Source organism: Bacillus luti (assembly GCF_001884105.1).
Taxonomy (GTDB): domain Bacteria; phylum Bacillota; class Bacilli; order Bacillales; family Bacillaceae_G; genus Bacillus_A; species Bacillus_A luti.
Map to the genome: position 1 here is coordinate 1 of NZ_MACI01000068.1, position 115,343 is coordinate 115,343.

The 115,343-nt window shown below is 34.8% G+C and carries 116 protein-coding genes, 5 pseudogenes, 1 riboswitch and 1 other annotated feature (1 of these 123 running past the window's edge); of the genes and pseudogenes, 89 read left to right on the forward strand and 32 right to left on the reverse strand.

From position 1 onward, the window contains the following. Window positions 1-34: 34 nt before the first annotated feature. The 16 genes from BAQ48_RS15330 to pcp all read left to right on the forward strand — a co-directional run bounded on the left by BAQ48_RS15330 (window position 35) and on the right by pcp (window position 14,874). Window positions 35-550: a GNAT family N-acetyltransferase gene (locus tag BAQ48_RS15330; RefSeq protein WP_071711858.1), complete on the forward strand. Its 516-nt coding sequence runs from the start codon at window positions 35-37 to the stop codon at window positions 548-550. Continuing rightward, entirely contained in the window at window positions 551-1,432 is an 882-nt protein-coding gene (locus tag BAQ48_RS15335; protein ID WP_071711732.1) for an aminoglycoside phosphotransferase family protein, read from the forward strand. It abuts the gene before it with no gap. Window positions 1,433-1,536: 104 nt separating this feature from the next. Beyond that, complete coding sequence (locus BAQ48_RS15340; protein WP_071711733.1) at window positions 1,537-2,865, forward strand: YjiH family protein; 1,329 nt, start codon at window positions 1,537-1,539, stop codon at window positions 2,863-2,865. Between the two features lie 688 nt (window positions 2,866-3,553). After that, a complete protein-coding gene (locus BAQ48_RS15345; RefSeq protein ID WP_071711734.1) occupies window positions 3,554-4,141 on the forward strand; it encodes a GNAT family N-acetyltransferase in 588 nt (195 codons plus the stop codon). A gap of 330 nt (window positions 4,142-4,471) precedes the next feature. After that, window positions 4,472-5,104: a YdcF family protein gene (locus BAQ48_RS15350; RefSeq protein WP_071711735.1), complete on the forward strand. Its 633-nt coding sequence runs from the start codon at window positions 4,472-4,474 to the stop codon at window positions 5,102-5,104. 154 nt (window positions 5,105-5,258) lie between these two features. Then, window positions 5,259-6,407 carry an acyl-CoA dehydrogenase family protein gene (locus BAQ48_RS15355; protein WP_071711736.1) on the forward strand — a complete coding sequence of 383 codons (1,149 nt, stop codon included), beginning with the start codon at window positions 5,259-5,261 and terminating at the stop codon, window positions 6,405-6,407. A gap of 164 nt (window positions 6,408-6,571) precedes the next feature. Further along, on the forward strand, window positions 6,572-7,249 hold the full coding sequence (locus tag BAQ48_RS15360) for a copper homeostasis protein CutC (RefSeq protein WP_071711737.1): 678 nt from the start codon (window positions 6,572-6,574) through the stop codon (window positions 7,247-7,249). 23 nt (window positions 7,250-7,272) lie between these two features. Next, on the forward strand, window positions 7,273-7,824 hold the full coding sequence (gene lepB / locus BAQ48_RS15365; protein WP_000662497.1) for a signal peptidase I: 552 nt from the start codon (window positions 7,273-7,275) through the stop codon (window positions 7,822-7,824). A gap of 160 nt (window positions 7,825-7,984) precedes the next feature. Further along, complete coding sequence (locus BAQ48_RS15370; RefSeq protein WP_071711738.1) at window positions 7,985-8,818, forward strand: DNA alkylation repair protein; 834 nt, start codon at window positions 7,985-7,987, stop codon at window positions 8,816-8,818. 469 nt (window positions 8,819-9,287) lie between these two features. Then, the gene (locus BAQ48_RS15375) at window positions 9,288-10,040 is read left to right on the forward strand and encodes an IclR family transcriptional regulator (protein WP_071711739.1); all 753 of its coding nucleotides are present in this window, start codon (window positions 9,288-9,290) and stop codon (window positions 10,038-10,040) included. Window positions 10,041-10,054: 14 nt separating this feature from the next. Then, on the forward strand, window positions 10,055-10,768 hold the full coding sequence (pxpB, locus tag BAQ48_RS15380) for a 5-oxoprolinase subunit PxpB (protein WP_071711740.1): 714 nt from the start codon (window positions 10,055-10,057) through the stop codon (window positions 10,766-10,768). Further along, window positions 10,759-11,748, forward strand: a complete 990-nt coding sequence (locus tag BAQ48_RS15385) for a 5-oxoprolinase subunit C family protein (protein WP_071711741.1) — start codon at window positions 10,759-10,761, stop codon at window positions 11,746-11,748. The genes pxpB and BAQ48_RS15385 overlap by 10 nt, the downstream gene beginning before the upstream one ends. Window positions 11,749-11,766: 18 nt before the next feature. After that, on the forward strand, window positions 11,767-12,528 hold the full coding sequence (gene pxpA / locus BAQ48_RS15390) for a 5-oxoprolinase subunit PxpA (RefSeq protein ID WP_071711742.1): 762 nt from the start codon (window positions 11,767-11,769) through the stop codon (window positions 12,526-12,528). Window positions 12,529-12,550: 22 nt separating this feature from the next. Further along, window positions 12,551-13,246 carry a DUF969 domain-containing protein gene (locus BAQ48_RS15395; protein ID WP_071711743.1) on the forward strand — a complete coding sequence of 232 codons (696 nt, stop codon included), beginning with the start codon at window positions 12,551-12,553 and terminating at the stop codon, window positions 13,244-13,246. A 1-nt stretch (window position 13,247) separates the two neighbouring features. Continuing rightward, complete coding sequence (locus BAQ48_RS15400; RefSeq protein ID WP_001021656.1) at window positions 13,248-14,210, forward strand: DUF979 domain-containing protein; 963 nt, start codon at window positions 13,248-13,250, stop codon at window positions 14,208-14,210. Window positions 14,211-14,226: 16 nt separating this feature from the next. After that, a complete protein-coding gene (gene pcp / locus BAQ48_RS15405; protein ID WP_071711744.1) occupies window positions 14,227-14,874 on the forward strand; it encodes a pyroglutamyl-peptidase I in 648 nt (215 codons plus the stop codon). A gap of 301 nt (window positions 14,875-15,175) precedes the next feature. Here the strand turns inward: pcp and BAQ48_RS15410 are convergent, their stop codons facing one another. Then, window positions 15,176-16,663 (reverse strand): peptide MFS transporter, encoded by a 1,488-nt coding sequence (locus BAQ48_RS15410; RefSeq protein WP_071711745.1) that lies wholly within the window; start codon window positions 16,661-16,663, stop codon window positions 15,176-15,178. A gap of 385 nt (window positions 16,664-17,048) precedes the next feature. Here BAQ48_RS15410 and BAQ48_RS15415 point away from each other — a divergent pair, with 385 nt between their 5' ends. After that, window positions 17,049-17,786, forward strand: coding sequence for an NAD-dependent protein deacylase (locus tag BAQ48_RS15415; protein WP_084064684.1), 738 nt, complete (start codon window positions 17,049-17,051; stop codon window positions 17,784-17,786). Window positions 17,787-17,841: 55 nt separating this feature from the next. On the opposite strand, the gene BAQ48_RS15420 is transcribed toward BAQ48_RS15415, so the two are convergent. Beyond that, on the reverse strand, window positions 17,842-18,423 hold the full coding sequence (locus tag BAQ48_RS15420; RefSeq protein ID WP_071711747.1) for a hypothetical protein: 582 nt from the start codon (window positions 18,421-18,423) through the stop codon (window positions 17,842-17,844). 289 nt (window positions 18,424-18,712) lie between these two features. Between BAQ48_RS15420 and BAQ48_RS15425 the strand changes: the two genes are divergently transcribed. The 6 genes from BAQ48_RS15425 to BAQ48_RS15450 all read left to right on the forward strand — a co-directional run bounded on the left by BAQ48_RS15425 (window position 18,713) and on the right by BAQ48_RS15450 (window position 24,597). Next, window positions 18,713-20,866 carry a peptidoglycan D,D-transpeptidase FtsI family protein gene (locus tag BAQ48_RS15425; protein ID WP_071711748.1) on the forward strand — a complete coding sequence of 718 codons (2,154 nt, stop codon included), beginning with the start codon at window positions 18,713-18,715 and terminating at the stop codon, window positions 20,864-20,866. Between the two features lie 82 nt (window positions 20,867-20,948). Continuing rightward, the gene (gene lepB / locus BAQ48_RS15430; RefSeq protein ID WP_071711749.1) at window positions 20,949-21,485 is read left to right on the forward strand and encodes a signal peptidase I; all 537 of its coding nucleotides are present in this window, start codon (window positions 20,949-20,951) and stop codon (window positions 21,483-21,485) included. Between the two features lie 101 nt (window positions 21,486-21,586). After that, entirely contained in the window at window positions 21,587-22,117 is a 531-nt protein-coding gene (locus tag BAQ48_RS15435) for an NUDIX hydrolase (RefSeq protein WP_071711750.1), read from the forward strand. 68 nt (window positions 22,118-22,185) lie between these two features. Beyond that, window positions 22,186-23,313 (forward strand): hypothetical protein, encoded by a 1,128-nt coding sequence (locus BAQ48_RS15440; protein WP_071711751.1) that lies wholly within the window; start codon window positions 22,186-22,188, stop codon window positions 23,311-23,313. Window positions 23,314-23,344: 31 nt separating this feature from the next. Then, window positions 23,345-23,530, forward strand: a complete 186-nt coding sequence (locus tag BAQ48_RS15445; RefSeq protein WP_071711752.1) for an antitoxin VbhA family protein — start codon at window positions 23,345-23,347, stop codon at window positions 23,528-23,530. A gap of 209 nt (window positions 23,531-23,739) precedes the next feature. Then, window positions 23,740-24,597: a PhzF family phenazine biosynthesis protein gene (locus BAQ48_RS15450; protein ID WP_071711753.1), complete on the forward strand. Its 858-nt coding sequence runs from the start codon at window positions 23,740-23,742 to the stop codon at window positions 24,595-24,597. A gap of 49 nt (window positions 24,598-24,646) precedes the next feature. Here BAQ48_RS15450 and BAQ48_RS15455 read toward each other — a convergent pair whose 3' ends face one another. Further along, a complete protein-coding gene (locus BAQ48_RS15455) occupies window positions 24,647-25,414 on the reverse strand; it encodes a class I SAM-dependent methyltransferase (RefSeq protein ID WP_071711754.1) in 768 nt (255 codons plus the stop codon). A 463-nt stretch (window positions 25,415-25,877) separates the two neighbouring features. Between BAQ48_RS15455 and BAQ48_RS15460 the strand changes: the two genes are divergently transcribed. After that, entirely contained in the window at window positions 25,878-26,861 is a 984-nt protein-coding gene (locus tag BAQ48_RS15460) for a hypothetical protein (RefSeq protein ID WP_071711755.1), read from the forward strand. Between the two features lie 110 nt (window positions 26,862-26,971). Here BAQ48_RS15460 and BAQ48_RS15465 read toward each other — a convergent pair whose 3' ends face one another. The 3 genes from BAQ48_RS15465 to BAQ48_RS15475 form a co-directional block, all read right to left on the reverse strand. Continuing rightward, window positions 26,972-27,742 (reverse strand): DNA alkylation repair protein, encoded by a 771-nt coding sequence (locus BAQ48_RS15465; RefSeq protein ID WP_071711756.1) that lies wholly within the window; start codon window positions 27,740-27,742, stop codon window positions 26,972-26,974. 33 nt (window positions 27,743-27,775) lie between these two features. Then, window positions 27,776-28,081: an iron-sulfur cluster biosynthesis family protein gene (locus BAQ48_RS15470; protein WP_071711757.1), complete on the reverse strand. Its 306-nt coding sequence runs from the start codon at window positions 28,079-28,081 to the stop codon at window positions 27,776-27,778. A gap of 114 nt (window positions 28,082-28,195) precedes the next feature. Continuing rightward, window positions 28,196-29,662, reverse strand: a complete 1,467-nt coding sequence (locus tag BAQ48_RS15475; RefSeq protein ID WP_071711758.1) for an amino acid permease — start codon at window positions 29,660-29,662, stop codon at window positions 28,196-28,198. A 112-nt stretch (window positions 29,663-29,774) separates the two neighbouring features. Continuing rightward, a riboswitch (Lysine riboswitch) is annotated at window positions 29,775-29,967 on the reverse strand. 353 nt (window positions 29,968-30,320) lie between these two features. On the opposite strand from BAQ48_RS15475, the gene BAQ48_RS15480 reads away from it, so the two are divergent. Continuing rightward, window positions 30,321-30,770 (forward strand): GNAT family N-acetyltransferase, encoded by a 450-nt coding sequence (locus BAQ48_RS15480; RefSeq protein ID WP_071711759.1) that lies wholly within the window; start codon window positions 30,321-30,323, stop codon window positions 30,768-30,770. A gap of 41 nt (window positions 30,771-30,811) precedes the next feature. Here the strand turns inward: BAQ48_RS15480 and BAQ48_RS15485 are convergent, their stop codons facing one another. After that, on the reverse strand, window positions 30,812-31,714 hold the full coding sequence (locus BAQ48_RS15485) for a sulfite exporter TauE/SafE family protein (protein ID WP_071711760.1): 903 nt from the start codon (window positions 31,712-31,714) through the stop codon (window positions 30,812-30,814). A gap of 207 nt (window positions 31,715-31,921) precedes the next feature. On the opposite strand from BAQ48_RS15485, the gene BAQ48_RS15490 reads away from it, so the two are divergent. From BAQ48_RS15490 to BAQ48_RS15525, 10 genes and pseudogenes are all read left to right on the forward strand, one after another. Further along, entirely contained in the window at window positions 31,922-32,719 is a 798-nt protein-coding gene (locus tag BAQ48_RS15490; RefSeq protein WP_071711761.1) for a VOC family protein, read from the forward strand. Beyond that, window positions 32,707-32,820 (forward strand): annotated as a pseudogene (locus BAQ48_RS27615) (aminoglycoside phosphotransferase family protein); the annotation flags it as partial. The gene BAQ48_RS15490 and the pseudogene BAQ48_RS27615, both read left to right, overlap by 13 nt. Before the next feature lie 13 nt (window positions 32,821-32,833). Next, complete coding sequence (locus BAQ48_RS15495) at window positions 32,834-33,577, forward strand: metallophosphoesterase family protein (protein WP_071711762.1); 744 nt, start codon at window positions 32,834-32,836, stop codon at window positions 33,575-33,577. A 112-nt stretch (window positions 33,578-33,689) separates the two neighbouring features. Further along, entirely contained in the window at window positions 33,690-34,361 is a 672-nt protein-coding gene (locus tag BAQ48_RS15500; protein ID WP_071711763.1) for a nucleoside/nucleotide kinase family protein, read from the forward strand. Between the two features lie 139 nt (window positions 34,362-34,500). After that, window positions 34,501-35,325, forward strand: a complete 825-nt coding sequence (locus BAQ48_RS15505; protein WP_071711764.1) for a DUF2785 domain-containing protein — start codon at window positions 34,501-34,503, stop codon at window positions 35,323-35,325. Between the two features lie 133 nt (window positions 35,326-35,458). Continuing rightward, window positions 35,459-36,445, forward strand: a complete 987-nt coding sequence (locus BAQ48_RS15510; RefSeq protein WP_071711765.1) for an alpha/beta fold hydrolase — start codon at window positions 35,459-35,461, stop codon at window positions 36,443-36,445. A gap of 34 nt (window positions 36,446-36,479) precedes the next feature. Further along, window positions 36,480-37,151, forward strand: a complete 672-nt coding sequence (locus BAQ48_RS15515; protein WP_071711766.1) for a response regulator transcription factor — start codon at window positions 36,480-36,482, stop codon at window positions 37,149-37,151. After that, window positions 37,148-38,149: a sensor histidine kinase gene (locus BAQ48_RS15520; protein ID WP_071711767.1), complete on the forward strand. Its 1,002-nt coding sequence runs from the start codon at window positions 37,148-37,150 to the stop codon at window positions 38,147-38,149. The genes BAQ48_RS15515 and BAQ48_RS15520 overlap by 4 nt, the downstream gene beginning before the upstream one ends. Then, window positions 38,124-38,294 (forward strand): hypothetical protein, encoded by a 171-nt coding sequence (locus BAQ48_RS27970; RefSeq protein ID WP_165613800.1) that lies wholly within the window; start codon window positions 38,124-38,126, stop codon window positions 38,292-38,294. Before BAQ48_RS15520 ends, BAQ48_RS27970 begins: the two co-directional genes overlap by 26 nt. Window positions 38,295-38,431: 137 nt before the next feature. Further along, complete coding sequence (locus tag BAQ48_RS15525; RefSeq protein WP_071711768.1) at window positions 38,432-38,755, forward strand: DUF3892 domain-containing protein; 324 nt, start codon at window positions 38,432-38,434, stop codon at window positions 38,753-38,755. Window positions 38,756-38,831: 76 nt separating this feature from the next. Here the strand turns inward: BAQ48_RS15525 and BAQ48_RS15530 are convergent, their stop codons facing one another. After that, window positions 38,832-39,272, reverse strand: a complete 441-nt coding sequence (locus BAQ48_RS15530) for a YaiI/YqxD family protein (RefSeq protein ID WP_071711769.1) — start codon at window positions 39,270-39,272, stop codon at window positions 38,832-38,834. An 81-nt stretch (window positions 39,273-39,353) separates the two neighbouring features. Then, window positions 39,354-40,796 carry a MocR-like pyridoxine biosynthesis transcription factor PdxR gene (gene pdxR, locus BAQ48_RS15535; protein WP_071711770.1) on the reverse strand — a complete coding sequence of 481 codons (1,443 nt, stop codon included), beginning with the start codon at window positions 40,794-40,796 and terminating at the stop codon, window positions 39,354-39,356. 125 nt (window positions 40,797-40,921) lie between these two features. Between pdxR and BAQ48_RS15540 the strand changes: the two genes are divergently transcribed. After that, the gene (locus tag BAQ48_RS15540) at window positions 40,922-41,833 is read left to right on the forward strand and encodes a DMT family transporter (RefSeq protein WP_071711771.1); all 912 of its coding nucleotides are present in this window, start codon (window positions 40,922-40,924) and stop codon (window positions 41,831-41,833) included. 33 nt (window positions 41,834-41,866) lie between these two features. On the opposite strand, the gene BAQ48_RS15545 is transcribed toward BAQ48_RS15540, so the two are convergent. Then, the gene (locus BAQ48_RS15545; protein ID WP_071711772.1) at window positions 41,867-42,319 is read right to left on the reverse strand and encodes an NUDIX hydrolase; all 453 of its coding nucleotides are present in this window, start codon (window positions 42,317-42,319) and stop codon (window positions 41,867-41,869) included. 96 nt (window positions 42,320-42,415) lie between these two features. Between BAQ48_RS15545 and BAQ48_RS15550 the strand changes: the two genes are divergently transcribed. From BAQ48_RS15550 to BAQ48_RS15565, 4 genes are read left to right on the forward strand one after another with little or no spacing between them, the layout of a single operon-like run. Further along, window positions 42,416-42,823 carry a DUF3980 domain-containing protein gene (locus tag BAQ48_RS15550; protein WP_071711773.1) on the forward strand — a complete coding sequence of 136 codons (408 nt, stop codon included), beginning with the start codon at window positions 42,416-42,418 and terminating at the stop codon, window positions 42,821-42,823. 17 nt (window positions 42,824-42,840) lie between these two features. Beyond that, the gene (locus BAQ48_RS15555) at window positions 42,841-43,311 is read left to right on the forward strand and encodes a GNAT family N-acetyltransferase (RefSeq protein ID WP_071711774.1); all 471 of its coding nucleotides are present in this window, start codon (window positions 42,841-42,843) and stop codon (window positions 43,309-43,311) included. A gap of 48 nt (window positions 43,312-43,359) precedes the next feature. Further along, window positions 43,360-44,250 carry an AraC family transcriptional regulator gene (locus tag BAQ48_RS15560; RefSeq protein WP_071711775.1) on the forward strand — a complete coding sequence of 297 codons (891 nt, stop codon included), beginning with the start codon at window positions 43,360-43,362 and terminating at the stop codon, window positions 44,248-44,250. Between the two features lie 24 nt (window positions 44,251-44,274). Continuing rightward, a complete protein-coding gene (locus BAQ48_RS15565; RefSeq protein WP_071711776.1) occupies window positions 44,275-45,216 on the forward strand; it encodes a serine hydrolase domain-containing protein in 942 nt (313 codons plus the stop codon). A 220-nt stretch (window positions 45,217-45,436) separates the two neighbouring features. Here the strand turns inward: BAQ48_RS15565 and BAQ48_RS15570 are convergent, their stop codons facing one another. Continuing rightward, entirely contained in the window at window positions 45,437-46,192 is a 756-nt protein-coding gene (locus tag BAQ48_RS15570; protein WP_071711777.1) for a CPBP family intramembrane glutamic endopeptidase, read from the reverse strand. A 227-nt stretch (window positions 46,193-46,419) separates the two neighbouring features. Here BAQ48_RS15570 and BAQ48_RS15575 point away from each other — a divergent pair, with 227 nt between their 5' ends. Further along, window positions 46,420-47,457, forward strand: a complete 1,038-nt coding sequence (locus BAQ48_RS15575; RefSeq protein ID WP_071711778.1) for an SDR family oxidoreductase — start codon at window positions 46,420-46,422, stop codon at window positions 47,455-47,457. 59 nt (window positions 47,458-47,516) lie between these two features. Here the strand turns inward: BAQ48_RS15575 and BAQ48_RS15580 are convergent, their stop codons facing one another. Then, window positions 47,517-48,308 carry a DUF4240 domain-containing protein gene (locus tag BAQ48_RS15580; RefSeq protein WP_071711779.1) on the reverse strand — a complete coding sequence of 264 codons (792 nt, stop codon included), beginning with the start codon at window positions 48,306-48,308 and terminating at the stop codon, window positions 47,517-47,519. A 191-nt stretch (window positions 48,309-48,499) separates the two neighbouring features. Here BAQ48_RS15580 and BAQ48_RS15585 point away from each other — a divergent pair, with 191 nt between their 5' ends. Beyond that, entirely contained in the window at window positions 48,500-48,967 is a 468-nt protein-coding gene (locus BAQ48_RS15585) for an NUDIX hydrolase (RefSeq protein WP_071711780.1), read from the forward strand. Further along, window positions 48,968-49,633: an alpha/beta hydrolase gene (locus tag BAQ48_RS15590; protein ID WP_207544840.1), complete on the forward strand. Its 666-nt coding sequence runs from the start codon at window positions 48,968-48,970 to the stop codon at window positions 49,631-49,633. Between the two features lie 41 nt (window positions 49,634-49,674). Here the strand turns inward: BAQ48_RS15590 and BAQ48_RS15595 are convergent, their stop codons facing one another. Next, window positions 49,675-51,618: an elongation factor G gene (locus tag BAQ48_RS15595; protein ID WP_071711782.1), complete on the reverse strand. Its 1,944-nt coding sequence runs from the start codon at window positions 51,616-51,618 to the stop codon at window positions 49,675-49,677. A 264-nt stretch (window positions 51,619-51,882) separates the two neighbouring features. Between BAQ48_RS15595 and BAQ48_RS15605 the strand changes: the two genes are divergently transcribed. The 21 genes and pseudogenes from BAQ48_RS15605 to BAQ48_RS27635 form a co-directional block, all read left to right on the forward strand. Beyond that, complete coding sequence (locus BAQ48_RS15605; protein ID WP_000204180.1) at window positions 51,883-52,311, forward strand: MarR family winged helix-turn-helix transcriptional regulator; 429 nt, start codon at window positions 51,883-51,885, stop codon at window positions 52,309-52,311. Window positions 52,312-52,329: 18 nt separating this feature from the next. Further along, complete coding sequence (locus tag BAQ48_RS15610) at window positions 52,330-52,968, forward strand: nitroreductase family protein (RefSeq protein WP_071711784.1); 639 nt, start codon at window positions 52,330-52,332, stop codon at window positions 52,966-52,968. 39 nt (window positions 52,969-53,007) lie between these two features. After that, entirely contained in the window at window positions 53,008-53,301 is a 294-nt protein-coding gene (locus tag BAQ48_RS15615; protein WP_071711785.1) for a putative quinol monooxygenase, read from the forward strand. Between the two features lie 213 nt (window positions 53,302-53,514). Then, entirely contained in the window at window positions 53,515-53,790 is a 276-nt protein-coding gene (locus BAQ48_RS15620; protein ID WP_071711786.1) for a TIGR04197 family type VII secretion effector, read from the forward strand. A gap of 40 nt (window positions 53,791-53,830) precedes the next feature. Continuing rightward, window positions 53,831-54,193 carry a DUF3958 family protein gene (locus tag BAQ48_RS15625; protein WP_071711787.1) on the forward strand — a complete coding sequence of 121 codons (363 nt, stop codon included), beginning with the start codon at window positions 53,831-53,833 and terminating at the stop codon, window positions 54,191-54,193. Then, window positions 54,190-55,866: a T7SS effector LXG polymorphic toxin gene (locus BAQ48_RS15630; protein ID WP_071711788.1), complete on the forward strand. Its 1,677-nt coding sequence runs from the start codon at window positions 54,190-54,192 to the stop codon at window positions 55,864-55,866. Before BAQ48_RS15625 ends, BAQ48_RS15630 begins: the two co-directional genes overlap by 4 nt. A 16-nt stretch (window positions 55,867-55,882) precedes the next feature. Next, entirely contained in the window at window positions 55,883-56,299 is a 417-nt protein-coding gene (locus tag BAQ48_RS15635) for a tetratricopeptide repeat protein (RefSeq protein ID WP_071711789.1), read from the forward strand. A gap of 11 nt (window positions 56,300-56,310) precedes the next feature. Beyond that, the gene (locus BAQ48_RS15640) at window positions 56,311-56,730 is read left to right on the forward strand and encodes a hypothetical protein (protein ID WP_071711790.1); all 420 of its coding nucleotides are present in this window, start codon (window positions 56,311-56,313) and stop codon (window positions 56,728-56,730) included. Between the two features lie 282 nt (window positions 56,731-57,012). After that, window positions 57,013-57,486: pseudogene (locus BAQ48_RS15645) on the forward strand (hypothetical protein); the annotation flags it as partial. 17 nt (window positions 57,487-57,503) lie between these two features. Next, window positions 57,504-58,235, forward strand: coding sequence for a PoNe immunity protein domain-containing protein (locus BAQ48_RS15650; RefSeq protein WP_071711791.1), 732 nt, complete (start codon window positions 57,504-57,506; stop codon window positions 58,233-58,235). 282 nt (window positions 58,236-58,517) lie between these two features. Continuing rightward, window positions 58,518-59,222: pseudogene (locus BAQ48_RS28280) on the forward strand (EndoU domain-containing protein); the annotation flags it as partial. A gap of 20 nt (window positions 59,223-59,242) precedes the next feature. Then, window positions 59,243-59,557 carry a hypothetical protein gene (locus BAQ48_RS15660; protein WP_071711792.1) on the forward strand — a complete coding sequence of 105 codons (315 nt, stop codon included), beginning with the start codon at window positions 59,243-59,245 and terminating at the stop codon, window positions 59,555-59,557. Window positions 59,558-59,970: 413 nt separating this feature from the next. Next, window positions 59,971-60,732, forward strand: a pseudogene (locus BAQ48_RS27070) (hypothetical protein); the annotation flags it as partial. A 28-nt stretch (window positions 60,733-60,760) separates the two neighbouring features. Next, entirely contained in the window at window positions 60,761-62,008 is a 1,248-nt protein-coding gene (locus tag BAQ48_RS15670; protein WP_071711793.1) for a PoNi-like cognate immunity protein, read from the forward strand. 385 nt (window positions 62,009-62,393) lie between these two features. After that, window positions 62,394-62,999 carry an immunity protein Imm33 domain-containing protein gene (locus BAQ48_RS15675; RefSeq protein WP_071711794.1) on the forward strand — a complete coding sequence of 202 codons (606 nt, stop codon included), beginning with the start codon at window positions 62,394-62,396 and terminating at the stop codon, window positions 62,997-62,999. A 210-nt stretch (window positions 63,000-63,209) separates the two neighbouring features. Then, window positions 63,210-64,142: an AAA family ATPase gene (locus tag BAQ48_RS15680; protein ID WP_071711795.1), complete on the forward strand. Its 933-nt coding sequence runs from the start codon at window positions 63,210-63,212 to the stop codon at window positions 64,140-64,142. Next, window positions 64,139-65,248 (forward strand): DUF58 domain-containing protein, encoded by a 1,110-nt coding sequence (locus BAQ48_RS15685; RefSeq protein ID WP_071711796.1) that lies wholly within the window; start codon window positions 64,139-64,141, stop codon window positions 65,246-65,248. Before BAQ48_RS15680 ends, BAQ48_RS15685 begins: the two co-directional genes overlap by 4 nt. 15 nt (window positions 65,249-65,263) lie before the next feature. Further along, complete coding sequence (locus BAQ48_RS27630) at window positions 65,264-65,998, forward strand: hypothetical protein (protein WP_071711797.1); 735 nt, start codon at window positions 65,264-65,266, stop codon at window positions 65,996-65,998. 183 nt (window positions 65,999-66,181) lie between these two features. Beyond that, window positions 66,182-66,688 carry a DUF3902 family protein gene (locus tag BAQ48_RS15695; protein WP_071711798.1) on the forward strand — a complete coding sequence of 169 codons (507 nt, stop codon included), beginning with the start codon at window positions 66,182-66,184 and terminating at the stop codon, window positions 66,686-66,688. Window positions 66,689-66,946: 258 nt separating this feature from the next. After that, a complete protein-coding gene (locus tag BAQ48_RS15700; RefSeq protein WP_071711799.1) occupies window positions 66,947-68,113 on the forward strand; it encodes a serine hydrolase domain-containing protein in 1,167 nt (388 codons plus the stop codon). 22 nt (window positions 68,114-68,135) lie between these two features. Further along, window positions 68,136-68,342: pseudogene (locus BAQ48_RS27635) on the forward strand (DUF3902 family protein); the annotation flags it as partial. Between the two features lie 126 nt (window positions 68,343-68,468). Here the strand turns inward: BAQ48_RS27635 and BAQ48_RS28575 are convergent. Further along, complete coding sequence (locus BAQ48_RS28575; RefSeq protein WP_423219975.1) at window positions 68,469-68,744, reverse strand: DapH/DapD/GlmU-related protein; 276 nt, start codon at window positions 68,742-68,744, stop codon at window positions 68,469-68,471. Next, window positions 68,735-69,043, reverse strand: a complete 309-nt coding sequence (locus tag BAQ48_RS28580; RefSeq protein ID WP_415783900.1) for an LbetaH domain-containing protein — start codon at window positions 69,041-69,043, stop codon at window positions 68,735-68,737. Before BAQ48_RS28580 ends, BAQ48_RS28575 begins: the two co-directional genes overlap by 10 nt. 123 nt (window positions 69,044-69,166) lie before the next feature. On the opposite strand from BAQ48_RS28580, the gene BAQ48_RS15715 reads away from it, so the two are divergent. The 4 genes from BAQ48_RS15715 (at window position 69,167) to colA (ending at window position 76,017) form a co-directional block, all read left to right on the forward strand. Beyond that, window positions 69,167-70,051 carry a LysR family transcriptional regulator gene (locus BAQ48_RS15715; protein WP_071711800.1) on the forward strand — a complete coding sequence of 295 codons (885 nt, stop codon included), beginning with the start codon at window positions 69,167-69,169 and terminating at the stop codon, window positions 70,049-70,051. A 293-nt stretch (window positions 70,052-70,344) separates the two neighbouring features. Next, window positions 70,345-72,099: an adenine deaminase gene (locus tag BAQ48_RS15720; protein ID WP_071711801.1), complete on the forward strand. Its 1,755-nt coding sequence runs from the start codon at window positions 70,345-70,347 to the stop codon at window positions 72,097-72,099. A gap of 112 nt (window positions 72,100-72,211) precedes the next feature. After that, on the forward strand, window positions 72,212-72,724 hold the full coding sequence (locus tag BAQ48_RS15725; RefSeq protein WP_071711802.1) for a hypothetical protein: 513 nt from the start codon (window positions 72,212-72,214) through the stop codon (window positions 72,722-72,724). A 656-nt stretch (window positions 72,725-73,380) separates the two neighbouring features. Beyond that, on the forward strand, window positions 73,381-76,017 hold the full coding sequence (gene colA, locus BAQ48_RS15730; RefSeq protein ID WP_071711803.1) for a collagenase ColA: 2,637 nt from the start codon (window positions 73,381-73,383) through the stop codon (window positions 76,015-76,017). A 218-nt stretch (window positions 76,018-76,235) separates the two neighbouring features. Here colA and BAQ48_RS15735 read toward each other — a convergent pair whose 3' ends face one another. After that, window positions 76,236-77,615 carry a catalase gene (locus BAQ48_RS15735; protein WP_071711804.1) on the reverse strand — a complete coding sequence of 460 codons (1,380 nt, stop codon included), beginning with the start codon at window positions 77,613-77,615 and terminating at the stop codon, window positions 76,236-76,238. Window positions 77,616-77,885: 270 nt separating this feature from the next. On the opposite strand from BAQ48_RS15735, the gene BAQ48_RS15740 reads away from it, so the two are divergent. Together BAQ48_RS15740 and BAQ48_RS15745 are read left to right on the forward strand one after the other, a co-directional pair. Further along, entirely contained in the window at window positions 77,886-79,103 is a 1,218-nt protein-coding gene (locus BAQ48_RS15740) for an aspartate aminotransferase family protein (RefSeq protein WP_071711805.1), read from the forward strand. A gap of 312 nt (window positions 79,104-79,415) precedes the next feature. Next, a complete protein-coding gene (locus BAQ48_RS15745) occupies window positions 79,416-80,867 on the forward strand; it encodes an MFS transporter (protein ID WP_071711806.1) in 1,452 nt (483 codons plus the stop codon). Window positions 80,868-80,931: 64 nt separating this feature from the next. Here BAQ48_RS15745 and BAQ48_RS15750 read toward each other — a convergent pair whose 3' ends face one another. From BAQ48_RS15750 to BAQ48_RS15760, 3 genes are read right to left on the reverse strand one after another with little or no spacing between them, the layout of a single operon-like run. Next, window positions 80,932-82,041 (reverse strand): DUF4018 domain-containing protein, encoded by a 1,110-nt coding sequence (locus BAQ48_RS15750; protein ID WP_071711807.1) that lies wholly within the window; start codon window positions 82,039-82,041, stop codon window positions 80,932-80,934. Beyond that, window positions 82,013-83,179 (reverse strand): DUF58 domain-containing protein, encoded by a 1,167-nt coding sequence (locus BAQ48_RS15755; protein WP_071711808.1) that lies wholly within the window; start codon window positions 83,177-83,179, stop codon window positions 82,013-82,015. Before BAQ48_RS15755 ends, BAQ48_RS15750 begins: the two co-directional genes overlap by 29 nt. After that, entirely contained in the window at window positions 83,176-84,138 is a 963-nt protein-coding gene (locus tag BAQ48_RS15760; protein ID WP_278248817.1) for an AAA family ATPase, read from the reverse strand. The genes BAQ48_RS15755 and BAQ48_RS15760 overlap by 4 nt, the downstream gene beginning before the upstream one ends. 173 nt (window positions 84,139-84,311) lie before the next feature. On the opposite strand from BAQ48_RS15760, the gene BAQ48_RS15765 reads away from it, so the two are divergent. Both BAQ48_RS15765 and BAQ48_RS15770 read left to right on the forward strand, forming a co-directional pair. Beyond that, window positions 84,312-84,629: a PadR family transcriptional regulator gene (locus tag BAQ48_RS15765; RefSeq protein WP_071711810.1), complete on the forward strand. Its 318-nt coding sequence runs from the start codon at window positions 84,312-84,314 to the stop codon at window positions 84,627-84,629. A 7-nt stretch (window positions 84,630-84,636) separates the two neighbouring features. Further along, window positions 84,637-85,173, forward strand: a complete 537-nt coding sequence (locus BAQ48_RS15770; protein ID WP_071711860.1) for a DUF2812 domain-containing protein — start codon at window positions 84,637-84,639, stop codon at window positions 85,171-85,173. A 116-nt stretch (window positions 85,174-85,289) separates the two neighbouring features. Here BAQ48_RS15770 and BAQ48_RS15775 read toward each other — a convergent pair whose 3' ends face one another. Together BAQ48_RS15775 and BAQ48_RS15780 are read right to left on the reverse strand one after the other, a co-directional pair. Beyond that, a complete protein-coding gene (locus BAQ48_RS15775) occupies window positions 85,290-85,583 on the reverse strand; it encodes a hypothetical protein (protein WP_071711811.1) in 294 nt (97 codons plus the stop codon). A gap of 143 nt (window positions 85,584-85,726) precedes the next feature. Next, window positions 85,727-85,975 carry a hypothetical protein gene (locus BAQ48_RS15780; RefSeq protein WP_000433610.1) on the reverse strand — a complete coding sequence of 83 codons (249 nt, stop codon included), beginning with the start codon at window positions 85,973-85,975 and terminating at the stop codon, window positions 85,727-85,729. 273 nt (window positions 85,976-86,248) lie between these two features. On the opposite strand from BAQ48_RS15780, the gene BAQ48_RS15785 reads away from it, so the two are divergent. The 4 genes from BAQ48_RS15785 (at window position 86,249) to BAQ48_RS15800 (ending at window position 88,210) form a co-directional block, all read left to right on the forward strand. After that, the gene (locus BAQ48_RS15785) at window positions 86,249-86,632 is read left to right on the forward strand and encodes a VOC family protein (protein ID WP_071711812.1); all 384 of its coding nucleotides are present in this window, start codon (window positions 86,249-86,251) and stop codon (window positions 86,630-86,632) included. Between the two features lie 14 nt (window positions 86,633-86,646). Beyond that, window positions 86,647-87,189, forward strand: coding sequence for a GNAT family N-acetyltransferase (locus BAQ48_RS15790; RefSeq protein WP_071711813.1), 543 nt, complete (start codon window positions 86,647-86,649; stop codon window positions 87,187-87,189). Next, window positions 87,189-87,782: a kinase gene (locus BAQ48_RS15795; protein WP_071711814.1), complete on the forward strand. Its 594-nt coding sequence runs from the start codon at window positions 87,189-87,191 to the stop codon at window positions 87,780-87,782. Before BAQ48_RS15790 ends, BAQ48_RS15795 begins: the two co-directional genes overlap by 1 nt. 116 nt (window positions 87,783-87,898) lie before the next feature. Then, window positions 87,899-88,210, forward strand: a complete 312-nt coding sequence (locus BAQ48_RS15800; protein ID WP_071711815.1) for a hypothetical protein — start codon at window positions 87,899-87,901, stop codon at window positions 88,208-88,210. Between the two features lie 41 nt (window positions 88,211-88,251). Here the strand turns inward: BAQ48_RS15800 and BAQ48_RS15805 are convergent, their stop codons facing one another. Both BAQ48_RS15805 and BAQ48_RS15810 read right to left on the reverse strand, forming a co-directional pair. Beyond that, the gene (locus tag BAQ48_RS15805; RefSeq protein ID WP_000974633.1) at window positions 88,252-88,467 is read right to left on the reverse strand and encodes a helix-turn-helix domain-containing protein; all 216 of its coding nucleotides are present in this window, start codon (window positions 88,465-88,467) and stop codon (window positions 88,252-88,254) included. A 10-nt stretch (window positions 88,468-88,477) separates the two neighbouring features. Further along, window positions 88,478-88,960: a DUF2975 domain-containing protein gene (locus BAQ48_RS15810; RefSeq protein WP_071711816.1), complete on the reverse strand. Its 483-nt coding sequence runs from the start codon at window positions 88,958-88,960 to the stop codon at window positions 88,478-88,480. A gap of 339 nt (window positions 88,961-89,299) precedes the next feature. On the opposite strand from BAQ48_RS15810, the gene BAQ48_RS15815 reads away from it, so the two are divergent. From BAQ48_RS15815 to desA, 3 genes are all read left to right on the forward strand, one after another. Further along, a complete protein-coding gene (locus BAQ48_RS15815; RefSeq protein WP_071711817.1) occupies window positions 89,300-90,973 on the forward strand; it encodes an alkaline phosphatase in 1,674 nt (557 codons plus the stop codon). Window positions 90,974-91,211: 238 nt separating this feature from the next. Further along, window positions 91,212-93,599, forward strand: a complete 2,388-nt coding sequence (locus BAQ48_RS15820) for an immune inhibitor A domain-containing protein (protein WP_071711818.1) — start codon at window positions 91,212-91,214, stop codon at window positions 93,597-93,599. A 367-nt stretch (window positions 93,600-93,966) separates the two neighbouring features. After that, complete coding sequence (gene desA / locus BAQ48_RS15825; protein WP_000171512.1) at window positions 93,967-94,998, forward strand: Delta(5) desaturase DesA; 1,032 nt, start codon at window positions 93,967-93,969, stop codon at window positions 94,996-94,998. 302 nt (window positions 94,999-95,300) lie between these two features. Here desA and BAQ48_RS15830 read toward each other — a convergent pair whose 3' ends face one another. Next, window positions 95,301-95,648, reverse strand: coding sequence for a VOC family protein (locus tag BAQ48_RS15830; protein ID WP_071711819.1), 348 nt, complete (start codon window positions 95,646-95,648; stop codon window positions 95,301-95,303). A gap of 250 nt (window positions 95,649-95,898) precedes the next feature. Then, entirely contained in the window at window positions 95,899-97,323 is a 1,425-nt protein-coding gene (locus tag BAQ48_RS15835) for an amino acid permease (RefSeq protein WP_071711820.1), read from the reverse strand. A 267-nt stretch (window positions 97,324-97,590) separates the two neighbouring features. Here BAQ48_RS15835 and BAQ48_RS15845 point away from each other — a divergent pair, with 267 nt between their 5' ends. Continuing rightward, window positions 97,591-98,340, forward strand: a complete 750-nt coding sequence (locus BAQ48_RS15845) for an IclR family transcriptional regulator (protein WP_071711822.1) — start codon at window positions 97,591-97,593, stop codon at window positions 98,338-98,340. A gap of 51 nt (window positions 98,341-98,391) precedes the next feature. Then, complete coding sequence (locus tag BAQ48_RS15850) at window positions 98,392-100,056, forward strand: M20/M25/M40 family metallo-hydrolase (protein ID WP_116758525.1); 1,665 nt, start codon at window positions 98,392-98,394, stop codon at window positions 100,054-100,056. A 273-nt stretch (window positions 100,057-100,329) separates the two neighbouring features. Here BAQ48_RS15850 and proC read toward each other — a convergent pair whose 3' ends face one another. Further along, the gene (proC, locus tag BAQ48_RS15855; RefSeq protein ID WP_071711824.1) at window positions 100,330-101,148 is read right to left on the reverse strand and encodes a pyrroline-5-carboxylate reductase; all 819 of its coding nucleotides are present in this window, start codon (window positions 101,146-101,148) and stop codon (window positions 100,330-100,332) included. Window positions 101,149-101,485: 337 nt separating this feature from the next. Beyond that, window positions 101,486-101,696 (forward strand) — a binding site (T-box leader). A 145-nt stretch (window positions 101,697-101,841) separates the two neighbouring features. Here proC and proB point away from each other — a divergent pair. Together proB and BAQ48_RS15865 are read left to right on the forward strand one after the other, a co-directional pair. After that, window positions 101,842-102,945 (forward strand): glutamate 5-kinase, encoded by a 1,104-nt coding sequence (gene proB / locus BAQ48_RS15860; protein WP_071711861.1) that lies wholly within the window; start codon window positions 101,842-101,844, stop codon window positions 102,943-102,945. Window positions 102,946-102,985: 40 nt separating this feature from the next. Then, window positions 102,986-104,233 carry a glutamate-5-semialdehyde dehydrogenase gene (locus BAQ48_RS15865; RefSeq protein WP_001006644.1) on the forward strand — a complete coding sequence of 416 codons (1,248 nt, stop codon included), beginning with the start codon at window positions 102,986-102,988 and terminating at the stop codon, window positions 104,231-104,233. Between the two features lie 49 nt (window positions 104,234-104,282). Here the strand turns inward: BAQ48_RS15865 and BAQ48_RS15870 are convergent, their stop codons facing one another. Together BAQ48_RS15870 and BAQ48_RS15875 are read right to left on the reverse strand one after the other, a co-directional pair. Next, the gene (locus BAQ48_RS15870; protein ID WP_071711825.1) at window positions 104,283-105,476 is read right to left on the reverse strand and encodes a nucleoside transporter C-terminal domain-containing protein; all 1,194 of its coding nucleotides are present in this window, start codon (window positions 105,474-105,476) and stop codon (window positions 104,283-104,285) included. 216 nt (window positions 105,477-105,692) lie between these two features. Beyond that, the gene (locus BAQ48_RS15875) at window positions 105,693-106,184 is read right to left on the reverse strand and encodes a DinB family protein (protein WP_071711826.1); all 492 of its coding nucleotides are present in this window, start codon (window positions 106,182-106,184) and stop codon (window positions 105,693-105,695) included. 299 nt (window positions 106,185-106,483) lie between these two features. Here BAQ48_RS15875 and BAQ48_RS15880 point away from each other — a divergent pair, with 299 nt between their 5' ends. The 6 genes from BAQ48_RS15880 to BAQ48_RS15905 all read left to right on the forward strand — a co-directional run bounded on the left by BAQ48_RS15880 (window position 106,484) and on the right by BAQ48_RS15905 (window position 111,759). After that, the gene (locus BAQ48_RS15880) at window positions 106,484-107,527 is read left to right on the forward strand and encodes an ArsR/SmtB family transcription factor (RefSeq protein WP_071711827.1); all 1,044 of its coding nucleotides are present in this window, start codon (window positions 106,484-106,486) and stop codon (window positions 107,525-107,527) included. Window positions 107,528-107,584: 57 nt separating this feature from the next. Continuing rightward, window positions 107,585-108,799 carry an MFS transporter gene (locus BAQ48_RS15885; protein ID WP_071711828.1) on the forward strand — a complete coding sequence of 405 codons (1,215 nt, stop codon included), beginning with the start codon at window positions 107,585-107,587 and terminating at the stop codon, window positions 108,797-108,799. A 97-nt stretch (window positions 108,800-108,896) separates the two neighbouring features. Then, on the forward strand, window positions 108,897-109,223 hold the full coding sequence (gene hmoA, locus BAQ48_RS15890) for a heme-degrading monooxygenase HmoA (protein ID WP_071711829.1): 327 nt from the start codon (window positions 108,897-108,899) through the stop codon (window positions 109,221-109,223). Window positions 109,224-109,281: 58 nt separating this feature from the next. Then, a complete protein-coding gene (locus tag BAQ48_RS15895; RefSeq protein ID WP_071711830.1) occupies window positions 109,282-109,986 on the forward strand; it encodes a nucleotidyltransferase family protein in 705 nt (234 codons plus the stop codon). 234 nt (window positions 109,987-110,220) lie between these two features. Next, window positions 110,221-110,640, forward strand: a complete 420-nt coding sequence (locus BAQ48_RS15900) for a VOC family protein (RefSeq protein ID WP_071711831.1) — start codon at window positions 110,221-110,223, stop codon at window positions 110,638-110,640. 336 nt (window positions 110,641-110,976) lie between these two features. Further along, window positions 110,977-111,759, forward strand: coding sequence for a class I SAM-dependent methyltransferase (locus BAQ48_RS15905; protein ID WP_071711832.1), 783 nt, complete (start codon window positions 110,977-110,979; stop codon window positions 111,757-111,759). A 160-nt stretch (window positions 111,760-111,919) separates the two neighbouring features. Here the strand turns inward: BAQ48_RS15905 and lsrF are convergent, their stop codons facing one another. The 4 genes in view from lsrF to BAQ48_RS15925 are tightly spaced (at most 25 nt apart) and all read right to left on the reverse strand, a layout consistent with a single transcriptional unit that may run on beyond the window. Further along, complete coding sequence (gene lsrF, locus BAQ48_RS15910) at window positions 111,920-112,702, reverse strand: 3-hydroxy-5-phosphonooxypentane-2,4-dione thiolase (protein ID WP_071711833.1); 783 nt, start codon at window positions 112,700-112,702, stop codon at window positions 111,920-111,922. Between the two features lie 6 nt (window positions 112,703-112,708). Beyond that, window positions 112,709-113,071 carry a cupin domain-containing protein gene (locus BAQ48_RS15915; RefSeq protein ID WP_071711834.1) on the reverse strand — a complete coding sequence of 121 codons (363 nt, stop codon included), beginning with the start codon at window positions 113,069-113,071 and terminating at the stop codon, window positions 112,709-112,711. Between the two features lie 25 nt (window positions 113,072-113,096). Beyond that, complete coding sequence (lsrK, locus tag BAQ48_RS15920) at window positions 113,097-114,659, reverse strand: autoinducer-2 kinase (RefSeq protein ID WP_071711835.1); 1,563 nt, start codon at window positions 114,657-114,659, stop codon at window positions 113,097-113,099. Continuing rightward, a protein-coding gene (locus tag BAQ48_RS15925) for a sugar-binding transcriptional regulator (RefSeq protein WP_116758526.1) crosses the window boundary here: on the reverse strand, window positions 114,659-115,343 show its 3' portion. It continues 266 nt past the right edge of the window; only the last 685 of its 951 coding nucleotides appear in the window; the start codon falls outside the window, past its right edge; it ends in the stop codon at window positions 114,659-114,661. Before BAQ48_RS15925 ends, lsrK begins: the two co-directional genes overlap by 1 nt.

The window sequence follows — 115,343 nt, forward strand, 5'->3', positions numbered from 1 at the left end:
CAGTATAGTAGCACTAGGAAAGGAGAACGGCAATATGGAGAGAACTACAGTTCAAGAATATACAATTCGACCTGCTACTGAAGAGGAAAGCGATAGCATTATTACTCTATTAAAAGAGGTAGCGCAGTGGCTACAACATAAAGAAGTAGATCAGTGGCAGTACCTTTTAGGGGGAGAAGCTACAGCTGAAATACTAGAAGCTATAAGAGAGAAGTATACATATGTTGTTATGAAAGAAGATGAAATTGTTGGTACGGTTACAGTTTCTCCTACACAAAATGAATGGGATGAATATATTTTTGGTAAAGAGGAAGTTTCTGATTCGTTGTATATTCATAGATTTGCAGTGAAACGGAAGTATAAGGGGAATGGAATAGGAGAATGGATGTTACGATGGATAGAAGAGAATGTGCAACATGATAAAGGGTATTTGAAGTTAGATTGTGTAGGGCATAATCGGATATTGAATGATTTTTATAAGAGAAGTGGTTTTGAATATGTTGGAAGTACGGATGGGCTTAGCAAGTTTCAAAAGAAAAGGAGAATGTGAATGCATCCAATTAACGTAAGTTTAGTTGAAAAGTTAATACAGGAACAGTTTCCTGAATGGGCACATTTAGAAGTGAAACCTGTAAAGCTTAGCGGGCATGATAATAGAACGTTTCATCTAGGCGATGAGATGAGTGTAAGGTTACCAAGTGATGCAGCATATGCACCGCAAGTAGAGAAGGAAAACAAATGGCTGCCTCTATTAAGCAAGGAACTTTCTTTACCAATCTCTTCTCCAATTGCGAAAGGAAGTCCTTCTGAAGAATATCCGTGGCCTTGGTCTATTAATAAGTGGATAGAAGGGGAGACAGTTACGAAAGAAAATGTACGTGACTTAAATGAATTTGCGGCGGATTTAGGAGCATTTCTAGTAGCATTGCAATCCGTTGATGCGAGTAACGGACCGATAGCCGGAGCACATAATTTTTACCGAGGTGGGCTCATATCTGTATATGATGAAGAGGCGAGAGGTGCTATCGAAAATAATAAGGACGTTTTTGACGAAACAGTATTAAAGCATCTTTGGGATTTAGCACTTCAGTCAACTTGGAAGCGTAAGCCAGTTTGGATTCATGGGGATGTTGCACCAGGGAACTTACTTGTTAAGGATGGAAAGCTTTGTGCCGTGATTGATTTTGGTATTTTAGGAGTAGGAGATCCGGCTTGTGATGCAGCGATGGCTTGGACATTCTTTGATCAGAATAGTCGAGATATATTTAAAGAAAGATTACGTATGGACGAAGAAACGTGGAATAGAGCGAGAGGATGGGCGCTTTGGAAGGCGTTAATTATATATGATGCGAATAAGATTAGTAATAAGATAGTGGCAGAAGAATCGTATCGTGTGATTCAAGTGATTGTGGATGATTATGAGGGGAAATAAAAAGCCTATTTCAAAATAGGCTTTTTCATATGAGTAAATATAAATGGAAAGAAGGAATATAACATTATTATACAGAATATTTAGATAATAGGAGGTGTCGAATTTTGAGTGAAATTGAATTAAAAAGGAATGTAATTAAGACAGGGAGTGAGAAGGGAGTTATTCTTCGGTTTATACTCGCTAGTTTAGTAGGGGTGTTTATGTTTTTCGTGCCGGTTACGATAAACGGTGCATCGTCTATTATGATTGATCATATCGTGTCGTGGATTAGAGCTTCGGTTCCGGGAGTAGTACCTTATTACGCACTACTCGTTATGGTAATGGGTGCGATTTATCCATTCTATACGAAGAAATGGAATGCAACTCTCGTAGATATTTGTTTTTCTATTTTAAAAGTAGTTGGCGTCGTTTTTGGTGTATTATATTGTTTAAAAGTAGGGCCAGCTTGGTTCTTTGCACCAGATGTAGGACCGTTTTTGTATGAAAAACTAGTAATATCGGTGAGTTTACTCGTTCCGATTGGTTCGGCGTTTTTAGCGTTATTAGTCGGATATGGATTGCTTGAATTTATCGGTACATTTTGCCGTCCGATTATGAGGCCATTATGGAAAACACCTGGAAGATCAGCAATTGATGCGGTTGCGTCCTTTGTGGGGAGTTATTCATTGGCTTTATTAATTACAAATCGCGTGTATAAAGAAGGAAAATATACGACAAAAGAAGCAGCCATTATCGCTACAGGCTTTTCTACAGTATCCGCAACATTTATGATTATCATCGCAAAAACATTAGACATTATGCATTTATGGAATGTTTATTTTTGGACTACTCTCGTTGTAACATTCATCGTGACCGCTATCACCGTAAGAATCCCGCCACTTAGTAGAAAGCCAGATACATACATAACGGAAGAAGGGTTTCCAGAGCCTGTTTATAAGGAGAAAATGTTAGAACGTGCTTGGGAAGATGCATTAGAAGTATCAAAATCTGCACCGAGCGTTATGAAAAATATCGCAGTGAACTTAAAAGACGGTTTCATCATGACGATGGGAATTTTACCATCGATTATGTCAGTAGGGTTACTCGGTATCGTTTTAGCGAAGTTCACACCAATATTTGATTGGATCAGCTACATTTTTTATCCTTTTACATGGGCTTTACAGCTTCCAGAAGCAGAACTAGCTGCTAAAGCGGCATCTGTTGGTATTGCCGAAATGTTTTTGCCATCATTATTAGTAGTAAGTGCACCACTCGTGACAAAGTTTGTTATTGCGGTTGTTTCGGTCTCATCTATTTTGTTTTTCTCCGCTTCAATTCCGTGTATTTTATCGACAGATATTCCGTTAAAAGTATCTGAACTTATTATTCTCTATGTACAAAGAACGATATTAACGTTGCTTATTATTACACCGATTGCTTATTTGTTGCTGTAAAAAGGAAAAGGATTATCAAAGTCATTTTAAATTTATAAAGATAGAGTAACGAAAAGGGGAAAGGTATAAAAAAGAATCCTTCTGTAAAAGGAAGGATTCTTTTGTTTAGTATTTTCATCAAGTAAATATCTTCTTGATGTTTTATTTGTTTTTCGAATATGACGTAATACTTCTTAAGAAAATTCCTAACCCCGCAAAAAAGAATCCTAAGCATAATAAGCTGCCTGGTGTTCCCCAAGTAATTTGATCTAGCATTTTTATATCCTCCCATTTATCCCATATTAATTAATCGTAAAACTTTCACCGATTAGGGTTTCACTTTATTATTATATAGTATTTTTTCAGTTTGTTCCATATTTATCCATTATATCAAGTTGAAAAATTGATCCACAAATGAAAAAACAATAATTTTTTTATAGAAAGAATAGCATTTTAGGTGTGAAACTTTTTAAAGAACGTACTTTAGACCTTTAGAAAAAGAAAAATCTTACATGAAACGAAACCAATATAAATTTAGTTTGATATAATGAGACGTAAACGGTATTCGTTGGAGATTTTTGGTGGATTATTATGTGAGAAGTTATTAAAAATTGAATGTAAGTACATTTAAAAGTAAGTTTTAAAATCTTATTATTAATATAATTAGATTTTATTTTGTGTGATATAGTAAGAAAAAGGGGGCTTACAAATGGAAATCATTCACGAAAGAGTAAAGTTACGGTTAATGGATAGTAGTGATGTCGAAACTTTGTTTTCGATTGTAGAAGGAAATCGGGATATTTGGGCGTATTTAATCTCTAAAATGGATAGTGTTCAAGATATGCAGCAATATGTTCAAAAAGCGATAAAAGGTTACGGAAGGGGTACACAAATTCCTTTCAGTGTAGTCGATCAACAGACGAATATGATTGTAGGTAGTACACGGTTATATAATATTTCAGTAGAAGACAAGACAGTTGAGTTAGGGCAGACGTGGTATCATCCAAGTGTACAACGTACGAGTATAAATACAGAGTGTAAATATATGCTTCTAGAGTATGCTTTTGAAAAACTGCATATGTTGAGGGTGCAAATTAAGACAGATGTACGAAATAAAAAAGCACAACGAGCAATTGAAAGGTTAGGCGCAGTTAAAGAAGGTGTGCTTAGAAATGAAAGAAAGTTGCCCAGTGGTCATGTGAGAGATGCGGTTGTGTATAGTATTATCGCGAGTGAATGGCCAAGTATAAAAGAAAAATTGTTAGAAAAATTAGAGTTGTATAAAGAAAAGCTATAATTCGTGTTTTGAAAGGTATATGGTTCGAAATACATGAAAAATATACCTTTTTTCTTACAAAACGCTACTTTATTTTAATTACTTTTGTTTCATCGTTCCCTTCTGATAAAAAATTCGTTACAATGTAGTTGTATGGTAATAAACTTATAAATTGAAAAATGTAATGAAAACCGCAAATGAAAAATGAATTGATAATCCTCAATTTTAAATGAAAACCCTTTTATACATATATAATAAGTAAAATTCCTTCTTTTAAACAAACTCAAACAAAACGATTTGATATAAATGTTTTTTTATAGAAGTATGGATGATGTACGGAGGCAATTACAAATGAAAGAAAATAAGAAAAGTAAAAAAAGACGAATCTTTCAAGTATTTCTACTAATGATTTGTTCTATTATTTTATATGTGAGCTATGCAGCTTATGATATTTGGAGCTATCGTTTTAAAACAGATGCTGGTGTGAACACAGATGCTGGTATCGTACTAGGAGCAGCTTCATGGAACGGAAAACCGTCTCCTGTATTTAAAGAAAGAATTAATCATGCGATTTCTTTATATAAAAACGGAAATATTAAAAAGATTATTTTCACAGGTGGTACAAAGTTTGAGGCAGAACTCGAGGAAGCACGCACTGCGAGAGTGTATGCATTGAAACAAGGTGTAAAAGAAGAGGATATTTTAATAGAAACAAAATCCCTTTTTACTGAAGAAAATTTAAAGAATGCGAAGGAAGTTGGAATAGAGAACGGAATCCGCACATACACGATTGTAAGTGATCCACTTCATATGAAACGTGCAATGAGAATCGCGAAACATATTAACATTGAAGCGTATGCTTCACCAACGCCAACATCGGCATATAAAACGTTAGATACAGAAATTCCATTCTTCTTTAAAGAATTGTTCTCGTATATTGGATATGTAACCTCTTTACCATTAAAGGCATTGAAGGGAGATTAATATAAGAAAAGGTCCTATTCTTCTATAGGGATTTTTCTTATCATCCAAAAACATTGTATTTTTATCGGAATAGTGAAACAATAGAGAAGTAGCTTCATATAATCATAATGACAAAATGAACGGTTGATGAATCGAGCATAAAGGAGATTATAGTATGGCACTCTCATTTGTTGAAACAGAAAAACAATCTTTAATTATTGAACAAATAAATAAATTGATTCCGAAGTTCATGGAAAGGGAGCATCAACTAAGTGAATTAGGATCATTTCCGTATGAAAATATAAATGATTTGAAACATATTGGATATACGAAATTAACGTTACCGAAGGAATTTGGTGGAAGCGCGATTTCTTTATATGACTTCGTTTTATTTCAAGAGAAAATTGCAGAAGGCTGTGGAGCTACCGCGCTATCAATTGGATGGCATATCGGTATTGTGAAAGAACTAGCTGAAAATCGCTCTTGGAATAACGAGATGTTCAAATGGTTTTGCGAAGAAGTACGTAACGGTGCCCTCTTTAACCGCGCGGCGACAGAACCGAAAACAGGGAGTCCGACGCGTGGCGGCAAACCAGAAACAGAAGCGATTCAAAAAGGTGATAAGTGGATTATAAATGGAAGAAAAACTTTCACAACGATGGCACCAGTACTTGATTATTTTATTATTTCAGCAAGTATTGCAGGCCGAGAAGAAGTTGGTGAGTTTGTCATTCCAAGAAATACGCAAGGCGTGTCAATTGAAGAAACGTGGGATAGCGTCGCGATGCGAGGAACTGCTAGCCACGATTTAGTCTTACAAAATGTAGAAATAGAGAACCGCTTTTTTACGGATGTAAAAGGCGGAAAAGTGAAGCAAAAGGGTATTGGCTGGTTGCTACATATACCAGCATGTTATTTAGGAATCGCACAATCAGCAAGAAATTATGCAGTTCAGTTTGCGGAATCATACAAGCCAAATAGTTTAAACCATTCAATTAGTTTATTGCCGAATGTTAGAAGATTAGTCGGAGAATTAGAACTTGAGCTTATGCAAGCTCGCGTCTTTTTATATCAAATTGCGAAAAAGTACGATGAAGCAGAAGATAAGCTTTCACTACAAGCGGAGCTAGCAGCAGTGAAATACGCCGTAACGAATGCAGCAATATCCATTGTAGATAAAGCAATGCGCGTCGTAGGAGCAAAAAGTTTATCAGAAAAAAATCCACTTCATCGCTATTATTTAAACGTCAGAGCAGGATTACACAATCCACCGATGGATGATGCGACACTGTCTATGTTGGCGGATGCGGCGTTTCGGTCGTGATGAATAAGTAAAAAGGCTGTTCCAAAGCGGAACAGCCTTTTTTATTATTTTAATTCAATAAATCTTTCTTTTCACTCTTCTTTTTATAGTTTTAAAGGAGAAAGCTAGGTTTCTTATTTTTACTAATGTTATAATAAGAAAAAAGCACGAAAAGAGGTTATCTCATGCTAGAGGTTATTGCAACATGTTTAGAAGATGTGAAACGAATTGAACGAGCTGGAGGGAAGCGAGTTGAATTGATTTCATCTTATACAGAAGGTGGTTTAACACCGAGTTATGCTTATATAAAAAAAGCGGTAGAAGCGGTACATATACCGATTCACGTTATGATTCGTCCACATGCGAAGTCTTTTACATATACGGAAGAAGAAATTGAAATGATGAAGGAAGATATTATCATCACGCAGAAGTTGGGTGCAGCTGGTGTTGTATTAGGCGTATTAAATGAACAAAATGAAGTGGATGAAGAGAAACTAGCAGATTTATTATCTGTTGTTGATGGAATAAATGTAACGTATCACCGTGCGATAGATGATACCGAAAATCCAGTGGAAGCGATGAGAACTTTAAAGAAATTTCATAAAGTGACGCACGTTTTAACTTCAGGTGGAAAAGGAAATATAGTAGAGAATATTCCGGTTCTTACAGAAATGCAAAAGGTAAGCGATGGTCAAATTCAACTTGTAGCTGGAGCTGGCGTGACGAAAGAAAATATAAAACGATTGCTAGATGAAACTGGAATTTCGCAAGCTCATGTCGGTACAGCGGTAAGAGAAGAGAAATCATGTTTTGCTGAAATCGATCCTAATTTAGTACAAGAATTAGTTGAAATAATAAAATAAGTGGTTAAGAAAGAGGAGAAACGATGAAGGAAAATACGAAGAAAGAATTATTCTCATGGGCTAAAACGATAGGATTTACCCTTGTATTAATCGCAATTATTCGTGGTGTTTTATTTACACCGTCATTGGTACAAGGCGAATCGATGATGCCCACTTTAGAAAATAACGAACGAGTTCTCGTGAATAAGGTGGGTTATAGCATAAGTGGATTAGATCGCTTTGATATTATCGTATTCCACGGAAAAGAAGGATACGATCTCGTGAAACGAGTAATTGGTGTACCAGGCGATACAGTAGAGTATAAAAATGATGTTTTATATGTAAACGGAAAAGCGATGGAAGAACCGTATTTAAAAGAGTTTAAAGAAAAAGCAGCTGGCCGTGTATTAACTCCAGACTTTACGTTAGAACAAATAACAGGGAAAACGAAAGTGCCAGAAGGCCAAGTGTTTGTTTTAGGAGATAATCGTGAAGTTTCTAAGGACGGTCGTATGTTCGGTTTTATTTCAGAAGATGAGATTGTCGGAAAAGGACAAGCTGTTTTCTGGCCGTTGAAACAAGTAAGAGCGTTATAAAGAAAGAAGTATGGGAGAAATATTCTTCCGGTGGATTTAAATCACATTTTTTGTAAAACTGAATGTTCATTTAAGAAAGACAGACAGAGGTCATTTTGATTATTATTTTTCAAAATGGCCTCTGTTTATTTGAAGATAGTATTGCAAGGAGGGAATTTAAATGATAACGAAAGAATCAGAAGTGATCTTAAACAGGAAAGGAGCTAGGAAAGTAAACGAAATTCCTAAAGAGGTCTTACAATTACTACAGCAAGGGAAAATAGAAAGTGTTAATCTAACAGAATGGCTAGCTATAAATCATATTGAACTACTTAAAAATGTCTTACCTTCAATAGGACTCAAGAATGGTTTGGAATGTATAGTAGCTGAATTAGAAAAAAAGAACGTTGAAACAGGGATGAAAGTCATACGAATAACAGGAACTTTATTGGATGAAATTATATTCGAAGAGAATGAAGGAAACAAGGAAGACGTACTGTTAAAATTATCTAAGCATATTTCAGATAGTGTACGATGCTGGGCAGCGTTTATGAATAAAAAATCAAATAACACATTAAAAGATACATTAACGTATATTCAACCTTTTGCGGCAGATCATCATTTTGGTGTTCGGGAAATTGCTTGGATGTCAATTAGAGAAGATCTTTCACAAAATATAGAAGAAAGTGTGGATTTGTTAGTAGAATGGGCAAAAAGTGAAGATGAGAATATTCGCAGGTTCTCTGTAGAGTCTATTCGTCCTCGAGGTGTATGGAGTAAACATATTGAAATATTAAAACAAGAACCTGAAAAAGCACTTCCAATTCTTAATTTACTTAAATCAGATCCATCAAAATATGTACAAGATTCGGTTGGAAACTGGTTAAATGATGCAAGTAAAACGAAACCGGATTGGGTAATGAACCTGTGTGAAGAATGGGCAAAGAATACTGACATAAAATCAACTAGTAGAATTATTAAAAAAGCTAAAAGAACGATTTTGAAAAATAAATAATATGTAACTAATAGATTTGCTAGTTTTACGAAGAAACAATCAATCATGTAAAAAAAGAATACTTTGAATAACTATGAGAAGAGCATGTATTGATCAATACATGCTCTTTATATTTTCTTTTATATCAGTGTTACTAATGAAAGGTAATTAAATTAAATTTTATTTCAAATCTAAACTTCCGTCGTACTTTTTTATTGTAACTTTTATTCTAATAGTTTTGTAACAACATGTACTTTGGAAAGTGAACCATCTCTATTTCTGAAAAAAATTTTATATTCACCTTCAGGAAGCCAATTTACAAATGTATATACTTCTTTACACGCATTTTAAATTACTGACAAAACCTCCTAGGTTATCCACTTGAAAAAAATATTGAAAGAATTGAAAGAATATTTTATAATTTTAAATTATATACTTGTTTCGAAAAACGGAATTTAAGTTCCGAAATTCGGAACTTAAAGGAGATAGGATGAGTATAAATAAAACGGCAGTTAAGACAATGGATATTTTGGAGTTATTTTATGAGCATGAAGAGCTAAGTTTAACAGAGATGGTTCAGCTTACGAGTATGCCGAAAACATCTGTTTATCGTTTAATTGGTTCGTTAGAAGAAATGGAGTTTTTACAAAAAAACGAAAAGGGGAAATATCGTTTAGGGGTCGTTTTTTTACGGTTCGGTCAACTTGTTTCACAAAGGCTATCAGTCAGAAATATTGCGATTCCATATATGAAAGAACTTAGAGATAGTTTAGGGCAGGCGGTCAACTTAATTATTCAAGATGGTAATGACGCAATTTATGTTGAAAAGATGGAAGGGGTTCAGCCAGTACGTGTGTATACGGCAGTTGGAAGACGAGCTCCGCTTTATGCTGGTGCTTGCCCGAGAATTTTACTATCGTATTTTTCTGAGGAAGAGAAAAGAAAGTACATAGAGGAAACAGATTTAAAACAGTTTGCAGATGGAACGATTGTGAATAAAGAGCAGTTGCTAGAAGTATTACATATGGCGAAAGTGGAAGGGTATACAATTAGTTATTCTGAACTAGAAAATCATACAGCGGCTATAGCAGCACCAATTTTTGCAAGTGACGGAACGATTGTAGCCGGTATTAGTATTTCAGGTGTAGCAATTGAGTATAGCGAAAGTAGTATTCCTTATTTTATTGCGAAAGTGAAAGAAACCGCATACCGCATTTCAAAAGAACTCGGCTTTTGGGCATAGAAAGAGGGAATGGGATGAAATTTTCTGCATTAGGGGATCAAGCAATTATTGTTACATTTGGTGAAGAAATTAGGATGGATATATACGAGAAAGTGCAACGATTATTTCAAGGGCTGCAGCAACATCCGTTCGCAGGAATGGTTGAATGCGTTCCATCTTTTACTTCATTAGCCGTTTATTACAACGTATACGAAGTATGGAAGCGAAATGAGAGAAGTGAAAGGCCATATGATTACGTTTGTCAGTATATACAAGAACTGAATACTTCTTTTAAAGAAGAGATGAAACGAGATGTGCAACATATTTCGATACCAGTTTGCTACGGCGGAGAATTTGGACCTGATTTAGAAGAGGTCGCGTATTATCAAGGTTTGCAAGTAGAGGATGTTATTCGAATACATAGTGAAACAACATATTTTGTGTATATGTTAGGTTTTACACCAGGATTCCCATATTTAGGGGGGCTATCAAAAGAACTAGAAACACCTAGAAAAGAAACGCCGCGGTTACAAATCGCACCTGGTTCAGTAGGGATTGGCGGAAATCAAACGGGTATTTATCCGCTTGAAACACCGGGCGGATGGAATATTATCGGCCGAACACCGATTTCTTTATTTAATCCGAAAGAAGAAACACCAACATATATTCAAAGTGGTATGTATTTACGATTTATACCGATAACAAAGGAAGAGTACGTATCGCTTGAGGGGGCTAAAGAATGGATGTAGAGGTTTTGCATGCAGGGATGTTTACAACAGTCCAAGATTTAGGGAGATCTCATTATCAACAATACGGTGTACCTGTTGGCGGGGCTATGGATCCAAATGCACTTAGAATGATTAATATGTTAGTCGGTAATAAAGAGAATGAAGCAGGACTCGAAATGACGATCATGGGACCTAAATTGTTAATAAAGAAAACGACGTTGCTCGCGATTGGCGGTGCGGATATGGAACCTTTATTGAATGGAGAACGCATCCCGTTATGGCGTCCTATTTTAGCTGAAGAAGGTAGCATGCTTTGTTTCGGAAAAGCGAAAAGTGGTTGTAGGACATATGTAACTTTTGCAGGTGGTATTCATATTGATCGTACGATGGGAAGTAAAAGTACTTACATACGTGCTGCGATTGGCGGCATAGAAGGAAGAATGCTGAAAAAAGGAGATTATTTTCAAATTGGTACAGGGGCAGACATTGCGAGTCGCTTCATTCAACGTCTACACGATGAAGAGAGAGTCAAAATGAAATGGGCTATTTGTAACGACGCTTTACCAAAATATAAGAAGCATCCTATTCTTCGCGTCATAACAGATTTTGAATATGATCAGTTTACAGAAAGTAGTAAAGGTTCATTTTTTACGAAAGAATATAAAGTGTCCAATTATGCTGATCGTATGGGATATCGGCTTGACGGAGAAGTGTTAAATAGAGTCGTTGAAAAAGAGATTTTATCGAGCCCAGTTACATTTGGAACGATTCAAGTTCCAAATGGTGGACAGCCTATTATATTAATGGCAGATAGACAAACGACAGGTGGCTATCCGAGAATTGGAAATGTCATTTCAGTAGATTTACCTCTTCTTGCGCAGTTGAAACCAGGAGACTATGTTTCTTTTGAGAAAATCACGATAGAAGAAGCGGAGCAATTATACATAGAGCAAGAAAAAGATATGAGCCTATTAAAGAAATTCATCGCTTTACGAAGCTGAAATTAGGAGGGAAACATCATGAAGACAATCGATTTAAATTGTGATTTAGGAGAAAGTTTTGGAGCTTATAAAATGGGGAATGATGATGAAATTCTTCCGTTCGTTTCCTCTATAAACGTTGCTTGTGGTTTTCACGCAGGTGATCCGTCTGTTATGCGGCAAACGGTTGAAAAGGCACTTCAGCATAATGTAGCAATCGGGGCACATCCTGGATTTCCTGATTTAATTGGATTTGGGAGAAGAAACATGAACGTTTCAGCAAGTGAAGTGTACGATTATGTTTTATATCAAATAGGTGCATTGGACGGATTTGTGAAAGCAGCTGGCGGGAAAATGCAACACGTAAAACCGCACGGCGCGTTATATAATATGGCGGCAACAAATTTAGAAATTGCGGATGCAATTGCAAAGGCAATTTCTCATATAAACCGAGATCTATCACTTTACGGGTTAGCAAATAGCGAGGCGTTTATACAGGCTGCGGAAAAATACAATGTAACGCTCGTACAAGAAGCTTTTGCTGATCGTACATATACGCAAGATGGAACGTTAACGAGTCGTACAGAAGAAAATGCGCTCATAAAAAATGAGGACGAAGCGATAACACAAGTACTTCAAATGGTGAAAGAAGGATATGTAAAAGCAGTGAATGGAGAGAAAGTAGCAGTTCAGGCACAAACAATATGTTTACATGGTGATGGAGAGAAAGCCGTCCAATTTGCGAAAAAAATATACAGAACATTCGAACTTAATGGTATTACTATTTGTGCACCGAAATGAAAAATGAGGGGAAGTGCTAGAAATGATTAAATTAATCGGGATATTACTCGTTGCGGTTGGCTTTTTATTTAGATTAAATACATTGTTAGTAGTTATGGTTGCAGGTATTGTTACGGGGATGGTTTCTGGTTTAAGCTTCTATGATGTCATCAGTATGTTCGGTAAATTTTTCATAGAAAATAGATATATGTCTATGCCTATTATATTAACTTTACCGGTAATCGGAATTTTAGAGAGATATGGATTAAAAGAAAGAGCAGAGGCACTTATTACGAAATCAAAAGGAGCAACAACTGGAAGAGTATTAATGTCATATTTTACGATAAGAGAATCATCAGCAGCACTAGGACTTAATATTGGTGGTCATGCGCAAACAGTGAGACCACTCGTTGCACCAATGGCAGAAGGAGCTGCGCAAGGAAGATACGGTAAACTTCCTGAAAAATTAAGAGAGAAGATTAAAGCAAACGCAGCTGCTGCAGAAAATACAGCTTGGTTTTTCGGAGAGGATATTTTCATCGCAACTGGTGCCATTTTATTAATGAAAGGATTCTTCGACTCAGTAGGTATGCACGTCGGAGTATGGGATATGGCACTTTGGGGTATTCCAACAGCAATATCCGCACTTATTGTGAGCTGGATCAGATTTAGAAGGTTTGATAAATATATAGAGAAAACAATGAAGGCAGAAGAAAAAGAAGAGAAGGAGGCAATATAATATGAACATCATCACTATGGATACAATCTACTATGTATTAGGAATAATCGTTGCCTTTATCGCTGTGCGTATCGCATTCGATCGTGAACATCCAAATCGATTCGGTTCTAGCTTGTTTTGGGCATTGTTTGCCGTTACATTTTTATTCGGAAATGTAATACCTTCGTTTTACGTTGGCTGTATTGTACTCGCTATGGTCGTTTTAGCTTCATTAAATAAAGTAACAAAATCAGAGGAGAAAGAAGTACCAGTACAAGAACGTGTGAAACATGCTGAGAAATTAAAAAATAAAATTTTTATGCCTGCACTGTTAATTCCGATTTTTACAATTATCGGTACATTGACGTTAGGGAAAATCAAATGGGGAAATGTCTCTCTCGTTGATCCAGATAAAGTAACGTTAGTTGCATTAGCGTTAGGAGCACTACTCGCATTCGTTGCGGCGATGCGCATTACAAAAGCAAAAATAACAACGCCTGTTCAAGAAGGAAGCAGATTACTACAGGCTGTCGGCTGGGCAGTTATTTTACCACAAATGTTAGCAGCACTTGGCGGGATTTTTGCGAAGTCTGGCGTTGGACAAGTCGTTTCTGATTTAGTTGGACAAGTGTTACCGACAGAGTATCCGTTCGTTGCTGTTATGGCGTACTGTTTAGGAATGATGCTATTCACAGTTGTAATGGGAAATGCATTCGCAGCGTTTGCCGTTATTACTGGCGGAATTGGTTTACCTTTAATTGTTCAAATGCACGGCGGGAACCCAGCAATTATGGCAGCACTCGGTATGTTTGCTGGATATTGCGGAACGCTTATTACGCCAATGGCGGCAAACTTTAATATCGTTCCGGCAATGCTTTTAGAACTGAAAGATAAGAATGCTGTTATTAAGGCGCAAGTACCAATTGCTCTTTCTATTTTCATTATCAATATGTTTATCATGTACGGCCTTGTATATCGTTTCTAATTAGGAGGATAAAACTATGAAAACAGTATTACTAACAGGATTTGATCCGTTTGGCGGAGAAAGTATCAACCCAGCTTGGGAAGTCGCAAAAAGTTTACATGAAAAAATAATCGGAGAATACAAGATTATTAGTAAACAAGTCCCAACTGTCTTTCATAAATCAATAAGCGTATTAAAAGAGTATATAGAAGAAATAAAGCCTGAAATGATTATATGTATCGGACAAGCTGGGAGTAGACCAGATATTACGATAGAGCGAATAGCAATTAATATTGATGATGCAAGAATTGCTGATAATGAAGGAAATCAGCCGGTGGATGTACCGGTTGTAGAAGAAGGGCCGGCTGCATATTGGTCGACGTTACCGATGAAAGCAATTGTAAAAAAACTTCGCGAAGAAGGGATACCGGCTTCTGTTTCACAAACAGCAGGTACATTCGTTTGTAATCACATATTTTATGGCCTCATGCATGAACTAGAGCAACATGATCAAAAAATAAAAGGCGGATTTATTCATATTCCATTTTTACCAGAACAAGCGAGTAACTATCCAGGGCAACCGAGTATGTCACTTTCTACTATTAGTAAGGGGATAGAATTGGCAATTGAGGTAACGACGGAAGTGGAAGTAGATATTGTAGCGTGCGGCGGTGCGACGCATTAAGTAAAAAGCATGTTAATTAAAGAGGGCTGATGCAGCCCTCTTTGTATTTTTAATTGAAGATGCATTATAGAATACTAACATATACGGAATTGTAACCAGCACAATGTTTTTATCCGCTCTTTTTAGGGAAAAAAGCGTAAAGATTTAATTAAGTTTTACTTCAAGAATTAGATGGAACTTATTCTATGGACTTTTGGTTATGTTGCAGGTGAAGGATTGCTATGGGTATACAAAAAAAGAGTAACCCGTTTGGCTACTCTTCATATAGAAATTTGTATTTGTTCATTTCAATAAGAGACCGTTATTGAAGTCCCTTCATGAAATTTTGGATTTTTGATGATAATGCAAACAGCAGGATGCTAACTAAAATGGAGATAGCACCAATAACACCAAAGTAAATTGCTTCTGTTGCAGGATTATATAGTTTAACAACTTGGGCATTTATTGCTTGCGCAGACGCAGTTGATAAGAACCATAAGCTCATAGTTTGCGAAGAGAAAGCAGCTGGAGCCAGCTTCGTCGTTATTGATAACCCTGAAGGAGATAAACAAACTTCTCCAATTACAATTAAAAAGAAGCTAAGGACTAACCACATAGGATTCACTAAAGAGTGAGTACCGTTGATTAAAGCCGGAATAATCATAACTAAGAATGAGAAACCTGCAAATAGCAATCCAATAGCGAATTTTTTTGCCGTTGAAGGCTGCTTCTTGCCTAACTTTATCCAAACCCATGCAAAAATCGGGGCAAGCGTTACGATAAAGATTGGACTTAATGATTGGAACCAAGCGGAATGCAATGTAATGCCATTGAACTGTAATTGAGTTCGTTGATCCGCGTATGTCGCTAAGATAATAGCACCTTGTTCTTGGATAGACCAAAATATTGTAGCTGCAATAAAGAGTGGTATATACGCAAGAAGACGAGATTGCTCTACTTTTGTTGTTTTAGGACTACGATACATATAAATGAAATAATAGGCTGGAATAACAATCCCTAAGATACTAATCAGGAATGTAAATCGATTTATAGTTAACAACCCAGTTGGAATTGTAACCACACCTAGCAATGTTAATACAATCAGACCAACACTGAAATACTTAATAGTCTTTTTTCTTTCCGAATCTGATAATGGATTAGGTACTTTTGTACCGACTAGACCAAGGTTTTTCTGTTTTGTTCCAACAAATACCCCTAACCCAATTGCCATACCAACTGCCGCAACTCCAAAACCAACGTGGAAATTATATTGCTGACCTAATGTTCCGACAACTAAAGGTGCAAGTAAGGCACCTAAGTTAATACCCATGTAGAATATGCTAAACCCTGAGTCACGACGCGCATCTGTTTCACTGTATAAACTTCCTACGATGTTCGATATGTTAGGCTTTAACAACCCTGTTCCTAGAATTAAGAAGACCATAGAGATAAATAACGCACTTTTACTACCCGGTAAAGCTAAAATAAGATGGCCAATCATAATTAAAACGCCACCAAAGAATACGGTTTTACTTGGACCAAATAAACGATCCGATATCCATCCGCCGATAATACTAGACATGAACAGTAAGGAACCGTAAATTGCCATTATCGAGGTTGCGGTAGATTGTTCAATTCCTAATCCACCTTTTGCGACCGAATAGTACATATAATACAGCAAAATAGCTCTCATTCCGTAATGAGAAAACCTCTCCCAAAACTCAGTGAAGAATAAAGTGAATAATCCTTTTGGATGCCCAAAAAATCCTGTTTGAGGAATACTTTGAACAAGTTCGTTTTTTTCTTTCATAATGTTAATATTACCCCTTATTAATTTTTAATATTATACAAGTATAACTTAAGAGACTCCCAGTAGTCCATAACTATCTAAGCCCATAGATGAAGAAAAGCAGCCTGCTGGCTGCTTTCTAAATGAATTAAAAAATCGTCATTTGCTTATTAGATACACTTTTCACTGAATCTATCTCTAAAAAATCCAGAATTGATTGTGAGAGTGCTTTAGCTACTAAGAATGCCACGGCCATTACGAACAAGTATTGAACAGTAGTTATCTTTGAAACTTTAATTAAGCCCAAAAAAGTTTGGGTTTAGATAATGCAACATAGTAAGTAAACCGAATTGTACAACACCTACTGTAAACAACTGGTATAATAAGTATAGGAAAATACATAGAGGTGATGTTTGTGCAACAATATGAAGAAGTACGTTCAATTTTAGAAAAAGCGAAGAAAATTACAGTATTAACAGGCGCAGGGGCAAGTACGGAAAGTGGTATACCAGATTTCCGTTCATCAAATGGATTGTATGCTGATGCGAATGTAGAGATGTATTTATCAAGAGGATATTATAACCGAAATCCGAAAGAATTTTGGAAGCATTATAAAGAAATCTTTCAAATTAATACGTTTCACCAATATAAAGCAAATCTTGGTCATCGCTTTTTAGCAGAGCTAGAAGAACAAGGAAAAGATATAACGATTTTAACGCAAAATATTGACGGTTTGCATCAAGTAGGTGGTAGTAAACATGTTATTGATTTACACGGAACACTGCAAACAGCACATTGTCCGAAGTGTAAAGCGGGATATGATTTGCAGTATATGATTGATCATGAAGTACCACGCTGCGAGAAGTGTAATTTTATTTTAAATCCAGACGTTGTTTTATATGGAGATACACTGCCGCAATATCAAAACGCGATAAAACGTTTATATGAAACAGATGTACTTCTCGTAATGGGGACGTCACTCAAAGTACAACCAGTTGCTTCATTCCCAGAAATCGCAAAGAGAGAGGTAGGAGCAACAACGATTTTAGTAAATGAAGAATTAACAGGGCAGGAATATAACTTTGATTATGTTTTTCAACAAAAGATTGGTGAATTTGTTGAAGGGTTATCTTCAATGGAATAAGGTATTGAAAAAACTGAGGTATTCGCCTCAGTTTTTTATTTAAGTAATCACTGTTTTAAGCCTCATGAAAACATTTTGATAATGTAGTAAACACATCTTTATAATTTATAAAAAGGTGTTTCATAGGTAAAATGGCAAAGTAAGAAGTGATATTTTCTTTAATGAATACACAATCGTCATAAAGTAAGCTAATATGTAGCTGTTGTAAGGGTTCTATTTGGTTTTGCTTCAGGTATAGAACTAAATCATTATAGAGTTGATTACTATACCCACTTACAGAACATTCTAATGAATGCTGACCTACTATGCTAGTCCACCATACTTTAAAACTACATATCAATTCTTTAAAAGATTCTTCACTACATAAATGAGTATTAAAAAGTTTCTCATAAAATATATGATTTTCCTCATGAAAGATCTGTAAATCATAGTTCTCGTTAGTAATTTGTTTACGAAGTGTTTGCCATAACTCTTTAAAATTCACTTCGAAATCGTTAGAGAAATTGAAAGTTTTTGCTATGTAGGGAAAGTGGAAATTTCCTTTGCTCTCTTTTTGATTGAGGCGAATATTTTGAATATAAATCATAAAGTTTAGACAGTGTGGGGTAGTAATATATATTGTAAATGAATCTGTCATTTTGTTTGCTCCTTCGTAATGTTTTGTATGGATTTATTTCTTAATTATACAAATGAATGTAAAATGATGGAATGAAAAAACAGTGTAATACTCTCTTTCTTTTTGAATACCATTCATGTTATTGCACATTAAGGGAATGGTAATAAATAGGTTGGGAAATTAAAATACTGAAAATTTAATCTTTTATTTCTTTTGTAATTAATATAAAATTCTATATATATCATATAAATAAATTTGATACATAATGAGTTTGTGTAGAAATGTTAATAGAATGAAGCGAGGGAGCGAAATGAGACAGAAAAAGGAGAAGCAGAAACAATCGAAAAAGAAAAAGACTCATATTCCATTTCGATTGAATGTACTATTTTTTATCGTCTTTCTTTTATTTTCAGCTATTATAATTCAATTAGGTAAAGTACAAATTATTGATGGAGAAACGTATAGAAATGAAGTGAATAAGAAAGAAGATGTGACGGTGAGCACGCCTGTTCCTAGAGGGAAAATGTTTGATCGGGAAGGTCATGTGATTGTAAATAATAAACCGTTACGAACCGTTACATATACGAAAATGAAAGGAGTAGATTCGAAAGAAGTTTTACAAGTAGCAAGGGATTTAGCAAAGTTAATTGAAATGCCGCAAGAGGATATGGATAAGTTAACGGAGACTGATAAGAAAGATTTTTGGATGCAGTTAAATGAAAAACGTGCTATGGCAAAAGTTACGAAAGAAGATGAAGGTAACTTTAGAAAGCAGGAAGTAGAAGGGAAAGAATTAGATAAAAAAGTAGAAGAATTGCGCCGAGAAAGAATTACACAAGAAGAATTAAATGAACTTTCAAAAGAGGATATGGAAGTATTAGCAATTAAAAGTAAAATGAATGCGGGATATAAAATGACACCGCAAATTGTCAAAAAAGATGTGAGTCTAAATGAATATGCAGTCGTAAGTGAAAGATTGGCAAGCTTGCCAGGAGTAGATACGACGGTGGATTGGGAACGTGAATATCCAAATGATAAAATACTCCGTTCTGTCCTTGGTAGTGTTTCTAGTGAAAATGAAGGATTACCAAGGGAGCAACTAGACTACTATTTAGTACGAGATTATAACCGAAATGATCGTATCGGTAAGAGTTATATCGAAAAGCAGTATGAAGATGCGCTGCATGGTACGAAAGAACAGACGAAAAATATTACAGATAAAACCGGAAATATTGTTCGGACTGAAAAAGTGACAAAAGGAAAAAGTGGGCATAATTTAATGTTAACAGTTGATATGGAATTGCAAAAGAAAGTGGAGGAGAGTCTTGATAAAAATTTAAGAGCATTTCATTCTTCAGAACCGATGATGGATCGCGCATTTGTTGTAATGATGAATCCGAAAAACGGTCAAATTTTATCAATGGCAGGAAAGAAAATCGTAAATAAAGACGGTGGGATGCAAATAGAAGATTTCGCTTTAGGGACGATGACAAGCTCGTATGAGTTAGGATCAACTGTGAAAGGGGCTACGTTATTAGCCGGATATCAAACGGAAGCGATTAAGCCGTATACGCATTTCTTTGATGCACCAATGTACTTTAAAGGGAGTGTCAAGCCGAAGAAATCTTGGAAAGACTTTGGAGATATTGATGATTTAAGAGCTTTACAAGTTTCATCGAACGTTTATATGTTTAATACAGCTTTAAAAATAGCAGGTATTAATTATGTACCACAAAATCCGTTAGATATTAAACAAGAGACATTTAATAAAATGCGCTATTACTTTAGACAATTTGGCCTAGGCGTACCAACTGGTATTGACTTGCCGAATGAATCAATCGGTCAAATAGGTAGAACTGATAATATACCTGGTTTTTTACTTGATTATGCGATTGGACAATATGATACATATACACCGCTTCAACTTGCACAATACATTTCAACGATTGCGAATGGCGGATACCGAATGAAACCACAAATTGTGCAAGAAGTGAGAGAGCAACCAAATAGACCAGAGGATGTTGGGAAAGTCATTCGGACAATGGAACCAACTATATTAAATCGAGTGGATATGGATATTTCCTATATCAATCACGTAAAAGAAGGATTTAGAAGAGTATTCCAAGAAGCAGACGGAACAGGTACCGCAACATTTAAAGGATTACCGTATAAACCAGCTGGAAAAACAGGAACAGCTGAAACAGTATATGGCGGGGAAAGTGATATTGGAAGAGATGAAAACTATAACCGAAAAAAATGTTATAATTTAACTCTTGCCGGTTATGCACCATATGATGCTGATCCGGAAGTCGCTTTTTCAGTTGTTGTACCATGGGTGAATGATGATAAATCAGGAATTAATTCTGCGATTGGTAAAGAGATTTTAGATGCGTATTTCGAATTGAAAGCGAAAAGGTCGGGTGTAAATCTACCCCCGGTAGAACAGTTGAACAAAGCCCAGTAAAAATAGTATCACTGCACAGACACACATTGTGCAGTGATATATTTTTTGAGTTAAAAAGCGTTTGAATAAGGTGGGAATGAATATGGAAGAGGAGATTAAGAAAAAGGAGATTAAGACAGGCTGGGGGAAGTACATACTATTTATATTTGTCATGGTAATAGCCTACCATTCATTTACGTTATGCAAGGTAGAAGGGAAATCGATGCAACCAACTCTGTATGAAGAAGACTACGTATTTGTAAATAAAGCAGCAGTACATTTTTCGAATTTACAGCACGGAGAAATTGTCATTATAAAAGAAGAGGATGAATCGAAATATTATGTGAAACGTGTCATAGGGCTTCCTGGTGATGTCATTAACATAACGAACGGAACGGTATATGTAAATGATAAAAAGCAAGAAGAGCCATATACAAACAAAGAGTTATTCAACAATACACAAGTCTTTTACAACTTTCAAAAGACAAAAATCCCGCCAAATAAGTTATTCGTAATGGGAGATAATCGTGAAATTAGTAGGGATAGCCGCAATGGTTTAGGGTATATAGAAGAAGATAACATAATTGGCAAAGTAGAGTTTGTGTATTATCCTTTTTCGAAAATGAAAATAATAGACTAGTTTAGTATCTTTATGTTCCTCAAAAAACAACCAATGAATAATTAGATGCTTTTATAATGGGAATGAAGTTAACGGTTAAGGAATAGAAAGGAACTGATCGCATGTATAAGTACACAATTTGTTTCATTAGACAAGGGGATAACATACTCCTCTTAAATAGAAATAAAAAGCCGAATATGGGAATGTGGAATGGTGTTGGAGGGAAAATTGAAGATACTGAAACGCCATATGAAGGAATAATTAGAGAAACGCTTGAAGAAACAGGCATAGATCTTCCAAGTGTAACCTATAAAGGGAATGTGGTTTTTAAAAGTAAGGACGAACCTCGGGGTAGTGAAGGAATGTATGTATTCCTTGCTGATCTGCCGGATGGAGTACATATGGACACGCCATTAAGTACGGCGGAAGGATTATTAGAATGGAAAGAAATCGATTGGATATTAAATTGTGATAATAGAGGTGTAGTTAGCAATTTACCAAAATACTTACCAATAATATTAACAGATGATAAAAAATTAGAGCATATATTTACATATGATAACCGAAATATTATTAATTACACAACTGCATTCCTGACGGAAGATGATGTGAACAAGCGATATGTAAAAAAACTACTCTCATACTCTAGTTGATAAAATATTTTAAAGAGCAATCGGTATTTTCGTATCGATTGCTCTTATTCTATACGCGGGGTGATGATATGTTTCAGAAATATAATTCATTGGCCATAATCGTCATATGTACAATGTTTCTTTTTGTAGCTTGTTCTAAAAGTGATACGGAACTGAAAGATATTCAAAGAGCAGATTATCTTGTATCTTATTCAAATACAATGAAAAACGGTGGTTACATGTATGCATACGATAAAAAAGGAAATGAGATTAGTAAAATAGAAGTAGACGGTCAAAGTATGATGAGTAATGCAAAAGATGAAAAGGGGTACTACTTTTCATCAAGTAGAAATAACAATCATTACGCTATTGATAAGACAGGTAAAATACGTGAGTTAAATAGACCTAAACAATTACAAAATATAAACGCAGGAGCATATTTCATCCATGCAGAGCGAGGGTATGTATATTATGATGTGAATATTGGATTGGTAGACGAAAAGAAGGGATATACAAGTGAACTTGTATATTGGAAAGATAGTGACAAAAGGCAAGAAAGTGTAGAACTGAAGGGAACGATTCAAGGAGCGCATATTATTGAGAATCACATATACGCATTTTCACAAACACTAGACAAAATATATATTTCAGAAATAGACTTGGCTACAAATAAAAAAACAAACGAATTTGAAATTCCTAATGAAAACGTGTATTTTGCACCAACTACTCAAAAAATAATTTTTCAAAAGTATAAAGATAAATTATTACTCGCATTGAGTGATAATGTAAATCAAAAGTTACCAGCTAAATTAATGATGATCAACCCGAAAACTAGAGTAGTAGAAAAAGAAAAGGTACTAGATGACGAGAATATTATACCTGTTCTAGTGCAGGTGATTGATAATAAGGTTTATATTTTAGGCGATGATGAAAAAATAAAAGAATTAGATGAGAATTTAAACGTCACACGCGCATATTCATTGAAAAGTGATGAAAATACAAAAATCGCTATAGAGGATAAAGGGATTTCTGATATGCAAGTACATGATCATAAATTATATATCCTATACAAAGATATGAATTCGAAAAGTAAAACGAAACAACTGGTAGCTGAGATTGAGGGGTATGATTTATTCACAGGAACCAGCATGGAAAAGACTACTTTGCAATTAGATAAGAAGTGGGATGATATTACCTTTTTTACATTAAAAGAGTAAATAAAACGATTTGAAGGGGATAACTCAAATTATGGCATTCAAAAGTGAAGAAGAACTAAATGAAGCTATTGCAGAGGCTAAAGCAAGTCTAGCAATAGAGGGCATGAATCTTACAAAAGAAATGGAAAAGATTATTAGAGACAAGTTGGCAGGTAAGATAACGCATGAGCAATTTATCGTATTAGCAGATGCGATTGCGAGACGTGAACGTACTTAACAATCTAGAAGGCACCACAAACTTTTGTTACATAAACAGGAAAAAAGAGAGGGTAGATCCAACGCTCTGACTGTAGACAAACTATTTTTGTAGAGTTCAGATACTAAAAAATAGTTTGTCTCTTGCTTTATGGAGAATTTATCCAACAATATATATACGTAGTACGTTTTATGCTACAATTTACTATAAGTGAGGAAGGAAGGTGTCTTATGAAAATATCCGTTTATGTTGCAAGTGCATTTAGCAAGGATCATAAAGGCGGAAATAAAGCAGGAGTGGTATTTATGGAGAATACATTGACCACTACTCAAAAAATGGCAATAGCCAAACAACTGGGCTATGCGGAAACCGCATTTATATCAGAATCTGAAGTTGCTGATTATAAAATTGAGTATTTTACACCAAAAGAGGAAGTTGATTTATGTGGTCATGCCACAATTGGCTCTTTCGCGATACTGATGCATTTAAATAAGCTTTTCAAGAATCGCTATACGATTGAAACGAACAGCGGCGTTCTTACTATTACCATAAAAGATGACATCATATTCATGGAACAAAATGAACCGATATTCTATGATGTTATATCTCCAAATGAGTTTATCGACTGCTTTGAAATTGAAGATATAGAAAATACATACCCAATTCAAATTGTCTCCACAGGCTTAAAAGATATTTTAATTCCTATAAAAAGCGAAACACAATTACATACACTGCAACCTAATTTTGAAAAAATTAAAGAAATCAGCAAGTATTATAATGTTGTCGGGATGCATCTATATACTTTTAATGACAATCGAATAATATGCAGAAACTTTGCTCCACTATATGACATCAATGAAGAAGCAGCGACTGGAACTTCAAACAGCGCATTAGCTTGCTACCTTTATGAACAGCACTACTTAAAAAAAGAAGTCTATGTATTTGAACAAGGTTATTCTTTACACTCGCCTTCCGAAATATTAGTTAAATTAGCAACCAATAGCGAGAATAAAATAGAAAAAGTTTATGTTGGTGGCAAAGGCTATTACTGTGAAACGAAGCGTTTAAATATAGAAAATATTGAGTAAAAATAAAAAAAGAGATGGTAGATCCATCTCTTTTTCATTTTCATATGCTTTATGATTCGTAGCCAATCGCTTTAATCATAAAACGATGTTGTTTCACATCAAAATATCCTTTTTGTAAGATTATCTCATGAATGCGGTACAATTCCTCATAATACCTTTCTACAGTAAAATCAGGAATTTGCCACGGAATTGCTTTTAAATAATAGACGATAGCGCCAATATCATAAAAGCGTTGGAAAGGAAACTCTTCTTTTGCTTCTAAAATAGTAAATCCATATTCCTTTAGTTCATTACATGCCGCTTCAAGCGACCAACTTGCAAATTCGCTATTTAGCGGTGAGCTAAACTGCTCATTAAGTTCAGCGCAATCAAGACCGCCAACTTGTTGTGTAAGAAATGTTCCATTTGGAGAAAGGATTCTTTTTACTTCAGAAGCAGCATACGATTCATGTTGATTTAAGATTAAATCAAACTGTCCATCTTGAAATGGTAATGCAGCATCATCGCTCACCTCTACAACTTTAACCCCTAAAGGCTCTAATTTCTTCTGAGCAATTGACATGTTTGGAGCGTAGCCCTCAGTTGCATAAATAGTTGAGGGGAATGGTTGTAACATAGATAAAAACTCTCCGCCGCCAGTACCCATATCTAACATTGATTCTGCACGCTGCATAAGCTGGAAAGCAGTGCTACCGTACGACCACGATAAAGGCTCGCTCTTCATTCGGCCCGTTTCTGAAATGAAAGAAAAGTCCCAACCACTAAAATGTGTATTTGCACTTTTTAATAAAGTTAAAAATAATGGATCACGTTTCATAATTTTGTCCTCCTATTTTTTAATGGATAATATGATGCGAAAAGAAAAAAGGGAGGACCTCTTATTAATGAGAAGCGGTTTTACGTTTCGTGTTCGAATAGATTCATATAAGTTTGCTCCTTGTAAGAATGGTTATTTATATATTCGGGATAATTGAGTAGAAATCCTTTGAACTTAGTTGTGATGTTTTTAATTACTTGGTTTGAGTCGTTTCAGGTACTACGAATTATTACGTGGTTAAAAAATATCTATTAAAATCTAAAATGTAGGTAAAAATGGGGAACCTTAAATTTAGGTTTCCCTTTAATTTATTAAATTATCAATATTAAAATTAACAGAGCCATTAATAAAAGAAATATATATACTGAATATAAAAACTTTTAATTATTTGAAAATATTTTATAATTTAGTATTGTTTATATATGGAATATTTTGTTTGTACGAAAGAGGGGTAAGGGGTTATATGAAAAGAATGAAAAATGTAATGTTGCTAGTGTTGTGTTTCTTATGTTTAAGTGGTTGTAATTATGAAGATGAAGATCAGGTGAAAAAATATGTGAAAAAAAAGCACGGAATCGATGTGGTTGTAACAGATTGGGGCGCTATACATGAAGGGAATATGGGGCATACATACCATACTGTTCAAGCGAAAAATAACAAAAATATTCAATTTAGAGTAGAGGTAGATGGTCTCATCTATTCAAGAATAACAGGCGATGAATACGAATACGGGAAAAAAACATATGAGGAATATAAGAAATTCAAACCAATGCTAGAAGAAATTAAAAAATTAGGTTATGTGGAATCTGAAAATGAAAATGCTCTCCAATATATATTGGATGATGATAATATAGGGAGAAAACCAACTGATAAGTTATTATTAACTTTAAAAACGAGTGACAAGATAGATTACAGTCAATTTGAATCAACAGAATTAGATCGTTTATATGCTCTATTCCAATTCATTCAGAAGAGTAATAGAAAAATAACAGAACTTGAAATTGAGGATCAAAATGGTGAATCTATAGGCTTCCCTTTTAATAATGTGCAAAAAGCTATAACGAAAGAAGAACTGCTTCTAACAATGAAAAATACTGTAAGCAGTTATTGGACATATTTGATTCAAACTGAAACAAGAGTAGATGAAAGATTAAATGAAATTCAAAATGATCGTTTCGTAATTAAAGATATTACTTGTCCACACCCAGAAGACGGTAATTGTCCAGAGTATAAATTGATTTTAGTTTTCAATGACAGTGAGATTAAATATAAAGATGATTCCTATGTAATAGAGGATTTGAGAAAGGTAGTCACTATTCTTAAAGAAGAACTATATAATAAGGAATTTGACATATTTTTGACGAACAAGGATGGAACAAGTTATTCACTCTGGTTATCATCGGAAGCAATCAAGAAAAGTAATGCCGTGGAAGAACTTGTAAAATAAAGGTGTGAAGAAAAATTCAAACCACTTTTTAAGTTTGTTATTTCTTTATTCAAAAAGAAAGAAACGCTTATGCTCCATTTTTGAAGCATAAGCGTTTTTGTTTAAAATACTCAAAAAGAAAAATCCTTTGGTAAAGTACCATTTTTAATCACCGTTCTTAACCCATGTTTTATAATCCAAGGGTTAACAGGATACGGTTTATCACGCAATTGCTGAAACCATTGAAAAACGAGTTCTTTATCTTCTTTCGTAATATCGTTAATATGATTAGCTACAGATTTTTGAACATATTTAGAAGGGTCATTCATTAATGGTTCAAGAAGCTGTAAATTGTTCTTAAAATCACCTTTCAAGGCTCCCGTTTTTTTAGCCCAAGGAAGTCTTGGTCTTGTACCTTCTGAAACCAATCTCCTAATGTGGCTGTTTTTATCATGAATCCACTGTTGCAATATATTTAGTGTGTCTTCATGATATGTTTCAAGAAAAGGCCGAATAGCATATTCAGCAGTATTCCGTTTTGTTATTTCATACATGGCGTTGAATGAGGTTTCAAAATTGTTAAGCCCATATTTTTCAACGTATTTTGCGATAGGCATATACATATATCCGTTTGTAAATGTGCCTACTTCTGTTGTATTTTCTGGTCCCAATGTTTTCAGTAATATATGTATTGCTTCATTAAAATCCTTTTGCAAAGCATTGTGTAATTCATCTGCAATTACTTCAATTCGTTGCTTTAACTCTAAATTTTCAACTTTATATGTTACGGAAGCTACAAAGTTTCTTTTAGAGAAATTAGGATCGTATTTACAAATAGAATCAGCCATGTTTTCTGCTAATTCTTCGTTAAATAAAAATTTTAACGGAACATATTTACCCATATTTTCACCTCAGTGGTCAGTTGAAAACAAGTTTTATTTTTTAATCGACAATCCATAAACTAAAGTTTCACTCGGAGTCGTAATACTAAAACCTGTCGTCTTATAATCAAGTTTCACTGTATCACCAGTGTAGTCTTTCGTAAATGAATCCATTTGTACGATAAGATTTGCATCTTCATATACAACATCATCTGCAACATATGTATCCCAAATTAAATCGACATCAACGAAAATGCTACAAGAGTTTGTCATTGTCCCTCTAATGCGAATGATCTTTTTATCTTCACGTTCTAATCTATGTATAGCTGCTATTGCTTCATCAGTAATGCGAATGTTCATGGTATCCCAACCTTTATATATATTTCCTTTATTATTGCAAAAACAAGAGCAATAGGGAAGTAAAGAGGTTTGTAATAAAAAACGAGCAAACAAATTTGTTTGCTCGTTTAACGTTTATTTCAATTCACATTTATCAAGTGGAATCACTTTTGTTTTCTTCGTAAATTTATAGCCTAACCATAGTACTAAGAAGAGTGGTAAACCGATGTAAGAAACAAGTACACCGTTCCAATCGATTGCTTCACCCATAAATGCGCCGTAGTTTTGTCCTAAAATAACGATGACACAAAGTGCAAATGCGAAGATTGGTCCGAACGGGAACCATTTTGCTCTATACGGTAAGTCTTTTAAATCTTTACCTTGTGCGATATATGCTTTACGGAAGCGATAATGACTAATTGCAATTCCAACCCATGCGATAAAGCCAGACATTCCTGATGCATTTAATAACCAAATGTATACAACACCGTCACCGAATAAAGAAGCAATGAAAGCGATACTACCAACGATTGATGTTACGATTAATGCGTTAACAGGTACGCCGCGGCTATCTAATTTACCAAGAAACTTCGGTGCTTTTCCTTGACGAGCTAAATCCCAAAGCATACGAGTTGATGCGTACATACCAGAGTTACCAGCAGATAGTACGGCAGTTAAAATAACAGCGTTCATAACAGAAGCAGCAAAGGCAACGCCCGCTTTTTCAAAAATAAGTGTAAATGGACTTACTGTTACATCACTTGCAGCAAGGCTTTCAGTTGTGTAAGGAATTAATAAACCGATAACGAGAATCGCAAGGATATAGAATAAAAGAATACGCCAGAAAATTGAACGAATTGCTTTCGGAATATTGCGCTCTGGATCAGACGTTTCACCAGCAGCTACCCCAAGTAATTCAGTACCTTGGAATGAGAAACCAGCTGCCATAAATACACCGATAATTGCCATGATACCGCCATTAAATGGTGCATCTGCAACAGTGAAGTTTTTAAAGCCAACAGATTCTCCGCCCATAATGCCGAAAATCATCATAAAACCGACAATTAAAAAGATAATAATCGTAACTACTTTAATAAGTGCGAACCAATATTCAGATTCACCAAACCCTTTAACAGATAAATAGTTTAAAAGGAAAATAATAGCTAAACATAATCCGCTCCAAATAAGAGAAGGGGTATCAGGGAACCAAAATTTCATAATTAATGTTACGGCTGCAAGTTCAGCAGCGATCGTAATCGCCCAGTTATACCAATAGTTCCATCCAAGTGCAAAACCAAGTGATGGATCAACAAATTTTGTTGCATACGTACTAAAAGATCCAGTAACAGGCATGTAAGCTGCGAGTTCAGCTAAGCTTGTCATTAAAAAATAAACCATAATACCAATTGCGGCGTATGCAACTAGTGCACCACCAGGTCCAGCTGTATGGATTACACCACCGCTGGCAAGAAATAGTCCGGTACCAATTGTACCACCGAGAGAAATCATCGTAAGGTGTCTTGATTTTAAACTACGTTTTAATTCACCTTTTCCTTTTGTAGTTTGTGTTTCAGAGGTAGTTTGATTCGTTGCGCTATTCATGTTCAACACTCCTTTTCTTGTAAGATAGGAAGGAGCGGGGGAGAAAAATACAAAAAACCGCCAAAAGAATTAGGCGGAACGTTTCACAAATAACCACCCCATCATACCCTTCCGTTAAGATAGCACCCCACGTTTACACGGTAATTTTGTAAACGTGACAGTTCTGTTCCTTTCGGAGACAGCCCCAGCCCATATTTCCAGAGAAGAAATATAAACTTCGGCAACTTTTCCTTTCAAACGGAGTCGGTGACATTCTCTGTGTCTCGTCCATTTTACTTTTAAAAGTCGCAACCTCTACCTCATCGGACTGATGAGGATTTATATATTGCTAAGATTTTTAATATATCGCAATTGTAATCACTTTCTGAATATATTGCAAGGAATTTTGTTAGGAAAAGTCAAAAAATATCGGTTATTGTTTAGGAAACGCTTGCAAAACTCCACCCGAACCTACTGTTATGTAACAAAAAATAAAGAAAGAAATTGTTATACAAATGTTTCGCAAAAAATATTGAAAAACCCTTTAAAAATAAAAGAAAATTCTGAAAATATAATTCGACATAACTATCGAATGTGGTGTGGAGGGAAATAAAGAGTGAATATTCTTTATTTTTATAGTAAAATTAAAGCATTGTTTAATTGAAAAGGGGAATTTGTGATGAAATTAGAAACGGGAAGGCTATATATAGTGCCGTGTACAGAAGAGAAGCTTCGCGTTGCTGAAGAGCAAGGGTATAACAGTGGTCCGCATATTGTAGGACATGTAGAAAACATAAAGAAAGATGCAGCTTTATTACCTTGGGGCGCATGGTATGTCATTCGAAAGGAAGATGACATCGTATTAGGTGATATAGGGTTTAAAGGGAAACCGGATGAGAATCGTACAGTAGAAATTGGTTACGGTTTTATTGAGAAATATTGGAATAAAGGATATGCTACAGAATCTGTAGGTGAATTAATAAAGTGGGCTTTTCAGACAGGAGAAGTAGAAACGATTATTGCAGAGACACTTCTTGAAAATGATAGCTCAATCCGTGTGTTAGAAAAATTACATATGAAGAGAGTAGAAACTACAGAAGCAATGATCAATTGGAAAATAGAAAAATAAAAAATACCGCTTGAAACGAATCGGGCGGTATTTTTTCATAATTACGGTTGTATCTGTTTTTGATCTGTCGGATACCCAACTGTTGATGCATTAGAACGATTGGAATGATTACGGACAGCAATAAAAATAGATATAATAACGACAAGACCAACTGCCACGTAAGAAAGCGAAATAATAGTTGGATCCACTTTAAATGTTGTAAGTAGTGTACGTATATTCGTAAAGATAATAAGGCCACCAACTAATACGCCAAGTAAATGAGATGGAACGATGCGTACTAACCATGCAGCAATTGGAGCTGCGACAATGCCGCCAAGCATTAAGGAGAATACCCAAACCCAGCTTACTTGTTCCCAGCCAAGTGAGATGAAAAAGCCGATTGTTGCAGCGAGTGAAACAGGAAATTCACTCGTATCTACAGAACCAATCACTTTTCTAGCTTCATTTCCTCTTGCAAGTAGTACAGGCGTCGTAATTGGCCCCCAGCCACCACCTCCAGTTGAATCGACGAATCCAGCGAATAAGCCAAGCGGAACAAGTTGTTTGGCAGACATACGTTTTTTGGAAGCGACAATTTTCTTTTGAATAAGAAATCGTAATAAAATATAAACCCCTAAAGTGAATAAGAATACGGAAATATACGGTTTAATTACATCGCCAGGTAAATTACTTAAAAAACATGCCCCAATAAACGCGCCAATTGCTCCAGGTAATGTAAGCCTGGAAACGGTATATTTATCAACGTTTCCAAATTTAATGTGAGATGCACCAGAAGCGGCAGTTGTAACGACTTCAGCTAAGTGAACGGAAGCGGAAGCTACAGCCGGTGCGATACCAAACATTAATAATAGTGAAGTAGAGGTTACCCCATACGCCATTCCAAGTGCTCCATCAATCAATTGAGCGAAAAATCCGATAATAGCAAATACAATTAATTTCTGCATAAAAATTCCCCCTGTAATAAATAAATGAAAAAGGCACTTTTCCCATATGAGAAAAGTGCCTTTGGTTTTTCCAATCAGCAATAATGAAATTTGTTTTATTATAATACACATTAATCGTATAAATCAACTAGGTTTTAAAGTTTTTTGAATTGAACGAAAGAAAAATAAAATATACAATAAAAGGATGGAGAGAAAGGGGAGAAAGACATGTTACTATTTGATCATCTCGTTCACGCGATGCATTGTACACCAGAGGAAGCGGCAAAACAAATGCAGGTGCTTGGATTTCATACTGCATTAGGCGGAGAGCATATGAATTGGGGTACTTGGAATAGTTTATGTTATTTTGATTTATCATATATAGAATTTTTAGCTGTTCAGCATGAAGAAAAAGCGAAAGAAGCAGACAATCCATTAGTACAAGAAACAGTGGTGAAATTACAAAATGGGGAAGGAATGCTACAAATCGCAATCCGAACAGATGCCATTGAAGAACTGGCAGATAAGTTGAGTAAGCACGGTTTACATACGATAGGACCATTTGAAGGGAAACGTATGAGACAAGATGGCAGACTTTTAGAATGGAAAATGTTATTTGTTAAGCAAGAAGAGAACGGACCGAAATTACCTTTCTTTATACAGTGGAATGAAACAGATGAAGAAAGAAGAAATGATTTACGCAACGTTGGGACAATCGCGGAACATAAAAACAAAGTACAACAAATTGAAACGATTCATTACGCAGTGAAAAATGTTCGAGAAACGGTGCGGAAATGGAAAGAAATAATGGAGCTAACTGCAAGTACAGTTATACAAAATGAAGAATGGAATGCGGAATGTCAAAGTGTATCGTTTGGTGACATTCATGTACAGTTTTGTGAACCAATTGGCGAAGGAGTAGTGCTAAAATGCCTGAAGAATCAAGGCGAACATCCTTTTGCAGTGGAGTTTAAAGGGGAAAATAAACGAGAGCATGAAGTGTTAGGTAGTTTGTACATATATTGAAAGAGAGAGTAAACCGAATTTTAGAAGATCATAATCATTTTTCATCCTATATTCCAAAATGGTATCAATCACAACATGTAGATATAATAAACAATAAATAACGGAGGAATTCATATGGATAAAATAGCGATAATTTCAGATATACATGGTAATATTCCAGCTTTAGAATCTGTGCTACAAGATATTAAATTAAGAGGAATCGAGCGCATTATTTGTCTTGGAGATTTAGTCGGAAAAGGCCCTCATTCAAGCGAAGTAATTGAAATCATTCGTAAAGAATGTGAAGTAGTTGTAATGGGAAACTGGGATGATTTCATTACAAAACCAACTGAATTTGAAGCATTAAAATGGCATCAAAAACAACTATCAGAAGAACAAAATGAGTACTTAAGAAGTTTACCATTTTCCATCGAGTTTTTTATGAGCGGAAAACTCATTCGTATGTTCCACGCTTCACCGAGAAGTTTATATGAAAGAATTCAACCACACGCTGCAAGAGAAGAACGTATTAGTATGTTCGAAAATAGTGATTTGACGGAAAATATAGAAGGCGAAAGACAACCAGATGTTGTTTGCTACGGTGACGTGCACCAAGCATTCGTCCAAAATTTCAGAGGGAAAACGTTATGTAATGCCGGTAGTGTAGGAAATCCTCTTGAAATTACACAAGCTTCCTATTTAATATTCGAAGGAACTTACAATGACAAAGAAGCAGCGAGTTTTTCCATCCAATTCGTACGAGTACCGTACGATATTGAATTAGCCATCAGACTAGCAGAAGAACTAGATATGCCAGACATCGAAGAATACAAACAAGAGTTACGGACTGCTTTATATCGAGGGTTTAAGGGGAAGTAAGCCAATAATAATATATCAACGATTCGACATAGGATATCGACTTACCGACAAGTAGTGACATAAATTATTAATCATAATTATGTTATGTAAACTTATTGTAGGAGGAAATATCATGAACCGAAAAAAACACATGAAAGAAATTGTAGATCATATTTTAAAATTAAACTTAACCCATCCAACAAGAGTGGGAGTAAGTGGTATTACAGCATCAGGAAAAACAACATTTGCAAACGAACTAGCGGAAGAAGTAAAAAAGCGAGGAGTACCAGTAACACGCGCAAGTATTGACGATTTTCATAACCCGAGAGTGATTCGCTATACGCAAGGTAAAGAATCTGCTAGAGGATATTATGAAGATGCGCACGATTATACAGCTTTTAAAGAAAGGTTATTAAAGCCTTTAGGACCTAATGGGAATTTACAGTATGAAACGATTTCTCATAACTTAATAACGGATATTCCTGTACAGAATGAACCGCTAGTAGCCCCGCAAAATATGGTATTAATAGTAGATGGAACATTCCTATTGAAAAAAGACGTTGAGCATTTATTTGATTACAAAATTTTTGTAGATACAGATTTTGAGATTGCGAGAAAACGTGGTGCGAAGCGAGAGACTGAAGCTTTTGGAAGTTATGAAGAAGCAGAGAAAATGTTTTTGAACAGATATCATGCAGCTCGTAAAATGTATATAGATGAGCATAATCCGAAAGAGTGTGCGGATGTTATATTTCAGAATAGTGATTTAGAAAACCCAGAAGTTATATTTCATGAAAGAGAGTAAATGCGTAATCATAAATATATGTATAACCTTATATTTATTGTTATAATTCTCGTATAATGAAATTAATTTTATGAAGTAATTTCCAGGGGATAAGGAAAAAAGGCAAGTTAAAAAACATAAAAAGGGGATAGAACATATAATGAATGAAGTACTAGAACTAAAAGAAGAACTACAACAAATTAAAAATAACAATTATGCTGTACCAGAAGACGTAGATGCATATCCATATGCACAGTGGATGCTAGATTATATCGGATCACCTGATGCAGAACTGCGTGATGATTTGATATATAGTACGCTTCACAAGTGGATTACAAATGATGTGTTTAGACAAAAAGAATTACGAGGACTAATGTTACAAGCAATTAGCCCGGATTATTTATTTTATAAAATTGGTGAAAAGGGAACAGACTCTGTTTTCAAACGTGCATTCTCTGTTTTAATCCCGCCACTTATTTTATCTGTTCATGAAAGAGAACCATTGTTATCTGAAGAACAACTGTACAGTGTGGCAGAACAAGTGCTGGAATATGTGTATTTAGAAGAAGATGTAAGAGGTTACGTAGAAGGAAATGGCTGGGCACATTCTACGGCACATGCTGCTGATGCGCTAGATGCTTTAGCTCGTACAATACAAAATCGTGAATTTTCATATGCGATTCTTGCCGCTGTTCGTCAAAAGGTTCGCCTAAATGACTACGTATACATCCACTTTGAGGATGAGAGATTAGTAACGCCAATTATGTCGTTACATAACCAAAATCTCTTAACTGAAGAAGAGTGGAGCAATTGGCTACATAGTATAGCAAATGTTGAAGACATCCGACATCCGCAGCATGCTATTTTAGTACAAAATATTAGAGCTTTCTTAAGAAGTTTATATTTCAGAGTTTTAGAGACAGAGGGGAGCACAGTCTTTACAGATGATATATTGGAGACTTTGAAGGATTTGCGTAGATATTAAAAAAGGCCTTTGAATTGGAAGTTTTAAAAGAAATCCATACTTAGAAATAAAGAGAAAATATTAATTTTGAAAAATTTATTAGAAATTTATTTTTACATTGTACCCTTTCAGTATAGGCTGAAAGGGGTGTCAAATGAAAAAATTATTGAAGATAGTAAAGATTATATTTTTAGTGTGTAGTAGCATTATTTTTCTTGGAACAGGCGCTGTATTTATATATCATAACTATCAATTAAGAATGGAATCGAAATTAATAAATAATGAAGGTGAACTTATTAATTTCAATAATAAAAAAATGAATGTTTATAATGAGGGGAGCGGGAAGGATACGTTTGTATTTATGGCCGGATCTGGAATTGCCGCTCCTGTTTATGAATTGAAAGGCTTGTATAGTGAATTTTCGAAAGAAAACAAGATTTCTGTAATTGAGAGAGCTGGTTATGGGTACAGTGATGTTTTTCAAGATGATAGAGATATTGATACGATATTAGAACAAACGAGAGAAGCGCTTATTCGAAGTGGAAATAAGCCACCATACATTTTAGTACCACACTCTCTATCGGGTATAGAGGCTATTTATTGGGCACAGAAATATCCAAGTGAAGTAAAAGGGATTATTGCGTTAGATATTGGTTTACCTAAACAGTATGTAACTCATAAAATAGGTGTAGTTGATTCATTAAGAATAAAAGGGATGAATATTTTAACGAAAATTGGTTTTCAGAGATTAGTTCCTTCTTTCACTTATAATCCCGAAGTCATTCGGCAATCCTTTTTAAACGAACAGGAAAAAGATATTTATAGAGCGCTTTCATATAAACAAGCTTTTAACGATGATATGAAGCAAGAACTTTTACAAAGCTACAATAACGGTAAAAAATCAAATTTCTTATCAATCCCAAAAGAAACACCTATTTTATTTATAGATGCAATTGCTAGGCAAAATAAAGATTCGAAGTATACAAAGCAAAAAAACGAAGATTATAAGGAGTTTGCTAGTAAGTTATTAATAGCTGATGTGAAAATAATTGAGGGTACACATAGTATTTATTTATACGCTCCTGATGAAATATACAAATTTGCTATGGATTTTATTAATAATAAAGTAGTGAAGAACTAAGCTATTGTTATTTTAGCGATGGAAGGTCTACATAATGAAAGAATATAACATATTAATTGTTGAAGACGATTTGATGATAGGAGATTTATTACAAAAAATTTTGCAGCGCGAGAAGTATAAGGTGTATTGGAGGAAAGAAGGAAAGAATGTTCTTGATGTAATTCATGAAATAGACTTAGTCATAATGGATGTTATGTTACCGGGTGAAGACGGTTATCAAATTACAAAGAAAATAAAAAATCTAGGATTAAATATCCCAATTATATTTCTATCAGCTCGGAATGATATTGATAGTAAACTAAAAGGTTTAACTATTGGAGAAGAATACATGATAAAACCTTTTGATCCTAGAGAATTATTGTTAAGAATTCAGAAAATGTTAGATAATCAATATGGTACTTTTACGCAAATTAAACATTTATTTATAGATGCAGAATATAAAAGGGTTCTAATTAATGGTTTGCGTGATGAAGTTGCTTTTACTGCGATTGAGCGTAAAATATTCTTCTATTTATATGAAAATAGAGATAGAATTCTAACAAAAGAACACTTCTTTGATTACTTATGGCAACTCGAAGATAGAAATCAAAATATCATGAACGTACATATAAAAAAAATCAGGACCAAAATCGATGATAAAGCAGGTGATATTATTCAAAATATTTATGGAGAAGGGTATAGACTAAATACCTTTATGAAGAAATGAACTTAAAGAAAAAATATCAGTTACTACTATTCTCCGCTATTATTAGCGTCCCTCTGTTATTGTTGTCGATTAGCATTGTTGTATCGGTTATTTATAATGCCGCCTTTAAAACTAAAAATAAGAACATTCCTTTTCACGAATCCTTTGCATATCCTACTATGCTAATTATATTTTTATTATCACTATTAGTATTAGCTTTTGTATTTTCAAAATCGATTAACACAGTATTAAATAAAATTAATGTATTAAATCAAACGATTCGAGATTTAGCTAGTGATAAAAAAATCCCTAATATAATAGATGTTAAAAGCGATGATGAGATGGGGGAACTGATTAAGTCAGTAAACTTGCTTATAGAAAGAACGACATATCGAGAATTAGAATTGCAACAACAGGAACAAATAAAAAAAGAGCTATTAAATAAATTACGGCATGATATTAATACGCCCTTAACTGCGGTTAGATTACAATTATATTATTTAGAAGGCGAATACGAAGCGCAAGCACCAGTACTTCAATCAATGTATGAGCAGATACAATATATAAGTGATTTAACTAACGAAATTAATATTCAATCTACAGAGACCCTAGAGAATACTTATATTGTGAATGATGAAGTGAATATACATAATTTAATAGAAAATATGATTAAAAAATGGAGCTATTTATATAGCATTCATAAAATTGAATTAGTATATAATCCACAAGATAAAGAGTTGATATGGGATAGTAATGAGTTATGGATTCAAAGACTATTTGATAACATTTTTCAAAATGTCCTTAAACATTCAAAAGCTAAAAAACTTGAGATCCTCATAGGTGATGATATAGTTTCCTTTAGAGATAACGGGATCGGGTTTGATATAAATAGTAAAGGAACGGGACTAGGTTTAAAAAATATTGAAGATATATCAAAAATGTTCGATATAAAATACACGTTACAATCAAATAGTGAGGGGACTATGTTTTCATTTGAAAACACTCAAAAGAAGATATAAATTTCAATTTGCAATTCTAATTGAGGTTTTATTAGTAACGCCAGTCATGTCATTACGGAATCAAAATTTTTTAACTGAAGAAGGATGGAGTACGGTCTTTAAAGATACTATATTGGAGACGGTGAAGAAATGGCGTAGGTTTTAAAAAGGGTCTTCGAATTAGAGTGTGTGGTTCATCACTCAACTCCATCATAAATAAGCATTTAAGCAAAGAAAAAGAGTTAAAAAACTATCCTTTCTGTCGGTTTCCTACAAAAAGGATAGTTTTTTAGTTGAATTGAAATGTTAGCCCTAACTATACATGAGCTTATATGTGATAATGAGTTTATTAAATATGTAATTGCGGATTTTCTTCATATTGAAGTAGCTCAGAATGTCGTTTCAGGGGCAGAACAAATAATTGCCGTTCGTAAAAATGATGACGGGGATTTAATTGCTTTTAAAACAAGCGGCGGAAGAGAGTTAGATTATATTACTGCTCTTAATGAAGCAAAATCAGGGAAGTTAGCTCATGTGGATGTATTTCATAAGTATGGTAGGGATATTATACGTAGTGAAGCGGATGGTATAAAGGAAAATAATTTAGACAATTTACCTTCATTTTAAAAGGGTAAACCTCAAGAAGAGAATGTTCATTTGGATATTCTCTTCTTTTCTTTCTCTACAAATAGAAGGTTCATTTCTAAAGTGCAATCACACTTTTAAAGAGTTCTCTAAAGTTCTCTTTATCTTCTGCTGTAAATGGTTTAGGTCCCTTTGTACGCTTGCCGCTTTTTCGAACCATTGCACTTAAATAACGTGTTTGTAATAGTTGGTCAATGTTTTCATTCGTATACTTGTATCCTTTATGATGAAGAACGATACAGCCTTTTGCTAAAGCGAGAGAAGCAAGACCGTAATCTTGTGTAACGATTAAATCTTCTTTTTTTGCTAACTGCATAATCCGGTAATCCGCAGCATCTGCTCCAGAATCAACATAAATTGTTTCCACACCTTTTGGCTGTTCTGCATTAGAATAATGAGAAAAGCTAGTAACGAGTGTAACAGGAATTTCTGCCTTCGTAGCTTCAAAAATAATCACATCTTTTACAGGACAAGCATCTGCATCAACGTAAATTTTCATTGGTATCACTCCTATAAATAGGTTCGTGTTGATAATAATGGTAGATTTAGGTTTTGTCAAACGAGATCTCTTTACTAAAAGTTATTTTTCACAAACCAAAATAGCCTCACGCAAACGAGAAATACCTTCCTCAATTTGATCAATATGTACCTTTCCATAAGATAAACGAATATAACCATCTTTCGCGCCGAAAATACTACCGGGCATAAATGCTATTTCTTGTTTTAAGCTTTGCATAATGAGTTGTTTTTCGTTTATCGGTTCTTTTAATTTTCCCCATATGTATATACCGCCGGTCGGGTTTGAAAAAGAGATTTTATCGTGAAGTTGCTCGTTTAGGGCACGGACGATAACGTCTCTTTTTTCTGCTAGTTGTTTTCGTAATGGTACGATATGGGATTGAAATGGTACGGTTTCAAAAAACTGCTGCATAAGCCACTGCGGGAATATGCTCATTCCTAATTCCATTTGGTGCCGTGCATCGGACAATCGCTCTACGACAGACTGCGGAGCAACAAGCCAGCCGACTCGTAAACCTGGTGCAATCATTTTTGATAAGGAATGTACATAAATGACTGTCCCATTTTCATCAATTGATTTTAAAGTAGGGCAAGGTTGTTTCTTTTCTAGTGTAAGTAAACTAGAAGGATCATCTTCAACGATCGCAATTCGTAAGTCTGCGCAAAGTGATAACAGTTTTTTTCTACGGTTTGGATGCAGCATTGTGCCCGTAGGATTTTGGAAGTTTGGATTTAAAAAGATCATTTTAATACGATGCTTTCTATATAATTCTTGCACATCGTCTGGATTAATACCGTGTTCATCGACGGGTAACGGGAAAATACGAATACCTGCTGATTGGAATAACGGCAAGGAATAACAGTGCGATGGACTTTCGAAAGCGACTGCATCACCTGGATTTAATAAACATTGCACGATAAGGTGAAGTGCTTGCTGTGCGCCGGATGTAATCATAATGGATTGTTCAGTCGCTTCAACTTTTAAATATTCCTTCATATATTTTACGACCGCTTGTCTTAGCGGGAGATAGCCTTGCGGGTGATCGTAACTTAATGAATGTGTTAGCGGTTGTTCTCGTAAAATCGTTTGTAGTTGCTTGTGAGGATAGAGGTTACAACCGAGCTCTCCGTTTGCGAAATCAATGATATTTTCATTTTGTTGTATTTCTGCCCGAATATGGCGAAGTAACGGTAAGTTTGGTAAAAACGTACCACCTTCTACGAAATTTCTCCAATTCGGCGTTAATGTTGGAGAAACGCCCCACATATGTGTACTTACACGTGTTCCTTTACCAGTCGTACTTTCTACAATTCCCATAGCACGAAGTTCATTATAAGCAGTCGTTACTGTACTTCGGTTTACATTTAATTGCGTAGCTAATTTCCGTTCTGAAGGTAGGAAGCTTCCTGGAGGAAGTTCTCCGTATGTAATACGTTTTTCAATAAAGTCAACAACTTGCTGATAAATAGGGATTTTACTGTCACTATCTAGCTTCCATTCCATAAAAAACGCCTCCGTATCTTTTCACTACATCAAGTATAGCAAATTGGCTGGGTAAAAAAACAGCCAATTGGACGGTGTTTTATCCAGCCAATTTTACTATGCTAAATATGGAAGGGGAGATTCGGATGAAACGATGGCAAATGGAATGGCTCCTAGTATCAGTAGCATTAGTATGGGGAGCAAATTATACAATTGGAAAGTATGGCGTGGCATTTATGTCATCCATTCAATTTAATAGTTTACGATTTCTAGTAGCATCACCGGTATTATTACTTATTACTTTTATGATGGAACGCTCATTACGTATTGAAAGAAAAGATTGGTTACGATTAGTAGCAGTCGGCATCGTTGGAACGACAACGTATCAAACGATGTTTATGCTATCTGTGAAATATACTTCAGCAACGAACGCCTCATTATTAATTGCGATGTCACCTATATTTACAGGGATATTAGCGGTATTACACAAACAAGAACGTTTTTCGATGAAAGTACAAATTGGTTCAATAGTAGCATTTATTGGTGCAGCATTCGTTTTATTAACAGGGCATACAGGAGGAGCTACTTACGAGTATGCTTGGCTCGGAAATATAATTGGATTAATCGCAGCAATTGCGTGGGGATGGTACCCAATATTAGCGCAACCTCTTATAACAAAATACTCCGCAATGAGAGTCACATCATGGTCTACTTTAATTGGAATTGTACCTCTCGTTATATACTGTGTATTCAACGTAAACACATTAACATGGCCAGTAGACATGCCAAGCTGGGGATCACTAGCATATTCAATCGTCTTTGCGACCATCTTTGGGCTAGCAATGTGGTATGTTGGCATTAGTCAAATTGGTTCAACGAAAGTAATGGTTTATATGTATCTTGTACCATTGTTCGCAGTTATCTTCGCGGCAGTAACCATCGGAGAGCAAATTAATATGATGCAACTCGTTGGCGGATTTATTATCTTCATCGGTTTATATGTTGTAAAAAAAGGCGGAATCAAAAAGCCTGCTCTCAATTTGAAAAAAGTAAGTTAACAGTAAAAATGATCTCTTTCATATAGAAGGAGATCATTTTTTGTTTCGCAATAAAAGCGCTTGTTCAATGGCCCATTTTTGATGATCATGAATGAGAAGCTCTACAGCATGTAAAGGAGACATCCACCTTAGAACATGATCCTCCTCACAGTTTTCAGTTTGTTTCTGCACCATGTTCGCAATATAAAAGAACCCATCGTTTAAATAATATGCATCTTCCTTTGCAGCATAAAAATATCGCATTGCATTACCGATATACTGCTCAATTTCAATGGCCCATCCTAATTCTTCTAGTAGTTCACGATGTAAGCATTCATCTTTTGTTTCAGTACCTTCCATACCGCCACCTGGTAAAAAGTAGCGTTCTCCTTTTTGGATAATAGCAATCTTTGAAGAAATTGAGTTAAAAATAATTGCATAACAACTAGGTCGTAATACATATTGCTCAGTAGGCTTTTTATAACCAAAAGTAAGTTTAGACATCATAAAACACCTCATCTTTCTATAAAATACATAAAAGGAATATTAAGGAAAAAATAGAATTATATAAGTATAATCTTAATGGATTGGAGTGGTAACAACATGATAAATCGAAAGTGTTCGCGTTGTAAAGAGATAACAGGTACGTTGCACGGTGGGAAAAAAATTAAGGAAGAATTTCTATGTGAGGACTGTTTGCAAAAAGGAATTGCGAGCGGAGAAATCGAATTATCACAAGTGGAGCAAGAACAAACTTCATATCTTTCTATAAAAATATTAAAAATAATGAGTGTAATTTATTTAATAGCATCTATTTTTATGGCTTTTTCAACTGGTCCATTTATACATAATCTGGGGTTTGATGAAATGTCCATTTCAGGATCGGAATTAGGCTTAATAAGTATTGTTATGCTAGGATCTATATTTCAGTCAGTTCTTGTATTTTGCGGGATATGGGTATTCATCCTTTTAGTAGAAACAGTCATTAAAATTTATGAAAAAATGAAGTGAGTGAGAGGGAGAAACATATGCGAGTAAGAAACATCCAAGGGGAAGATTATGTAAAGATTCATTCGGTTTTAAATGATTGGTGGGGCGGGAGAGACATGGCTGCCATGTTGCCAAAACTGTTCTTCGTTCACTTTCAAGAAACGAGTTTTATCATTGAAGAAGAGGGAGAAACGTTAGGTTTCTTATGCGGATTTTTTTCGCAAACGCATAAAGAGGAAGCGTACGTTCATTTTATCGGAGTAAATCCGAATTATAGAAGAAGGGGAATCGCATCGACATTGTATTCTTATTTCTTTGATGTTGCTCGTGCAAGTAACCGTAAAGTTGTAAAAGCAATTACGTCACCAGTTAATAAAAAATCGATACAGTTTCATAGGGAGATTGGTTTTCGAATTGAGGATGGGGATGATGAAATAGAGGGCGTATCGGTACATACAAATTATGACGGGAACGGCGGGAGTAGAGTTTTGTTTTTGAAAAATGTGTAAAAGTAGGCTAGCGCTAGGTTAGCCTTTTTGTTGTGAGGAGATAAAAATATGGAGAGTAAACAAAGTAGAAATGAGTACTTACGACGCATTTATAAAGTGCAAGATTATATAGAATCAAACATAAATGATTCACTTTCAATTGAAAAGTTAGCAGATGTAGCAGGATTTTCAAAATTTCATTTTCATCGGGTTTTTAAAGGGATAGTAGACGAGCCATTATCGCGGTATGTAAACCGCTTGAAGTTAGAAAGAGCAACACATCTACTTACATATCGCACAGATATGACGATTACGGATATCGCTTACCATTTTGGCTTTACAGATTCAGCAGTTTTCTCCCGAACATTTAAAGGTCATTACGGAATAAGTCCATCTCAATATCGAAACGACAATAGCAAGAATTGCAAAGACGTAAGCAGAGCTTCTCAATACAATGAATGTAAGAAGGTTCGAGGTAATGTTGAAATTGTAACAGCGGATAATATAAACGTCGCATACATAAGACATATCGGTACATATGAAGAGTTAACTATAGCTTTTCCAAAAATGATAGAGAAATTATTTCATTACGCAGCTAAGCAAAACTATCATGTATTTGAGGATACGCAAGTATTAACCATTTACCATGACCATCATGAATTTACTGAGGACCATCAGTTAAGGACTAGTTTATGTATAACAATTCCGGATGGGTCCGTAGAAGAAACGAGCGACATTGGACTAATGGTAATACCTTCTGGAAAGTATGCGGTAGGTCATTTTGAAATATTCCAAGATGAATATAAAGGAGCATGGGACTTTATATACGGTGAGTGGCTTCCAAATAGCGGATATAAACCGAGAGACTCGTATCCTTTTGAAATGTATAAAAATGACCCAAGACGGCACCCGGAAAAGAAACATATAGTTGATATATATGTACCTATCGAACCTTTTTAATTATAGGTTAAAGGGGAATGAATGATGAAAACTGCTGAAAAGTTAAATCTGATTATAAAAGAAGAATATGAAAATATGAATGGGATGTTAGTAGTACAAAAAGGGGATTATATTTTTGAAAACTATTATAACGGTCATGGTCCAAATGGTGCATTTCATATAGCGTCAGTCACAAAAACGGTAATCTCTGCCCTAATTGGGATATGTATAGATAAGGGCTATATAAAAAGCGTTGATCAAAAAGTAATAGAGTTTTTCCCAGAATATGCTGTCAATTCATCTGAAATAACAGTACGACATCTGTTGACAATGACAGCTCCACATCCTTTCGTAGACTGGCAGGAACCGTTAGAAGAATTATGTACACAAGAGGATTGGGTACAGTATACACTTAATAGAATGGGGAACGGCGGAGAAATCGGATCTTTTAAGTACTCATCTGCAGGAGCGCATGTACTATCAGCAATTATTACGAGCGTAACAGGAAAAAGTGCGCGTGAATTTGCGAATGAATACTTATTTCAGCCACTCGGCATGAGAGAAATTCCAAAATACAATATGAAAGCATTTGGATTCGATGACTTATTCGGAAAAGATGTGAAAGGATGGGTTCATGATCCAAACGGTATTTCGACGGGTGGCTGGGGACTTACGTTAACAGCTAGAGATATGGTTAAGTTTGGATATTTGTATTTGCATCAAGGTATTTATGATGGAAAACAAATACTATCAAAATCATGGATAAAAGAATCAACAGAAATGAACCAAAATCAATATGGTTACTTATGGTGGTTACGAGAAGAGGATGGAATCTTTTCATATTGTGCAATGGGTGATGGTGGGAATATGATTTGTTGTATTCCGAAGCAGGATTTGGTTGTAGTAATTGCTTCTGAAGTTATACCAAATGCACGGGATAGATGGGAATTGATTAAAGGGTGCATACTTCCTTATTTAAAAGATTAATATGGTTATTTTTATAAAAATAAGAATGAAAGGTTTAGTTAAACTTGTTTTGTTCTCCATGATAGAAAAAAGTGTTGTGTTAACAAAGTTATGTAACTAAGATTATAAAACTTCAACACCTATACGATTTTTAAATAATTGCAAGGTGTTGAAGTACTTCATAACCTATTAAAGGTACTTTCAAATAAAAGCGGAAACACCTTTTTTCTTTGCTTTTTAACTATTTTCTAATTTTGTGATGTATAAGATACATCATGCCGAGTATGATTGCTAGTATTATAAATTTAATTAATTCAATTAGGCTGGCATCCCATTTATTTTGCGCTACATCTGTTAAATAAAATACATTAAACATACCATGTAAAATTGCGGGTGATAATACAGAACCGCCATATTCTCTCGTGTACGTTAAAATTATAGATAATATAAATAATAAAGAGAGATAACTTAATATTCCTACAAGCTGAAACTCATAATTTTTATAAAATATTGCTACTGGTAAATGCCATGAAGACCAAAGCGAAGCTATAATAAGAGCTGTTTGCATGAATGAATATTTTTTTCGTAAATAGTAATGAAAATTCCCTCGCCATATAATCTCTTCTAATAATGCAGATAAAGATCCAATTGTAAGACCAACGAGCAAGAGAAATTCTAATTCATTCCAATGATGATATAAGAACTTTATATCATAAATATAAAAATAAAAATGGAGACATAGCCCTAGAAGTAGTGGAAATAATATGGAGAAAATTAGTGTTTTTATTTTTGGACGTGAAATTCCAAGTGTATGAACTATTTTTTGTTTCTTATATAATGTTTGATATGAAATAACTGCTAAAAGTGGAACAACCATTGTAAACCCCAAATAATTACGACCATTTTCTATGTTCAGCAAGATGATATATACAAGTGATGTGAGAAAATAAATACATAATGTTGAATGATAAACTATGTGTTTATTAATATTTTTCACCTGCCTAAGTATGTATAAGTGGTTAATCGAATATCCGATATTTTAATTATATATGAAATGGAAATCGACAGAATGAATATTTCCATATTATTGTTTTTAAGATAGAAAAAGTGTCGAAATTACATATATTGAACTTGTAGAAAAAATTAAATTATCCCCCGTAACTTTTCACAACAAAAAATCGTTAAACAAAAGAATAGATTTTTTATCACGAATGGGGGAAAACCATGAGAATTCTAATACTAGGCGGTACACGATTTTTAGGCAGAGCTTTCGTAGAAGAGGCGTTGAAAAGAGGGTATGAAGTTACAATATTCAATCGTGGAACAAACAATGAAATTTTTCCAGAAGTGGAACATTTAATCGGTGACAGAAATGGTGATGTATCAAGTTTAGAAAATCGACAATGGGATGTTGTCGTGGATACATGTGGGTTTTCTCCGCATCACATTAAAAATGTTGGAGAAGTACTTAAAGATAATATTGAACACTATATATTCATCTCAAGCCTCTCCGTATATAAAGATTGGATTCTGCATGACATAAAAGAAGACTATATATTACAACCTGAACCAACGGAAGAGCAAATAAAGGCTGTAGAGAATGGTGAAATATCTCCTTATGAGCATTATGGTGCACTGAAAGTATTATGTGAAAAAGAAGCAGAGAAGTATTGGCCGGGGCGTGTTTTACACGTAAGAGCAGGACTTCTTTCAGGAATGTTTGATTATACAGATCGACTTCCATACTGGATTCAGCGTGTAGCAAAAGGAGGTAAAGTGTTAGTTCCAGGAAGAAAAGACCGTCCAGTGCAGATAGTTGATATAAAAGACGTTGCAAACTGGGGACTAAACATGGCAGAAAACAATAAAGCAGGTATATTCAATGTTACAGGTCTAAATTATGAATTAACGATGGAAGAACTATTAAATACGTGTAAAAAGGTTACGAATAGTGATGCTGAATTTGTTTGGGTCGATGAATCGTTTATGAATGAACATAAAGTGCAGCCTTGGACGGAAATGCCTTTATGGCTTCCAGAAACTTTTGCATTAGAAGGTGAAACGAAGCCGTGGAAAGGTGGATTTTCAATTAGTATTGAAAGTGCTGTTAAAGAAGGGCTTACTTTTAGAAGGTTAGAACATACAGTTACAGATGTGTATGTGTGGATGAAGAGTATGGACGAATGGGAATTAAAAGCTGGTATTTCAGGGAAAAGAGAAAAGATGTTATTGGATAAGTGGTATGAAATAAAGAGAGTTTAAATAAGAATCTTGTGAAAAAAGGGCTCTGTTTATTGGTTAAACAGAGTCCTAATATGAATCTACCACTCAATCGGTTCTTCCCCATACATCTCCCATAGCTTAGGAAACATCTTTTTTAAACCTTCTTCATCGTCTTCATTCCAGTCAAATTCAAAATCTACATCGTCGAATTCTTCATTAGATAAGACATGGTAAAGTGTAAAGTAAGTATCATCTTCGTCACCTGTTTTTTCTGCATATACAGTGAAACCGAAATATAAAGAAAGTTCTTCTATTTCTGGAACATCATACTCACTTAAATTTTCTAATACAGGTATTAACTGTTCTGGATCTTCAATACAAGCTTCGTATGTCTCTTTTCCTTGATATAATAACCATCCACGGAAGTAATCAAAAGTATCATCTGAACAGCCACCCATAATAATATAAGCGGCTGCCCATAAACGGGAGGTATAGGAATCTTTCAAAATACGATGCATATGCGTGTCAAAAGCAACAATTTCATGTACTGTACGCTTAGCGAGATGAGAAGTAAGCCATTCTATTTGTTCTTCTTGGTCTTCACCTTTCGTTTTTGCACGACTAAGTAGTTCCCAAAATTCTTCTTCTGTTATCGTTTTTTCTTTTATGTAATCTTCCCCAGGGCATGGGTCTGTATATCCCTTTTTACGTTTGGAAGCAATTAGTTTGTTAGCTTCTTTCATACATTCTTCTTCTGTTTCAAATTCTTTCGCTTTTACACTACCAGCTGTGCCAATCTTTCCGTAAAACACAACGTAGTCTTTTTCTTTCACAACGATTTTCCAAAACTTATTTGATTTCTCAGTTTGCTGGATTAATAACGTTTCCATTCGTACCTCCATCATGTTTTTCTAGTGTGCAATGTGATTGTAACATATGTATATACACTAGTAATGATGAGAGAAATAGTTTGGAAAATTCGAAAATTATTGAATGAAGCGAGTGAATTTAGTAATCTTATTTGTACATACATAATTGTTTTGTAATAATTTGATATTTCGTATATAAGGGGGCATTACGGATGGATCTTACGTTTAAAGTTGAGGAAACCTGTTTTAATTACCGCGTCGGAGCAATTTGTAAACATGATAATAAAATACTCATTCTGCAAGGCGATGGTGAAGATTATTGGTACGTACCGGGCGGTCGAGTGAAAATGTTAGAAAATAGTGAAGACGCGTTAAAACGAGAGCTTGCAGAAGAATTAGGTGTTCCTATGAAAGGAAAGAGATTAATATGGTCGGTAGAAAATTTCTTCACACTTTCTGAGCGAAAGTTTCATGAAATTAGTTTCTATTATGAAGTAGAGCTACATGAGTTACCTGCAAATGGAGCGGATCAATATATTTTGGAAGAAGAGGATAGAACGTATTTGTTTAAGTGGGTGCCAGTAGAAGAGTTAGGGGCATATAATTTACAGCCTGCGTTTATAAAAGAAAAAGTAAAGGATATAGCAGTTCATACAGAACATATCGTATTACAAGATTAAATGTATTCGGAGGGGAAAACGGTGAAGGGGACTAAAAAAGAGATACATATAAATGACAAAGCAATTCATTATACACATATCGAAAAAGGTTCTAGTACGGTTTGCTTTATGTTCTCAGGTTCAGGATACAATTACGATAAACCGTTATTTTATTATGCAACGATGTTAATGCTTGAACATAAAATTGATGTCGTACAAATTCATTATTCTTATGATGGACAATTAATGAATAAACCGATGGAAGAAGTAACGAAAGTAATGATGGATGATATTCATCCTATAATGAAAGAAGTATTAAAAGATGAGCAATACAACGAGACTTTGTTTTTAGGGAAATCACTCGGAACAATTCCAATTGCAAATGATGTAATGAAGAGAGAAGAGTTTTTACAGTCAAAAATGATATTAATGACACCATTACTGACGTTTGATACGATTTTTGATTCAATCTTACATAGTCGTAACGAAGGGCTTTTAGTAATTGGGGATAAAGATCACCAATACAATGCAGATCAAATTGATCAGTTACATAAAACGAATTTACAGATTGAAGTTGTCAAAAATGCAAATCATTCTGTAAATGTTGGGGGATATGAAACGGAAAATTCAATTGAGGCTATAGCGAAAATAATAGAAAAACTTAAAGAAGTTGTTAGGGAAAACTAACCTATTAAAGTAAAAGAGGTGCGAATTGCACCTCTTTTACTTTAATAAGCCTTCAAAACATGAAGCAAATAATCTTTCCGATTCAGCGGATTATAATCAACACGTTTTCGAGTAGGGAAGGGAGGTTTCAGCTTTGTGAAACCAGCTGGCTTCGTTGTAAATATACCTTCTCCTTCTGTAAAGGAATGAAGCATGCGTTTAAAATTCTCTGTTTTCGCAACAGGTAATGATCCTGTTAATTGGTAAGAATCATTATATAATATAGGCTCTGCAAAAGTTGCTGGAATGGCAGCGAGCTTATACATTGCGGTACTAATTACCTGCTCCGGTACAGTTAATTCAAACGCATTAACTGGTTCATATACATATGTTGCAGCTTGTTTTAAAGCATCCATTAAAACGAGCGGTGTTAAGTTTCTAAAGTCACTCGCTGTTGTAACAGGACTAGCATAACCGGTATGTGTAAGTGTGACGGAAATGTCCGTAACTTCCCATCCGTATAAACCTTGTTTTAACGTTTGAAATACTGTATCTTCAATTGCTTTATGAAATGCTAAAGGTAATGAACCAAGCTCAACACCTAAGTTATACGTTATGCCAGAGTTAAGTTCACCACGTTCAATTTTAAAACCAATTGTTGCGTAAAATGGATTCGCTTTTTCACCCATTACTTCCATGCTATTACCTATGCCAAATGGTTTCTCAATACATACAACTCGCGTATTTGAAAAAGTAACCTGCAAATTATATTTCTCATAAAGTGTGGTTTCAATCACTTCTTTTTGCACCTCACCGAAAAGGCGAATGTATAGTTCATTATGAACATCGTCTTTCCACACTTTAATCAGTGGATCTTCTTCACATAGTTCCATAAGTGCAGCGTACAAATCATGAATTCGTTCCGTAGGCACCGTATCAATAGCAGCTTCCATTTGTGGTTCGGCAAAGTGAATGTCTTTTATATAATCCGTTCGTTCACCGATAATATCACCAATTTTTATATCACTTAGTCCCCACACTTTACAAAATTCACCGCTTGGAACGGTAGAAGTTTGAACCGCATCTCCATTATGAAATATGCACATTTTTTTAATCTTTTCCTTATGTGGTAGAGACTTACTCCGCTGTATATCCACATATTTTCTAACGTGTAAGCTACCTGAAAAAACTCTTACATAAGCAACCTTTTCGCCAGAATGTTCACGTTCAATTTTAAAAACAACACCGGATAATTCTTCATCTTGAGACGAATTATTAGCTGGAAGTAAGGCTGAAATATTTTCAAGTAGTTCAGGTACGCCCATGCCTGTCATGGCTGATCCGAAAAAGACTGGATACACATTTGCTTGCTGTATTTGTTGTTCTAGCTCTTTTCTTAATAATGCGTCCGGTATTATTTCATTATTTACATATGATGTAAGCAATGATTCGTTATATGGCGCTAATCGCTCTATACAATCGTCATATGATTTATATTCAATAATACGAGCTTCCTTTGTTCCTTCGTTTTGGACAGAATAGAAGGGGAATGCTTCATTTGAAAGAATTTCTTTTATTTGTTTCATAACTTTTTCAGTATTTGCACCACTACGATCAATTTTATTAACAAATAAAATAGTCGGTATGTTTAGTTTCTGTAATGTTCGCATTAAAATTTTTGTTTGTGCTTGCACACCTTCAACGGCAGAGATAACTAAAATCGCACCGTCTAAAACGCGGAATGATCGCTCCACTTCAGCGATAAAATCAGCGTGTCCAGGTGTATCAATGACATTTACTTTTATATCATCAATAAAAAAAGAAATGACAGATGCTTTAATCGTAATTCCGCGCCGCCTTTCTAATTCCATTGAGTCAGTTTGAGTACTTCCGCTATCAACTCGGCCAACTTCATTAATCACATTCGTTTCATAAAGAATACGCTCAGTCAAACTCGTCTTGCCAGCGTCTACGTGCGCGACAATCCCTATATTTATTGTTGTCATATATAAATGTCCTCATTTCATTTTCCATTTTCATTTCCTCATTTCTATTTGTGTATTGCCGCATTACAATCACTCTCCAGTCATTTAAATTATTACTATTATAATGTAATTTACATTTTTTGTAACGCTACTAAGCGCCTTAATTTGGAAAAATAAAAACGAAAACAAAATGCTTGCATTCTTAATCGATATAGATTATATTAATTGACATATCAACTATTGATACATCAAACGTTTTTGATTTGGATGTAAAGGAGGGTTAATATGACAAGTTCATGCTCAAAAGAAGCGATTATTTTATATAAATTACACTTTCTAAATAAAGAAGTAAGTTCGAAGTTTGAAGGGTGTACGGGTATGAGCCAGTCTCGATTAGAGCTTATACTTCAGTTATATGAAGTAGGTGAAATTAGTCAAAAAGCACTTCAACAAGAAGTGAATATTGATAATGCGGCGATTACGAGGCATTTAAAACAGCTAGAAGCAAACGGAATGATTGTAAGACGGAAAAATCCAGACGATAACAGAATTACGTTAGTTTCTCTTACTGAAGAGGGACGAAATAAAATTCAAGCGTTTCAAGAGGAAAAAGAACGTTTTGCAGCATCTGCATTTAAAGGATTAAGTGAGGAAGAACGCGACAATCTTTTAAATATGCTAAATCACATTCAAGAAAATATAAAAGAATTATAAAAAAGGGAGAATACAACTATGACTAACTCAGTAAAAACAAATGATTTTAACGAAATTTTAACAGGACGCCGTTCAATTCGTAAATACGATTCTTCAGTAAAAATTAGCAAAGAAGAAATGACAGAAATTCTTACAGAAGCAACACTGGCACCATCTTCAGTAAACATGCAACCATGGAGATTTTTAGTAATTGAAAGTGACGAAGCGAAAGCAACACTTGCGCCACTTGCGAAATTCAATCAATCTCAAGTAGAAACATCTTCAGCGATGATCGCTTTATTTGGTGATTTAAACAACTTTGATAACGCAGAAGAAATTTACGGTACAGCAGTAGAGCGTGGACTTATGCCAGCTGAAGTAAAAGAAGATCAAATGAAAAAACTTTCAGCTTACTTCTCAATGGTTACACCAGAAGTGATGAAAGATACTGTTTTAATTGACGGTGGTCTTGTAGCGATGCAATTTATGCTAGCAGCTCGTGCTCACGGCTATGACACTTGCCCAATTGGAGGATTTGAAAAAGACCAAATCGCAGAAGCATTCGGATTAGATAAAGAGCGTCACGTACCAGTAATGTTAATTTCAATCGGAAAAGCTGCTGACAGTGGTTACCAATCAGTACGTCTTCCAGTTGAAAAAGTTGCTGAGTGGAAGTAATTTAAAAAGAAATAAGTGGAATATGAGAGGGGAAACACCATGATTATTATTCACGCAATATTTCAAGTAGATCCAGCGAAACAACAATCATTTTTAGAAGAAATTCAGCCACTTATTCACGGTTCTAGAGAAGAAAGTGGAAATGTATCTTATGACTTATATAAAGATACAGAAAAAGAAAATGTATATACGATGGTAGAAGTATGGAAAGATGAAGCAGCAGTTGCGAGTCATAATACGAGTGAACACTTCACATCTTTCGTTAGTAAAGCACCACAATTTTTAACTGCTCCGCTTAATATAAAAGCTTATAATGGAGAATTAGTAAAATAATAAGGTAGAAAAAGATGACTTTAGCATATGGCTGAGGTCATCTTTTTTTGTATAAGTAAAATCTACTTTCGATACAGTTATGTTGAAATAGAAGATTTGCTCGTATCTTCAGTAACAGTGATGAATTGCGTGTTAAATTCGAACATTCGGTTTATTAGAGTATTCTACCGTGGTATAATTTTATTGTAAATAAATGGTATAGGGGGGTAAGTGATGGGAGAATTTCAAAGTAATTTGCATATGGCAACGCAACTTGCAACAAAAATGAGAAATGCTTCAGATAGAATGCAGAGTGCTACTAGTCGCTCTATAAATAAGGCAACGCTTACTACACTATCTGTGAACTTCAAAGCACAAGAAGCAAATCAGCAAAATTTACACATCACGAAACAATTTTGCGATGCTTTTCAACAGACGATTGATAATATCCATTCTGTAGCAAATGAATTTGAGAAAATGGATACCGGACTTCAAAAGACTTTTCAATAATGTAACGGCCTACGTAAAGGGGAAAAGGTAGGGAGAAAAGATGAGTCAAGAACTTGAAACGAGAATCAGTCAATGTAATCAAAAATTACGAAGTATATTTGAAGAACAAAATGATAACCGAATCGCGCTGCAAAATCAAGAACAAGCTGAGGCTAGTTTCTATGAATGGAAAAATCGAAGTAATCGTTTATTTAGCAGAATACTAGCAACTTGGCATGGTGACAAAGAAGTATTTCACCTGTTCACGAATATGCGGCAAGAGATCAGGCAGTATGAAAGAAAACTTACATTCGAATTAGAGAACGAAAAAGAGACGTTGCTTAAAGAAAAACGGCATCTCAGTGAGAAAGAAAACGACCTTTCCTATGAACAGCAGCAACTACAAAGGGAGGTCAATACATGAGTTTAAACATGTATTTGGGAGAAGTACAAAATCAAACTCAAAGTATGAACGCTATATGTAATGCTACGATTCAAAGTATGGAACAAGCCATTCAATCTATCGATGCCTTTGCGATAGATACAGTATTACAAGGACAAACATACAGTAGTGCAAAAGCCTACCTTGTCCAAACATTTCGGCCATTAGCGCAAGGAATTATATGCTTATGTGAAGAATTAATTCGCCAAAACGAAGCATTCCCAAATGAGTTCCAAGCAAAAGTTGCTTCAACAGATGTGATCGAACATGAAATAAGACAACAAATACAGGAAATCAATCAATCGATTGCAAGTATAGAAGTAATAGAAGTACTTACACCGATGCCTGGAGTAGACGCAATTGTTGCGGTCTTAGTTGCGATGAGGAAAAAACTTGAAGAAAAACTAGAGCGTTTATATGAATTCAATCATTCGTCCAGCAACAACTACAGCACCGCCCTACAATTAGCAGCTAGCATCACAGCCGGACTCGCTGAAGTGCAAAGCGGGAAAGGATTTAGTCCTGTGAGTGGTACGTTTAGTACACAAGGGTTGAATATGGATTGGGTGATTTCTATTCAGGGGATTATAGAAGAAACATCCCGAAAAAATGATCAGTCAATTAAAGATATAGAAACAAATAACATAATTGAGAAGAAATCTCCGGTTAGAAATGCTTGGGACGATGCGGCAGACAGTATAGTTGGCACGTTTGAAACAGCAAAAAAGATGTGGGAAGCTATTCAAAGAGGATCGGGGAAAGCTATTGGTGATGAAATCGAGTCCGCAATAGCTTTAAGTAATATGGACATAGGAACTTTTATTAATGTAACCTATGCACTTTTCCATTTGGATGAAACTGCAAAAAATATGTGGCATGCATTTTCAAATAAAATAAAACGAGATATGATAGAGGGAGATACAGAGAGTCGTACAGAATTGACTACCTATGGATTAACACAAATAGCTACCACAATATTAGGTGATAGGGCACTAAATAAAGTAGGCCATATCACAAAAGGAGCAAAAGCATCAAGTGGAGTAAGTACATTTGCTAATGCAGTAAAACTAGCAAAAGAATTGAAGCCAACGCTTGAAATGTTACAATCATTTAAGAGAGAGGCTTCCTATGCATTCTCTAGTGTTGGTGGAACTATTGTAACCAAAATACCTCAAGGCGAATTAATAGAAGCTTATTATAAGTTTGCGAAGTCTAAAGGTTATTTTCAAGATGCAAGTGGAAGGTGGCATCGACCTGGTGGGGGTTACGCAAGTAATAAAGAAGTGGGTTTACCTGAGCCAAGTGGCAGCACTAAACGTTTGAAATATATGGGTAGTACACCTAGAAAAGACTCCAGAACTGGTAAAGCAGTAATAGAGAGAATGAAAAATGAAGATCCACCAAAAATACGAACAGTACGTGGTAAAACTGAATTTTTAGACACTAACAATAAATGGCGTCCGTTAAGTGAAGCAGATATGGCACATAAAACAGATGCAGTTACTTGGTGGAACGAAGTCGGACGGAATTATGGACCAAGGTCTAAAGAAGTAAGAGATTGGATGCTTGATCCAGATAATTATTATTTGGAACACTATAGTAAAAACCGTTCTGAAGGTGCTAGTTTAGGACAGACATATGTACCACCAAAATAATTAGGAGGAGCTTAAATTGGAATTACAAGATGAACTTTATGACAGAATAGTAAGTATATGTTCTCAAGGTGATAATTTAGTTGATAGGTTTGAGTATGAGAATGCAATAGAAAAGTATTTGGAAGCTTTAGATTTAGTTCCAAAACCAAAATTTAACTGGGAATGTAGTACATGGATTTACACAGCATTGGGTGACACGTGTTATATGAATGGAGATTTTAGTGCTTCTAAAGACTTTTTATTTAATGCAATTAATTGTCCTGGTGGAATAGGAAACCCTTTTATTATGTTACGTCTGGGTGAATGTTTGTATGAATTAGGAGACCTTAACAAATCTAAAGAATATTTGTTAAGGGCATATATTCTTGAAGGTTACTCGATCTTTGATAGTGAAGATGACAAATATTTTAATGTAATTAAAGATGCAATTTAGGGGGATTAATAATGGCTTATGTAGCAGGTGAAAATGGTGTCTATATACAAGAGTTAATGGATAAGAGTAATGAAGAGTTTGATAAAGGTAATTTAGATGAGTCAGTTTTTTTATTGGAACAAGCATGGAAAGAGCTCCCTGATGATAAAGTGATTTATGATGAGAGCTTTTTAATAATATGGGGGATTTTAGATATCTCTATTGTATTAAATGATGTTGAACGGATGAAAAAATGGGTTGATAAAATATTTGTCGCAGATCCTGAAAGAGGAGATACAGGTGAACGAGAACTCTGGGCTGGAAAGGTGGCTTATGAGGTAGGGGATTTCTCTAAAGCTAGGGAGTATTTAGAGATAGCTAATAAGAAATCCAAGGGTAGATGCTTTAGCGCAGAAGATGGAAAGTATTTAAAATTTTTGAAAGACAAATAATAAACTTAGTGTTAATTATTGTGGGAGTTAATCTAGACTTGAAATTTTGTAATTATATAAGTGATTAATGTGCTCAGTACACCATTAATTTGGTCATATTGAGCTTTTTCTTATTCCTATTAAAAACTTTTCATTTGAACTTAAGGATAAAATGTAAAATGATAAAAAATTATTTACGATTGATTACAGTTCGAAAGTGTTGTCTTATTCAAGATGGAAATTTTCTTTTAGCAGTTCAGTGAAAGAGACCAATTCTAAGCGGGACGGGTAATTTGAGCTGGAAAAGTAGCCCAAACATTAGAAGCAGCTAGAGCACAACAACGTACGGTAATAGAATCAGTAGAAAGTGGCGAAGTAGCTTTAAAAACAACGAAGCGTAAAGGAAATTATGGTGAAATGAAGATGGATGACTTTTTTGAAAGTCAAACATATACTAGAATTAGTGATGATCGTGTATTAACATTAGATCAAAAAATTGTTAAGGGAATAGATGCTGTATATGAAAATTCATCTCCGCCACCTAAGTATGTGATAGCGGAGGCTAAGTATAACACATCCAAATTGGGAAAAACAAATGATGGTAAGCAAATGAGTGAAGATTGGATTCTTGGAAGTGAAAGGTTAGATAGTACTTTGTCAAAAGAAAAAGCAGATGAAATTGTGGAAGAGATGTTGCTGAATCCAGAAAATGTTCAAAGAATTGTTATTCAAGTTATGCCTGATGGAACGATTGTGAAGAAAATTCTTGAAGTATAAAAGGTGGAAAAGAAATTATGCTAAGGGATAAAATCAAAAATGATATATATTTTAACAAATTTATCAATTATGAGGAAAAGAGAATAGAAAAGTTTTTATTATTGGTTGAAAAGGTTATTGAGGAAAGAGGCAAAGATGATAAAGGTGTAAAGAATGGATATATAGCGTTACAAGGGTATCATTTTAATAAATTAAGGGCAATGTACTCTGCGGGTTGTTCTATTCAAACTATTCGTGATTTTTCACCTGAAGTAATAAATATAATGGAAAAAGTGTGGAATAAAGAAAGTGGATATATACGTATGTTATGGATGATATCTATAGCAGTAATGCTAAATGTTGAAGATAAAGAATTTAATAGACTAATAGCAATGGTAAAGAAAGAAGGATTAAATGATTATTTGATTAATTATTTTATTGCTTTTAGAAATAGTGAGCCATCAGATTTTTATGAGCAAAGTGAGTTTTATGTACAATATCCATATTTCAAATTAAAAGAAGTAATTGAGAGTAATAAAATTTCACAAGAGAATTCTATAAAAAATTTAGAGAAATATATAAAGGAGTATTGGTATAAGGGACATTTAGAAGAAGCATGGTACGATGCACATGAAAATAAACATGACATTTATAGTGGTTACTGGAGTTTTGAAAGTGGAGCAATCGCTAAAATTTTAAAATTAGATGATTCAACCTTGAAAGATAGTTCATATTACCCTTATGATATGGTGCATTGCCAAGAAAAATAAATGTTGGAATCCACAGTGATAAATTTTTACACTGTGGATTTTTTAGTTTGTATTAAAGTAGGTATAAGGGTAATGTTGGTAATGGATCCAGTGAGCTAGATGTAAGATTGATACAGAACTAATTAGGAAATATGTACGAGATGTTGAAACGCAGACGAATTATGAATTATCACTGGATTTTTTTATCTAAATATCCATAATATCTAATTGACTGTTAGTAAATTCATCAACATATTGTTATCACCATCTACTTATATATATATAAATTAATTGAAGAGTTTAGCTAAATCTTCAATAGGACATATCGCAAAAGGAGCAAAAGCATAAAGTGGAGTAAGTACATTTGCTAATGCAGTAAAACTAGCAAAAGAATTGAAGCCAACGCTTGAAATGTTACAATCATTTAAGAGAGAGGCTTCCTATGCATTCTCTAGTGTTGGTGGAACTATTGTAACCAAAATACCTCAAGGCGAATTAATAGAAGCTTATTATAAGTTTGCGAAGTCTAAAGATGGTGGTAAGGGTACGGGTGGATTCAGTAATGGAACTAGTCGGGCTAACAAGGTTAATATACCCGAAAGTAGCATTAAACATTCAAATGTAGGTGACTTTACAACACATCCTAAAACAGGAGATATTTCAAAAATGAAGGGCGGAGGACATGGACAAAGTAATATTGAATTTTTGGAAAAAAATAATGTAGATTATAATATAAATAAAGTATACGAAAACGGTGTTAGGGTAGGTAATGTACCTGGACACAAGGTGAAAGCAAAAAGAGCAGGTTCCAATCAATCATGGTTTCCAGAAAGCTGGACAGAGTCTGATATTACAGCAGCAGGTGCTAAGATTGCTGAATTGCCCGGATTTGCGAATGCAGAAAATGGTGTGGCTATTTTTGGAGAGTATAATGGGGTTAGGGTTGGAGTTATAAAAACAAATGGAGAGATAGGGACTATTTTTCCAGATGCTACTAAACAACCGTAGATAGAGTTTGGAGGATTAATATGGATATAGCAAATAAAATGGAAGTTATATTAAATGAAAGAAAAAAAATAAATTTGAATGATGACTATAGGATACAAAAAAGTTGGAATGAAATAATAGAAGTTCTCTCAGAAAATGAGGAAAATACTATAAGATATTTAGAGAACTGTAGTAAAGAAGAATTATATTGGATAAGTGAAGTTTTGGAAGATATAGTAGAAATTATACAAAGTAAAGAACTAATTAATTGTTTAAGAAAATTAGATGGAAAATTTCCAGAATTAGAAATGACAAATGATATTGATATTGCAGAAAGTTATATAGAAAATCCTTAAATTAAAGGAATAGTTGGTGTACTTAAGCATAGAATCATGGAATATAATGATACTTTCTTGAAATTCATAGATCATGATGGTTGTACCATCGTGGAGTACTGTGTGCAATGAGAGGATAGAAAAAGAATTACGAGCTTAGGCGAGATGACATTTTACTGTACGACGAATATTAAAGACTTGGAATGGGCAAAAAACTTACAAATTTATGCTACTTAAAAACATATGAACTTAAAGCACTTGGTTGTCTATTTGAGACAATAAGTGCTTTTTTAATTGAAAGGTAAGCTATAAATTTATTGAAATTATTTTTATGAATTAAAGCTAACAGAATATGCACATAGGCTTTAATTGCAGGTATATAGTATGTTTTTCAATGTCAAAAAACATTAAAAAAAACAGGGCAAAATTATTAAATAGCCGGGTCCATTGTAGAAATGTTTGAAGGTATCTCGCTCATAGGCGGATCTAATTTCTTAACTATCGTGGCAGAAGTAGGAACTGGTGGGTTAGCATCACCAATTGTTATTCCATTAGATATAGCAGCAACAGCTACTGGGGCAAGTCTTTTTGTACATGGTGGATTTATTTGGAATAAATCGATTCAAAATACTAAGGATACTATTCAAAAAATCCAGTCTTCTGGTGGAGGTGCGGCTAACGGTAAACCTAGCAGTAACAAAAATACAACTGTAGATAATTTTGATGCAAAAACAGCTACAAATAAGCAAAAAGGTAATTATGGTGAAATAAAATCTAGTGACAATTTATTGAATAATCAAAGTTTAAAAGAAGCTGGATTTGATTTAAAGCCAGTCGGAAAAAGTGCACCATCAGGCATAAATGATAAAATAGTAAAAGGAATTGATGGATTATACGAAAATACAAATGCAGAATCAAAGATCAAATACGTTATAGATGAAGCTAAATTTGGTAGTTCACAATTAGGAAAAACTAAAGATGGACGACAAATGTCAAATGATTGGTTGAATGGTGCGAAGACGCGAAAAAGTAGGATATTGAAGGCTGTTGATGGAGATGAAGTATTAGCAGAAGAGATTAAGGATGCATTGGAAAACGGTGCAGTAGAAAGAGTACTATCAAAAGTCGATAGTAGTGGGAATGTGAAAACATTTAGAATAGATACAAAGGGAGACATAATTGGAGAATGGCCATAATTTTAAAAACTAGGGGGAATTGAATGATATGAGAGATCATTTATGTATAGAAGAAAAATGTAAAAAAGGAATAGAATATCATAAAAAGTTTATTGAAAAAAATAGAGTTAAAATTAAAAGTTTAAAAGAAGATGAAAAAAATGGTATTCAAAGGTATCCTAATGACAATAATAGTATTATAGAAGGAACCTATCTATCAAATTTTAATTATGCGTTGGATGATATTATTGCGAAATACTCTTTAGGAGAAAATATCCATACAATGGAAGCAGGTTTTGAGAATGCCCTCATTGATTTGGGGCATATAGGGGAAAGAGAAGTTGGATATTTAAATCTAATTTGGATGATATCTCTAGGGATTTTATTAGAGACGGAGAAAAAGAATCTTGTAAGTTTAGCTAAACTAGTTGAGAAGGAAAATATGAACGACGCAGTAATTGATTTCCTCTTATGCACTAGTGATATCGGATACACAAAAATGACGAATGTTTATTTTAAAGAAAATCCATATGCAAAAACGAGAGAATTTATAGAACTTTCACAAACAGATAAAAAAGAAGCGTCTAAAAGATTACAAACGTATATGGAGAAAGAATGGTTTAAAGGCCATTATGATTATGAATGGAAAAATGCGCATAAAGAACCTGGATATGTAGGGTATTGGAGCTTTGAGACAGCTGCACTAGTAAAGATACTCGGACTTGATGATACAAGTTTAAAAGATAATAATCATTATCCATATGATTTGGCACATTATAAAAATGAAATGAAATTTAAGCATATAGACCTAAGTGAATATCACTATGAAGATGAGACAGAAGAAATCGAGGATATAGTAGAAGGAATTGAACATAATCCTGCATTGGAAAACATTATTCCGCCAAGATGGCATTCATTTGTCAATGAATTAATATGTGATTATGAGAATATGAATGATAGTAGTTTTTATGAAAAATACAAAAAAACGATAGGAATAGGTCAAGTGTGGTTTTTACCACAAGAGTATGAAGAAGAAAATGAGCAAAAAAATCTATTAGGAAGTTTAATTGTGTTTGCCCTGACGGTAAGAGATTACATATTACAATTGGACTATAAAGAAGATTTAGAGGACTACATCGATAATCTTAAAAATTTCTGGAATGGATCAGAAACAAAGTTAGTTCAATTTATGTTAGAGAATGATCAAAATTATTATGCATGGGTACCAAAAGAAGCAAGTATCCCAAATATGTATGAAGTGAAGATTGAGAGTGTCGATGTAGAGGAAGTTCTATAACGAACAAATCGAAATATTACGAATCATGAGTAACGTTGAAAATTTAATTATACAGAAATTAATGAATTAAGAGGTTGAAAATAATTGAGGCTTTAATTGTTGTAAAACGATGTTTTTTATTTGATAAAATTGAGGTGACACACGGAACTGCTGGTCAAATCGTTAGACCTAGATAAAGAGGTGGTATTGGTGCCTTTTAAAAATAAATAAATTTGTTCGGCGCTAAAAAATCGTATTATCATAAATGCTAATAGAGACAAAAAAGTATGACAAGAAGAGTTTTAATATTAGAAATTTTATTGGTGTTAATAACGAAAGTCTATATAAGGCAAGGTGAGGAATGTAGATTAAGTGAGGAAATTCAATAGAAGTGGAGAACATTTATTTGAAAACAATAATCAAAAATATAGGTGATAAAAATATAAAAGCTAAAGTAGAAGAACCTTTAAGTTTTCATGTAGAAACCCTATTTAATTTATTATCTAATGTAGAAGATAAATTAGCAGATAGATTTTCAATACAAGTTGGATGGTCTGTTTATAGTTTATATAAGTATGAAGATTATTATCAAATTATCACCCGGGATTATACTAAAAATCCTTTTAAAGATACAACGGAAGATTTAACGATTGCATTATGGGTACAACTAGAGCAATCGCATTGCTTACGTCGATTAAATATAGAGGGGGAATTAATAAAATTTAATGATAAGATTGTGATAGCGAAAAATGTGTTGCAACAAGAAGAGATTTATTTACAAAGATCTAGTGGTTGTGATGAAGGTGATTCGGGTTGGTATATAGCTCCTATTAATGAAGAAGTATCAGGAGAATTAGAGACCATATACGCCTACGAATTATTAAAAATGAAACCTGCAATTATTCAAGTACTAGCTTTACCTTATAATTATTTAGTAGTTTTTGAGAAAGACGAAATTAAATCGATTTTAAATGAAAGTGATATTGATATTTGGAGTGAAATAGAAAGATAGTGAATGTATATAAGGTGTTAAATACCCAATATGAAAATTACGTGAGTTAAGCACTTCATTGTCAATATACGACAATAGGTGCTTTTTTGCATGCAGTGAAGAAAAAATATAAAATTCATTTTCACTCTATTTCATCTTTGAATTACATGTTATAATTTGGAAAAAATATATTCTTAATTTTTAGATAATTTAAAGGTGGTAGATTACTATATGAGTACATTAAAGAAAATTACTAACAATATCTCGAAGGTTATTATAGGAAAAGATGAATCGATTGAACTTGCAGCCATAGCACTCATAGCAAGAGGGCACATTTTATTAGAAGATGTACCTGGGACGGGAAAAACAACATTAGCGAAAAGTTTAGCGAAAAGTGTGGACGCTAAATTTCAAAGAATACAATTTACAGCGGATACTTTGCCTGGAGATGTTATTGGTCTTGAATATTTTAATGTAAAGGAATCGGATTTTAAAACGAGATTAGGACCTATTTTTGCAAATATAGTATTAGTCGATGAAATTAATCGAGCTGTACCGAGAACACAATCTTCGTTACTTGAGGTTATGGAAGAGCGTACCGTTACAATTGCGAAACAGACACATTCATTACCAGAACCTTTTTTAGTTATTGCGACGCAAAATCCACTCGAATCAGCGGGCACATTTCCGTTACCAGATGCTCAGTTAGACCGGTTTTTACTCACAATACGCCAAGGTTATCCTACGAGAGAAGCAGAAAAGGAAATGATGAATCGATTTCAAATAAATGATCCGTTAGAAACGTTACATTCTATTATTTCAAGTGAAGAAATTATTACGATGCAAAAGCGTGCAAGAGAAGTGTTAGTAGGGAATGATGTGCAAGATTATCTTCTTGAAATTATTGAAGCAACTCGTAACCATGAGTTAATTGAAATTGGTGTAAGCCCTCGGGGAACGTTGGCATTTATGAGAGCGATTCAAGCACGGGCTATATTAAATGAAAGAGATTACTGTACGCCAGATGATATAAAACTACTCGCTGCATCCATTTGTGCCCATCGTTTAACGTTAACGATTGAAGGAGAGATGAAAACGACGAAAGAACAAATCATGAAAGAAATTCTTCATACGATTAGTGTGCCAGTGGAGAATGTACGATGAATCAACAACTTGTGTATACACCTTTAGCGGAGCCTTTCGTAATGGGAGTTATGTTAGTTTTAGCCGTTATCTTAAGTGTATTTTCAAGTAATCTACTCTTATTATCTCTCGTATTTTTGTATGTGATTTTAATAGGTGCTACGCATGTATACATGCGTAAAGTATCTCGTGTTGAATGGGAATACAGTCAAGGGAATTCAAATGTTTTCATAGGTGAAACGAATATGTGCAAAATTAAAATTTCAAACAAGTCGATATTTCCTATTCTTAATATCGTATTTCGATTTAAATGTGAAAATAAGCTAACTTGGAATCATGATGAAATAAACAAAAATCATAGTACAGGTTCAAATTATTATATGAATTTTAATTTAAAAGGAAGAGAGTCTGTTTCATTTGATTTGCAGGCTGTAGCGTTAAAAAGAGGAATTGCGAAATGGGAAGAAGTTGAAATTGTTATTACTGATCTCTTTGGATTCGTAACGAACCATATAACATATAAACAAGTTGATACACCCTCCTATTTAGTCTTGCCAGCTGTTCCGAAAATACAAGTTCCTGAATTACAAGAATGGTCGCGAGGATTTCGAAAAGCGATGTCTTCACCGTTATATGATGAAACGAAAGTAATGGGAGTGAAGTCTTATGAAAATGAAGATTTTCGTTCCATCCACTGGAGCGCAACAGCGAAAACAGGGACGATAACCGCGAAAAAGTACGAGCGAACGCAATCAGATAAATACGCGATTTATCTCAACTTGCAAAACAAAAGTGGTGTTTCTTTGCGAAATGATACAGAGGAACTAATCGAATTAACGGCGGGTATATGTAAACAACTGCTCATGCAAAACTGTTCATTTGAAGTATGGATCAATAGTGTAAAAGATAACGGTTTGTTACATATAAAAAATGGGGATAATCGGAAACATTTGCAAAATGTATTAAAGGTGCTTGCCTCAATATCGGATCAAGATACGCCTGTATCTTCTTCTTATTTTTACACAGCAGGTTTTCGTCGTAAGGAACTGGATGCGGTTCCTTTAATCCTTGGTACTTCACCAAAGAAATATAGTAGAACGAATAAATGGATTGTAATTAAAGAATAAGAAGGGGCTTATGTCATGGTTAATAAAGCACGGCGTATGAAAGTGAAGTTGTGGAGTGTAAGAGCTTTAATCATACTTTTTTTTACGATTAGTGCAATAACGTTATCACAGGGTGTGGTGCATGTGCAAGACATAGTAAAAGAACGTTTTTTTAATAAGACGGAGACAATGTTGGAAAGAAATTATGACTTTACTAGTATAAACGAACAGTTTGATGAGCCTGAAAGAATTATAGATGAAGAAACAGGAGTTGTAGATACAAGAACGAAAATAGATAGAAAAATCCCGCTTTTCAAACGGGTGAATTCATGGAGTGATTTGTTTTCTGTACTTTCAAATTCATGGATTACTGTAGCTTTTTATGTAGTTATTGCAGTAGTAATTATATATTTTATTTATAAATCAGTTAGGAAAAAGTTAACGAAATCAGAAATGGAACAAGAGAAACAATCGGTAACAAAAGAAAATACGGTAAGAATCGAAAAGAGCGAGAAAGTGAGGCATCAGTTAGAGCAACCATTGCCTACAGATACGATTAGAAAAACGTTAGTTGAATGGGAAAGAACATTACCATTTCATGAACAAAGAAGGGATTATGAAACAATGCAACAGTGGCTAGAAAGAATTTGTAGAACGAGAGATATTATTCCGTTATATGAGTCTGTTCGATATGGTGAAAAGACGTATACGGATTTAGATGTGGAAGAAATAATGAAGTGGGTAGAGGGAGATGGGAAGGTGGATACATAAATATCCACCTTTTCTTTTTTTATACGGAAATTTGATTAACATGAATCATTTTTATATATGAAACCGTCTTCAAATAAGAAAATGAAATGAACTTTATTTACTTATATTTTATTACGTGTTAACCTATATTTAATTTTTGTAAATTATAATTAATTTCAGATTTTTTAAGGGTGTGAAAATGTAATGAAATCGGTATTAAAAAGCATACTTATTTCCTTTGTTTTTTCTGCAATAGGTATGTGTTGGTTGCTGTTCTTATTATTCATAGGGGACGGAGACTGGTTATTATCTTGGATAGGTGTATTAATGGCATATTTATCTTTATATACTTTGATAGATTTATATTGTAAAAATACATACGATAAAAAAATAAGTATATGGCTTATAAAAATAGCAGTTACTAGCTTTAGTTTTGCGGTATTAGGAATCTCATTTTGTATCATACATGAGCTATTAACACCATGGAGTCTTAGTTTAATGGTGTGGTATTGGTTGTTAATGTTAGTATTATTTTTAACGACTATAATATCATTAATCAGTTTAGTAGTTGTTAATCGTAAAAATCAGAATTTCACCGGTGGATATAGAATGCTCATACTTCTAAATGTATTTCTTACATTGGGACCAGTTTTATGGCCGCTATTACTTTCTATTATTGGAAATGGTATGAATGCTAGTGCGGGCTCGTAAAAAGGAATTTAGATTAGTTGTGTAAAGAATAGGATGAAAAGTTGATATAGAATTTTAAATGTTTATGAGAACATGTTTACATAAAAAATGAAAACATGTTCTCTTTTTATTTGCATGCATAACTCTTCCTCAGTTTAACCTAATTAAATTTAAACGTAAGTATTTCGTAAGGAATGGATAAGAAAAAAGAGAGGTTTATCGTATAGGATGAAAGTATAGCTTGAATCAATACGATATTAATAGAGGAGAGAAAGCCTTATGAAAACACGTAATCAAATTAAGTTGGCAAGTTTAGCAGTTTTATTAGCGGGTACTACTCTATTCACGCCAGGTTTTACTGTGACTGCAGAGTCAAATCAAAATATTTCTAGTTCGTCACAAGTACATGATCAAAAGAATCGTAATGGCTGGAAACAAGTAATGCAGGAAACAGTACAGCTTGGTGCTGTAGGGATATTAGCTAAGGCGTCTAACAACGGAAAAACTAGTAGTTTTACTGCTGGCGTGGCGGACTTAAGTACAAAGAAACCGGTGAAATCGGATTATCGCTTTCGGATCGGTAGTGTGACGAAGACTTTTACTGCCACGACTGTTCTTCAATTAGTAGGAGAAAATCGCGTACAACTTGACGATCCAATTGAAAAGTGGCTGCCGGGTCTCGTGCAAGGAAATGGGTATGATGGCAATCAAATTACGATACGACAACTTTTGAATCATACGAGTGGTATCGCTGAATACTTAAAGTCAAAAGATGCGGACATAATGAATTCGAAAAAAACGTATTCCGCAGAAGAAATAGTGAAAATAGGCCTTTCTCTGCCTCCAGATTTCTTGCCGGGTAAAGACTGGTTGTATTCAAACACAGGATACGTAATATTGGGGATGCTTATTGAAAAAATAACTGGTAATAGTTATGCGGAAGAAATCGAAAAGCGAATTATTGAACCTTTGGACTTGGCAAATACGTTTTTACCAGGAAATTCACCCGTCATCCCAGGAAAGAATCATGCTCGTGGATATGTGAAAATGGAAGGAACAGGCGAGTTGAAAGACATTACGTATTATAATCCGAGTTTAGCTAATGCAGCTGGAGATATGATTTCTAATGCGGATGATTTAAATAATTTCTTTTCATCTTTACTCGGTGGTAAGTTACTGAAGGAACGTGAGCTAAAAGAAATGCTTACTACAGTTCCTGTAGAAGGAAAAGGGGTTGGTGACGCATACGGTCTTGGAATCTATGAGACTAAACTTCCAAACGGTGTTTCAGTTTGGGGGCATGGAGGAGGAATTCCTGGATTTACAACTTTTGCTGGGGGAGTAATTGGAGGCAAACATACATTGGCTATCAGTCTTAACTCTATAGGTGGGGTCGATATTGTTCCGCAGTTAAATAAAATGATGCAAATTGAATTTAATAAATAGATGAAAAAAATCTGCTATAAGTTGTATCACGCACGAGCTATTAACACGATGGAGTATGGGCATAATGGTTTGGTATTGGTTGCTAATGTTAGTATTCTTTTAAACGACCATAATATCATTAGTTGGTCTCGTATTTGTTAATCGTAAAAATCAGAATTTCACCGGTGGATATAGAATACCTATACTTCTAAATGTAATGCTTACGTTAGTTAAGGCTAGTATTACTTGAAATGGTATGAATGCTAGTGCTGGATGGTAAAAGGGAATAAAGGGTTTGAAACGTTTAAAAGAACATGTTTATAACTAAATATAAACACGTTCTTTTTTAGTGATAAATATAAATATGAATTCACTTTCAATCGTTAGGTATGACTTTCACTATTTTTGCAGGCACTCCTGCAACGACAGTGTTTTCAGGTACGTCTTTCGCAACAACTGCACCTGCAGCAACAACTGAATTGTTTCCTATAGTCACACCAGGAAGTATAGTTGCACTAGATCCGATCCATACATTTTCACCAATTGTAACAGGGGAGGCGTATGTTGTGTTTCTAGTTTTTAAAGTTAGCCCGTGATTAAGTGTGGCAATTGTAACATTCATACCGATCATACAATTATCTCCTATATGAATTCCGCCCTATCTTGAAAAGAACACCCAGTGTTAAAAAATACGTTTTTTCCAATCGTTATATTTTTACCGAAGTCTGTATGAAACGGCGGAAAGCACATAAAAGATGAATCAATATTGTTTCCTGTCAATTCGCTAAAAAGCGTCACAATTTCTTCTCTGGAATGATAGGATGTATTCAATGACATTGTAATCTTTTGCGCTTCATAGCTACATTGAACTAATAGCTCATGTAATTCTTTATCCTCACCTGAAATAGGATTACCTTCCTTGCAAAAGTTTATAAAGTCTTTTATATCCATTGTTATACTCTTCCTTTAAGGCGTTAATCTTTTCAATGCAATCATAAAATGATACGATTCCAATATCAAATACCTATATTAAATACATTCGTATGCCTGTTAGGTATATATAAGGAGACTATCGTGGAAATTCGAGTGTTACGCTATTTTATTTCTGTAGCAAATGAAGAAAGTATTTCAGCAGCCGCAAAACAGTTACATTTGTCGCAACCTACATTATCAAGGCAACTGAAAGATCTAGAAACGGAATTAGATACAGCTTTATTTATAAGAGGAAATAGAAAAATTTCTTTAACAGAAAAGGGAAAGTATTTACTAAAACGGGCGAAGGAAATTGTTGCGTTAGCAGATAAAACCGAAGCAAACTTAAAAGATTCAAAAGAAATAATAAGCGGAGAAGTTTACATTGGTGGCGGTGAGACTGAAGCGATGCACCTTATCGCTAAAACATTAAAAGAATTACGTACAGATTATCCGGGTATTCGGTTTCATTTATATAGCGGAAATGCTGATGATATTAAGAGTAAATTAGATAGTGGATTATTAGATTTTGGTATCGTTATAGAGCCAACAGATAAACAAAAATATGAATATGTACAATTGCCAGCTAAAGATACATGGGGTGTTTTAATGTGTAAAGATAGTCCTTTAGCGGACAAGCAGTTTATTAGCCCAGTGGATTTAATAGATAAGCCATTATTCATTTCACGGCAAACAACTGTTAGCAATGAATTAGCAGGGTGGTTTGGGCAAAATATTGAAAATTTAAATGTCGTTGCAACTTATAATTTGCTTTACAATGCAGCACTTATGGTTGAAGAAGGTATTGGGTATGCATTATGTTTAGATAAACTTATTAATACATCGGGAAACAGTAAACTTTGCTTCAGACCTTTACACCCTAATCTAGAAGCGAATTTAAATATTATTTGGAAGAAAAATCAAGTGTTTTCTAATGCGGCCAATGCATTTTTAAATCAGCTTCGAAATAGTATGAACGAATCATAATTTCACATGCAAAATAAAAAAGACGTTTCATCTTATTAAGGTGGACGTTTATTTTATTTTTATGAAATAGTCATCAGTTTTTTTAAGTATAAGTAAAACACATTCATAGAAATGTTCATGTTTCAATATGGGAAGAAATGTACTTGTGATATAATTCTGAAAATTGTTGTTTTTTATAATTATTCAATATAATAGACGTAATAGGGGGAAATACAAGGGGATATGAAATGAATAATTGTTTATTTGATTAATTATTTTTAAGCTTAACTAATATAATAGTGGAGTTGAATACAATGGAAAAAAATCAGTATAAATGGAGTAATCAACAATTACGAGAGCATGTCGAAGTAGTAGATGGCAAGAGAAGTCCGCACATTTTATTAAAGAATGCAACGTATTTAAATTCTTACTTACGTAATTGGACAGTAGCGAATATTTGGATTTATGATGACAGGATTATATACGTAGGGGAGAAGTTACCGGAGCAATTAACGGATTGTGAAGTCATTGATTGCGAAGGAAAATATGTTGTACCTGGTTACATAGAACCGCATGCACATCCATATCAATTATATAACCCAGAGACGCTAGCAAATCATGCGATGCAATTTGGGACAACAACTTTTATTAATGATAATTTAACTTTATTTTTTACATTAAAACGTGAAGAATCATTTCGTTTAGTAGAGGAATTTAAAAAGACTCCAGCTACTATGTATTGGTGGTGCCGTTTTGATGGACAGACTGAATTACAAAACGGGGAATCTTTGTTTAATAGTGAAGAAATAATAGAGTGGCTGCAGCATGAAGCGGTTCTTCAAGGCGGAGAGTTAACAGCATGGCCAAAACTATTACATGGCGATGATGAAATGCTAACTTGGGTGCAGGAAACGAAGCGATTACAGAAAAAGGTAGAAGGACATTTCCCAGGTGCATCTGAAGCAACGTTAGCAAAGCTAAAATTATTAGGCACGGATTGCGATCATGAAGCGATGACAGGGCAGGAAGCGTTAAATCGCCTTATGCAAGGCTACACCGTTTCTCTTAGAAATTCTTCCATTAGACCGGATTTAGAAGTTTTATTAAAAGAATTGTTGGAATTAGGTGTGAAACAGTTTGATAGATTCTTTTTTACAACAGACGGTTCGCATCCGTCATTTTATGAAAACGGAATGACGAATCGCTTGATAGAAATAGCGATAGAGCAAGGGGTACCGGTAATAGATGCGTATCAAATGGCCAGTTATAATATTGCCCGTTATTATAATATGGAGCATGTGCATGGTTCAATTGCGACAGGTAGATTGGCCAATATGAATATTTTAGAAAGTAAAGAAAACCCAGTACCAATCAGTGCCATTGCAAAGGGACAGTGGGTAAAGCGTGACGGAGTAAACAAAAATGAATCGTTACTTATAGAATGGAGTAACTTTAAAGTAAATCCACTAACATTAGACTGGTCCATAGAAAAAGAGGATATGATTTTCCCTAATAAAACGGGTATACACTTATTAAATAACGTTATAACAAAACCATATGTAAGTGAAATTGACTTAAACCACGATGAACTTTCTATTGATCATGATGAATGTTTCTTAATGATGATTGCTCGCGATGGGACTTGGCGAGTAAATACAGTTGTAAAAGGTTTTGCGAAAGAATTAGGTGGTCTTGCTAGCTCTTATTCCGGCACAGGTGATATGATTTTGATTGGAAAGAGTAAAGGTGATATGCTTACAGCTTTTCATAGAGTAAAAGAGCTCGGCGGGGGAATGGTAATAGCTGAAAAGAATGAAGTGTTACATGAAATTGCATTACCGCTACTTGGGATTATGTCAGATGAAAAGATGAGTAATGTAATAAAGAAAGAGAAAAAGATGGTGAACTTACTGCAAGAAAGAGGATATGCTTATGACGATCCAGCATTTACAATTTTATTCTTTTCTGCGACACACTTGCCTTTTATAAGGGTAACGCCTATAGGCTTATATGATGTGAAGAATAGTAAGGTACTGGCTTCGCCGGTGAATTTGATAAAACAATATTAAAAGGAAAGGCCCTATAATAGTCTAAGTTATAGGGCCTTTTACATTATTAGCATAAGAATATTGTAAGCCTCAAATAATATAGTATCTAAATCATTTGAGGTGATATGTAAATATGAAAAAAATATTTTACATTTTAAGCGTATTTATTTTGTGTGTATCGATACAACACGTTGTACATTCCCAATCAGATGCACCAAGGTTATCTTCGGATTGTCTTGAAGAAAGAAAAATTCGAGATGAAAAGTATGTGAAGAGTATAATGCAGGACATTAAATCTACATTTAATTTAAATATTGATGAACATAGTTTTTGGGAAGTAAGTAAAAGAGATCTGGAGGCTGCCCATTTGATGTATGGTGGAAAGGAAAATGATTCTTATTATAATTCGCTAACTAAAATTTATGATAGTGGTGGATTTAGCGAGCAGCCTAGCTTATTTGTGAGTGCACAAGAAGCATTTTTACTTTATAAAGAAAAAGATAATATCAATGTAATGAAACGTCTAAACCTAGACGTTGAAAAAGGGGAATGGCTCGTTATAAAAACGAAAAAGAAGAAAGGGAAAAAAGTGAAATTCAAGCCGTTGCAATGTGAAAAAGATTATATGAAAAAGAGAAATGAATAACAAAATACTTATTAATGCTGTTTTTATCCCGCGTTAACGGACAGTAAAACTCCCACCTCAAAATTCAGTTGGAGCAAAGAAGTTAGGTGGGAGATCAACTGTCCGTAAACGTCCGATTGGTTCAACTAATAATCAGTGGGGGATGAACAAAACCCCCACTGATTAAAGTTTCACTTTATTCAACGATATTTTGCTGTTGATTTGAAATAGAAAAAGGTAAACGAACATATTAGCTTTATGGAATATGTTTGTTTACCTTTTTTTGAGAGATTTAAAAATTTGGGGTGTTGTTAGTTGAAAATTATGTACTGGCTAATGAACTTATAACATTCAATGAATTTGTTCTTCATAAACATTAGATTTTGTGTCAAATGATTTATACATTGCCGAATCATCTATGTATATTTTATTCTACAGTATTTATAAAAGAATGTTGGCTATTCATAAGAAATATGTTTGGCACAGTTTTTGCTTGTATTAAATGTAAGGAAGGGAGATTGTATGTAAGGAATCTGTACTCGTAATAGTATAAAACAAGCTACTATTGCATTATTAATCATAGTTGTATTTATAGCGGAACTGTAAATACATACAAATAAGTTTTTTTTTGATTTTTAAATTCAGAATTTTCTTTTAAATTATTAGGGGGCAATAGTATGGTTAAATATTCGAAAATTTCTAAGTGGATTCTTGGTGTTGGACTAGTGACGATAACATGTAATGGTTTGCAAATTCAAGCAGAGACAAAAGAGAAAAATGTGAAGAACGTATTACAAATGGAGCCGGTAGGAATACAGAAATCTGTGGATGAATTGGCGCACCCTTCAAAAGTACAAGAAAATGCATCTTTTACAAAACGGTTAAAATTAGCGGATTTATCGCAGCGTCCACTAGCACCAACCGATAATATTAAACCGTTGGCTGAAGAAAAAAAGTATTCGATGGCTGAGTTAAATCAATTAAGTAACAAACAATTAACTGATCTTCTTGTGACAATTAAATGGTATCAAATTCCAGAGTTATTTCAGTTTAATAGTGATAGTCTTAAATTCTATCAAGATGATAGCCGAATGCAAGCGATTATTAATAAACTAGCAGAACAAGGACAGGCTTATACGAAAGATGATTCAAAAGGGATTGAAACATTAGTAGAAGCCCTACGTGCAGCATTTTATTTAGGTTTTTACCATGATGAATTAAGTAAATTAAATGAGCGTAGCTACCATGATAAATGTTTACCAGCTTTAAAAACAATTGCAAAAAATCCAAATTTCAAACTTGGTTCATCAGAACAAAATAAAGTTATTTCATCATATGGAAAATTAATTGGAAATGCATCAGCAGATGTTGAAACGGTTTTATATGCAGGTGAAATTTTCAAACAATATAACGATAATCTTGCAACTTTCATTGAAGACCGAACAAAAGGAGACGCTATATATGAGTTGATGAAGGGGATTGACTTTGATATTCAGACGGATATGTACACGACTGGAAAAGAGCCAAAAGATACGATATGGTATCGAAATATCGATAACTTTATTAATGAAGTAAGTCGTTTCGCACTAATTGGTACTGTATCAGATAAAAATGGATGGTTAATAAATAACGGAATTTACTATGCTGGCCGATTGGGCAAGCTTCATAGCGCGCCGACAAAAGGACAACAAGTTGTTACAGATGCAATGCGAATTTATCCGTTCTTAGGAGAGCAATACTTTGTTGCGGCAGAACAAATTACTACAAATTATGGAGGAATAGATGCGAACGGAAAAACTGTAAATTTAGATCAAATTCGAGAAGAGGGTAAAAAGAAATATTTACCGAAAACATATACGTTTGATGATGGAGAAATTGTCTTTAAAGCAGGTGATAAAGTTAGTGAAGAGAAAATTAAGCGACTATACTGGGCAGCGAAAGAAGTACGCTCTCAATTTTATCGTACAGTTGGTAGCGATAAACCACTTGAAAGTGGACATGCTGATGATGTGTTAACGATGGTTATTTATAATAGCCCAGATGAGTATCAATTTAATCGTCAACTGTACGGGTATGAAACGAATAATGGTGGCATTTATATTGAAGGGACAGGGACTTTCTTTACATATGAACGTACACCACAACAAAGTATTTATAGTTTGGAAGAATTGTTCCGCCATGAATTTACGCACTACTTACAGGGAAGGTACGAAGTTCAGGGATTATGGGGCCAAGGGGAAATGTATCAAAATGAACGTTTAACATGGTTTGAAGAAGGGAATGCAGAGTTCTTTGCAGGTGCAACGCGATTAGATAGTGTAGTACCGCGAAAAAGTATAATTGGTGGGTTATCTAATGATCCTGCAAAACGTTATACAGCATCACAAACATTAAATGCGAAATATGGAACGTGGGATTTTTATAATTATTCGTTTGCTCTGCAATCATATATGTATAATAAGCGCCCTGAAATGTTCGATAAAGTGCATGATTTAATTCGCGCAAATGATGTTTCAAGTTACGATGCATACCGTGCTACATTAAGTAAAGATAATAAGTTAAATGAAGAATATCAATCTTATATGCAAATGCTTATTGATAATCGCGATAAGTTTACAATTCCACAAGTATCAGATGAGTATTTAACTCAGCATGATCCAAAATCGCTTTCGGACGTTACTTCAGATATTACGAATGAAGCGAAATTAAAAGATGTGAAAGTAACAAAGAATAAATCACAATTCTTTAATACATTTACACTACAGGGGACATATACAGGGAGTGCGGCTAAAGGAGAAGTTGAGGACTGGAAAGTGATGAATGAAGCAACAAATGATATGTTGAAACGTCTTTCAGGAAAAGAGTGGACTGGATATAAAACATTGACTGCTTATTTTGTAAATTACCGTGTAAATAATGCTGGACAATATGAATATGATGTTGTATTTAGCGGAATGAATACGGAAGAAGGTACGGCTGTAGAACAAGAACCGAATAATTCATTTGAAACAGCAAACCCACTATCTTTGAATATTTTGTTAAAAGGAACCTTGAGCGATCAAGATCAGGGGGATAAATTTGTTATTGATGTAAAGGATCAAAAAGATTTACAGATTTCTATTACGAACGAACAAAATCTTGGACTGAACTGGGTATTATATTCTGAATCAGATCTAAATAATTATGTAGCTTATGCAACAAAACGTGATGGAAACAAATTGCTTGGAAATTATAATGCAAAGCCAGGGAAATATTACTTAAGTGTATATAAGTACGGTGGTGGAACAGGGAATTATACAGTACAAGTTAAATAGTTTACTATATTTTGTTTTGAAAGGCTACTTATTGCATTTTGTAGCTAAGTAAGGTGTTTAATGTTAAACATTAAACTACTGCAATATACCCTTGTTCTAATTATAGAACAAGGGTATATTGATTTTATATTGTTAAATTAAATAACCTCATTAGATTTTGACAAGAAAATAATTAATATAGATCGGAATTCTCATTCGTAAAGCGTGTTTTAATCTTCTTAATGTTCTTCCATTTTTGCCTCAATGCTTCTTTTCAAATCAGTTGATATCTGATCGAAATACCCTAAAACTACCTTTCTAATATCATCGGATATAACTTTCAAATCACTAGCTAAGTTTTCAGCAAGGTGTTCTTTTTCTATCGTTTGTAACTTGTCATAAAATTCACCAGCCTGCTGAAAATCATTCTGTTTCATTATAGAAGTCCTTCCAAGTTTACCTTCAACATACCTTCCGTCACCACTTGTAATTTGATTAGAAGGTGTCCAATCTTGTTGCTGATTAATCGTTAATTTACGAAATTCAGGACCAATTCTTCTTCTTTGTGAATCACTGTAAATGTTAGCACGACCTTGCAACATTTTATCGTCTGATAGTTCTGCACCGTCCAGTAAATTCGAAGGGGAGAATGCGACTTTCTCTACTTGTTCCATATAATTTTCAGGATTTTTATTTAATACCATTTTACCGACTGGTATAAGAGGGTACGCTTTTTCATCCCATACTTTTGTATCATCTAAAGGATCATAAGAAAGGTGTGCTTCATCTTTCGGATCCATTAGCTGGACGTATAAACCATACTCCGCTGGTTTACCATTTTCAATTGCATCATATAAATCTTTCCCGCTATAATTAGGATTTTCGGCAGCTAGTTTAATTGCTTCTTTACTAGTAATGTACTGTACACCTTCAAATGGGTACCAATGATACTTTACATACTTTCGATTACCTTCTGCATTTCTCCAAACATATGTATTTACACTATGCCCTGGAATGTGGCGAAGACTTTTGGCCGTACCATTATTAGAGTATAAACGGACAACAAAATGAATAGATTCAGGTGCTTTAGCGACAAAACTCCAAAAACTATTAGGGTCTATTAAGTTATTTTTAGGTGAAGGCGATAATGCTTTAATCGTTTCAGGGAAACGCATCGGATCACGAACAGAAAAAACAGGAATGTGATTGCATAAAAGGTCAAAAATGCCTTCTTTTGTATAAAATTTTGTGGAAAAACCACGCACATTTCTAGAAGTATCCGGTGTTCCTTTCGTACTAACAGCTAATGAAAATCGCACCATAACGGGAACTTTCTCATTAGGGTTTTGTAGGAAATTTAGTTTAGTATGTTTGGACATTGGATAGATCGTTTGAAAATAACCGAACGCACCAAATCCTTTTACATGAACAGGTCTTTCTAAAATTTTTTCGTGAATAAATTCTTGTAATGACTCATGCAGTACACTATCTTGCTCTAGTACGGGTCCACGTGAACCAACTGTTTGAGAGTGAAGTTTAGCTGGTTCAGTAAGTTCGCGATGTTTATTAAATCCTTCTTTTAATAAATCTTTCCTATGTTTATCATATTTTTCATTCATCGATATAGCCTCCAAATTTTTTCGTCGATTGTTACTAAATATGATTTTATAGTCCCGATTATGTATGACATGCAAAGTTCAAAGCAGTAACATACCGCTAGATGAAAAAAACACATATGTAGTGGACCTGTTGAAATAGAAGAAATTATGGAAAAATGAATATCGGGAAGAAAATTACTATTAAAATTTCAATCTAAAAAATGAATTTATACATGAGTTTATAGAAAATGAACATAAATAAACAGGGAAAATAACTAGGAGGAATTTAAAATGTCGGATTGGTTTCAATTAGATAAAGAATATATGATGTCAACGTATTGTCGTACGCAGGTTGCGATGGAAAGAGGAGAAGGTTGTAAACTATATGATGTGGATGGTAAAGAGTATTTAGATTTATTTTCGGGTGTCGGAGTGAACGTATTAGGATATAATCACCCTAAAATCGTGCAAACGACAATGGAGCAAGTTACGAAATCGTTGCATCTACCATTTCATTTTTTAAATCCAGTTGCGATTGAGTATGCAAAGAAATTAGTTGAGAATTCTTTAGGAAACGGTAAAGTCTTCTATACAAATTCAGGTACGGAAGCGACAGAAACGACTTTGAAATTAATTGATAAATATAGAGCTATTACGAATGAAGAGCGTGATGGAGTTGTTGTGTTGAAAAATAGTTTTCACGGGCGTACGTTAGGTGCACTTCATTTTACAAGACAAGAAAATGTATATCAAAACTTTCCGAAGACATCTATTCCTGTATATGAAGTAGAGCGCGAAAATATAGAGCAATTAGAAGAAACAATCATAAATAAAAAGCCGATTGCAATTATGTTAGAGCCTGTTTTAGGAAGCGGCGGGATCTATCCTTTATCAAGTGAATATTTGCATAGTGTTCAACGTCTTTGTGATACATATAATGTGATTCTTATCGTTGATGAAGTACAGAGTGGTATGGGGAGAACTGGAAAACTATTTGCTTATCAAAATTTCAATGTTACACCGGATATTATTCAAATTGGTAAAGGTGCAGGGGGCGGGATACCGCTTGGAGGAATCATTGTAGGTGAAAAGCTATGTGATGTATTTTCACCAGGAGATCACGGAACAACATTTGCTCATTCATCAATGGGAGCAGCTTTAGGTTTAACGGTATTAAATACATTGATTGAAGATGGTTTAATGCAAGAAGCGTATGAAATGTCACATTATTTCAATGACAAACTGCAAGAAATTCAAAAAGAAAACTCTTATTATGTTCAGGAAGTACGTCATGCTGGGATGATGTTTGGTATTAGTGTGAACGATACGAATGAAAACGTGAAGAAATTACAGCTAGAATTAATGGAGAAGGGGATATTAGTCGATGTTACACAAGGGAATATCATCCGTTTACTTCCTCCGTATATAATTACAGAAAAGGAAATTGATGTATTTATTAATGAATTCATATCCGTTATTCATAGTGTGGCAGCGATAGCAAGTGTTTAAAAATTTGGATGAAACTACAAATGTAAAAAGTACCGTATTTTTAATTCATACAGGAAGAAAATGGGGTGGAAAAATAAATTTTTGTATTTAAATAAAAAGCTGAAAAAAGCACTCATACAGCGCTTCTTTCAGCTTTTTAAACTATTAAATTACTTAATAAAGGAAGCATCTCATTGGACAAATAATTAATTATGTGAAACAATAATAACAGATAAGGAGACGTTGTTTTTCCTTAAGTGCTTCGAATTAATTTTATTCAATAAGAGAAGGTGTGCTTAAAGAAGTTAAATTAAAAAGGAGCTGTTTTATTTTATGCAACAAAATAATGATTTAAATTTTGAACCTCAAGACGTTAATATTGTCAATCCTAAACAAGCCAGGAAAGCGGTTGTTGCTACTGGTATTGGGAATGCAATGGAGTGGTTTGACTTCGGTTTATACGCGTATTTAGCGGTTATCTTAAGTCAATTATTCTTCTCAGGTGTTGATAATAGTGGATTGCAACTTGTACTTACATTCGGTACATTTGCAGCAGCCTTTCTCGTTCGACCAATCGGAGGTGTATTCTTTGGTAGAATAGGAGATAAGTACGGCCGAAAAATCGTGTTAAGTACTACTATTATTTTAATGGCACTTTCTACATTATTCATCGCATTACTACCAACCTATGAACAAATTGGTGTATGGGCACCAATACTACTTTTAGTTGCCCGAATGATTCAAGGCTTCTCTACAGGGGGCGAATATTCAGGTGCAATGGTTTATATCGCAGAATCTTCTCCAGATAAAAAGCGTGGTATACTCGGTAGTGGTCTTGAAATTGGAACACTCTCAGGTTACATTGCTGCATCGGTAATTGTTACCATTTTGACGTTATTGTTAACAGATGAGCAAATGCTCAGCTGGGGATGGCGTATTCCTTTCTTAATAGCTGCACCAATTGGTTTGGTCGGTTTATATTTACGCCGTCATTTAGATGAATCTCCCATCTTTGAAGAGATGGAAAAAGCACAAGAGGAATCTGAAGACAATGAACAATTTTCATTTATGGATATATTAAAATATCACAAAAAAGACTTCTTATTAAGCACAATAATTGTCGCCTTCTTTAATATTACGAACTATATGATTCTTTCGTATATTCCTTCTTATCTAACTCAAGTACTTAAAGTCAAAGAAACAACTGGCTTATTAATTATTTCGATTACGATGGCACTTATGATTCCACTAGCACTTTATTTCGGTAAATTAAGTGATAAAATTGGTAATAAACGCGTCGTGCAAATTGGTTTACTAGGTTTAACCGTATTTGCAATTCCGGCATTTTTACTAATAGGTAACGGGCATATTGCAGCTATATTTGCAGGTGTTTTCGTATTAGGTTTCTTCCTAAGTGTGTATGAAGGAACATTACCTTCATTATTACCATCGCTCTTTTTCACCGATGTACGTTATCGAGCACTTTCGATCTCCTTTAACATTTCTGTATCAATATTCGGTGGAACAACGCCGCTCGTATGTTCATACTTAGTTCATGCGACTGGTAACCCGCTTGCACCGGCATTCTATTTAACTGGTGTAAGTATAATTGGATTAGTTGTATTTAGTGTACTTTTCGTCACAACATCAGGACGTGCGCTAAAAGGTTCCTATCCTACAGTAGAAACGAAAAAAGAAGCACACCTAATCGCAAAAGAAGACCCTGAAGAAACACTTTGGTGGCATGAAGAGTCATTAGAAATTGAAGCAGGGAAGCATGCTTAAGTTAAAAGAGTGACGTAGAAGTATATAAAAAAGACTCCTATTAAAAAATAGGAGTCTTTTTTCATCATTTCTTTCGTTTCTTCAAATCCTTCTGATACTCATAAAGTTTATGAACTTCTTCCTTAAATTCGTGTAGAAGTACAGTGTTTTCACTATTTGAATAACGAACTGTATTATAAGCGTCTATAATAATGTCACTCTGAATATTAACATCTTCTTCATGATTTATTCTTTCCAGCCAAGCCTCAACAGTTTCTCCTCGCTCCCGGTTTAAAGGAGGTGATAACTTACTTTCTAGTTTGAAAATTTCTTTCCGAATTTCGTTATGTGGTGGTTTGTATCGCTTCATTCGTTTTTGGCTCATACCTTCTTTATCGGTGATGATAGTAGATTCGAAAATAGGCATGTTTGGTAAACTTAAATGTTTTCGGTTTTTTATTATTATCCTTACGACATAAATAGCAATGACTGTACAAGCTATTATTGTAGCGCTATTTATAAGTATTGGGTCAAAATCAGGAAGTTTTTTCCCATCTTCAATTCGTGGTTTTAAGAGGTGTCCTTTATTTGCCCAAACACCTTCAGTATCTTTTAATTCTGCTGCTTTAATTAATGGCATTAAAGCATAGCCGACACCTAATGCGACTACTTCCGTTATAAAACCAAAAATAAGTCGAATGAAAGGAAATACTTGAACAATTAATATACTTATTAAGCCAATCGTAATGATAGAAGCAAAACGTAATAGTTGTTGTTTGCGATTTGCCCCGGTTAGCCAAAATGTAATCATAAGATGCAAGGCTAACATTAACAATTTCCATAACGGTGGAAAGGGTGCATAAAATATTGCTGAAACAACAAACCATACAATACCACCTAGAGATTTTTGAACTGGATATCCTGGTCCAACCGCGTGTATGATAAAGAAAAATAGTGGTAATATGATTGTGCCAAAAAGAGAAAAAGATAGAAATATTGAGAAAACAACTATTTGAAGAACCAATAGTATGATAAATCCTGTCACTTTTTTCTTCATTAATTTATGAATAAGAAATACTCCTATATAGCCTGTTGTTAAAAATATTGCAATGCCAATTAGTTCATCTCTTTCTGTTAATAACGAAAGTAGGAGAAGCAGAATGAAATCATGAATGTGATATAGCCAAATTTTCAACTGGTTCCACCATCCCTTCATCATGAATGACAAATGTCGGTTGTGTTAAAAGAGGAAGTTCCTTTTTGTGCAAACCGAGAAAAATGATAGAAGATGATCGCTCTCTTTTTTTCATAATATAATGAAGAAATCCTTGTTTCGGAAGTAACGTACTATCATCTGAAATACGCGCTAATTCTTCTAAAGCTTTTGCATATTGCGTTTGTCCTTCATTTAACGGTACATGTAATGCACCGCCTTCTGCTAATACACTAATAAACAATTCGAACGGAATTTGATGCTTCGTTGCATACTGGCAAATGTATGTTGCATATGAAATAAGTTCTTCTATATTATCTTTCCAACCAAACCCGCGATCAGCAGCTAAAGAAAGACAAATCGTCCAACTATAATTTTTTACAGGCTCATATTGCTTCGCTTGTAATTCCTGCATTTTAGCAGATGCTTTCCAATGAATAGAGCGAAATGATTCACGTTCATATCTTTTCACACCGATAATAGATGTTTCATCATTGTAAAAAGAAAAATTCGTTCGATAAGAACCGTTTAATAGTTGCTGAAGTTCTTGCAAACCTGCTACTTCTTTAGGAGAAGGATACACAATAATTTCAGTCTTTAATTTATCAAAAACAGGTAAATGTACAGTTAATAGATGAAATGGATCTTTTAATACACATTCAAACTGTTCAATTTGAAACACACCACGCTTCGTTGCGGTTAATGTTAAATCCCATTTTTGTGCCGAATGTGCAGGCTGTGAAAATGGGAAAGAGAATAACGTTTTTGATATTTGTTCAATCCCTTGATCTTTGTGCGGTAGTAGGGACGAATTTAAATGAAAATAACAAACACCATTAACGAGCGGTATACTGGCTCCATTTTTTAAATGAATAAAAAACTGTCCAGACTCCTCAGGAAAAAGCCGTGTAGTTTGTTTCTCATTTATGATTTGAAACTTTTTCTCTATGAAAGCGACATATTTATATATGAAAATCGCAAATAAATAATAGAAGAAAAAGAGAAACATAAGCATTCGTTGTGGGAAAAAGAAGGTGAAAAGTAACGCGACTGGAACAGTTAATTGAATAATATGAAGTTGAAAAAATAAAGGTACAGTTACAACGCGCTGCCCGTTCATGCTTGTTCAATCTCCACGGGTACATCCACTTCTTTTAAAATCCTTTGCATAATTTCATGTTTTGTCGTACGCAGGGCACCTTCCATTGATAAAACGATACGATGATTCCAAACAGAAGGAACTAAAAATTGTATATCTTCAGGCGTGCAATATTCTCTGCCGCGTAAAAATGCTAGGGCTTGAACGGAGCGTACTAAAGCTAAAGTGGCACGTGGGCTTACACCGTTAGCGATGTAATCGTGATTTCTTGTAGCATGGGCAAGTTTAATTATGTAATGTTCTAACGGTTCGGATACGAATATTTCCTTTACTCGTTTCTGTGCTTCTAAAATATCTTCTAATGAAATGACAGATGTGACACTTTCTAACGGTGTATTATTACGAAAACGTCGCATCATTTGTAGCTCATCTTCTGGAGACGGATAACCAATTGAAATTGTCATTAAAAAGCGATCAAGCTGTGCATCAGGAAGAGGGAACGTTCCTTGTGATTCAATAGGGTTTTGCGTCGCAATAACAAAGAACGGTTTCGGAAGAGACGTAGATTGTTTTTCAAGCGTCACTTGTCGTTCTTCCATCGCTTCTAACAAACTAGACTGTGTTCTCGGCATTGCGCGGTTAATTTCATCTGCCAGTAAAATGTTCGTCACGACTGGTCCAAGTCTTAACTCGAATTCGCTCGTTTTCGGATTAAAATATTCAATACCTGTTACATCACTCGGAAGTACATCAGGGGTAAACTGAACGCGCGAAAAATGACCACCAATACTTTTTGAAATTGTTTTCGCCAGTAATGTTTTCCCAGTACCAGGCACGTCTTCAAGTAGTACATGTCCATCAGCAAGTAGTGAAACGAGTAGTAGATCAATAACATTCTCCTTACCAACAAAAACAGACCCAATATTTTCTTTTAATTTATTAATCATATGTAACATTCCTTTCATTATAGAAGAGTTAATATTTCTATATTTTAACAAATTATTCTGAAAATTGGAATGATTTTTCAATTTAAAGAAATAGATATTTAATTATTAAAATGCACTTGCATATTTTGGAATAGGATTATACAATATCGATATACGATGTATCGGAAGTCGATATATCATAAGACGATGTATCGGAGGTAGTTATAATGCATGCGAAAGCGCAAAAATATATTCCGTTAACAGAGGCGACATATTACATACTATTGTCACTCGTGAAACCAATGCATGGCTACGGAATTATGCAAATGGTAGAAGAGATGACAAATGGAGAAGTAAAGCTCGGTCCTGGTACTTTATATGGGAATACGACGAAATTACTGAAAGAGAAGTTAATTGTTGAAGTTGCCTCTACAGACAGAAAGAAGTGCTATGAGTTAACGCCGTTTGGGAGAGAAGTACTGGAACTGGAGTACAACAGATTACAGCGGTCTGTAAAGAATGGAAATAGTATATTAGGGGAGTGAATGGATGATGGAGATAAAGAAGATATTCAAACCTTTCGCAGTATGGAGCTTAGAAAAAGAAGAAGCGTATCTACGTAAAATGCATCAACAAGGCTGGGCGTTACAAAAGTATAACGTAATGTATACGTTTAAGAAAACTGAGCCGAAAGATGTAGTATATAAAGCAGACTTTAGATTAGAGTATAAAGATTCGAAAGAAAAACAAAAAGAATATATCGAAATATATGAAATGTGTGGCTGGAAACATGTAACGAGTTTTGCGAAATGGAATTATTTTTGTAAAGAAGTAGAAGAGGAAAATGAGTTGCCAGATATATATTCAGAAAAGGAAACGAGGATACAAAAACTTACTGAGTTGTTACAGTTTTTTGTAATTATGTTTGTAACGATAATGCCAGCGCTTTACTTATGTTTTCTTGGACCATCAGAATCTAGAATTCCTTATATATTTAAAGGTATGATAGGATTTGTAGGTTGTATGTATTTATATATATTTATTAATGTATCTTGGAAGATTAAAAAGTTAAAAAATGAAATATTGTAACAAAGAGTGGATTTATTAAAGAAGATGGTTGTATATATTGAATGGAAATCATCTTCTTTAATTTCTATATATCCTCATTTTGTTCATTCTTTTTTATATAATAAAAGACCACCTTTTTAATTCATAGAACTAACAGTTACAAAGATGATACCAGTAACAATACCTAAAAAAATCATAAATGAAGAAGTAATTAATAATAACGAACTAGCAATTAATATTACTTTATTAGATTTTTGTTTTTTATAAAGGAAATAAAGTAAAAGACCACAAACAGTAGAAAGTATCCATATAGCTAAACCGTAAGAAGTCGAGATTTTCTTCCAATCGAAAATCCAAAAGTAAAAGATGACTATGTGACAAGTTAATAGTAGAAATGTAGATGGAAGCACAAACTTTTTATGTAAATTCATTCGTTTCACCTCTCTTATGTAAATTTTACCAGAAGAGTGTAAAGTTTAATATATAATAAGGAAGAAATACGTTTTATATTACTGAATTAAAAAGAAAAACCCCCTTATAGAAAAATCTATTTCTATAAGGGGTAGTAATAATTTTAAGAGAAAGACTGATTTTGCGCAGGTTTAATAAATTGTTCTGGATTTTCAACAAGCCCGCATACAGCGCATTGGACGCGGTATGTAGGTCCTTGATAAGCCATATGAAAAGCATTCATCGTTTCATTTGTGTATTCTTCTTCTACTTGACCAGTTTGCGGATTTAACTTGACTGGTTTTACTTGTTGCTCAAGAATATTAAAGCGAGTTCGGTTCGTTTTGCAACTTGGACAAAGCATTGGTTCCATATGTATACACCTCCATTTGTAGCATTTCTTATAAGTTTTGATTTTATGCAAGTAAAAAAACTTTCTCAATATAAATAGGTGTTTAATGTATTTAAAATTCAGAAAAAATAAAATATAATAAATGTAAGAACTGGTTATGTCCAAACCAAATCTCCTGTTTTATGCCAATAAGCTGGGGGCCGAGAAATCGGCCTCATTTTTTTGTGCTTATGGAACAAGGTTATTTGAAAGATTTGTCGAATTTTTAGGGGGATAGATAAAGGGGGATGTAACATGAATTTAAAAATGAAATACATCATTTTATATGTAGAAAAGTTTGAGGAATGTTTAAGATTCTATAAAGATACTTTACAGTTACCTATAAAAGCAGAGCACGGTACATATATTGAATTTAATACTGGATCAACAATTTTAGCGATGAATACGAGAGAAGATGTAAAGAAATTAACCGGATTACCGCTTACAGAAGGTGAATTACAGTCTTCTCATTTCGAATTGGGATTCGTTGTTGATAATGTACAAGAAACAATTGAGCAATTTAGAGAACAAGCTATCAAGATTTTAGTTGAACCAATTGTAAAACCGTGGGGGCAAACAATTGCATACATTGCTGATCCAGACGGTAATTATATTGAAATTTGCAGTTCATTAGAATAGAGGGAGAAAAAGAGATGGGATTTCCGAAACTAGAAACAGAACGTTTACTATTAAGAGAACTTACATTATTAGATGCAGAAGCGATGTTCCGTTATTTTTCGAAAGAATCTGTTATACGTTATTTCGGGATGGATTCTTTCGAAAATATTGAGCAAGCGAAAACAACGATTCAAACGTTTAAAAATCGTTATGAAGAAGGAAGCGTGTTTCGCTGGGGAATCGAGAAAAAGGGATCGGGTCAACTAATCGGAACGTGCGGGTTTCATTTAATTAACAATCATCATAAACGAGCTGAAATTGGTTATGAATTAGACGATACATATTGGGGAAAGGGATATGCATCTGAAGCACTTCAGGCCATTTTAACTTATGGATTTGAATCATTACAGCTCATAAGAATTGCTGCTGTTGTATATGTAGAAAATAAAGCTTCTCAAAAATTGTTGGAAAAAGCAGGGTTTCAAGAAGAAGGATTGCTTCGAAAACATATGATTCAAAATGGAGTTGCTCATGATACCATTTTATACTCTTTATTAAAAGAAGAGTGGAAGAAGTAATGAGTATGAACGAACTTATAACGATTATGAAGAAGCATCGGGAAAATAGATTCATTTTAGGTATAGATGGTTTAAGCCGTTCAGGTAAAACAACATTCGTAACACATTTGAAGGAAAATATGAAACAAGAAGGTATTCCGTTTCATATTTTTCATATTGATGATCATATAGTGGAGCGTAATAAACGCTATCATACAGGATTTGAAGAATGGTATGAATACTATTATTTGCAATGGGACATTGCATACTTACGGCAGACATTTTTTCAAAAGTTACAACATGAAACGAAATTGAAATTGCCTTTTTATCACGCTGAAATAGATTCATGTGAAATGAAGAAAGTACAGATTCCTATCGTAGGTGTAATTGTAATTGAAGGAGTTTTTCTGCAACGAAAAGAATGGAGAGATTTCTTTCATTATATGGTGTATTTGGACTGTCCAAGAGAGACAAGGTTTCTACGTGAAAGTGAAGAGACAAAGAAAAAACTTTCCAAGTTTGAAAATAGGTATTGGAAAGCAGAGGATTATTATTTGGAAATGGAATTGCCGAAGAACAGGGCGGATTTAGTACTATGTAACGATATTAAATAGAAATATAATGACAGATAAAAGTAGAAGTATCTACCTTATCTGTTTTTTTGGTATATCCAATTTTTGGTTATTCGTGCTAAAATGATTTCATAATGATATAGAAGGGGGATGATAGGATGAACACCGAAATAGTTCCCAAAAAGAAGTACAGTATAATAAGCTATATATCTTTACTCATCGGCATTTTGTGTTTTTTATTCGTTTTTATTACACCGACAAGGATAGCGAATGCAGGTAATATAGTGGGAGACTATATTACAGTTGCCCTGACAGTTGCAGGTATCATACTTTCTGTCATTACAATGACGAAAAAAACAGAGAAGAAGGGGATTGCAATTGTCTCATTAATACTTTCCTCATCTTTCCTTGTTTTTTGGATTATCACCATTATCTTATTGTTTACTGGTCAAATTAGTTTTGCGCCGTAATGTGCAATCAAAAGAGTCCTTCATACGAGAAGGACTCTTTTTTATTCGGTATCTTCTGGTCGATATTCTAAAATATCCCCAGGTTGGCACTCTAAAGCTTTACAAATTGCTTCTAAAGTGGAAAAGCGAATTGCTTTTGCTTTTCCGTTTTTCAAAATAGAAAGGTTAGCCATCGTAATACCTACTTTATCAGTCAGCTCTGTGACACTCATTTTCCGTTTAGCAAGCATTACATCAATATTAATTATTATTGCCATATGTATCACCTCAGACTGTTAAATCGTTTTCTGATTTTATATCTATCGCATCTTGTAAAAGCCTTTGGAGAACGGCAGCAAAGACCGCGATAACCATTGATGCAAGAATCATGATCATGCCAATAATGATAAAGCCTGGAGCGTCATCTCTCTCCGCAATGAGATAAAAGAGTGGCATGCCTAATACGTACAAGACGCTGATTGTCATAGCGCAGTATTTTATATTTTTTAAAGCGCTAACAGATAATTCCGAGAAAGCATTGTTTTTATCAATATAGCTTAACAGCTTAAAAGCTTGATACAGGGCGTAGTAAAAAGGTATGGCCGTTGCATATAAATTGATAAAGACAAGATATTTTATAAATGCAATATCGGGATACAATTCAGCTGCGAAATTCCCAATCTTAGGGACCAAAAATATACACATAGCTAGAACAGGGATTCCGATTAGAATCACAACGGTTTTTAAAAAGAGTGTGGATCCTTGTTTCATAAAAAGCACCTCATTTATTTAATGTCAATTTAATTTAACATAAAATTTATCGTTTAACAATAAAAAAATATTTATTTTAATCTAATTTTTATTGTTAAACAAATGTTATTTCAAGTAGAGAATGACACCTCGTTTGTATAGAAAGAGTTGACTTCAAAGCACCTCCTTTTATTAGAAAGTAATCCTCTATACCATTACTTATTTTAAAGTTTAAGACTAGTTGTTGTTAGCTTCGTGACATTGGGGAATTAATAAAAAGAATATATATAAGTTGTGTACATGTAATGGGAAATCAGGTCAGTGTATGCCAATGAATGTGAAAGTTATGGAGGAACAACAATGATCAATTTGAGAAAAAATATGAAAGGGCTATTATTAGCAGGGACTGTAACTATACATGTATTATGTATGGAAAGTATGATGCCTTATCATGAGGTTGAAGCTAAGGCAAAAAAAATAGAACACCGGCCGAAAAATGTAATTATGATGGTTATGGACGGAACGAGTTCTTCAGCGACAACATTGGCTCGCTTGTATAAAGGGGCACCGCTCGCGTTAGATGAAATTGTAACAGGGGGTGTTCGCACCTATTCAGCAGAATCTGCTATTACAGACTCAGCCCCAGCAGCTACAGCATTAGCAACAGGGAATAAATCGAATGCAGGATATGTAGGCGTCTTACCTTCTATTGTGAATTTACCTAGTGTAAAGCCAGTAACAGAAGAGGACTGGATGAGACCAGTTGCCAATGTTTTAGAAGGAGCAAAACGTACTGGACGTGCTACTGGAATTGTTGCTACATCTGAAATTCAGCATGCTACTCCGGCCGGATTTTCAGCACATCATGCGAATCGCAAGCATTTTGAAGTACTTGCAAAGCAGCAAGTATACCAAAATATAGATGTCGTATTAGGTGGGGGAAAAGCATCACTTCTACCTGTAAAAAGTAGTGGGATTCGAAAAGATGGTGAAGATTTAGTAAAAGTGATTCAAAACAAAGGATACGACTTTGTTGAAACGAAAGAAGCATTATTGAACGCTACATCAAATAAAATTTGGGGCTCTTTTTCTCATACTGCACTTGCGTTCGATATGGATCGTGAAGCAACAAACCCAGAGCAACCAACACTTTCTCAAATGACAGAAAAAGCAATTCATACATTATCAAAAGATAAAGATGGATTCTTTTTATTTATAGAAGGAAGTAAACCTGATTGGGCAGCACATGCGAACGACCCAATTGGGATGATTAGTGATGTATTGGCATTTGATGAAGCAGTAGCAAAAGCGTTACAATTTGCCCAAAAAGACGGGAATACGTTGCTCATCGCTGTAGCTGACCATGGTAACAGCGGAATTTCTATTGGCAATATGAATACGACAAAAGAATATAAGACGACCCCGGTAGCAGCTTACATAAACCCACTGAAAAAAGCAAAAATGACACTTGAAGGTGCTACAAATAAACTAAAAAGTGATTTATCAAATGTAGGAGATGTAGCTACATTATATGGTCTGGACAATTTGAAGCAAGAAGAAAAAGAAAAGTTAAAAGCAGCTCGAAAGAAAAATGATGTAGGACCGATACTTACTACATTATTGGCTAACCGTGCAAACATTGGTTTTACGACAGGTGGTCACACAGGTGAAGACGTATTTTTATACTCTTATGGACCTCAAAAACCAAAAGGTTTAGTCCAAAATACGGACATTGCGAAAACAATGGCGAAAGCAATGGGCTTTAGCTTAGAAGAATTAACGAATGAATTATTTGTAGAGAGTAAAGAAGCCTTTGAGAGAATTGGTGCAATTGTAACGATTGACAAAACGGATACAACAAATTGGACCCTCGTAGTAAAACGAAATAAAGAGGAAGCTCAATTATTTGCTAATAAAAATATCATCCGTATCGATGGTAAAGATTATGAATTAGGAAGCGTCGTCGTTGAAAGTAATGGAAAGTTCTATGTACCAGAAGAAGCAATTCATTTATTTATAAGGCATTCTCGTTAAGAAATCGCTAACCATTTATCCTTGATAGGCTAAGTGGTTAGCGATTTTTTGTATTATATCATAAATGCTTTTATATTACACCGTAATAGGTTACTATCTTCTTGTTTCTTTCATATTGCATTAAAAATATTTCTCAACAATTGTGTGTCAATAAAATATTGAATATTCACATTATAACGAATATTATGTTCTTATCGATAAAAAACGATAATTCTCAACAATCGGGGGAGGAAATGCATTGAAAAAGAATAAGAAGTTAAAACCTTTATCAGTATTAGCAACAGCGGCAGTACTAAGTAGTAGTTTTGCTTTCGGAAGTCATGCAGCGTATGCAGAGACACCAACACCATCTCTACCAATAGATGAGCATTTAATACCGGATGAGCGTTTAGCAGAAGCGCTAAAACAACGGGGTGTAATTGATCAATCTGCATCACAAGCTGAGACATCGAAGGCCGTTGAAAAATATGTTGAGAAAAAGAAAGGGGAAAACCCTGGGAAAGAAATTTTGACAGGAGATAGTCTTACGCAAGAAGCTTCTGATTTTATGAAAAAAGTAAAAGATGCAAAAATGAAAGAAAATGAACAGGCGCAGCAACCTGAAGTAGGACCGGTAGCTGGACAAGGTGCAGGATTAAGCACTGGAAAATTAAATGGAAAAGTACCTACTACACCTGCGAAGCAAGAAGAATACAATGGGGAAGTTAGAAAAGATAAAGTACTTGTTTTACTCGTAGAATTTAGTGATTTTAAGCATAATAATATTGATCAAGAACCAGGATACATGTACTCTAAGGACTTTAATCGTGAACATTATCAAAAAATGTTATTTGGTGATGAGCCATTTACATTATTTGATGGATCAAAGATTAACACATTTAAACAATATTATGAAGAACAATCTGGTGGTAGCTACACAGTTGATGGAACTGTAACAGAATGGCTTACTGTTCCAGGGAAGGCTTCAGATTATGGTGCGGACGCGGGGACTGGTCATGATAACAAAGGTCCTTTAGGGCCACGTGATTTTGTGAAAGAAGCATTAAAAGCAGCAGTAGCAAAAGGGATTAATTTAGCAGATTATGACCAATTTGATCAATACGATCAAGATGGTGATGGAAATAAAAATGAACCAGATGGTATTATTGATCATTTAATGGTTGTACATGCTGGCGTGGGTCAAGAAGCCGGCGGTGGTAAATTGAAAGATGATGCGATTTGGTCTCATCGTTCAAAACTTGGATCAAAGCCATATGCAATTGATGGTACAAAATCTTCTGTTTCGAATTGGGGCGGAAAGATGGCTGCATACGATTATACAATCGAGCCTGAAGACGGAGCAGTTGGTGTGTTTGCGCATGAGTATGGTCACGATTTAGGCTTACCAGATGAGTATGATACAAAGTACTCGGGACAAGGTGAACCTGTTGAGTCTTGGTCTCTTATGAGCGGTGGTAGTTGGGCTGGAAAAATTGCAGGAACAGAGCCAACAAGTTTCTCACCACAAAACAAAGAGTTTTTCCAAAAGAATATGAAGGGGAACTGGGCGAATATCCTCGAAGTAGATTATGATAAACTGAGCAAGGGAATCGGCGTTGCAACTTATTTAGATCAAAGTACTACAAAATCAAAACGACCAGGAATTATTCGTGTTAACTTGCCGGACAAAGATATAAAAAATATCGAATCGGCATTTGGTAAGAAATTCTATTACAGTACAAAAGGAAATGACATTCATACAACACTTGAGACACCAGTATTTGACTTAACAAATGCAACGGATGCTAAGTTCGATTATAAAGCATTCTACGAACTTGAAGCGAAGTATGATTTCCTTGATGTAAATGCGATTGCGGAAGATGGAACGAAGACACGTATTGACAGAATGGGCGAAAATGATGTAAAAGGCGGTGCGGATACAACTGATGGTAAGTGGGTTGATAAGTCATATGATTTAAGCAAATTCAAAGGGAAAAAAGTAAAACTGCAATTTGAATATATAACAGATATTGCAGTAGCTTACAAAGGATTTGCATTAGATAATGCTGCTTTAACTGTAGATGGAAAAGTTGTTTTCTCTGATGATGCAGAAGGGCAACCAGCAATGACGTTAAAAGGTTTTACTGTGTCAAATGGATTTGAACAGAAAAAAAATAACTACTATGTAGAGTGGAGAAATTACGCTGGTTCTGACACGGCGTTACAACATGCGCGTGGTCCAGTATTTAATACAGGAATGGTTGTATGGTATGCGGATCAAAGCTTTACAGATAACTGGGTAGGGGTTCATCCAGGCGAAGGATTCCTAGGAGTAGTAGATTCTCATCCAGAGGCAATCGTAGGGACATTAAACGGAAAACCGACTGTGAAGAGCAGTACACGTTATCAAATTGCCGATGCGGCATTCTCGTTTGATCAAACGCCAGCATGGAGAGTAGATTCACCAACTCGCGGTATTTTTGACTATAAAGGATTACCAGGCGTTGCAAAATTTGATGATTCTAAGCAATACATCAACAGCCTAATTCCAGATGCAGGACGTAAGTTGCCGAAATTAGGACTTAAGTTTGAAGTAGTAGGCCAAGCTGAAGACAAGTCTGCAGGTGCTGTTTGGCTTCATCGATAAAATAATGTGAAACGAAGAGGAGCTGCTATAAGTCGTTGAAACTGACTTGTAGCAGCTCTATTCTTATTGTGAAAAATAGATTACTATATAAATACAAATTGAAAAAAATATCTCTTTACTATTTAAAGAAAAAAGGTACACAGAAGTGAAAAAGCTCTATTTTTTTATGTATTTATTGGAAAAAACTCGAATTTTCTTGGAGAAATGCTCCTTCAATCCTATTAAAAGTGCTATTTTGGACGTAAGTAATGAGAAGAAAAAAGAGATTTTCATAGTATGTAATATTTTTTATATCTAGACTTAACACCTACTACTAATAGTATGCTATAATATGAACTAGCAACATAAAGGAAAGGAATTAGAGAAAATGACATTAGAAAATACTAAAAATTTAAAAAAACAAGTTGCTCCGTATGAAAAATCAACGATTAAAAAAAGTGTGTGGCAACTTATTAACACAGTCGTGCCATTTCTTATTTTATGGTACCTTGCTTATAAAAGTTTGTCTGTTTCTTATTGGTTATCATTAGTTCCATCTCTGTTAGCAGCTGGGTTTATGACAAGGATTTTCATTATTTTTCATGATTGCACCCATTATTCATTCTTTAAAAGTCGCCGTGCAAATAGAATAGTTGGGACATGTATGGGTGTGTTAACTTTATTCCCGTTTGATCAATGGGGGCATGAGCATGCGATTCATCATGCTACAAGTGGTAATTTGGATAAGCGAGGTACAGGAGATATTTGGACGCTTACAGTAGATGAATATGTAGCTGCGCCATTTAGACTTCGTTTAGCATATCGTTTATATCGCAATCCATTCGTTATGTTTGGATTAGGTCCGATTTATGTTTTCTTGCTTAAAAATAGATTTAATCGAAAAGGTGCTAGACAGAAAGAACGTATGAATACTTATTTGACGAATATTATAATCGTTGCTGTAGTAGCTATACTTTGCTGGGCAATTGGATGGCAATCGTTTCTGTTAGTACATGGTACTATATTCTTAATAGCAGGTTCAGTAGGTATTTGGTTGTTTTACGTACAGCACACATTCGAGGATTCTTATTTTGAAGAAGATAAAGAGTGGGAATATGTGAAAGCAGCAGTAGAAGGAAGTTCGTTTTATAAACTTCCAAAAATCTTGCAATTTCTAACTGGTAATATTGGGTTTCATCATGTTCACCATTTAAGCCCAAGAGTACCTAACTATAAGTTAGAAGAGGCACACAACAATACGCTTCCTTTAAAAAATGTACCAACAATTACTCTTGCTACAAGTTTACAATCACTCCGTTTCCGTCTTTGGGATGAGAAAAGTAACAATTTTGTTAGCTTTAAAGATGTCAAAAATATAATTAAAAATAATGTTTCTGTTCGGGTGAAATCGGAACTATAATTTCATCGTATATAAAACTCCCCTTAATCATTTTGATTTAAGGGGAGTTTTTCTTTAAATGTATATGACCGATATTAAGGAGAGGTTGAAATGATCGTATGTATAAAAGAGACAATAAATATATTATGTAAACAAAATAGGTCATTCGATTGATGGCGATGAGGTAAAATCAGAGTTTACAACGAAGGTAAGACGTTTGAATATAAAAGCCGATTCCTGTGGAGTTACGGAATTGGCTTTTGTATTTACTTTGTTGTTGCATGAAAACACCAGTTAGCTTACTAGCAAATAATGATAACTCTCTATTTCTCCCAAAGCTCAATTAGTCGGCCTTCTGGGTCTTTAATCCAAATAAACTTTCCAAATTCACTAACTTCTTCTTTCTTTTCAAGAGGTACACCAATATGGTCAAGATGTTGTATAGTCTCATTTAAATTATGTACTTGGAAATTTAACATCACTTGTTGTTCTGTTGGAAAATAATTATCATTTTCGGTAAAGAAAGAAAAAATAGTTTCACTTCCTAATTCCGGTTTAATTATAGTCCCATTCCAATTTTCTATGTCGATCTTCAATACATCACTGTACCATTTTTTTACAACATCAATATTTTTAGTTCTCCAAAATATTCCCCCGAAACCTTTTATCATCGTACATAACTCCTGTCTATTTTCAAATTTTTAAGCAATATATATTCAATATATCAAAACAGTAATCGTAAGGGAAATCATTCACTTATAAAAAGTGAAACATTACCATTACTAGCATTGTAGTGTTTTCTATACTATGGAAAATGACATTATCCTTTGCAAAACTTGCCATCCAAGCCGAGGAGTATAGCCATAAAAGACCGCACATGAAGTAAAAGCCATGTGCGGTCTTTTATGTATAGGTATTGCATTACATAGTTTTGCTAATTTTAGTTTCGGTTTTCGCGTTAGTAGCAATCCTTTTCTTAACCTTAAAGTGATAGTAGGTGTAACAAAAGATAATAAATGGTACAGTGCAATAGATTCCTAGTCTTTGATCTGGGATAAAGATAAGACTTATTAAGATAATGCCGTACAATCCAAAACCAAGAATTGGTACAAGGGGATAAAGCGGAGTCTTGAATTTTAAGTCCTCTAATTTTCCGCCCTCAGCTAAATAATGTTTCCGGAAAAAGAATTGAGAAACACAAATCGACATCCAAACAATGATTGTAATGACTCCGGAAATTGAAATAAGCCATAAGTAAACTGTTTCAGCAGCTACAACACTTGTCAAAAGAGAAAAGCCAGAAATAGCGATCGTCAAGATTAAAGCGTTTAAAGGTATTCCTCGTGATGATAATTTCTTTAAAAAGGCTGGAGCCATTTCGTTTTGGGATAACGACCAAAGCATTCGAGTTGCGGCGTACAGTCCTGAATTTGCGACAGAAAGAACAGCAGTAAGAATAACAAAGTTCATAATGTCAGCTGCATACGGAATACCGATATTATCAAAAACAGCAACAAATGGGCTCTTCGTTAATCCTGCTTCTTCCCAAGGAATTAAAGCAACAAGAACAAAGATTGCTAAGACGAAGAAAAACATCGTGCGCCAAATAATATTTCTAATAGAACGAGGTAAAGTCTTTGCTGGATCTTCACTTTCACCTGCTGCGATTCCAACAAGTTCTGTACCTTGGAAGGAATAATTGACTGTAACCATTGTTAAAAGAATAGCGGCAAGTCCATTTGGGAATAAACCACCATGATTTACGAAATTTGATAATAGCGGAGCGGGTTCGTCACCTTTTAAATCAATAAAACCGAACATAGCGGCGCCGCCAAGAATAATAAAAGCGATAATGGCAGATACTTTTATACTTGAAAACCAAAATTCTGTTTCTGCATAACTACGAGCAGATAATGCGTTAATCGTGAATATTGTAACACCAAATATTAAACACCAAACCCAGACAGGAATATCAGGAAACCAGCGCTGCATTGTAATGCCAGCAGTTGTAAATTCAAGCCCAGTCGTGTTCGCCCAGCTTAACCAATACAACCATCCGATTGTAAACCCAGTTGCAGGGTTAATAAATTTGGTTGCATATTCCTGGAAAGAACCTGAAACAGGCATGGCCACAGCAAGCTCACCAAGACATAGCATAACGAGATACATTAATAATCCACCGGCCATAAAGGCAAGTACGGATCCACCAGGTCCAGCTTGACTTATAATATAACCAGATCCATTAAATAACCCCGTTCCAATCACACCACCGAGTGCAATCATGAATAAATGTCTACTTTTCATCGTACGTTTTAATTCATTGTTTGTATTGTTTACTTGCGTCATTGTTTTCCTCACTTTCGTAGTTGGTAGTATGAAAATCGATGCTTTTCCGTATTATGGAATGTATTCCGTGATGTGAAATCTTGTTATAATTTTCAGATAATTAAAAAGAAATGTCAATATTTTTTTGTTTCCGCTTTCAAAATATTATCGGCGGTATATTTTTATTTTTAGAAAATTGAATAAATAGATTGATTTCACTTTGAATTTTTGTTAAATTGATAATGAATTGAGCGTACTAACATATTACAAGTCAAGTTGAGGTGAGTTATGGTACAGTCCATTGATCGAGCGATAAGTATTATAAAGTTGTTAAATTCTACGAATGAAAAAGAATATTGGGCTATTTCTGATATAGCGGATAGAACACATCTCCCGGTTAGTACAGTACATAGGTTACTTAACTCTCTAATCGAGCATGGGTTAGTTGCGCAAATTTCAGAAACAAAACAGTACAAAATCGGGCCAATGTGGATGGAAATAGGATTACGTCAATTGGAGAAGGTAGATTACAGATCTGTTGCAAGAGAAGTGATGAAGCGTTTGGCCTTTGAAGTGGAAGAAAGTGTTTATTTGAACATTCCAAACGGAACACATTCTATTATCATTGAAAGAATTGATAGTCCTTTAAAAATTCGAGTTATCGATAACTTAGGGGAACAAATTCCTCTCTCTATTGGCGCTGCAAACAAAACAATGCTTGCCAATATGAAACAGAATGAAATGGAGTACATTGTAGAACAGCTACTTTCTTCTTTACCAGAACAACAGCAAATTCTTTTAGATCAAATAGAGCAAATAAGAAATGAAGGATATGCGGTGAGTTATGGTGAAAAAACAGAAGGGACAGCTTCAGTAGCTGCACCTATTATAGGTTTTAATCATAAAGTAGTAGGAGCATTAAGTATTGGATTAATTAGTCATCGCATCAATGATGATCGATTATCTTTTCTTATTCGTAATGTAAAACAAGCAGCTCATGAGATTTCAATAAAAATCGGCAGTACATCAAAACTATAATTTTGATAGCTGTCGTCATTTTTTATTCATATATTGGAATTGATTTTCATAATGCGGAAAAATAGGGGGATTTATATGTCAAAGTGGCAATCAAAAGAGCAATTGGTGCAATTATTAAGTAATCTTGTTGAAATTCCTAGTATTACAGGTTCAGAAGCTGAAGTAATATTGCCAGACTTTGTTGTAGAACAATTATCTGATTTACAATACTTCAAAGAAAATCCGCATCATTTACAAAAAAATCCGACGGGGGATGGACGGTATTTTGTTACAGCGTTAGTAAAGAAAAGTGATAGTACGAAAAATACCGTAATTCTTGTTAGTCATTTTGATGTTGTAGATGTACAAGATTACGGAGTGTGGAAAGAAGATGCATTTAATCCTAAAAAGTTAACGTCTATGTTCTATGCTCATAAAGATGAGCTACCAGATCATGTACGTGAAGATATAGAACAAGGAGATTGGCTATTTGGCAGAGGAACAATGGACATGAAGTGCGGCCTCGCATTACAAATGGCAATGGTTGAGCAAGCTTGTGAAGGAAGATTTGATGGGAATGTTCTTTTATTAGCTGTTCCAGATGAAGAAGTGAATTCGGTAGGGATGAGAGCTGCTGTTCCGAGATTATTAGATTTAGCAAAAGAACATGACTTAGATTATAAAACAGTCCTTAATTCAGAGCCTATGTTTTCAAGGCATCCTGGTGACCAAAATAAGTATATTTATACTGGTTCTATTGGGAAAGTGTTACCTGGTTTCCTATGCTATGGAAAAGAGACACATGTAGGCGAACCTTTTGCAGGCTTAAATGGGAGTTACATGGCTGCATTATTAACCGCAGAATTAGAATTGAACACAGACCTTTGTGATATTGTAGAAGGAGAAGCGAGTCCACCGCCAACTAACTTGCTTCAAAGGGATTTAAAGGAGGATTATTCTGTACAAATTCCGCATCGTGCGGTCACATTATTTAACTTGTTTTTACTAGAACAATCAATGACGGATGTAGTTTCGTTATTACGTCAAAAAGTAACGAAAGTAGCAGAGAAAATCGAAGAGTCGTATGAAAAACATGCATATCGCTTTTCTAAATATAATCCGTTCATACCACCTAATCTCAAAGTAAATGTATTAACGTATGAAGAGCTTATCGCGTATGCAATTGAACAACATGGGAAAGAGAAAATAGATGAAATTCAATCTACTATTATAAAAAATAGAGAAGATAAAGATGATCGTGCGGTAACGATTGATTTAGTAGATAAATTAGCTATATTATGTAAAGAAAAAGCACCGATGATCGTGCAATTCTTTGCACCGCCGTACTACCCAGCTGTAAGCTCGCGCAACAATCCTTTAATTAAAGAAGTAGTTGAAGAAATGGAAAAGTATGCCCATTATAATCATAGCATTACATTTGAAAATCAAAATTATTTCGGCGGAATTTCAGATTTGAGCTATGTCGGTCTGCAGTATCCACTAGATTCAATGAGTTCTCTTGTAGACAATATGCCATTATGGGATAAAGGCTATTCGATTCCACTAAAGGAACTAGAAGAGTTTGACGTTCCAGTATTAAATATGGGACCAGTAGGAAAAGATGCACACCAATGGACAGAGCGTTTGGACGTAAATTACGCATTTGAAACGCTATTAGATATGTTACCGATATGTATTGAAAAATTACTTGTTCCTAATAAAATTAAACAATCATAGTAAGGCCTCTATAAGAGGGGAAGGATTGCAACTGAAAGATTCTGTTGTGTAATTTCTTAAGCCAATATAGGGTGTTCTGCTAGTAATGGGTAAGATATAAAACTAGTAGGTAAAAAGAAGATGTAAGTAGAAATGAACAAAATTATTTTAATATAATAAAAAGTAAAACGGACAAACGTAGTTACTTATGAGTTTGTCCGTTTTACTTTTAATAACAACGGCGGAGTATGTAAACCAAATGTGTATAGAGTCAAAAAGATGTAAGGTTAGTTTTTATTTTTTAGTTGGATTAGATAGTTCAACAGACTTTTGTGTACAACGTTGCATAGCTGAAATGATGGCTGTTCGTAAACCTTTTTCCTCTAATACTGCTACAGCTTCTATAGTCGTTCCGCCAGGAGAACAAACCATATCTTTCAATGCACCTGGATGTATTCCAGTTTCAAGCACCATTTTTGCAGAGCCTAATACAGCTTGAGCTGCGAATTTATAGGCTTGATTTCTTGGCATACCATCTAGTACAGCAGCATCTGCCATCGCTTCTATAATCATATATACGTAAGCTGGTGAAGAGCCACTTACAGATGTTACAACATCCATTAATTTTTCGCTTACGATCTCTGTTTGACCAAAGCTATTGAATATGTTAAGTACATCCTCTAAATCTTTTTCTGTCACCATTTCATTAGGACATAACGCAGACATTCCTTCACCAACAAGAGCAGGTGTATTAGGCATGACTCGTATAACCTTTACCTTTTTACCAAAGGCATCCTCAGTACTTTTTATGCTTTTTCCGGCAGCAATCGTTACGACTATAGCATCGTCTTTTATTTGCTCTTTCACTTCGTTAATTACTGATGAATACAGGTCAGGTTTGATGGATAAAATCAAAATATCAGCATTTTTAGCTACTTCATTGTTGTCAGTAGTGGTAGTTATTCCATATTGTTCACTAGAAGTCTTTAAATTCGTAGTGTTTAAATCTGAACAAATGATGTTACTTGAAGACACTATATTTTTGTTTAGCATCCCGCCGATGATAGCCATCCCCATATTTCCGCATCCGATGAATCCAATTTGTTTATCCATAATAATTCAATTTTGCTCCTTTTATAATAAATTATATCATTTTGAAATTATTATCTTAGAATAACAATAACATCTCCATGCAATATAAAGAAACATTCTAAGAGAATATATTCCTTTTTGCAACACCAAAAAATAAAAAATATTGTATTCGACATTATGCAAATATATACACTGTAATTTCAGTTTTTATATTTATGAATCTAAGTTAAACTTATATCCAATTGTATTTTCATTCAGTAGGGCAATAATTTCATACAAGTAACTTGCTGCTCTATTTATTTTTAAAATACCTCTTGACACCGAATCAAACTATATCGCATAATATAAAAAATTAAACCGAAAATCGTTGAAGGGAAATAGTACATATGTCTTCTTGCGAAAGAGAGTGGAATTCACCGGCTGAAAGATTCCTCGTATAGAATATATCGAACCTATCCCTGAGTCTTAAATGAAAGTTTAGGCGTTCGCCTGCGTTATAGGCACCAAGTGGATATCTATGTATATCAATTAAGGTGGTACCGCGGAACAATGACCGTTTCGTCCTTTTTATTTTATGAAGGGCGAAGCGGTCATTTTTATTTTGCCCTTTCATACGAGAGATGCGGTATTGAAGAAGGTAGACATAGCTGCAAGCTGTATGAAGAAAAGTGTAATTTATTAAAAACTTTGATTTTAGACTTTGGGGGTACAAAAATGAAAAAACAACGAATTGTTGTAAAGATTGGGAGTAGTTCCTTGGCAGATAGTCATGGAGGAATTTCTAAAAAACAGATTTCAGATCACGTCGCCGCACTGGCTCGATTGAAAGAAGAAGGGCATGAAGTTTTGTTAATTACATCTGGGGCCGTCGCCGCAGGTTTTTCTGCCCTAGGCTATCCTAGTAGACCTGTAACAATTAAAGGAAAACAGGCTGCAGCAGCTGTCGGACAAAGTTTATTAATGCAGGCGTACACGGAGGAATTCCGTAAATATGGTATCGTTACTGCGCAACTATTGCTGACGAGAAGTGATTTTTCTAGAAAAGAACAATATAGTAACGCTTACGCTACTTTAGGAGAGCTACTAAGCCGTTCTGCGCTTCCTATCATCAATGAAAATGATTCCATTTCTTTAGAGGAGCTGACGTTCGGTGATAATGATATGCTGTCAGCTTTAGTAAGCGGACTTGTGTCGGCGGATATGCTTATGATTTTTACGGATGTGAACGGTTTATATGATAAAAATCCTCAGAAGCATGCAGATGCGAAGAAATATTATTTCCTTCCAGAAGTTACGGAAGAAATCGCTTCTCTTGCAGGAGATGCCGGATCAAAACTTGGGACTGGCGGTATGAAATCAAAAATTGATGCGGCAAAGACAGCACTCTCTCTTGGTGTAAGTGTATTTATCGGAACAGGACGTGGACAAGAGAAGTTTGTAGATGTTTTGAAGGGCAAAGGTGATGGAACGTATGTCGGAAATGCTCCTCAAAAAGAAATGAAGATGAACAAGCAATGGATTGCTTTACATTCACTTGTTAGCGGACAAATAGAAGTAGACGCCGGAGCTGCTACTGCTATCATTCAGCAAGGAAAAAGTCTTCTTCCTGCTGGTGTTACGAATGTGTCAGGATTTTTCCAAGTGGGTGAAGTTGTAGAGGTTGTAACGCAACAAGGGCGTGTAATAGGAAAAGGACAATGCACATATAGTGCAGAGGAACTAAGGGAAGTAAAAGGTATGCAAAGCCAAGATATTCAAGCAAGAGGCGACAGAAATAATTATGAAGTCATCCATAGGGACCATTGGGTTTCATTTTAAGATTAGAGATTAATTTGAACTTAAAAAGGAGGAAACAAAAATGAATGAAGTGTTGGCAAAAGGGAAAAAAGCGAAAGAGGTTGCTAGAGAACTTGTGCTTAAATCTACAGATCAAAAAAATGAAGCACTTGCTATGGTTGCTGATCAGTTAATAGCAGAAACAGCTTATATTTTAGAGGAAAACAAACGTGATATTGAAGAAGGGAAGGCGAAAGGATTTACTGATGCGCTTCTTGATCGCCTTATGCTGAATGAACAGCGTATTGTTGATATGACAGAGGGAATTAAGCAGTTGATTGATTTACGTGATCCAATTGGAGAATGTGTAAGTGCATGGGAACGACCAAATGGACTATCTATTCAGGAGATGCGCGTACCACTTGGTGTTGTCGGGATGATTTACGAGGCAAGACCGAATGTGACGGTGGATGCTGCTACAATTTGTTTGAAAACAGGAAACGCAGTAATATTACGCGGTAGTTCTTCTGCTATTCATTCTAATAAAGCAATCGTTGCCGTTATTCACAGGGCGCTCAAACAAACAAGCTTACCTCAAGAAAGCGTACAGCTTATAGAAGATACAACGCGAGATAGCGCAAAGCAGTTGTTTACAATGAATGATTACCTAGACGTTCTCATTCCAAGAGGTGGCAAACAATTAATCGATACTGTTGTGAGAGAAGCGTCTGTTCCAGTACTTGAAACAGGTGCGGGAAATTGTCATATTTTCATTGATGAAACAGCGAATACGCAAATGGCAATTGATATTATTATAAATGCAAAAACGCAGCGTCCATCTGTGTGTAATGCAATTGAAACGATTGTACTTCATGAGAAGTGGGCGCAGCAATATGGTAGCGAGTTGTTTTCTACTTTGAAGGAAAGAGGCGTGGAGCTACGTGGTGATCAAAAAGCAAGTACAATTGATTCATCAATTGTACTTGCTTCAGAGGAAGACTGGGGGACAGAATTTTTATCTCTCACATTGGCAGTTAAAGTAGTTTCTTCTATAGAAGAAGCGATTCATCACATAAATACGTATGGATCTATGCATTCTGAAGCGATTATTACAGAGGACGAGGAAAATGTCAGCAAATTTTTCACTTCTGTTGATGCGGCTGCACTGTATCATAATGCATCAACTCGTTTTACTGATGGATCTGAATTTGGATTTGGAGCAGAAATTGGCATCAGTACACAAAAGTTACACGTAAGGGGACCAATGGGGCTTCCTGCATTAACTTCTACAAAATATGTGATTCGTGGAAATGGACAAATTCGAAAATAATAATAAAAGACACTCAATTGGCTTGGGTGTCTTTTATTTTAAAAATTATTTACCATACAAATAGTCCAACGAGCATAGCGCTTAATAGGGAAACTGCCATTCCGCTCACAAGAAGCTTCCAAACATTTTTCCCGATGACTGATGATTTTTCGCCGCCAAATAATGAATTGTAAGTTCCATAAATCATACCTACTGTACTAAAGTTAGCAAAGGAAGCTAGAAATGTTGTTGCAACCGCAACCGTATGCGGTTGTAAAGACTTTAAGTTTGATTTTAAATCCATCATTGCCACAAATTCATTCGTTGTTATTTTGATCCCCATTAATTCAGCTACATACATAGCTTCTTTTCCTGATAAACCAAGTAAAAAGGCAAAAGGACTAAAGATAATGGAGAAGATTTTTTGAATTGTTAAACCCGTTACAAAAAATCCTAAAATCCCATTTAAACATGCTGTTAAAGCTACATATCCAATTACCATAGCTAAAATAACGATAACCATATTCATCCCGACTAACATACTGTTTGAAATAGTAGAAAAGAAATCCTTTTTTTCATGTTTGGAAGGTGAATAAACAACATCTTCTTCTTTCGGGACTTCTACAGGGTTTAAAACATTGGCTAAAATTAATGCGTTAATACAGTTTAAAGGAATAGCACTGAAAATATATGTTGCTGGGACCATTGATAAATAAGCACCAAGAATGGATCCGCTAACGCTACTCATACTCATAATTCCAAAAGTCAGCAAACGATTTTCTTTTAACACAGATAATTGATCACGAACAACTGCAAGTGCTTCCGTATTTCCTAAAAACATCATTTGAATGGAAAAGAAGCTTTCTAACTTTGGTAAACGAGAAATCTTTGAAATAACTGCACCTACTTTATCAATAATCCAAGTTAAGATTCCGAAATAAGAAAGAATATCGAAAAAAGTAATAACGAAAATGATAGGAAGTAATGCGCTAAAGAAGAAATCAATGTGTGGACTGTCCATAGCTGAAGGAAATGCAAATCGAATACCTTCATTCGCACATGCTAGTAGCCAACTGAAAAATGACGCAATTTTATTAATGATAATACTGCCGAGCTTCGTCCCTAACATAAACCATGTAATAAAGAGCTCCAATATGATGAGAATAATGATTGGTCTCCATTGTATTTGTTTTTTATTAGGCGAACATAGGAAAACGAATAGTATAACAATGAAAATCCCTAACATATTTAATATGAAATGCATGTCAACAACTCCTTGAGGCTTATTATTTGTATATAAAAAAGCCTCTATTCTTCCAAATTTGGATTATAATCAGAAGTTATGAAGAATGTAAATTATGTTAGGGGTCAATCTATTTCAATTTTCCTTATTTTGAGTAATAGCAGTAATTACCGGGGGATTGGTGTAACAGTTAGCTTGTTTTGTTACGTGTTAAAATTAAGAAATTTTAGTCATCGTTTATAAATAAGAACGATGAGTTGGCCATGAACCTTGGAGTTTCCGAAGTTGTATAATTTGTCCGGTATGATAAGCGTCGTGTAAAAGGATATTCATATATTGTTGCCAAACTGGTAAAGAAGGACTTAGTTGATCTAGTTCCGCTTCTTGAAGGAATGTTAATGAAGATTGTAAGGCATCATGTACTCGAAGCGTTAGCTTGACGGTTTGTTGCCAAGCGTCATCGTCATTAGGTCCACCTTGGATAAAGGTTTCATCATTATTTTGTGGAGCAACAAATGTATCATCTTCATGTAAGCGGGAAAGTAAGCGCTCTTTAAAAATTAATAAATGGTTTACATTTTCCCAAATTGTATTACTGGCAAAGCCTTCTGGTTTCCAACACGCTTGTTCAGCGGTAAGATTCTTTAACGTTTCCGATATCGGTGGATACCACTCTTCTTCGTAAAAAACTTGTTTGACACCATTTTGCAACATCTCTTTTTTACTCATTCGTATAACCTCCTGCTCATTTTCTTAAGAAATACTTTCTTTTTTCTCATCAATAAACCTTCTCTATAGCTGAACAAGAGAAGGAACAACGTATAATAGATTTTTTACAAAAGAATCTTCATTATTAATACGACATTTAACAATCGATGTTTGCATTGAGTCAGAATGAAAACGATTATAAACCTTTTTCTATTTGTTCTTCGATAAAAGTTTTTGATTTGTAATAAAATTCTAAAAATGTAGAAGGTATAATTCGATAAAAATAGAATTTAATACGTAACAAACAAGGAGGAGATAAAATGGAAGTCTTTCACGTAACGAGCAGAAAGAGGGAGACATACAACGTTCAAATGAGATATTCGATACTTTTCGAATGTGCACTTGGCATTGCAGCGATTACTCATAAAAGGTTAATTGATACACTTGAAAAGTCTCAAAGTGATTGGGAAGAGATTAGACAATCATTAACAAAAGAGATGAGAGAGCAATTACAGTTTGTAGAAGAACATAATACGTGGAAAGCGTTGCTTCAGTTGTTGTATGAAGGGGATTTTCAGGATTTATTGCAGTTTAAAGTAAAGGTCGATTCGCTCTCAGAAGAAGATTTGAAGTTTATATGTTTACCGTTTTTAGGGGAGAAGTATGAAGAGAAAAGACGTTTAGCGGCAAGTGGAAACGTAACTTCAATACATGAGCTAATGGAACTGACACAAGACCATCAGTTTTTCTCTACTTATATTCGTTTTATATGTGATGTTGATGTACAAGTGCTGAAATCTCATTTAATCGCTGTTATGACAGGTTGGTATGAGAGCGTTATTAAGAAAGAGGAAGAAGAACTACTTTCTATATTAAAGCGAGACTATGAAGCAAAGAATGAAATGAATAAAAAAATGAAACCAGAAGAGTTTGTCGAGTGGGCCACTGGCGGTGTGAACTATATGCCAGAGCCAAGTGTTCATCACGTACTTCTTATTCCGCAAATGACGTATAGACCGTGGAATATTGAAGCCGATATTGAAGATACGAAGGTGTTTCATTATCCAGTTGCGAGTGAAAGCATTCATCCTGAAGATCCATATGAACCGAATTATTTTTTAGTTCAAAAGCATAAAGCACTTGGGGATGAAGCAAGATTACGCATTGTAAAAATGTTGTTTGAAAAAGAACGTACATTGCAGGAAATGACAGAAAGATTGCAACTAGGTAAATCGACAGTACATCATCATTTGAAACTGTTACGTGCAGCGAAGTTAGTTGATATACATGACGGAAAGTATGTATTAAGGAAGAAAGCAGTTCAGTCGTTAGCGAAAGAATTAGAGGCGTTTCTAGATAGATAATATACAACGAGAATGTACATAAAGGGAGGAATTTAAGAGGAAAGTTGGCGAGCTATAGTGAAGAGTGTATTGAAAAACCGCTCCTTCTTTTATATGTGGATTGGTAGTGCAATTTCAGAATTAGGAGGGGCTTTTGGGACGTTATGTAATTCAATTTTAGTATATGAGTTAACAGGGTCGAAAACAGCATTAAGCAGTATGTGGCTATTATATTTTATTCCGTCTCTCATACTGCAGCTAATATGCGGACCATTTATTGATAAATGGAGCCGGAAGTGGATTATGATTTTCTCTCAATGGGCGCGGGCAACGGTTTTCTTACTACCTTTCATCATGCTAATTAGTAGCAGTATAGAAGTTTGGCACGTGTATGTCGTTCAAATCGTAATTGGGCTCATTACGCCGCTTTATACACCTGCTAGTCAAGCAATCACACCAAGCATTGTAAGTAAAGAGCACCTCCAAGAAGCAAATGGGTATATTGATGGAATGACTCGTCTTATGATGTTTCTTGGGCCTGTATTAGGTGGAATCGTTATTAAATTTATTGGGCTCAAATTAACGATATTTTTTGTTTGCACTTGTTTATTTATAAGTGGAGGTTTGTTATTTTTTATAAAAGAAACAAGAGTAAAACAAGAACTAAGAAAAACGTGGCTTGAACAGTTTCTTCACGGTTTTACATATTTTTTCACAAAACCAATTATCGTTTGGCTCGGTGTCTTTCTTACTTTCGTTCAATTTGGAGTAGGAGTAACAATGGTCACAAACCTTCCTTATATAAAAGATGAGCTGTCAGCGGGATATGCGGAGTTTGGGTATTTTATGGCTGGTTTCCCACTTGGCTATGTAGTTGGATCCATACTAGTCGGAAAAGTAACATATAAAAGTCGGCGCATACTTATGCTTGGAGGATTGTTTGTAGGAGGGCTCACATACATTTCACTAGGGCTTAATCAAAGCATTATCATTGCGATATTAATCGAAGTAATAGCGGGTATTTGCATTGCATTTTTCAATATTCATAACACGACGATATGTCAACAATCAGTCCCAAACAATATGATAGGAAAAGTATTTTCAGTGCGATTATTTTTCATACGATCCGCTATGCCGTTAGGTGTGTTATTAGGGGGCATACTGAGTGAAATGTGGGGAGTGAGAGCACTATACTTTCTTATAGGATCGATTATATGTGTCACTTCTTTAATCGGGATATTACTTCCGTATTTTAAATTTTTAGATGAGCCGATCGAAGAGAAATCTGCATAATTCTAAAAATTTGAAACTTTATAATTGAAAATAATTATCATAATCAACTATAATAGAAGAATACTAGTATTCGTATAACGAAGAAGGAGTGGAATATATGTTTATTGAAACGAAAACATTTACAGTCAAAGAAGGTACATCAAATATAGTTGTAGAACATTTCACTGGAGAAGGTATTATTGAAAAATTCGAAGGCTTCATCGATTTAAGTGTTCTCGTGAAAAAAGTAAGACGCGGAGACGAAGAAGTAGTCGTTATGATTCGCTGGGAATCTGAAGAAGCGTGGAAAAACTGGGAAACAAGTGAAGAACATTTAGCTGGACATAGAGCAAGCCGTGGTAAACCGAAACCAGATCACATCATTAATGTTGAGCATGGGGTTTATTATGTGAAATCATCGAAGGCGGCTTATCAGCAGTCGTAAAATATAAGTAGAGGATACAGCAAACATGTATCCTCTTTTTTAGTGTTGGGGGATGGGAATGATAGAAAGTCTTTTATTTATTACAAATGAAAAACATAAAAAATTAGTGCAAACAATAGTAGCTGAAATCGTATCTAAAGATAAGGTAAATGGATTCATGCTAATTGGATCTGTCGCAAGAGGCGATGCATATCCTGAATCTGATTTAGACTTCTATATACTTTTAGAAGACGGGCATAAGAAGAAATTTCATTCTGAAATGAGAGAAGATATTTTAGTTGAATATAAGAGTGCAGATTTTAATCAAATTCAATTAAATTTTAAAAACAATCCGATGGAACTATACTCATTTTTAGAAGGGGGAATTTTGTTTGATAAAAGTGGTGAGTTAAAAAAGTTAAAGGAAATAGCTACATATGAATTTGAAAACTATCGTGTTTCTAGCGACAAAGTGAAAGGTATTTCTCATTGGTTGCATAGTTCGTTAATTAAAATTCAATCTGCTTTGAAAGCAAATGATGAGTTAAAGGCTTCATACATAGTTCATACGTCAACTTGGACATTGGTAGAAGGAATATGGGCTATGAATAATAAGCCAGTACCTCCAGCTGGATCTGTTTTGAAGTATATACAAACGTTATCGAATAGACCGAATCATTTTGACGAGTTGATAAATAAAGTGTTTTTAGCGGATACACGAGAGCGTATCTCTTCAGCAATTTTCTTGATGGAGTGGGTGTTAATGGGTTTGGAGAGTAAATAATAAAACGAACATGATTGCCAATTTTAATCGGTAAATACATACTCCATTTCAAGACATTCGCATAATTTCATTCACTGTATTTTAAATGTTTCATTGAAAAATGTTCTAGACGATAAAAAAAGGTATTAGACTATTACAAAATGAACACTTGAATACAACCCCTGTACTATTTGGGTGCTATTAATATGGGGCGATATACTATCGTATAACCCTTGGTTAAAAGGAGCTGGGTGAATGAAGTTGAATCATTTAAATCTATGCGTTGATGATTTATCGGAAGCGAGACATTTCTTTGAAACATTTTTTGATTTTCAATTTTTGGAGCAAAAAGGGAAGGCACTTGTAGTGATGAGTGATGAGAGTGGATTTATACTTGTGCTAAGCGATCCAAAAGCATTTAAGGGGAATAAGGAAGTTATGTATCCTGAAGCTTTTCATATTGGTTTTTTAGTGGATACTTCAAGTGAAGTTGATCAAGCATATAATCGTTTAGTAGCTGGGGGCATTGAAATAGACAAGGAGCCGTATGCAATGAGAGGTAGTAGTTATGGGTTTTATTTTTCAATGTTTAATGGATTGTTAATTGAAGTGTCTTGCCTTGACTATAAAGAAGGTAAGAAAGTTTCAAAACGTAATGATGCTCATCAAGCATAATTGTTTGAAAGTTCTTTTCGTTCTTTTAATAGGGCGCAAATTTTTCATCGATAGTAAATAAGCGTTCATCGTAAAAATCGGTAGGGCGTTCGAAAGTCATTCGTTTCATGATCATTCCTCCTTTATTTTGTTTTCCTATTTAATTATAACTGAAATGACCATTGTTTTTAAAAAATAACAAATTATTTGAAAAAGTAAGAGAAATAAAATATTTATGCGTTAAAATAATAATAGACTACCATTTATTAACTATTGGTAGGTCAATAGGATAAGAGTGTAACTAGTTAAACTTGTTACACTTTAAATGCAACAAGATATTTAGGAGGAATAATCATAATGGATACTACACAACAAAACAGTAATGCATGGGATAAGAAGGTTGAAGAAGGTTCTAGATACACGCAATTTGTAAGTAGCGAGGTTATTGAAAAAAGTAAATTAGGTGAATGGGAAATTACAGTCACCACGGAGAAATCAGTTCCTAGAGAATGGTTTCCAACGTCATTAGAAGGGGTAAAGATACTTTGTTTAGCATCAGGTGGAGGGCAACAAGCGCCTGTTTTGGCTGCCGCTGGAGCAGATGTAACAGTTACTGATATATCTAAGAAGCAATTGGAACAAGATGAAAAAGTAGCGGAGCGAGATGGATTAACTTTAAAAACAGTGCAAGGAGATATGTCAGACCTTAGTGATTTTGAAGATGAATATTTTGATATTGTCGTAAATCCTGTTTCTAATTTGTTTGTAAAAGATGTTCATCTTGTATGGAATGAGATTTCAAGGGTTTTAAAGAATAAAGGTATACTTATTTCTGGGTTTACAAATCCTTTACTATGGATTTTTGATGATAACGAAGAGAGAAAAGGTATTCTTGATGTGAAACATTCAATCCCTTCATCAACATTGGACCATTTGCCAGAGGATGAAGTTCAAGATTATATCAATTCAAATCAAACAATAGAATATGCTCATACGCTAGAAGATCAAATCCAAGGTCAAGTTGCAGCTGGTTTTGTAATAACAGGTTTTTATGAGGATGATTTTGGTGGAACAAGGATATTAGATAAGCATATTAAAACTTTTATTGCGACAAAAGCTATAAAAGTAAAAATGGATTAAAGATTTTGGGTTATTACATAGGAGATTACATTAGTAACAGTAAAAGTTCAATATATGTCAAAAAGGATGGCACTTGCCATCCTTTTCTTAATGTATTTTGAGCGTTAAATGAAGTTTTACACCTTTTAACTGAACAAAATACATAGTCCGCCTTTTTCCATTAATTTTTTACATCTTCATATAACTGGAGCGCCTCTTTCACATTCAATCTATTTTTCACAATACCATGTATTGCTTGAATCATTGCAGCTGGATGTTCGGATTGCCATATGTTACGGCCCATATCTACGCCGATTGCCCCTTCTTGCAGTGCATTGTACGTAATGTTTAATGCATCTTCGATTGAATCTAGTTTCGGTCCACCGGCGATTACGACTGGGGCAGGGCATGTGCTCGTTATTTTTTCGAATCCTTCGCAGTAGTACGTTTTAATAATGTCAGCACCCATTTCAACACATACACGGGAAGCAAGAGCTAGAAAGCGAGCTTCACGTTTTTGTAATTCTTTTGCGACAGCGGTAATGCCGAGTACTGGTAATCCGAAATCGTGAGCTTCTGAAACCACGTTTGCGAGATTCGTAACCGTTTGTGTTTCATAGTCGGATCCGACGAAAACAGAAACACCGACGCCAATTGCATTTTGTTTCACTGCTTCTTTTACAGGTGTAACAATTGTTTCGTTCGCTAAGTCTTTCCCAACGACAGTAGCTCCGCCAGATACACGCATAACCATAGGTGTGCTGCAGTTTTCAGGAATACAAGAGCTAAGTATACCGCGCGTTAAAAAGAGAGAATCTGTGTAAGGAAGTAAGTTTTTAACGGTCTCAAGTGGTTGTTCTAGTCCATGAATCGGTCCTAAGAAATAGCCATGGTCTATCGCAAGCATAACCGCTCTGCCATCAGGTAAAATTGTATTTAATCGATTTTTAAATCCCCAAGTCATTAGGAATCACTCCTTCGTTAATGTTGGATTTTCTGTTTGTACAGTATCTTTATTTGGTAAATGTGGTGACTTTATAAAAACAGCTTTAAAAGGTTTGTCAGAATGGTTAATAAGGTAGTGAGATTCGTGAGGACGAACTTGCAGGACATCACCTTGCTTAATTGGAATTCTTTCGTTATTTACATAGAAATCTATTTCGCCTTCTAATGCATAGAAGACTTCTTCGCACGTTGTATGATAATGGTTTTGAAACTCTTGCCCAGGTTGAATGACAACAAGGCCTAAATCAATATTCGGTCCTTGTATTAAATATTTTGGCCCGTTATCACCGAAGCGATAGGAGAAATCATTTTCATTCGCTTTTAACATACATTTCACTCCTTTATGTAATGTGTTACAGAGCGCCGGGTGCAATCCACATATGTGAGGTGAGCCCTTTATCGGCTAAAGCGAGCTGACTGTCATACACAGTTTTCCATGTTTCATAGAACTCCTTATAAAGTTCGTGATTTTCAGTGATTGGTTCAAATGTATATTCCCACTGTACAAACTGTCCGGCAGTTTCTTCCATAGATTTATATATTCCAGCGCCAACTCCAGCAGCAATTGCAGTTCCTAACGCAGCTGCTTCTTTCACAACTGGTACTTTTACAGGGATTCCGAGTACGTCTGAAAGAATTTGTGGCCATAGTTTTCCTTTAGCTGCACCACCAGCAAAAACAACTTCAGAAGGGAATGTACCAGTGAGGTTTTCTATTAATTTTAAGTTTCCGAGTGTAACGAAAGCAGCATTTTCTTCAATAGCGCGGAACATTTCTTTCTTACCGCATTTTTCTGCGTCTAAACTTAAATTTAAAAAAGAAGGTGCGGCATGACGCCAAGAAATGTAGTTCATAACGTTTGAAAAAGTAGGGATAATGCCATGTGACCCAGCCGGGACGTCTTTCGCTTGTTCTTCTAATAATTCATATGCATCTACACCGAGTTTTTCAGCGAGTTTCTTTTCTTCTTGACAAAAAGCATCTCGAAACCAGCGCATAACAAGACCAGGGAAAAAGGCAATCGTTTCATATTGCCATAAGTCCGGAATGACGTGACAATTTACACGAATTGCTGCATGTGGATCTGTTATTGGCTCTGTAATGTTCACTTCTTGTTGCCAAAAACTCCCCCCGCATATGAATGTTTGATTTGGCTTAACAACTCCAGTTCCGAGTGATGCCATTTGCGCGTCACCGCCGCCAGCGACAACAGGAATTCCTTCCCGTAAACCAGTTAATACGGAACACCCTTTTGTAACAGTACCAATCACAGTGCCAGCTTCATTTACTTTTGGTGAAAAAGGTAAAGTGAGACCGCATTCTTTAGCGACATTGTTATCCCACACTCTATTTTGTAAGTCAAAAATACCGGACGTACATCCGTTGGAAGAATCGATTTGTAGTACGCCGCTTAATTTATACAAAATCCAGTCGTTTAACATCGTAAAAGAATGAATATTGCTATAGACGTTTGGCTCATGTTTTTTAATCCAAAGTAGGCGTGGTAAAGCACCTAATGAAAAGGTTTGCCCAGATTTTGTATATAAATCTTCCTCAAGATGTGAGCGGACTTCTTTTAGTTCGCTAACTTCAGCGGATGCACGCCCATCAACATTTGCACAGGCCCATATTTCTTGCCCGTTTTTATCGTATAAAACGAAACCTTCTCGCATACTTGTAGCGCTAATAGCTTGAATAGAAGAGGGAGATATATTACTTTTTTTCAGAACATCTTTTGTGCATTCTTGTACAAGCTGCCAATTTTCTATTACATCAAAGTTCATAGATCCTGGGTAACGAGGGTCAGATTTGTGAATCCATTCTTTTTGACTTACTGCAATTTGATTACCGTGTAAATCAAAAAGAACTGCTCGAATGCTTCCTGTACCAGCATCGAAAGCTAACAAAGTAGACATTAAGAATCACCGTCCTTAAGTAATAAAGAGAGTGCAGTTTCCTCATCAGTAATTAATGTATGAATAAACTTTCCTTTTAAAGCCCCATAAATGGCATCTATCTTTTGAATGCCTCCAGCAACACCAACGACATGATTCATGTTGCGCAAAATAGAGAGAGGCGTGCCAATTAGGCGATTGTGATGCGGAAGCTCTAATAAATTGCCAGTCGTATTATAAAACTGTCCTAAAATATCGCCAACGCCGTTTTGGCTACGAATATATGTCATTTCACGTAGTGTTAATTTTTCTTCTTTCACAATAGTGGCATCTTGAGATAAGCCGCCAATACCGACAACTGCCATTTGAGCAAGTGAAGCGACATGCAGCATATCTTTCACACTTGGTTCTGATAGAATGCTTTGTGCCATTTCGGTTGTAGATGCTAGAAACGGGGTAGGGATAATGTGAAGGTCTCCTTGCATGTATTGTAAATAGTTTTGTTTTCTCGGGAGATAGTGGTTTACTCCGCCTGTTAGCGTTACGATTGAAAGATTAATAGAACTTTCAAAGTGAATGTTTTCTAGCATTTTGCTAATTGTTTCTCCCCAGCCAATGCCGAGTAAATCGCCTTGCTGCAGCTGAGTTTCTAAATATTGTGCAGCAGCTTTTCCGAGAGAAGCGGCATAATCGTCTATTGGAGTA

Excerpts from the sequence above, each read along its gene's own strand:
- BAQ48_RS15330 (WP_071711858.1), top strand. The coding sequence starts at position 35 with ATGGAGAGAACTACAGTTCAAGAATATACAATTCGACCTGCTACTGAA.
- BAQ48_RS15335 (WP_071711732.1), top strand. The coding sequence starts at position 551 with ATGCATCCAATTAACGTAAGTTTAGTTGAAAAGTTAATACAGGAACAG.
- BAQ48_RS15345 (WP_071711734.1), top strand. The coding sequence starts at position 3,554 with ATGGAAATCATTCACGAAAGAGTAAAGTTACGGTTAATGGATAGTAGT.
- BAQ48_RS15350 (WP_071711735.1), top strand. The coding sequence starts at position 4,472 with ATGAAAGAAAATAAGAAAAGTAAAAAAAGACGAATCTTTCAAGTATTT.
- BAQ48_RS15355 (WP_071711736.1), top strand. The coding sequence starts at position 5,259 with ATGGCACTCTCATTTGTTGAAACAGAAAAACAATCTTTAATTATTGAA.
- BAQ48_RS15360 (WP_071711737.1), top strand. The coding sequence starts at position 6,572 with ATGCTAGAGGTTATTGCAACATGTTTAGAAGATGTGAAACGAATTGAA.
- lepB (WP_000662497.1), top strand. The coding sequence starts at position 7,273 with ATGAAGGAAAATACGAAGAAAGAATTATTCTCATGGGCTAAAACGATA.
- BAQ48_RS15370 (WP_071711738.1), top strand. The coding sequence starts at position 7,985 with ATGATAACGAAAGAATCAGAAGTGATCTTAAACAGGAAAGGAGCTAGG.
- BAQ48_RS15375 (WP_071711739.1), top strand. The coding sequence starts at position 9,288 with ATGAGTATAAATAAAACGGCAGTTAAGACAATGGATATTTTGGAGTTA.
- pxpB (WP_071711740.1), top strand. The coding sequence starts at position 10,055 with ATGAAATTTTCTGCATTAGGGGATCAAGCAATTATTGTTACATTTGGT.
- BAQ48_RS15385 (WP_071711741.1), top strand. The coding sequence starts at position 10,759 with ATGGATGTAGAGGTTTTGCATGCAGGGATGTTTACAACAGTCCAAGAT.
- pxpA (WP_071711742.1), top strand. The coding sequence starts at position 11,767 with ATGAAGACAATCGATTTAAATTGTGATTTAGGAGAAAGTTTTGGAGCT.
- BAQ48_RS15395 (WP_071711743.1), top strand. The coding sequence starts at position 12,551 with ATGATTAAATTAATCGGGATATTACTCGTTGCGGTTGGCTTTTTATTT.
- BAQ48_RS15400 (WP_001021656.1), top strand. The coding sequence starts at position 13,248 with ATGAACATCATCACTATGGATACAATCTACTATGTATTAGGAATAATC.
- pcp (WP_071711744.1), top strand. The coding sequence starts at position 14,227 with ATGAAAACAGTATTACTAACAGGATTTGATCCGTTTGGCGGAGAAAGT.
- BAQ48_RS15410 (WP_071711745.1), bottom strand. The coding sequence starts at position 16,663 with ATGAAAGAAAAAAACGAACTTGTTCAAAGTATTCCTCAAACAGGATTT.
- BAQ48_RS15420 (WP_071711747.1), bottom strand. The coding sequence starts at position 18,423 with ATGACAGATTCATTTACAATATATATTACTACCCCACACTGTCTAAAC.
- BAQ48_RS15425 (WP_071711748.1), top strand. The coding sequence starts at position 18,713 with ATGAGACAGAAAAAGGAGAAGCAGAAACAATCGAAAAAGAAAAAGACT.
- lepB (WP_071711749.1), top strand. The coding sequence starts at position 20,949 with ATGGAAGAGGAGATTAAGAAAAAGGAGATTAAGACAGGCTGGGGGAAG.
- BAQ48_RS15435 (WP_071711750.1), top strand. The coding sequence starts at position 21,587 with ATGTATAAGTACACAATTTGTTTCATTAGACAAGGGGATAACATACTC.
- BAQ48_RS15440 (WP_071711751.1), top strand. The coding sequence starts at position 22,186 with ATGTTTCAGAAATATAATTCATTGGCCATAATCGTCATATGTACAATG.
- BAQ48_RS15445 (WP_071711752.1), top strand. The coding sequence starts at position 23,345 with ATGGCATTCAAAAGTGAAGAAGAACTAAATGAAGCTATTGCAGAGGCT.
- BAQ48_RS15450 (WP_071711753.1), top strand. The coding sequence starts at position 23,740 with ATGAAAATATCCGTTTATGTTGCAAGTGCATTTAGCAAGGATCATAAA.
- BAQ48_RS15455 (WP_071711754.1), bottom strand. The coding sequence starts at position 25,414 with ATGAAACGTGATCCATTATTTTTAACTTTATTAAAAAGTGCAAATACA.
- BAQ48_RS15460 (WP_071711755.1), top strand. The coding sequence starts at position 25,878 with ATGAAAAGAATGAAAAATGTAATGTTGCTAGTGTTGTGTTTCTTATGT.
- BAQ48_RS15465 (WP_071711756.1), bottom strand. The coding sequence starts at position 27,742 with ATGGGTAAATATGTTCCGTTAAAATTTTTATTTAACGAAGAATTAGCA.
- BAQ48_RS15470 (WP_071711757.1), bottom strand. The coding sequence starts at position 28,081 with ATGAACATTCGCATTACTGATGAAGCAATAGCAGCTATACATAGATTA.
- BAQ48_RS15475 (WP_071711758.1), bottom strand. The coding sequence starts at position 29,662 with ATGAATAGCGCAACGAATCAAACTACCTCTGAAACACAAACTACAAAA.
- BAQ48_RS15480 (WP_071711759.1), top strand. The coding sequence starts at position 30,321 with ATGAAATTAGAAACGGGAAGGCTATATATAGTGCCGTGTACAGAAGAG.
- BAQ48_RS15485 (WP_071711760.1), bottom strand. The coding sequence starts at position 31,714 with ATGCAGAAATTAATTGTATTTGCTATTATCGGATTTTTCGCTCAATTG.
- BAQ48_RS15490 (WP_071711761.1), top strand. The coding sequence starts at position 31,922 with ATGTTACTATTTGATCATCTCGTTCACGCGATGCATTGTACACCAGAG.
- BAQ48_RS15495 (WP_071711762.1), top strand. The coding sequence starts at position 32,834 with ATGGATAAAATAGCGATAATTTCAGATATACATGGTAATATTCCAGCT.
- BAQ48_RS15500 (WP_071711763.1), top strand. The coding sequence starts at position 33,690 with ATGAACCGAAAAAAACACATGAAAGAAATTGTAGATCATATTTTAAAA.
- BAQ48_RS15505 (WP_071711764.1), top strand. The coding sequence starts at position 34,501 with ATGAATGAAGTACTAGAACTAAAAGAAGAACTACAACAAATTAAAAAT.
- BAQ48_RS15510 (WP_071711765.1), top strand. The coding sequence starts at position 35,459 with ATGAAAAAATTATTGAAGATAGTAAAGATTATATTTTTAGTGTGTAGT.
- BAQ48_RS15515 (WP_071711766.1), top strand. The coding sequence starts at position 36,480 with ATGAAAGAATATAACATATTAATTGTTGAAGACGATTTGATGATAGGA.
- BAQ48_RS15520 (WP_071711767.1), top strand. The coding sequence starts at position 37,148 with ATGAACTTAAAGAAAAAATATCAGTTACTACTATTCTCCGCTATTATT.
- BAQ48_RS15525 (WP_071711768.1), top strand. The coding sequence starts at position 38,432 with ATGTTAGCCCTAACTATACATGAGCTTATATGTGATAATGAGTTTATT.
- BAQ48_RS15530 (WP_071711769.1), bottom strand. The coding sequence starts at position 39,272 with ATGAAAATTTACGTTGATGCAGATGCTTGTCCTGTAAAAGATGTGATT.
- pdxR (WP_071711770.1), bottom strand. The coding sequence starts at position 40,796 with ATGGAATGGAAGCTAGATAGTGACAGTAAAATCCCTATTTATCAGCAA.
- BAQ48_RS15540 (WP_071711771.1), top strand. The coding sequence starts at position 40,922 with ATGAAACGATGGCAAATGGAATGGCTCCTAGTATCAGTAGCATTAGTA.
- BAQ48_RS15545 (WP_071711772.1), bottom strand. The coding sequence starts at position 42,319 with ATGATGTCTAAACTTACTTTTGGTTATAAAAAGCCTACTGAGCAATAT.
- BAQ48_RS15550 (WP_071711773.1), top strand. The coding sequence starts at position 42,416 with ATGATAAATCGAAAGTGTTCGCGTTGTAAAGAGATAACAGGTACGTTG.
- BAQ48_RS15555 (WP_071711774.1), top strand. The coding sequence starts at position 42,841 with ATGCGAGTAAGAAACATCCAAGGGGAAGATTATGTAAAGATTCATTCG.
- BAQ48_RS15560 (WP_071711775.1), top strand. The coding sequence starts at position 43,360 with ATGGAGAGTAAACAAAGTAGAAATGAGTACTTACGACGCATTTATAAA.
- BAQ48_RS15565 (WP_071711776.1), top strand. The coding sequence starts at position 44,275 with ATGAAAACTGCTGAAAAGTTAAATCTGATTATAAAAGAAGAATATGAA.
- BAQ48_RS15575 (WP_071711778.1), top strand. The coding sequence starts at position 46,420 with ATGAGAATTCTAATACTAGGCGGTACACGATTTTTAGGCAGAGCTTTC.
- BAQ48_RS15580 (WP_071711779.1), bottom strand. The coding sequence starts at position 48,308 with ATGGAAACGTTATTAATCCAGCAAACTGAGAAATCAAATAAGTTTTGG.
- BAQ48_RS15585 (WP_071711780.1), top strand. The coding sequence starts at position 48,500 with ATGGATCTTACGTTTAAAGTTGAGGAAACCTGTTTTAATTACCGCGTC.
- BAQ48_RS15590 (WP_207544840.1), top strand. The coding sequence starts at position 48,968 with ATGTATTCGGAGGGGAAAACGGTGAAGGGGACTAAAAAAGAGATACAT.
- BAQ48_RS15595 (WP_071711782.1), bottom strand. The coding sequence starts at position 51,618 with ATGACAACAATAAATATAGGGATTGTCGCGCACGTAGACGCTGGCAAG.
- BAQ48_RS15605 (WP_000204180.1), top strand. The coding sequence starts at position 51,883 with ATGACAAGTTCATGCTCAAAAGAAGCGATTATTTTATATAAATTACAC.
- BAQ48_RS15610 (WP_071711784.1), top strand. The coding sequence starts at position 52,330 with ATGACTAACTCAGTAAAAACAAATGATTTTAACGAAATTTTAACAGGA.
- BAQ48_RS15615 (WP_071711785.1), top strand. The coding sequence starts at position 53,008 with ATGATTATTATTCACGCAATATTTCAAGTAGATCCAGCGAAACAACAA.
- BAQ48_RS15620 (WP_071711786.1), top strand. The coding sequence starts at position 53,515 with ATGGGAGAATTTCAAAGTAATTTGCATATGGCAACGCAACTTGCAACA.
- BAQ48_RS15625 (WP_071711787.1), top strand. The coding sequence starts at position 53,831 with ATGAGTCAAGAACTTGAAACGAGAATCAGTCAATGTAATCAAAAATTA.
- BAQ48_RS15630 (WP_071711788.1), top strand. The coding sequence starts at position 54,190 with ATGAGTTTAAACATGTATTTGGGAGAAGTACAAAATCAAACTCAAAGT.
- BAQ48_RS15640 (WP_071711790.1), top strand. The coding sequence starts at position 56,311 with ATGGCTTATGTAGCAGGTGAAAATGGTGTCTATATACAAGAGTTAATG.
- BAQ48_RS15650 (WP_071711791.1), top strand. The coding sequence starts at position 57,504 with ATGCTAAGGGATAAAATCAAAAATGATATATATTTTAACAAATTTATC.
- BAQ48_RS15660 (WP_071711792.1), top strand. The coding sequence starts at position 59,243 with ATGGATATAGCAAATAAAATGGAAGTTATATTAAATGAAAGAAAAAAA.
- BAQ48_RS15670 (WP_071711793.1), top strand. The coding sequence starts at position 60,761 with ATGAGAGATCATTTATGTATAGAAGAAAAATGTAAAAAAGGAATAGAA.
- BAQ48_RS15680 (WP_071711795.1), top strand. The coding sequence starts at position 63,210 with ATGAGTACATTAAAGAAAATTACTAACAATATCTCGAAGGTTATTATA.
- BAQ48_RS15685 (WP_071711796.1), top strand. The coding sequence starts at position 64,139 with ATGAATCAACAACTTGTGTATACACCTTTAGCGGAGCCTTTCGTAATG.
- BAQ48_RS27630 (WP_071711797.1), top strand. The coding sequence starts at position 65,264 with ATGGTTAATAAAGCACGGCGTATGAAAGTGAAGTTGTGGAGTGTAAGA.
- BAQ48_RS15695 (WP_071711798.1), top strand. The coding sequence starts at position 66,182 with ATGAAATCGGTATTAAAAAGCATACTTATTTCCTTTGTTTTTTCTGCA.
- BAQ48_RS15700 (WP_071711799.1), top strand. The coding sequence starts at position 66,947 with ATGAAAACACGTAATCAAATTAAGTTGGCAAGTTTAGCAGTTTTATTA.
- BAQ48_RS28580 (WP_415783900.1), bottom strand. The coding sequence starts at position 69,043 with ATGGATATAAAAGACTTTATAAACTTTTGCAAGGAAGGTAATCCTATT.
- BAQ48_RS15720 (WP_071711801.1), top strand. The coding sequence starts at position 70,345 with ATGGAAAAAAATCAGTATAAATGGAGTAATCAACAATTACGAGAGCAT.
- BAQ48_RS15725 (WP_071711802.1), top strand. The coding sequence starts at position 72,212 with ATGAAAAAAATATTTTACATTTTAAGCGTATTTATTTTGTGTGTATCG.
- colA (WP_071711803.1), top strand. The coding sequence starts at position 73,381 with ATGGTTAAATATTCGAAAATTTCTAAGTGGATTCTTGGTGTTGGACTA.
- BAQ48_RS15735 (WP_071711804.1), bottom strand. The coding sequence starts at position 77,615 with ATGAATGAAAAATATGATAAACATAGGAAAGATTTATTAAAAGAAGGA.
- BAQ48_RS15740 (WP_071711805.1), top strand. The coding sequence starts at position 77,886 with ATGTCGGATTGGTTTCAATTAGATAAAGAATATATGATGTCAACGTAT.
- BAQ48_RS15745 (WP_071711806.1), top strand. The coding sequence starts at position 79,416 with ATGCAACAAAATAATGATTTAAATTTTGAACCTCAAGACGTTAATATT.
- BAQ48_RS15755 (WP_071711808.1), bottom strand. The coding sequence starts at position 83,179 with ATGAACGGGCAGCGCGTTGTAACTGTACCTTTATTTTTTCAACTTCAT.
- BAQ48_RS15765 (WP_071711810.1), top strand. The coding sequence starts at position 84,312 with ATGCATGCGAAAGCGCAAAAATATATTCCGTTAACAGAGGCGACATAT.
- BAQ48_RS15770 (WP_071711860.1), top strand. The coding sequence starts at position 84,637 with ATGGAGATAAAGAAGATATTCAAACCTTTCGCAGTATGGAGCTTAGAA.
- BAQ48_RS15775 (WP_071711811.1), bottom strand. The coding sequence starts at position 85,583 with ATGAATTTACATAAAAAGTTTGTGCTTCCATCTACATTTCTACTATTA.
- BAQ48_RS15780 (WP_000433610.1), bottom strand. The coding sequence starts at position 85,975 with ATGGAACCAATGCTTTGTCCAAGTTGCAAAACGAACCGAACTCGCTTT.
- BAQ48_RS15785 (WP_071711812.1), top strand. The coding sequence starts at position 86,249 with ATGAATTTAAAAATGAAATACATCATTTTATATGTAGAAAAGTTTGAG.
- BAQ48_RS15790 (WP_071711813.1), top strand. The coding sequence starts at position 86,647 with ATGGGATTTCCGAAACTAGAAACAGAACGTTTACTATTAAGAGAACTT.
- BAQ48_RS15795 (WP_071711814.1), top strand. The coding sequence starts at position 87,189 with ATGAGTATGAACGAACTTATAACGATTATGAAGAAGCATCGGGAAAAT.
- BAQ48_RS15800 (WP_071711815.1), top strand. The coding sequence starts at position 87,899 with ATGAACACCGAAATAGTTCCCAAAAAGAAGTACAGTATAATAAGCTAT.
- BAQ48_RS15805 (WP_000974633.1), bottom strand. The coding sequence starts at position 88,467 with ATGGCAATAATAATTAATATTGATGTAATGCTTGCTAAACGGAAAATG.
- BAQ48_RS15810 (WP_071711816.1), bottom strand. The coding sequence starts at position 88,960 with ATGAAACAAGGATCCACACTCTTTTTAAAAACCGTTGTGATTCTAATC.
- BAQ48_RS15815 (WP_071711817.1), top strand. The coding sequence starts at position 89,300 with ATGATCAATTTGAGAAAAAATATGAAAGGGCTATTATTAGCAGGGACT.
- desA (WP_000171512.1), top strand. The coding sequence starts at position 93,967 with ATGACATTAGAAAATACTAAAAATTTAAAAAAACAAGTTGCTCCGTAT.
- BAQ48_RS15830 (WP_071711819.1), bottom strand. The coding sequence starts at position 95,648 with ATGATAAAAGGTTTCGGGGGAATATTTTGGAGAACTAAAAATATTGAT.
- BAQ48_RS15835 (WP_071711820.1), bottom strand. The coding sequence starts at position 97,323 with ATGACGCAAGTAAACAATACAAACAATGAATTAAAACGTACGATGAAA.
- BAQ48_RS15845 (WP_071711822.1), top strand. The coding sequence starts at position 97,591 with ATGGTACAGTCCATTGATCGAGCGATAAGTATTATAAAGTTGTTAAAT.
- BAQ48_RS15850 (WP_116758525.1), top strand. The coding sequence starts at position 98,392 with ATGCGGAAAAATAGGGGGATTTATATGTCAAAGTGGCAATCAAAAGAG.
- proC (WP_071711824.1), bottom strand. The coding sequence starts at position 101,148 with ATGGATAAACAAATTGGATTCATCGGATGCGGAAATATGGGGATGGCT.
- proB (WP_071711861.1), top strand. The coding sequence starts at position 101,842 with ATGAAAAAACAACGAATTGTTGTAAAGATTGGGAGTAGTTCCTTGGCA.
- BAQ48_RS15865 (WP_001006644.1), top strand. The coding sequence starts at position 102,986 with ATGAATGAAGTGTTGGCAAAAGGGAAAAAAGCGAAAGAGGTTGCTAGA.
- BAQ48_RS15870 (WP_071711825.1), bottom strand. The coding sequence starts at position 105,476 with ATGCATTTCATATTAAATATGTTAGGGATTTTCATTGTTATACTATTC.
- BAQ48_RS15875 (WP_071711826.1), bottom strand. The coding sequence starts at position 106,184 with ATGAGTAAAAAAGAGATGTTGCAAAATGGTGTCAAACAAGTTTTTTAC.
- BAQ48_RS15880 (WP_071711827.1), top strand. The coding sequence starts at position 106,484 with ATGGAAGTCTTTCACGTAACGAGCAGAAAGAGGGAGACATACAACGTT.
- hmoA (WP_071711829.1), top strand. The coding sequence starts at position 108,897 with ATGTTTATTGAAACGAAAACATTTACAGTCAAAGAAGGTACATCAAAT.
- BAQ48_RS15895 (WP_071711830.1), top strand. The coding sequence starts at position 109,282 with ATGATAGAAAGTCTTTTATTTATTACAAATGAAAAACATAAAAAATTA.
- BAQ48_RS15900 (WP_071711831.1), top strand. The coding sequence starts at position 110,221 with ATGAAGTTGAATCATTTAAATCTATGCGTTGATGATTTATCGGAAGCG.
- BAQ48_RS15905 (WP_071711832.1), top strand. The coding sequence starts at position 110,977 with ATGGATACTACACAACAAAACAGTAATGCATGGGATAAGAAGGTTGAA.
- lsrF (WP_071711833.1), bottom strand. The coding sequence starts at position 112,702 with ATGACTTGGGGATTTAAAAATCGATTAAATACAATTTTACCTGATGGC.
- BAQ48_RS15915 (WP_071711834.1), bottom strand. The coding sequence starts at position 113,071 with ATGTTAAAAGCGAATGAAAATGATTTCTCCTATCGCTTCGGTGATAAC.
- lsrK (WP_071711835.1), bottom strand. The coding sequence starts at position 114,659 with ATGTCTACTTTGTTAGCTTTCGATGCTGGTACAGGAAGCATTCGAGCA.